The sequence below is a fragment of the Serratia sp. root2 genome, assembly GCF_031931805.1.
In the GTDB taxonomy this organism is placed as follows: domain Bacteria; phylum Pseudomonadota; class Gammaproteobacteria; order Enterobacterales; family Enterobacteriaceae; genus Serratia; species Serratia inhibens.
In genome coordinates, this window is sequence record NZ_JAUJXB010000004.1 from 227,736 (window position 1) to 343,078 (window position 115,343).

Annotated in this window: 97 protein-coding genes and 1 riboswitch (1 of these 98 only partly in view); of the genes, 50 read left to right on the forward strand and 47 right to left on the reverse strand. The window is 58.2% G+C overall.

From position 1 onward, the window contains the following. Positions 1 to 119 precede the first annotated feature (119 nt). A complete protein-coding gene (gene rpsU, locus QZQ97_RS18920) occupies positions 120 to 335 on the reverse strand; it encodes a 30S ribosomal protein S21 (RefSeq protein ID WP_001144069.1) in 216 nt (71 codons plus the stop codon). Between the two features lie 326 nt (positions 336 to 661). Between rpsU and tsaD the strand changes: the two genes are divergently transcribed. After that, positions 662 to 1,675, forward strand: coding sequence for a tRNA (adenosine(37)-N6)-threonylcarbamoyltransferase complex transferase subunit TsaD (gene tsaD, locus QZQ97_RS18925; RefSeq protein WP_311994697.1), 1,014 nt, complete (start codon positions 662 to 664; stop codon positions 1,673 to 1,675). Between the two features lie 34 nt (positions 1,676 to 1,709). Here tsaD and plsY read toward each other — a convergent pair whose 3' ends face one another. Continuing rightward, on the reverse strand, positions 1,710 to 2,348 hold the full coding sequence (plsY, locus tag QZQ97_RS18930) for a glycerol-3-phosphate 1-O-acyltransferase PlsY (RefSeq protein ID WP_311994698.1): 639 nt from the start codon (positions 2,346 to 2,348) through the stop codon (positions 1,710 to 1,712). Between the two features lie 107 nt (positions 2,349 to 2,455). Here plsY and folB point away from each other — a divergent pair, with 107 nt between their 5' ends. Together folB and bacA are read left to right on the forward strand one after the other, a co-directional pair. Then, entirely contained in the window at positions 2,456 to 2,815 is a 360-nt protein-coding gene (gene folB / locus QZQ97_RS18935; protein WP_311994699.1) for a bifunctional dihydroneopterin aldolase/7,8-dihydroneopterin epimerase, read from the forward strand. 131 nt (positions 2,816 to 2,946) lie between these two features. Then, positions 2,947 to 3,771, forward strand: a complete 825-nt coding sequence (gene bacA / locus QZQ97_RS18940) for an undecaprenyl-diphosphate phosphatase (protein ID WP_311994700.1) — start codon at positions 2,947 to 2,949, stop codon at positions 3,769 to 3,771. 40 nt (positions 3,772 to 3,811) lie between these two features. On the opposite strand, the gene QZQ97_RS18945 is transcribed toward bacA, so the two are convergent. Both QZQ97_RS18945 and QZQ97_RS18950 read right to left on the reverse strand, forming a co-directional pair. After that, positions 3,812 to 5,056, reverse strand: a complete 1,245-nt coding sequence (locus QZQ97_RS18945; RefSeq protein WP_311994701.1) for a multifunctional CCA addition/repair protein — start codon at positions 5,054 to 5,056, stop codon at positions 3,812 to 3,814. A 121-nt stretch (positions 5,057 to 5,177) separates the two neighbouring features. Continuing rightward, positions 5,178 to 5,798 (reverse strand): TIGR04211 family SH3 domain-containing protein, encoded by a 621-nt coding sequence (locus QZQ97_RS18950; protein WP_311994702.1) that lies wholly within the window; start codon positions 5,796 to 5,798, stop codon positions 5,178 to 5,180. Positions 5,799 to 6,077: 279 nt separating this feature from the next. Here QZQ97_RS18950 and QZQ97_RS18955 point away from each other — a divergent pair, with 279 nt between their 5' ends. The 4 genes from QZQ97_RS18955 (at position 6,078) to yjeH (ending at position 13,193) form a co-directional block, all read left to right on the forward strand. Then, on the forward strand, positions 6,078 to 7,385 hold the full coding sequence (locus QZQ97_RS18955) for an inorganic triphosphatase (protein ID WP_311994703.1): 1,308 nt from the start codon (positions 6,078 to 6,080) through the stop codon (positions 7,383 to 7,385). Positions 7,386 to 7,430: 45 nt separating this feature from the next. Next, positions 7,431 to 10,268: a bifunctional [glutamate--ammonia ligase]-adenylyl-L-tyrosine phosphorylase/[glutamate--ammonia-ligase] adenylyltransferase gene (gene glnE, locus QZQ97_RS18960; protein WP_311994704.1), complete on the forward strand. Its 2,838-nt coding sequence runs from the start codon at positions 7,431 to 7,433 to the stop codon at positions 10,266 to 10,268. A 93-nt stretch (positions 10,269 to 10,361) separates the two neighbouring features. Then, positions 10,362 to 11,792: a bifunctional D-glycero-beta-D-manno-heptose-7-phosphate kinase/D-glycero-beta-D-manno-heptose 1-phosphate adenylyltransferase HldE gene (gene hldE / locus QZQ97_RS18965; protein WP_311994705.1), complete on the forward strand. Its 1,431-nt coding sequence runs from the start codon at positions 10,362 to 10,364 to the stop codon at positions 11,790 to 11,792. A 150-nt stretch (positions 11,793 to 11,942) separates the two neighbouring features. Beyond that, the gene (gene yjeH, locus QZQ97_RS18970) at positions 11,943 to 13,193 is read left to right on the forward strand and encodes an L-methionine/branched-chain amino acid transporter (RefSeq protein ID WP_311994706.1); all 1,251 of its coding nucleotides are present in this window, start codon (positions 11,943 to 11,945) and stop codon (positions 13,191 to 13,193) included. Between the two features lie 32 nt (positions 13,194 to 13,225). Here the strand turns inward: yjeH and ubiK are convergent, their stop codons facing one another. Continuing rightward, positions 13,226 to 13,504, reverse strand: a complete 279-nt coding sequence (ubiK, locus tag QZQ97_RS18975) for a ubiquinone biosynthesis accessory factor UbiK (protein ID WP_004948322.1) — start codon at positions 13,502 to 13,504, stop codon at positions 13,226 to 13,228. Positions 13,505 to 13,649: 145 nt separating this feature from the next. After that, positions 13,650 to 13,811: riboswitch (FMN riboswitch) on the forward strand. Between the two features lie 112 nt (positions 13,812 to 13,923). On the opposite strand from ubiK, the gene ribB reads away from it, so the two are divergent. Continuing rightward, the gene (gene ribB / locus QZQ97_RS18980) at positions 13,924 to 14,577 is read left to right on the forward strand and encodes a 3,4-dihydroxy-2-butanone-4-phosphate synthase (protein WP_311994707.1); all 654 of its coding nucleotides are present in this window, start codon (positions 13,924 to 13,926) and stop codon (positions 14,575 to 14,577) included. Between the two features lie 67 nt (positions 14,578 to 14,644). Here the strand turns inward: ribB and QZQ97_RS18985 are convergent, their stop codons facing one another. After that, entirely contained in the window at positions 14,645 to 16,162 is a 1,518-nt protein-coding gene (locus QZQ97_RS18985) for an alkaline phosphatase (RefSeq protein WP_311994708.1), read from the reverse strand. A 255-nt stretch (positions 16,163 to 16,417) separates the two neighbouring features. After that, positions 16,418 to 17,185 (reverse strand): zinc transporter ZupT, encoded by a 768-nt coding sequence (gene zupT, locus QZQ97_RS18990; RefSeq protein WP_311994794.1) that lies wholly within the window; start codon positions 17,183 to 17,185, stop codon positions 16,418 to 16,420. 209 nt (positions 17,186 to 17,394) lie between these two features. Here zupT and ygiD point away from each other — a divergent pair, with 209 nt between their 5' ends. Beyond that, on the forward strand, positions 17,395 to 18,177 hold the full coding sequence (gene ygiD, locus QZQ97_RS18995; RefSeq protein WP_311994709.1) for a 4,5-DOPA dioxygenase extradiol: 783 nt from the start codon (positions 17,395 to 17,397) through the stop codon (positions 18,175 to 18,177). 57 nt (positions 18,178 to 18,234) lie between these two features. On the opposite strand, the gene QZQ97_RS19000 is transcribed toward ygiD, so the two are convergent. Both QZQ97_RS19000 and QZQ97_RS19005 read right to left on the reverse strand, forming a co-directional pair. Next, positions 18,235 to 19,395, reverse strand: coding sequence for a glutathionylspermidine synthase family protein (locus QZQ97_RS19000; protein ID WP_311994710.1), 1,161 nt, complete (start codon positions 19,393 to 19,395; stop codon positions 18,235 to 18,237). Positions 19,396 to 19,398: 3 nt separating this feature from the next. Next, the gene (locus QZQ97_RS19005) at positions 19,399 to 20,064 is read right to left on the reverse strand and encodes a DUF1190 family protein (protein ID WP_311994711.1); all 666 of its coding nucleotides are present in this window, start codon (positions 20,062 to 20,064) and stop codon (positions 19,399 to 19,401) included. Between the two features lie 353 nt (positions 20,065 to 20,417). Between QZQ97_RS19005 and QZQ97_RS19010 the strand changes: the two genes are divergently transcribed. The 4 genes from QZQ97_RS19010 to dhaM are packed head-to-tail and all read left to right on the forward strand — an operon-like array spanning position 20,418 to position 24,731. After that, positions 20,418 to 21,524 carry a glycerol dehydrogenase gene (locus QZQ97_RS19010; RefSeq protein WP_311994712.1) on the forward strand — a complete coding sequence of 369 codons (1,107 nt, stop codon included), beginning with the start codon at positions 20,418 to 20,420 and terminating at the stop codon, positions 21,522 to 21,524. Between the two features lie 52 nt (positions 21,525 to 21,576). Continuing rightward, on the forward strand, positions 21,577 to 22,647 hold the full coding sequence (dhaK, locus tag QZQ97_RS19015; protein WP_311994713.1) for a dihydroxyacetone kinase subunit DhaK: 1,071 nt from the start codon (positions 21,577 to 21,579) through the stop codon (positions 22,645 to 22,647). Positions 22,648 to 22,656: 9 nt separating this feature from the next. Then, positions 22,657 to 23,289: a dihydroxyacetone kinase subunit DhaL gene (gene dhaL / locus QZQ97_RS19020; RefSeq protein ID WP_311994714.1), complete on the forward strand. Its 633-nt coding sequence runs from the start codon at positions 22,657 to 22,659 to the stop codon at positions 23,287 to 23,289. Positions 23,290 to 23,300: 11 nt separating this feature from the next. Beyond that, positions 23,301 to 24,731 carry a dihydroxyacetone kinase phosphoryl donor subunit DhaM gene (gene dhaM, locus QZQ97_RS19025; protein ID WP_311994715.1) on the forward strand — a complete coding sequence of 477 codons (1,431 nt, stop codon included), beginning with the start codon at positions 23,301 to 23,303 and terminating at the stop codon, positions 24,729 to 24,731. A gap of 9 nt (positions 24,732 to 24,740) precedes the next feature. On the opposite strand, the gene dhaR is transcribed toward dhaM, so the two are convergent. After that, positions 24,741 to 26,690 carry a dihydroxyacetone kinase operon transcriptional regulator DhaR gene (dhaR, locus tag QZQ97_RS19030; RefSeq protein WP_311994716.1) on the reverse strand — a complete coding sequence of 650 codons (1,950 nt, stop codon included), beginning with the start codon at positions 26,688 to 26,690 and terminating at the stop codon, positions 24,741 to 24,743. Positions 26,691 to 26,840: 150 nt separating this feature from the next. Beyond that, positions 26,841 to 28,343, reverse strand: a complete 1,503-nt coding sequence (gene tolC, locus QZQ97_RS19035) for an outer membrane channel protein TolC (protein WP_311994717.1) — start codon at positions 28,341 to 28,343, stop codon at positions 26,841 to 26,843. Positions 28,344 to 28,627: 284 nt separating this feature from the next. Here tolC and nudF point away from each other — a divergent pair, with 284 nt between their 5' ends. From nudF to QZQ97_RS19065, 6 genes are all read left to right on the forward strand, one after another. Then, positions 28,628 to 29,263 (forward strand): ADP-ribose diphosphatase, encoded by a 636-nt coding sequence (gene nudF, locus QZQ97_RS19040; RefSeq protein WP_311994718.1) that lies wholly within the window; start codon positions 28,628 to 28,630, stop codon positions 29,261 to 29,263. Then, entirely contained in the window at positions 29,260 to 29,685 is a 426-nt protein-coding gene (locus QZQ97_RS19045) for a DUF1249 family protein (RefSeq protein WP_311994719.1), read from the forward strand. Before nudF ends, QZQ97_RS19045 begins: the two co-directional genes overlap by 4 nt. Before the next feature lie 27 nt (positions 29,686 to 29,712). After that, positions 29,713 to 30,540, forward strand: a complete 828-nt coding sequence (cpdA, locus tag QZQ97_RS19050) for a 3',5'-cyclic-AMP phosphodiesterase (RefSeq protein WP_311994720.1) — start codon at positions 29,713 to 29,715, stop codon at positions 30,538 to 30,540. Continuing rightward, on the forward strand, positions 30,540 to 31,121 hold the full coding sequence (gene yqiA / locus QZQ97_RS19055; protein ID WP_311994721.1) for an esterase YqiA: 582 nt from the start codon (positions 30,540 to 30,542) through the stop codon (positions 31,119 to 31,121). The genes cpdA and yqiA overlap by 1 nt, the downstream gene beginning before the upstream one ends. A gap of 75 nt (positions 31,122 to 31,196) precedes the next feature. Further along, the gene (gene parE / locus QZQ97_RS19060) at positions 31,197 to 33,092 is read left to right on the forward strand and encodes a DNA topoisomerase IV subunit B (protein ID WP_006320596.1); all 1,896 of its coding nucleotides are present in this window, start codon (positions 31,197 to 31,199) and stop codon (positions 33,090 to 33,092) included. Between the two features lie 90 nt (positions 33,093 to 33,182). Then, the gene (locus QZQ97_RS19065; RefSeq protein ID WP_311994722.1) at positions 33,183 to 34,079 is read left to right on the forward strand and encodes a LysR substrate-binding domain-containing protein; all 897 of its coding nucleotides are present in this window, start codon (positions 33,183 to 33,185) and stop codon (positions 34,077 to 34,079) included. A 21-nt stretch (positions 34,080 to 34,100) separates the two neighbouring features. Here QZQ97_RS19065 and QZQ97_RS19070 read toward each other — a convergent pair whose 3' ends face one another. Both QZQ97_RS19070 and QZQ97_RS19075 read right to left on the reverse strand, forming a co-directional pair. Next, the gene (locus tag QZQ97_RS19070; protein WP_004948272.1) at positions 34,101 to 34,409 is read right to left on the reverse strand and encodes a putative quinol monooxygenase; all 309 of its coding nucleotides are present in this window, start codon (positions 34,407 to 34,409) and stop codon (positions 34,101 to 34,103) included. 37 nt (positions 34,410 to 34,446) lie between these two features. Further along, on the reverse strand, positions 34,447 to 35,028 hold the full coding sequence (locus QZQ97_RS19075; protein ID WP_311994724.1) for an NAD(P)H-dependent oxidoreductase: 582 nt from the start codon (positions 35,026 to 35,028) through the stop codon (positions 34,447 to 34,449). Positions 35,029 to 35,358: 330 nt separating this feature from the next. On the opposite strand from QZQ97_RS19075, the gene parC reads away from it, so the two are divergent. The 3 genes from parC (at position 35,359) to ftsP (ending at position 40,276) form a co-directional block, all read left to right on the forward strand. Continuing rightward, complete coding sequence (gene parC / locus QZQ97_RS19080) at positions 35,359 to 37,632, forward strand: DNA topoisomerase IV subunit A (RefSeq protein WP_212557257.1); 2,274 nt, start codon at positions 35,359 to 35,361, stop codon at positions 37,630 to 37,632. Positions 37,633 to 37,990: 358 nt separating this feature from the next. Then, positions 37,991 to 38,728 carry a 1-acylglycerol-3-phosphate O-acyltransferase gene (locus QZQ97_RS19085; RefSeq protein WP_311994725.1) on the forward strand — a complete coding sequence of 246 codons (738 nt, stop codon included), beginning with the start codon at positions 37,991 to 37,993 and terminating at the stop codon, positions 38,726 to 38,728. A 132-nt stretch (positions 38,729 to 38,860) separates the two neighbouring features. Further along, positions 38,861 to 40,276, forward strand: coding sequence for a cell division protein FtsP (ftsP, locus tag QZQ97_RS19090; protein ID WP_311994726.1), 1,416 nt, complete (start codon positions 38,861 to 38,863; stop codon positions 40,274 to 40,276). Positions 40,277 to 40,296: 20 nt separating this feature from the next. Here ftsP and QZQ97_RS19095 read toward each other — a convergent pair whose 3' ends face one another. Continuing rightward, positions 40,297 to 41,193: a LysR family transcriptional regulator gene (locus QZQ97_RS19095; RefSeq protein WP_442995317.1), complete on the reverse strand. Its 897-nt coding sequence runs from the start codon at positions 41,191 to 41,193 to the stop codon at positions 40,297 to 40,299. Positions 41,194 to 41,343: 150 nt separating this feature from the next. Here QZQ97_RS19095 and xapA point away from each other — a divergent pair, with 150 nt between their 5' ends. Together xapA and QZQ97_RS19105 are read left to right on the forward strand one after the other, a co-directional pair. After that, positions 41,344 to 42,165, forward strand: a complete 822-nt coding sequence (xapA, locus tag QZQ97_RS19100; protein ID WP_311994727.1) for a xanthosine phosphorylase — start codon at positions 41,344 to 41,346, stop codon at positions 42,163 to 42,165. A 78-nt stretch (positions 42,166 to 42,243) separates the two neighbouring features. Then, positions 42,244 to 43,503: a nucleoside permease gene (locus QZQ97_RS19105; protein WP_311994728.1), complete on the forward strand. Its 1,260-nt coding sequence runs from the start codon at positions 42,244 to 42,246 to the stop codon at positions 43,501 to 43,503. Between the two features lie 39 nt (positions 43,504 to 43,542). Here QZQ97_RS19105 and QZQ97_RS19110 read toward each other — a convergent pair whose 3' ends face one another. Beyond that, a complete protein-coding gene (locus tag QZQ97_RS19110; protein WP_311994729.1) occupies positions 43,543 to 44,430 on the reverse strand; it encodes a PfkB family carbohydrate kinase in 888 nt (295 codons plus the stop codon). 183 nt (positions 44,431 to 44,613) lie between these two features. On the opposite strand from QZQ97_RS19110, the gene QZQ97_RS19115 reads away from it, so the two are divergent. Beyond that, on the forward strand, positions 44,614 to 46,779 hold the full coding sequence (locus tag QZQ97_RS19115; RefSeq protein ID WP_311994730.1) for a YgiQ family radical SAM protein: 2,166 nt from the start codon (positions 44,614 to 44,616) through the stop codon (positions 46,777 to 46,779). Positions 46,780 to 46,843: 64 nt separating this feature from the next. On the opposite strand, the gene QZQ97_RS19120 is transcribed toward QZQ97_RS19115, so the two are convergent. Next, positions 46,844 to 47,449, reverse strand: a complete 606-nt coding sequence (locus tag QZQ97_RS19120) for a transglycosylase SLT domain-containing protein (protein WP_311994731.1) — start codon at positions 47,447 to 47,449, stop codon at positions 46,844 to 46,846. 266 nt (positions 47,450 to 47,715) lie between these two features. Between QZQ97_RS19120 and QZQ97_RS19125 the strand changes: the two genes are divergently transcribed. From QZQ97_RS19125 to QZQ97_RS19140, 4 genes are all read left to right on the forward strand, one after another. Beyond that, positions 47,716 to 48,021: a PTS sugar transporter subunit IIB gene (locus QZQ97_RS19125; RefSeq protein WP_006320614.1), complete on the forward strand. Its 306-nt coding sequence runs from the start codon at positions 47,716 to 47,718 to the stop codon at positions 48,019 to 48,021. A 105-nt stretch (positions 48,022 to 48,126) separates the two neighbouring features. After that, the gene (locus QZQ97_RS19130; protein ID WP_311994732.1) at positions 48,127 to 49,446 is read left to right on the forward strand and encodes a PTS sugar transporter subunit IIC; all 1,320 of its coding nucleotides are present in this window, start codon (positions 48,127 to 48,129) and stop codon (positions 49,444 to 49,446) included. Beyond that, positions 49,443 to 49,772, forward strand: a complete 330-nt coding sequence (locus QZQ97_RS19135; RefSeq protein ID WP_004948247.1) for a PTS lactose/cellobiose transporter subunit IIA — start codon at positions 49,443 to 49,445, stop codon at positions 49,770 to 49,772. The genes QZQ97_RS19130 and QZQ97_RS19135 overlap by 4 nt, the downstream gene beginning before the upstream one ends. Next, entirely contained in the window at positions 49,769 to 51,172 is a 1,404-nt protein-coding gene (locus QZQ97_RS19140; RefSeq protein ID WP_311994733.1) for a GH1 family beta-glucosidase, read from the forward strand. Before QZQ97_RS19135 ends, QZQ97_RS19140 begins: the two co-directional genes overlap by 4 nt. A gap of 46 nt (positions 51,173 to 51,218) precedes the next feature. Here QZQ97_RS19140 and dkgA read toward each other — a convergent pair whose 3' ends face one another. Both dkgA and yqhD read right to left on the reverse strand, forming a co-directional pair. Next, the gene (dkgA, locus tag QZQ97_RS19145) at positions 51,219 to 52,043 is read right to left on the reverse strand and encodes a 2,5-didehydrogluconate reductase DkgA (protein ID WP_311994734.1); all 825 of its coding nucleotides are present in this window, start codon (positions 52,041 to 52,043) and stop codon (positions 51,219 to 51,221) included. Between the two features lie 290 nt (positions 52,044 to 52,333). Next, positions 52,334 to 53,497: an alcohol dehydrogenase gene (gene yqhD, locus QZQ97_RS19150; RefSeq protein ID WP_311994735.1), complete on the reverse strand. Its 1,164-nt coding sequence runs from the start codon at positions 53,495 to 53,497 to the stop codon at positions 52,334 to 52,336. 195 nt (positions 53,498 to 53,692) lie between these two features. Between yqhD and QZQ97_RS19155 the strand changes: the two genes are divergently transcribed. Continuing rightward, positions 53,693 to 54,598 (forward strand): AraC family transcriptional regulator, encoded by a 906-nt coding sequence (locus QZQ97_RS19155; protein ID WP_063200834.1) that lies wholly within the window; start codon positions 53,693 to 53,695, stop codon positions 54,596 to 54,598. A gap of 28 nt (positions 54,599 to 54,626) precedes the next feature. Here the strand turns inward: QZQ97_RS19155 and QZQ97_RS19160 are convergent, their stop codons facing one another. Beyond that, a complete protein-coding gene (locus QZQ97_RS19160) occupies positions 54,627 to 55,655 on the reverse strand; it encodes a zinc-dependent alcohol dehydrogenase family protein (protein ID WP_311994736.1) in 1,029 nt (342 codons plus the stop codon). Positions 55,656 to 55,763: 108 nt separating this feature from the next. Between QZQ97_RS19160 and QZQ97_RS19165 the strand changes: the two genes are divergently transcribed. Further along, positions 55,764 to 56,690: a LysR family transcriptional regulator gene (locus QZQ97_RS19165; protein ID WP_311994737.1), complete on the forward strand. Its 927-nt coding sequence runs from the start codon at positions 55,764 to 55,766 to the stop codon at positions 56,688 to 56,690. Here QZQ97_RS19165 and QZQ97_RS19170 read toward each other — a convergent pair. Both QZQ97_RS19170 and metC read right to left on the reverse strand, forming a co-directional pair. Further along, positions 56,687 to 57,346 carry a DedA family protein gene (locus QZQ97_RS19170; RefSeq protein WP_311994738.1) on the reverse strand — a complete coding sequence of 220 codons (660 nt, stop codon included), beginning with the start codon at positions 57,344 to 57,346 and terminating at the stop codon, positions 56,687 to 56,689. The two genes, QZQ97_RS19165 and QZQ97_RS19170, sit on opposite strands and share 4 nt — an antisense overlap. Before the next feature lie 138 nt (positions 57,347 to 57,484). Then, positions 57,485 to 58,681: a cystathionine beta-lyase gene (gene metC, locus QZQ97_RS19175; RefSeq protein WP_311994739.1), complete on the reverse strand. Its 1,197-nt coding sequence runs from the start codon at positions 58,679 to 58,681 to the stop codon at positions 57,485 to 57,487. Positions 58,682 to 59,136: 455 nt separating this feature from the next. Between metC and exbB the strand changes: the two genes are divergently transcribed. Further along, on the forward strand, positions 59,137 to 60,105 hold the full coding sequence (gene exbB, locus QZQ97_RS19180; RefSeq protein WP_311994740.1) for a tol-pal system-associated acyl-CoA thioesterase: 969 nt from the start codon (positions 59,137 to 59,139) through the stop codon (positions 60,103 to 60,105). A 3-nt stretch (positions 60,106 to 60,108) separates the two neighbouring features. Then, complete coding sequence (gene exbD, locus QZQ97_RS19185) at positions 60,109 to 60,531, forward strand: TonB system transport protein ExbD (RefSeq protein ID WP_006320636.1); 423 nt, start codon at positions 60,109 to 60,111, stop codon at positions 60,529 to 60,531. A 71-nt stretch (positions 60,532 to 60,602) separates the two neighbouring features. Here exbD and QZQ97_RS19190 read toward each other — a convergent pair whose 3' ends face one another. From QZQ97_RS19190 to QZQ97_RS19215, 6 genes are all read right to left on the reverse strand, one after another. Beyond that, positions 60,603 to 61,421 (reverse strand): shikimate 5-dehydrogenase, encoded by an 819-nt coding sequence (locus tag QZQ97_RS19190; protein WP_311994741.1) that lies wholly within the window; start codon positions 61,419 to 61,421, stop codon positions 60,603 to 60,605. Positions 61,422 to 61,452: 31 nt separating this feature from the next. Then, on the reverse strand, positions 61,453 to 62,496 hold the full coding sequence (locus QZQ97_RS19195; RefSeq protein WP_311994742.1) for a substrate-binding domain-containing protein: 1,044 nt from the start codon (positions 62,494 to 62,496) through the stop codon (positions 61,453 to 61,455). Between the two features lie 21 nt (positions 62,497 to 62,517). Beyond that, positions 62,518 to 63,927: a sucrose-6-phosphate hydrolase gene (locus QZQ97_RS19200; RefSeq protein ID WP_311994796.1), complete on the reverse strand. Its 1,410-nt coding sequence runs from the start codon at positions 63,925 to 63,927 to the stop codon at positions 62,518 to 62,520. Next, positions 63,927 to 65,297, reverse strand: a complete 1,371-nt coding sequence (locus QZQ97_RS19205; RefSeq protein ID WP_311994743.1) for a sucrose-specific PTS transporter subunit IIBC — start codon at positions 65,295 to 65,297, stop codon at positions 63,927 to 63,929. The genes QZQ97_RS19200 and QZQ97_RS19205 overlap by 1 nt, the downstream gene beginning before the upstream one ends. A gap of 68 nt (positions 65,298 to 65,365) precedes the next feature. Further along, complete coding sequence (locus tag QZQ97_RS19210; protein ID WP_311994744.1) at positions 65,366 to 66,775, reverse strand: carbohydrate porin; 1,410 nt, start codon at positions 66,773 to 66,775, stop codon at positions 65,366 to 65,368. Between the two features lie 192 nt (positions 66,776 to 66,967). Further along, positions 66,968 to 67,897, reverse strand: coding sequence for an aminoimidazole riboside kinase (locus QZQ97_RS19215; protein WP_311994745.1), 930 nt, complete (start codon positions 67,895 to 67,897; stop codon positions 66,968 to 66,970). A gap of 634 nt (positions 67,898 to 68,531) precedes the next feature. Here QZQ97_RS19215 and QZQ97_RS19220 point away from each other — a divergent pair. From QZQ97_RS19220 to QZQ97_RS19250, 7 genes are all read left to right on the forward strand, one after another. Continuing rightward, complete coding sequence (locus QZQ97_RS19220; RefSeq protein WP_311994746.1) at positions 68,532 to 70,247, forward strand: ShlB/FhaC/HecB family hemolysin secretion/activation protein; 1,716 nt, start codon at positions 68,532 to 68,534, stop codon at positions 70,245 to 70,247. A gap of 10 nt (positions 70,248 to 70,257) precedes the next feature. Continuing rightward, the gene (locus QZQ97_RS19225; protein WP_311994747.1) at positions 70,258 to 70,788 is read left to right on the forward strand and encodes a toxin-activating lysine-acyltransferase; all 531 of its coding nucleotides are present in this window, start codon (positions 70,258 to 70,260) and stop codon (positions 70,786 to 70,788) included. 10 nt (positions 70,789 to 70,798) lie between these two features. After that, the gene (locus tag QZQ97_RS19230) at positions 70,799 to 80,413 is read left to right on the forward strand and encodes a hemagglutinin repeat-containing protein (protein ID WP_311994748.1); all 9,615 of its coding nucleotides are present in this window, start codon (positions 70,799 to 70,801) and stop codon (positions 80,411 to 80,413) included. After that, positions 80,403 to 80,675, forward strand: a complete 273-nt coding sequence (locus tag QZQ97_RS19235; protein ID WP_311994749.1) for a hypothetical protein — start codon at positions 80,403 to 80,405, stop codon at positions 80,673 to 80,675. Before QZQ97_RS19230 ends, QZQ97_RS19235 begins: the two co-directional genes overlap by 11 nt. A 126-nt stretch (positions 80,676 to 80,801) precedes the next feature. Beyond that, positions 80,802 to 82,256, forward strand: coding sequence for a VENN motif pre-toxin domain-containing protein (locus QZQ97_RS19240; protein ID WP_311994750.1), 1,455 nt, complete (start codon positions 80,802 to 80,804; stop codon positions 82,254 to 82,256). Beyond that, positions 82,253 to 82,504, forward strand: a complete 252-nt coding sequence (locus QZQ97_RS19245; protein WP_311994751.1) for a hypothetical protein — start codon at positions 82,253 to 82,255, stop codon at positions 82,502 to 82,504. Before QZQ97_RS19240 ends, QZQ97_RS19245 begins: the two co-directional genes overlap by 4 nt. A 730-nt stretch (positions 82,505 to 83,234) precedes the next feature. Next, positions 83,235 to 83,810 (forward strand): Ail/Lom family outer membrane beta-barrel protein, encoded by a 576-nt coding sequence (locus QZQ97_RS19250; RefSeq protein ID WP_311994752.1) that lies wholly within the window; start codon positions 83,235 to 83,237, stop codon positions 83,808 to 83,810. Positions 83,811 to 83,892: 82 nt separating this feature from the next. Here QZQ97_RS19250 and QZQ97_RS19255 read toward each other — a convergent pair whose 3' ends face one another. Continuing rightward, a complete protein-coding gene (locus QZQ97_RS19255) occupies positions 83,893 to 86,040 on the reverse strand; it encodes a phosphocholine-specific phospholipase C (RefSeq protein ID WP_311994753.1) in 2,148 nt (715 codons plus the stop codon). Positions 86,041 to 86,188: 148 nt separating this feature from the next. Between QZQ97_RS19255 and queC the strand changes: the two genes are divergently transcribed. Further along, on the forward strand, positions 86,189 to 86,887 hold the full coding sequence (queC, locus tag QZQ97_RS19260; RefSeq protein ID WP_311994754.1) for a 7-cyano-7-deazaguanine synthase QueC: 699 nt from the start codon (positions 86,189 to 86,191) through the stop codon (positions 86,885 to 86,887). A gap of 41 nt (positions 86,888 to 86,928) precedes the next feature. Here queC and QZQ97_RS19265 read toward each other — a convergent pair whose 3' ends face one another. The 19 genes from QZQ97_RS19265 to hycA form a co-directional block, all read right to left on the reverse strand. Further along, positions 86,929 to 87,822: a queuosine precursor transporter gene (locus QZQ97_RS19265; protein WP_311994755.1), complete on the reverse strand. Its 894-nt coding sequence runs from the start codon at positions 87,820 to 87,822 to the stop codon at positions 86,929 to 86,931. After that, positions 87,823 to 88,425: a helix-turn-helix domain-containing protein gene (locus QZQ97_RS19270; protein WP_311994756.1), complete on the reverse strand. Its 603-nt coding sequence runs from the start codon at positions 88,423 to 88,425 to the stop codon at positions 87,823 to 87,825. A 567-nt stretch (positions 88,426 to 88,992) separates the two neighbouring features. Next, positions 88,993 to 89,307, reverse strand: a complete 315-nt coding sequence (locus tag QZQ97_RS19275) for an NIPSNAP family protein (protein ID WP_311994757.1) — start codon at positions 89,305 to 89,307, stop codon at positions 88,993 to 88,995. Positions 89,308 to 89,367: 60 nt separating this feature from the next. After that, positions 89,368 to 90,669, reverse strand: coding sequence for a cytosine permease (locus tag QZQ97_RS19280; RefSeq protein ID WP_311994758.1), 1,302 nt, complete (start codon positions 90,667 to 90,669; stop codon positions 89,368 to 89,370). 20 nt (positions 90,670 to 90,689) lie between these two features. Then, entirely contained in the window at positions 90,690 to 91,379 is a 690-nt protein-coding gene (locus QZQ97_RS19285) for a helix-turn-helix transcriptional regulator (RefSeq protein WP_311994759.1), read from the reverse strand. A 25-nt stretch (positions 91,380 to 91,404) separates the two neighbouring features. After that, entirely contained in the window at positions 91,405 to 91,815 is a 411-nt protein-coding gene (locus tag QZQ97_RS19290; protein ID WP_311994760.1) for a GNAT family N-acetyltransferase, read from the reverse strand. A gap of 812 nt (positions 91,816 to 92,627) precedes the next feature. Beyond that, positions 92,628 to 93,650: a HoxN/HupN/NixA family nickel/cobalt transporter gene (locus QZQ97_RS19295; protein WP_311994761.1), complete on the reverse strand. Its 1,023-nt coding sequence runs from the start codon at positions 93,648 to 93,650 to the stop codon at positions 92,628 to 92,630. Further along, positions 93,637 to 95,955 carry a carbamoyltransferase HypF gene (gene hypF, locus QZQ97_RS19300; RefSeq protein ID WP_311994762.1) on the reverse strand — a complete coding sequence of 773 codons (2,319 nt, stop codon included), beginning with the start codon at positions 95,953 to 95,955 and terminating at the stop codon, positions 93,637 to 93,639. Before hypF ends, QZQ97_RS19295 begins: the two co-directional genes overlap by 14 nt. A gap of 203 nt (positions 95,956 to 96,158) precedes the next feature. Next, positions 96,159 to 98,315, reverse strand: a complete 2,157-nt coding sequence (gene fdhF / locus QZQ97_RS19305) for a formate dehydrogenase subunit alpha (protein ID WP_311994763.1) — start codon at positions 98,313 to 98,315, stop codon at positions 96,159 to 96,161. Between the two features lie 11 nt (positions 98,316 to 98,326). Beyond that, a complete protein-coding gene (gene hydN / locus QZQ97_RS19310; protein ID WP_311994764.1) occupies positions 98,327 to 98,869 on the reverse strand; it encodes an electron transport protein HydN in 543 nt (180 codons plus the stop codon). A 140-nt stretch (positions 98,870 to 99,009) separates the two neighbouring features. Continuing rightward, on the reverse strand, positions 99,010 to 99,480 hold the full coding sequence (hycI, locus tag QZQ97_RS19315; RefSeq protein ID WP_311994765.1) for a hydrogenase maturation peptidase HycI: 471 nt from the start codon (positions 99,478 to 99,480) through the stop codon (positions 99,010 to 99,012). After that, complete coding sequence (locus tag QZQ97_RS19320) at positions 99,473 to 99,886, reverse strand: formate hydrogenlyase maturation HycH family protein (protein WP_311994766.1); 414 nt, start codon at positions 99,884 to 99,886, stop codon at positions 99,473 to 99,475. The genes hycI and QZQ97_RS19320 overlap by 8 nt, the downstream gene beginning before the upstream one ends. Continuing rightward, positions 99,883 to 100,680 (reverse strand): NADH-quinone oxidoreductase subunit B family protein, encoded by a 798-nt coding sequence (locus QZQ97_RS19325; RefSeq protein ID WP_311994767.1) that lies wholly within the window; start codon positions 100,678 to 100,680, stop codon positions 99,883 to 99,885. The genes QZQ97_RS19320 and QZQ97_RS19325 overlap by 4 nt, the downstream gene beginning before the upstream one ends. Then, positions 100,677 to 101,210, reverse strand: coding sequence for a formate hydrogenlyase complex iron-sulfur subunit (locus QZQ97_RS19330; RefSeq protein WP_006328068.1), 534 nt, complete (start codon positions 101,208 to 101,210; stop codon positions 100,677 to 100,679). Before QZQ97_RS19330 ends, QZQ97_RS19325 begins: the two co-directional genes overlap by 4 nt. A gap of 12 nt (positions 101,211 to 101,222) precedes the next feature. Further along, complete coding sequence (locus tag QZQ97_RS19335) at positions 101,223 to 102,926, reverse strand: hydrogenase large subunit (RefSeq protein WP_311994768.1); 1,704 nt, start codon at positions 102,924 to 102,926, stop codon at positions 101,223 to 101,225. A gap of 18 nt (positions 102,927 to 102,944) precedes the next feature. Further along, on the reverse strand, positions 102,945 to 103,880 hold the full coding sequence (locus QZQ97_RS19340; RefSeq protein WP_311994769.1) for a respiratory chain complex I subunit 1 family protein: 936 nt from the start codon (positions 103,878 to 103,880) through the stop codon (positions 102,945 to 102,947). A 10-nt stretch (positions 103,881 to 103,890) separates the two neighbouring features. Beyond that, positions 103,891 to 105,765, reverse strand: a complete 1,875-nt coding sequence (locus QZQ97_RS19345; RefSeq protein WP_311994770.1) for a proton-conducting transporter transmembrane domain-containing protein — start codon at positions 105,763 to 105,765, stop codon at positions 103,891 to 103,893. After that, complete coding sequence (locus QZQ97_RS19350) at positions 105,762 to 106,379, reverse strand: 4Fe-4S dicluster domain-containing protein (protein WP_311994771.1); 618 nt, start codon at positions 106,377 to 106,379, stop codon at positions 105,762 to 105,764. Before QZQ97_RS19350 ends, QZQ97_RS19345 begins: the two co-directional genes overlap by 4 nt. Positions 106,380 to 106,468: 89 nt before the next feature. After that, on the reverse strand, positions 106,469 to 106,936 hold the full coding sequence (hycA, locus tag QZQ97_RS19355; RefSeq protein ID WP_311994772.1) for a formate hydrogenlyase regulator HycA: 468 nt from the start codon (positions 106,934 to 106,936) through the stop codon (positions 106,469 to 106,471). 252 nt (positions 106,937 to 107,188) lie between these two features. Here hycA and hypA point away from each other — a divergent pair, with 252 nt between their 5' ends. The 9 genes from hypA to QZQ97_RS19400 form a co-directional block, all read left to right on the forward strand. Then, positions 107,189 to 107,533: a hydrogenase maturation nickel metallochaperone HypA gene (hypA, locus tag QZQ97_RS19360; protein ID WP_013814554.1), complete on the forward strand. Its 345-nt coding sequence runs from the start codon at positions 107,189 to 107,191 to the stop codon at positions 107,531 to 107,533. 18 nt (positions 107,534 to 107,551) lie between these two features. Beyond that, positions 107,552 to 108,355, forward strand: coding sequence for a hydrogenase nickel incorporation protein HypB (gene hypB, locus QZQ97_RS19365; RefSeq protein WP_311994773.1), 804 nt, complete (start codon positions 107,552 to 107,554; stop codon positions 108,353 to 108,355). After that, positions 108,346 to 108,639, forward strand: coding sequence for a HypC/HybG/HupF family hydrogenase formation chaperone (gene hypC / locus QZQ97_RS19370; RefSeq protein ID WP_311994797.1), 294 nt, complete (start codon positions 108,346 to 108,348; stop codon positions 108,637 to 108,639). The genes hypB and hypC overlap by 10 nt, the downstream gene beginning before the upstream one ends. Continuing rightward, positions 108,626 to 109,753 (forward strand): hydrogenase formation protein HypD, encoded by a 1,128-nt coding sequence (hypD, locus tag QZQ97_RS19375; RefSeq protein ID WP_311994774.1) that lies wholly within the window; start codon positions 108,626 to 108,628, stop codon positions 109,751 to 109,753. Before hypC ends, hypD begins: the two co-directional genes overlap by 14 nt. Next, positions 109,750 to 110,766: a hydrogenase expression/formation protein HypE gene (gene hypE, locus QZQ97_RS19380; protein ID WP_311994775.1), complete on the forward strand. Its 1,017-nt coding sequence runs from the start codon at positions 109,750 to 109,752 to the stop codon at positions 110,764 to 110,766. Before hypD ends, hypE begins: the two co-directional genes overlap by 4 nt. Positions 110,767 to 110,880: 114 nt before the next feature. After that, the gene (gene flhA / locus QZQ97_RS19385) at positions 110,881 to 112,935 is read left to right on the forward strand and encodes a formate hydrogenlyase transcriptional activator FlhA (RefSeq protein WP_311994776.1); all 2,055 of its coding nucleotides are present in this window, start codon (positions 110,881 to 110,883) and stop codon (positions 112,933 to 112,935) included. 210 nt (positions 112,936 to 113,145) lie between these two features. Beyond that, positions 113,146 to 113,571: a hypothetical protein gene (locus QZQ97_RS19390; protein ID WP_311994777.1), complete on the forward strand. Its 426-nt coding sequence runs from the start codon at positions 113,146 to 113,148 to the stop codon at positions 113,569 to 113,571. After that, complete coding sequence (locus QZQ97_RS19395; protein WP_311994778.1) at positions 113,568 to 114,083, forward strand: hypothetical protein; 516 nt, start codon at positions 113,568 to 113,570, stop codon at positions 114,081 to 114,083. The genes QZQ97_RS19390 and QZQ97_RS19395 overlap by 4 nt, the downstream gene beginning before the upstream one ends. 13 nt (positions 114,084 to 114,096) lie before the next feature. Then, positions 114,097 to 115,343 carry the 5' portion of a pyridoxal phosphate-dependent decarboxylase family protein gene (locus QZQ97_RS19400; RefSeq protein ID WP_311994779.1) on the forward strand. The gene runs 124 nt beyond the window's last position, so only the first 1,247 of its 1,371 coding nucleotides appear in the window; the start codon lies at positions 114,097 to 114,099; the stop codon falls past the right edge of the window.

Genomic DNA, 115,343 nt, shown 5'->3' on the forward strand with positions numbered 1-115,343 from the left:
GCCTATAAACGAGAACAAGCCGCGCATTCCTTTCGGAAAGCACGGCCTTCGTATGCAACTACACGGTCTGCGCGATTTTTAAAATCAGAAATTCACGCGGCGGGGTTACCCCCGAAGAATTAATACAGACGAGTGCGGCGTGCGTTTTCGCGAGCCAGTTTCTTCGCGTGACGTTTCACAGCGGAAGCTTTAGCGCGTTTACGTTCGGTAGTCGGTTTTTCATAGAACTCACGACGACGAACTTCAGCTAAAACGCCTGCTTTCTCGCAAGAGCGTTTGAAACGACGCAGAGCAACGTCAAATGGCTCGTTTTCACGTACTTTAATTACCGGCATGTGCCTCTCACCTCAATAAAATTCGGTTTGCTGCTGGCCAAGCGCCAGCCTTTTCAAAATGGTGCGGAATTTTACTTCAACGGATGCTGCTTTGTAAAGCACCACAGCAAATTGAAACCTGCGCCGCCCTGGTAAAACGTGCGCAATTTTGCATCGGGCGCTGATTATAGTCTAATCAGAAAAAAATGCTCGTTTTTAATCAAACCGGCATTTATGGCTGGAATCATCAACATAGCCTTTGGCCAGCGACAAGATGTGCCGTGCTGGCGGTAAATAGGCATGATTGTGGTAAACTGCAGGCCGCACGTGAATGATGGGAAAGGGTAATGCGAGTACTGGGTATAGAAACCTCCTGCGATGAAACCGGCATTGCAGTGTATGACGATCAGACCGGCTTATTAGCGAATCAGTTATACAGCCAGGTGAAGCTGCATGCCGATTACGGCGGTGTAGTGCCGGAGCTGGCCTCCCGCGATCACGTGCGTAAAACCGTGCCGCTGATTCAGGCGGCCTTGAAGGAAGCGAACCTGACCGCCGCCGATATCGACGGCGTCGCCTATACTGCCGGGCCTGGCCTGGTGGGCGCATTGCTGGTCGGCGCCACCATTGGTCGCGCGCTGGCGTTTGCCTGGAACGTGCCAGCGGTGCCGGTGCACCACATGGAAGGCCACCTGCTGGCGCCGATGCTGGAAGACAATCCGCCGGCATTCCCGTTTGTCGCGTTGCTGGTTTCCGGCGGTCACACGCAGTTGATCAGCGTGACCGGCATTGGGCAGTATGAACTGCTTGGCGAGTCGATAGACGATGCGGCCGGTGAAGCCTTCGATAAAACCGCCAAGCTGCTTGGGCTGGATTACCCTGGCGGGCCGATGTTGTCGACGATGGCGCAACAGGGCATTGCGGGCCGTTTCACCTTCCCGCGCCCGATGACCGATCGTCCGGGGCTGGATTTCAGCTTCTCCGGGCTGAAGACCTTTGCCGCCAACACCATTCGTTCCAACGGTAATGATGACCAGACACGTGCGGACATAGCTCGCGCGTTTGAGGATGCGGTGGTGGATACGTTGGCGATAAAATGCAAACGTGCGCTGGAGCAGACTGGCTTCAAACGCCTGGTGATGGCCGGCGGCGTCAGCGCCAACCGCACTCTGCGCACCAAAATGGCGGAAATGATGCATAAACGCGGTGGTGAGGTGTTTTATGCCCGTCCGGAATTCTGTACCGATAACGGCGCGATGATCGCCTATGCGGGCTTGGTGCGGCTGAAGAGCGGTGCCAACCCGGAACTGAGCGTTTCGGTGCGCCCGCGCTGGCCGTTGGCAGAATTGCCTGCGGTATGATAGACATAAGGCCGGAGATTTCCGGCCTTTTACTTCACGATTCTTTCTTTTCTTCCTGATCCGCCGCATCCGCTTTTTTCTTGCGGAACTTGTCCCAGATTTTCCCTTCCTGCCCACGCCACAGGCGTTGGATGTTGTCATGGTGCCGCATCAAAATCAGGCAAGACAGCATCGCCACCGGGAAGGTGAACTGCGGTTTGAACCACCAAACGTAAAAAGGGGCAATCAAGGCACTGACAATCGCGCCCAGCGAGGAATAACCGCTGAGCAGCACGGTCAGCAGCCAGGTGCCGGTCATCAGGCCGGTAAGATCCCAACCTATCGGCGCTATGGCACCAAAGGCCGTCGCCACGCCTTTACCGCCGCGGAAATGGAAGAACACCGGATAAATATGCCCCAGGCAGGCGGCGATCGCCGTCAGGCCCAGATACAGCGGCGGTACCTCCAGCTTGTATGCCAGCCAAACCGGCAGCATTCCCTTGAGAATATCGAACACCAGCACCGCCGCCGCCGCCAGGCGACCGCCGATGCGCAGGACGTTGGTGGCCCCTGGATTCCCTGAGCCATGTTCACGCGGATCGGGCAGCCTGGCGATCCGACAAACCAGGATCGCACTGGAAACTGAGCCACACAGATACGCGAAGATAATCATGCCAAGCGCGGTAGCACTCATAACGCGGTTCCGTTTAATAATGGTCGTTTTACTAGCAACATCTATGGATAATACGCATATTCCGCTGGAAGTGGTATCCGGCAAGGCCAAAAACAGAGAATGACGTGATGGATATCGTATTTATTGAAGAGCTTACCGTTATTACTACCATTGGCGTTTATGATTGGGAACAAAACATTCGTCAGAAGCTGGTGTTCGATATCGAAATGGGCTGGGACAACCGCCAGGCCGCTGCCAGCGACGACGTAAACGACTGTCTGAGCTATGCCGATATCAGCGAAGCCATCATCCAGCACGTAGAGCCGAATCGTTTTGCGTTGGTGGAGCGGGTGGCAGAGGAAATATCTGAAATTTTACTCCAGCGCTTCAATTCCCCGTGGGTCCGTATTAAGGTCAGCAAACCGGGCGCAGTTGCACACGCCACCCGGGTTGGGGTCATTATTGAGCGTGGTACCCGGCCGGTGTGACTTCCTGTCATGCGCGTGCAACTAAAGACCGTTAACCTGGTCTGAACCTGAGAATTGTTTTAGCGGCAATGTATTGAACACTGCCGCTTTTTTATGTTGGTAGTCGCAAATTTATAGGGTGAGCGAAACACATGGCGGACATGCATTCACTGTTTATCGCGTTTGTTCTTGGGGTGGTCGAAGGGTTAACTGAATTTTTGCCGGTCTCCTCTACAGGGCACATGATTATTGTTGGCGAGTGGCTGGGCTTTACCGGCGACAAGGCCAAAACCTTTGAAGTCATTATTCAGCTGGGATCGATTCTGGCGGTGGTGGTGATGTTCTGGCGCCGTCTGTTCGGCCTGATCGGCATTCACTTTGGCGGTAAGCCGGTGGAGCACGAAGGCAAGACCGCTGGGCGGTTAAAGCTGGGCCATATCCTGCTGGCGATGATCCCTGCGGTGGTGCTGGGGCTGTTATTCCATGATTTCATCAAGTCGCTGTTCGCACCAAAGAACGTGATGTATGCGTTGGTGGTCGGCGGTCTCCTGCTGCTGGCGGCGGAATGGCTGAAGCCGAAAAAGCCGAGTGCGGAAGGGCTGGACGACATCACCTACCGTCAGGCGTTTATGATCGGCTGTTTCCAGTGTCTGGCGCTGTGGCCGGGTTTCTCCCGTTCAGGCTCTACCATTGCCGGCGGTATGTTGGTGGGCGTGAACCGTTATGCGGCTTCTGAGTTCTCCTTTATTCTGGCGGTGCCGATGATGATTGGCGCCAGCGGTCTGGATCTGTACAAGAGCCTGCACTTCCTGACGATGGGCGACCTGCCGATGTTTGCCGTCGGTTTTGCGACCGCTTTCGTGGTGGCACTGATCGCGATCAAGACCTTCCTGTCACTGATCAAACGCATCTCGTTCGTGCCGTTCGCCATCTACCGCTTTATCGTTGCCGCCGTGGTTTACATGGTCTTCATGTAAGCGACAGCGTCAATGAAAAACCCCGCTTTGCGGGGTTTTTTTATGCCTGATCGAGAGGGATATCCTGGGTGAGTTTCCAGTCGGCCAGCACCTGCTGGCGGCGGCGTTTTAGCTCATCGCGGATCGCCAGCCCCTGCAGGCCGCTGGCCACGACCTCTTTTACCGAGACGGCATTTGCCACCCGGAAAGCCTGGCGCAAATAGTCGCCCTGCGGATAGGGATTGTTTTCAAACCCGGTACGGCCGCGCGCGTCCGCTTCGCTGGTCAGGATCATCTGTTCCAGCCGCTGCGGTTTACGCCAGACGTCTACCGCATCGAAAAGCTTCAACAGGGTCTCCGGACGCAGCTTGTTTACGGTATGAATCAGATCGTGATATTCGGCCACCAGTTTGGCCAAATCGCGCACCGGGTTGGGCACCCGTAAACGTTGGCATAGCTCGTCGACCAGCTTAACGCCGGTCAGGCCGTGACCGTGATGATGTGGCCAGAGTTCTTGCGGCGTCAGCCCTTTACCGAGATCGTGGCACAGTGCCGCGAAGCGTACGTCGACGTCAGGGCTGAGCTGGGCGGCGATAGCCAGCGTCATCAGGGTATGAATGCCGGTGTCGATCTCCGGGTGCCACTTGGCCGGGGCCGGTACGCCGAACAGGGCGTCGATCTCGGGGAATAGCACTGCCAGCGCATCGCAGTCGCGCAGCACCTGGAAATACACCTGCGGGCTCTGGCTTTGCAGCGCTTTTTCGGTTTCCTTCCATACCCGTTCGGCGGTCAGCGTCGCTAGTTCACCGCTGAGCGCCATGTGGCGCATCAGCTCAGCGGTTTCCGGGGCAATGGTAAAACCCAGATGGGCAAAGCGGGCGGCAAAACGGGCCACGCGCAGCACGCGCAGCGGATCTTCCCCGAAGGCATCGGAAACGTGGCGCAGTACGCGCGCTTGCAAATCGGCCACGCCGTGGAAAGGATCGATCAGCTCACCGTCGGTGCTGCGAGCGATGGCGTTGATGGTCAAATCGCGGCGCTGCAAGTCTTCTTCCAGCGTCACGTCCGGCGCGGCGTAACAGGTAAAGCCGGTATACCCCTGGCCCGATTTACGCTCGGTGCGCGCCAGCGCATATTCTTCATGGGTCTCAGGGTTGAGAAACACCGGGAAGTCTTTACCGACCTGTTGATACCCCTGCGCCAGCAGTTCTGCAGGCGCAGCGCCTACCACCACCCAGTCGCGGTCGAAAACCGGTATCTCAAGCAAACTGTCGCGGACGGCGCCGCCGACCAGGTAGATCTTCACTATTATGCTCCTGCATGATTCTGGGACTCTGTTGACCAGATTACCTCAATTAGCCGGGCCGTGCCGAAGCCAATAAAAAAGGCGCCCGCAGGCGCCAATCTCAAACTGAACGATACTGAAATCAGTTCATCCAGCGATTGCTGTTCTTGCGACGCGGGATCAGGTGCGGCAACAGCAAGCCGAGCAGCAGGCCAACGCCGGCAACGCCGCCGCCGTACATGAACCACTGCAGGATAATGGTGCGCTGTTTGTCGTCGAGCTGCAGGTTAACCGCGTTAACCTTCTTCTGGGCCACGACCAGCTGATTTTTGAGATCTTGATTTTCCTGCTGCAGGCCGCTGATGGTGCCGTCGCTGGCAGCCACTTTTTGCTGCATTTCCGCCGTGCGCTGGTTCCAGCTGTTGTCGATATTGGCCAGCTTGTCGGTCAGGGTTTTCACCTGTTGTTCCAGCGCAGGCACGCGAGTGCGCAGGCTTGGCGTCTGGCTGAGCTGGTCGAGCGGGATCCAGATAGTGCGGCCTTTCGGATCGCGGATTTGGCCATAGTTGGTGCTGTCATTTACGCTCAACAGGGTGACTTCTTCACCGGCGTTCAGAGTACCGACAATACGGTACTGATTACCCGGGCCGCTGTGGACATAAGTACTCAATTCATCGGAGATATAGCGCTTATCTTCGGCATGTGCGCCCCAAGTGATGCTGAAGCTCAGCACGGCAAGGCAAATTAGGCGTAATTTCTGCATTAGTTCATCGTTTCTGTGTGAATTTATGGAACGATAGTAGAGCGTTCAGTCTGACGACGCAACGCAAAAACCGGAATGAGAACTATCTTACTGTGGCAGATTCTGTGAGTTGCGCAGCGTTTTATAACGTAACAGGTTTTTTCTGCAGTTAGCAGGGTTAAGGCGCCGGGAATCGCGGTAATATAACGGAAACTGTGCGTCATCGGGCAGAGCGCGGCAGGCAGAGTCCGCCGCCGTGAAGGCTGACGCGAATGCGTAACTTATTGGTGTAAAAGACTTATGACCGTTGAAATAGAATTGAAATTTATTGCTACCCCGGATGCCGTCGCCGCTTTGCCGCAGCAACTGGCCGCCTGGCCGCATCAGCATTCGGCGCCGCAAAAGCTGACCAATATTTACTTCGAAACCGCCGACAATTTTTTGCGCACCCATGATATGGGGCTGCGCATTCGCGGTTTTGACGACAGTTACGAAATGACCATCAAAACTGCCGGTAAGGTGGTGGCGGGTCTGCACCAGCGTCCGGAATACAACGTGGCGATCGCCAAGCCGGAGCTGGCGCTGGATTTGTTCCCGGCGGATATCTGGCCACAGGGTTGCGACATCCCGGCATTGCAGCAGCAACTGCAACCGCTGTTCCGCACCGATTTCGTGCGTGAGAAGTGGGTGGTCACTTACGGTAAGAGCGAGATTGAAGTTGGTCTGGACCAGGGTGAAGTGAGCGCGGGTGAACTGAACGAAGCGCTGTGCGAGATTGAGCTGGAGCTTAAAGAAGGCAACACCGCCGATTTGCTGGCGTTGGCCAACGCACTGGCAGAACACGGCGGTCTGCGTCAGGGTAGCCTGAGCAAGGCGGCGCGCGGTTATCATTTGGCGCAGGGCAACCTCCCGCGCGAGCGCCACCCGTTGGCGGTATTGAAGCCAGCGGCCAAATCCAGCGTTGAACAGGGGATGGTTGCCGGTTTTGAACTGGGGTTGAGCCATTGGCAGTATCACGAAGAACTGTGGCTACGCGGCGATGGCCAGGCTCGCCGTTCGGTAATGGAAGCGATTGCTCTGATCCGCCAGGCGCTGGTTGTCTTCGGCGGCCTGGTGCCGCGCAAGGCAAGCGCCGATCTGCGCGCCCGGCTGACTGCGCTGGAGCCGCTGCTGGTTGATAAGACCATCAAACCGCAGGTGCTGTGCTACAGCGCAGAATACCTGCAATGTAAGTTGGCGCTCACATCGTGGCTGGTGACCGGTGCCTGGCGGCCGTTTATCGACGCCAAAGCCCAGGCCAAGCTGGACGGCTCTTTCAAACGTTTCAGCGACATCATGCTTGGGCGCAGCGCCGCCGAGCTGAAAGAAGCCTTCACCCGCACGCTCAATGACGACGAGTATGAAGAACAGCTGCCGCGTCTGACGCGCCAGGTCTCGGCATTTATCCTGCTGTCGGGCGCATATCCGGACGACGAAACCGGCCCGTACATCGAAAGCTGGCGCGAGCTGCAGCTGGCGGTGGCTGAACGGCGTCAGGGTTGGTACGAGGCCACCCGCAAGCAGGCTTTATCGCATGCGCCATTCTGGTTAAACGGCGCGCTCCGCTAATCAAGCCGGCCTGCGAGGCGCAGGCCGCAGGACGGATCATTCACTATGTTGCCACTCTCGTGCGCGTTACAGGCTCAGGCACAGAACATCGTGCAGCGTTTTCAGGAAACTCAGGGCGCGGATTGCGCGCTCAGCAGTCAGGAACAGTGGGTTTTAGCGTCAAGTGACTTTGTCAGCGACATGTTGCTCAACCAGCCTGCATGGCTGGAGACGCTGCGCAAGCAACCGCCGGTGGCGGATGAGTGGCAACACTATGCCGCCTGGTTGCAGGACTCCCTGGAAGAGGTGCGTGACGAAACGCAGCTGATGCGCGTGTTGCGCCTGTTCCGCCGCGAGACGCTGGTGAGGATCGCTTGGGCGCAGGCGCTGAACCTGTGCAGCACGGAAGAAACGCTGCTGCAACTGAGCAGGTTGGCGGAAACGCTGATCGTCAGCGCCCGCGACTGGCTGTACCAAACCTGTTGCCGCGAGTGGGGCACGCCTTGCAACGCACAGGGCGTTCCGCAGCCGCTGCTGATCCTCGGCATGGGGAAATTGGGCGGCGGTGAACTGAACTTCTCGTCCGATATCGATCTGATCTTCGCCTACCCGGAAAACGGTCAGACCCAGGGCGGGCGGCGTGAGCTGGATAACGCCCAGTTCTTCACCCGTCTGGGGCAGAGGCTGATCAAAGCGCTGGATCAGCAAACCATTGACGGCTTTGTCTATCGCGTAGACATGCGGCTGCGGCCTTTCGGCGACAGCGGCCCGCTGGTGATGAGTTTTGCCGCGCTGGAAGATTATTATCAGGAGCAGGGCCGTGACTGGGAGCGTTACGCCATGGTAAAGGCGCGGCTGATGGGCGGATCTGAGGACGCTTACAGCCAGGAGCTGCGCAAAACCCTGCGGCCGTTCGTGTTCCGCCGTTACATCGATTTCAGCGTGATCCAGTCGCTGCGCAACATGAAAGGCATGATCGCGCGTGAAGTGCGGCGGCGCGGTTTGAAAGACAACATAAAACTGGGCGCCGGCGGCATTCGCGAAATTGAATTTATCACCCAGGTGTTCCAGCTTATCCGCGGCGGGCGCGAGCCGATGCTGCAAGGGCGTTCGCTGCTGCCGACATTGCAAGCGGTGGGTGAACTGGGGCTGCTGGAGCCGCAACAGGCGCAGGCGCTAAGCGCCAGCTATCTGTTCCTGCGCCGGCTGGAAAACCTGCTGCAGGCGATTGCCGATCAACAGACCCAAACGCTGCCGCAGGATGAGCTCGATCAGGCGCGTCTGGCCTGGGGCATGGGGTTCAGCGACTGGCCGGCGCTGTTGGCGGCGTTGGAAACCCATATGCAGGCAGTAAGGGCGGTATTTAACGACCTGATTGGCGATGATAGCCCCGATGTAGGCGAAGATCCCGATTATCAGCACTATCACAGTCTGTGGCAGGACGCGCTTGAAGAGAACGAACTGGCGCCGCTGACCCCGCATCTGGATGAAGACGCGCGCAGGCAGGTGCTGCGTATCATTGCCGAATTCCGGCATGACGTAGACAAACGCACCATTGGCCCGCGCGGCCGCGACGTACTCGATCAACTGATGCCGCGCTTGTTGGCCGAGGTGTGCCCGCGTCGGGATGCGCCGACCGCGCTGCTGCGTTTGACGCAACTGCTGCTGAGCATTGTGACCCGCACCACCTATCTTGAGCTGCTGGTGGAGTACCACGCGGCGCTTAACCATTTGATTCGCCTGTGCGCCGCTTCGCCGATGGTCGCCAATCAGCTGTCGCGCTATCCGCTGCTGCTGGATGAACTGCTGGAACCGGCGACGTTGTATCAGCCGGTGGCGCCGGACGCCTACCGCAGCGAGCTGCGCCAGTACCTGCTGCGGGTGCCGGAAGACGACGAAGAGCAAAAGCTGGAAGCGTTGCGCCAGTTCAAGCAGGCCCAGCAACTGCGTATCGCCGCCGGGGATATCTCCGGCGCGCTGCCGGTGATGAAAGTCAGCGATCACCTCACTTATCTGGCAGAGGCGATCATCGACGTGGTGGTGCAGCAGGCATGGAGCGACATGGTGGCGCGCTACGGCCAGCCAACCCATTTGCAAGAGCGGGAAGGGCGCGGTTTTGCGGTGATTGGCTACGGCAAATTGGGCGGTTGGGAACTGGGCTACAGTTCCGATCTTGACCTGGTGTTTATCCTCGATTGCCCGCCGGACGTGATGACCGACGGCGAACGCTGCATTGATGGCCGCCAGTTCTATCTGCGCCTGGCGCAGCGGGTGATGCACCTGTTCGGCACTCGCACCTCGTCCGGTATTTTGTATGAGGTGGATGCTCGCCTGCGGCCTTCGGGCGCTGCCGGCATGCTGGTCAGCACCGTCGAGGCGTTTGCCGATTATCAACAGAACGAGGCCTGGACCTGGGAACATCAGGCGCTGGTGCGGGCGCGCATCGTGCACGGCGATCCGGTTTTGCATCAACAGTTTGACGTCATCCGCCGTGAAATCCTGTGCAAACCGCGCGACCCTGCAACCTTGCAGAAGGAGGTGCGCGAGATGCGCGAGAAAATGCGCAATCACCTCGGGAGCAAGCAACGCGAGCTGTTTGATATCAAAGCCGACGAGGGTGGCATCACCGATATCGAATTTATTGCCCAGTATCTGGTCTTAGGCTATGCGAGTGCCGAGCCGCGTCTGACGCGTTGGTCGGATAACGTGCGCATTTTCGAGCTGATGGCCAATTACGACATCATGCCGGAAGAGGAAGCGCGCGCGCTGACCCAGGCTTACGTCACCATGCGCGATGAGATCCATCATCTGGCGTTGCAAGAGCATTCCAGCAAGGTCAGTAGTGAGCTGTTCGCCGCCGAACGTGAGCAGGTACGCGCCAGTTGGGCGAAATGGCTGGGCTGACAAGGCCGGTTGCGCAATACGTTTTGCAGGTATTACGGACGTCTGTGGTAATATCTGCGCCACTAAAATTTTGGACTTTTTTGGAGTTATCGGATGAAAGTTACGCTGCCTGATTTTCGCCGCGCCGGGGTATTGGTGGTGGGTGACGTCATGTTGGATCGCTATTGGTATGGCCCGACCAGCCGTATTTCACCGGAAGCGCCGGTGCCGGTGGTCAAGGTTGATACCATCGAAGAGCGTCCGGGCGGTGCGGCTAACGTGGCGATGAACATTGCTTCGCTGGGCGCCAACTCACGCCTGGTGGGCCTGACCGGCATTGATGACGCGGCGCGGGCGCTGAGCGCCAAACTGAACGAAGTGAACGTGCGCTGTGATTTTGTCTCGGTGCCGACGCACCCGACCATCACCAAATTGCGTGTGCTGTCGCGTAATCAGCAATTGATCCGTCTCGATTTCGAAGAAGGTTTTTCCAACGTCGATCCGCAGCCGATGCTGGAACGCATCCAGCAGGCGCTGCCGCACATTGGCGCGCTGGTGCTGTCCGACTACGCCAAAGGCGCATTGAGCCAGGTGCAAAGCATGATCCAACTGGCACGCGCCGCCAAGGTGCCGGTGCTCATCGATCCTAAAGGCTCCGATTTTGAGCGCTATCGCGGTGCGACGTTACTGACGCCAAACCTGTCCGAGTTTGAGGCGGTGGTAGGCCACTGCAAAGACGAGGCCGAATTGGTTGAACGCGGCATGAAACTGGTGGCGGATTTTGATCTTTCCGCGCTGCTGGTTACCCGTTCCGAGCATGGCATGACGCTGCTGCAACCGGGCATTGCGCCGCTGCATCTGCCAACGCTGGCGCAGGAAGTGTTTGACGTGACCGGCGCCGGCGATACCGTGATTGGCGTGCTGGCTGCTGCTCTGGCCGCCGGTAATACCCTGGAAGAATCCTGTTTCCTGGCCAATGCCGCCGCCGGCGTGGTGGTGGGCAAGCTGGGGACCTCGACCGTTTCGCCAATCGAACTGGAAAACGCAGTGCGCGGCCGTGCCGAAACCGGCTTTGGCGTAATGACCGAAGCCCAGTTGAAAACAGCCGTGGCGCAGGCCCGCCAGCGCGGTGAGAAAGTGGTGATGACCAACGGTATCTTCGACATTCTGCATGCTGGCCATGTTTCCTATCTGGCTAATGCCCGCAAAATGGGCGATCGCCTGATTGTGGCGGTGAACAGCGATGCTTCCACCAAACGTCTGAAAGGTGAAACCCGCCCGGTCAACGCGCTGGAAAACCGCATGATCGTGCTTGGCGCGCTGGAAGCGGTGGACTGGGTAGTGCCGTTTGAAGAAGACACGCCGCAGCGCCTGATCGCCGACATCCTGCCGGATCTGCTGGTGAAAGGCGGTGACTACAAACCTGAAGATATCGCCGGCAGTGCCGAAGTGTGGGCCAACGGCGGCGACGTCAAGGTACTGAACTTTGAAGACGGCCTGTCGACCACCAACATCATCAAGGCAATCAAAGACGGGCGTGGTTAACGCCTTCTTTTTTAGCCTAAATAATTCGAGTTGCATCGAGGCGGCAATCGAGTGAGTCCCGATGAGCTTACACGAGTAAGTGATTCGGGTGAGTAAGAGCAGCCAACGTGGATGCGGCTTGAAGTATGACGGATAAAATGGCGGTGGTCAGTGAGTGGACTGAAGCAGGAACTGGGGTTGGCGCAGGGCGTCGGGTTATTGTCCACTTCATTGCTGGGTACCGGGGTGTTTGCCGTTCCGGCACTGGCGGCACAGGTGGCGCAGGGCGATAGCCTGTGGGCCTGGCCGGTGCTGATTGCGTTGGTCTTCCCTATTGCCATCGCCTTTGCGGCTTTGGGCCGCCACTTCCCCAGCGCCGGTGGTGCTGCGCACTTTGTCGGTATGGCCTTTGGCCCGCGCATGGCGAGGGTCACCGGCTGGTTGTTTCTGTCGGTGATCCCGGTTGGCCTGCCGGCGGCCTTGCAAATTGCCGCCGGGTTCTGGCAGGCCACGCTCGGTTGGAGCGCCAATGGCCTGTTGCTGGTACAGATCGCCACATTGGTGGCGATTTGGCTGCTGGGAACGCGTAGCGCGGGCTCCAGCGCCAATATTCAAACGCTGATCGCCATTCTGGTGGTGGCGCTGGTGGCCGCGATCTGGTGGCGAGGCGACATCTCGCCTGCCCAAATCCCCTGGCCTGCAATAGACGAAATTTCTCCCCCCAATTTGTTCCATGCGCTGGCGGTGATGTTCTGGTGTTTTGTCGGCCTGGAGGCGTTCGCGCATTTGGCGACGGAATTCCGTAACCCCGAGCGCGATTTCCCGCGTGCGCTACTGCTTGGCATGTTGGTCGCCGGGGCGGTCTACTGGGGCTGCACCGTGGCGGTGCTGCATTTCCACGCTTACGGCGAGCATCAGGCTGCCGCCGCGTCGCTGCCCGGCATCGTGGTGCAACTGTTTGGGCAGCATGCGTTGTGGGTTGCCTGCATCATTGGTTATCTGGCCTGTTTCGCCAGCGTGAATATCTATACGCAGAGTTTTGCCCGGCTGGTGTGGTCGCAGGCACAGGATCGGCCGTCCAGCTCGCTGGCAAAACTGTCTGCCGGGCAGGCGCCGGTCAACGCATTGAGCGCGGTAGTGGGCTGCTGCCTGCTGTTCACCTTGCTGATTTATACGCTGAAGCTGCCGCTGGATACGCTGTTGGTGTATGCCAATGGTATTTTTGTGCTGATTTATCTGCTGTGCATGCTGGCGGGGTGCCGAATTTTGCACGGGCGTTCACGGCTGATGGCGGCGACAGGTTTGGTGCTGTGCCTGCTGCTGATGGTGATTATCGGCTGGAAAAGCCTCTATGCGTTGGGGATGTTCGCGCTGATTTGGCTGCTGCTGCCGCGCAGGCCGCGGGTGGCGATCGAGCCCTAATAAGGGCGCGGTATCGCGCCCTTGGTGAAGCCTTATTCTGCGTCTGGCTGTTGCGCTGCCGGCGCTGCGTTCAGCTTGCTTTCCAGCTCGCTCATACGCTGTTCCAGTAACGCCAGTTTTTCACGGGTGCGCAGCAGCACCTGGGTTTGCACGTCGAACTCTTCGCGGTTGACCAAATCCAGGCGAGTGAGCTGTGATTGCAGCACCTGACGGATTTTCTTCTCGACGTCTTCCCCGAATTCACGAACGCCTTTAGGCATGGACTCATGAACCTGGCGTGCGATCTGTTCAATTTTTTTCGGGTCAATCATGGCGTATCCCTTTCAGAGTTTAATAGCTGTTGCCTAGTGTAATGCGAGTTGCCCGCCGGATAAACCAATAACCGCATTCTCCGCAGGGGGCCGAATTGTGCTTTTGCCAATTGCCCTGATTAATCATTAGCGTTATAGTCAGAATGCTTATTCTCAGGGCGGGGTGCAAGTCCCCACCGGCGGTAAATCACCTTCTACGGTGAAAGCCCGCGAGCGCTCAGCCAGTCTCTCGTAGCCTGGTTAGAGGTCAGCAGATCCGGTGTAATTCCGGGGCCGACGGTTATAGTCCGGATGGGAGAGAGTAACGGTATCTGCCGGGCTTGCGCCCGCTTGCGTTATTTTTTTAGCTATTGCTATAGCTACTCCTCAAGATCGCCCTGGTTCTGGTAATCCATAATTTTCTAATGAGGTTTTTTACCATGAATCAGACGCTACTTTCAGATTTCGGCACGCCGGTAGAACGCGTTGAACGCGCTCTTGAAGCATTGCGCAACGGGCGCGGTGTGATGGTGCTTGATGATGAAAATCGTGAAAACGAAGGTGATATGATCTTCGCCGCAGAAACCATGACCGTTGAGCAAATGGCGCTGACCATTCGTCACGGCAGCGGTATTGTGTGCCTGTGCATCACTGAAGACCGCCGTCAGCAGCTTGAGCTGCCGATGATGGTGACCAACAATTCCAGCCAGTTCCAGACTGCTTTCACCGTGACTATCGAAGCGGCGCAGGGCGTGACCACCGGCGTTTCCGCTTCCGATCGCCTGACCACCATCCGTGCGGCGGTTGCCGATAACGCCAAGCCGAGCGATCTGAACCGCCCTGGCCACGTGTTCCCGCTGCGTGCGCAACCGGGCGGGGTGCTGAGCCGCCGTGGTCACACCGAAGCGACCATCGATTTGGTGGCAATGGCCGGTTTCAAACCTGCCGGTGTGTTGTGCGAACTGACCAACGACGATGGCAGCATGGCGCATGCCCCGGAAGTGATCACTTTCGCCAGGCAGCATGATATGACTGTGTTGACCATCGAGGATCTGGTGGCTTACCGCCAGGCCCACGAGCAGAAAGCCAGCTGATTCAGCCTGGTCTTCGACGATAAAAAAAGCCGCGTAATGCGGCTTTTTTTATCGGTTTAACAAAGGGCTACAGATTCGACAGACGTTCGCCGATACGGCTGGCGTAGTTCATCACATGGAACGTGTAGTTCTCCTCGACCGTCCCCTGGAACAGGTGCGACCAAGGGCCGATGGCGTAGATGCCGAGATCCTCACCCCCATGCGTTTCGCTCTTCATCGGCACCAGCGCCGGCTGGATAAAGTCGGGTGCGCTGGCCTGCTCCATGGTGAGCGCCGGGCGCTCCTGCAGCGGAATGACACCGCCGGGGCCGTTGGCGAAGCTGACCGTGGTATAGGGCTTGCCGTCGCTGCCCAGCAGCGGTTTGCCGTTGACGCCGATTGAGATACCGAGGATCGGATTGCCCCGTTTGGCATAGCCGGCAAGGGTGAGCGTATGGCTATGATCGCCGGTCACCACCACCAGCGTCTCGTCCAGGTCAACTTTGCGGATTACGGTTTTTACCGCTTCATTGAGAGCTACCGTATCGGTCAGGGTGCGATAGGCATTGCCGTTATGGCTGCCGTGGTCAATACGCCCACCCTCAACCAGCAACAGATAGCCCTCGGGGTTCCTGGCCAGTATATCGATGGCCTTGCCGGTCATTTCGGCCAGAGAAGGCTCACCCGCTGCATCTTCCCGCCGATCGTGGTCGAAGTTCATATGCGACGGTTCAAACAGGGCCAACAGATGATCAACCTTCGCGGGGTCGATCCGATCGAACTGCGATTGATTCCACACGTAGCTGCCGCGTTCACCGTAGCGTTTTAGCCAGGCTTGCGTCAGGTCACGACCATCCTTCCTGTTGCCTTTTTTAGCGGAATATTCAGGATCGGTTGCACTCTCCGGCAGGAAGTTGGCGCGCCCGCCGCCCATGGCGACGTTGAGGCCGTTGCCGTATTTCATCTCAACCAACTGGCGAGCAATATCGCTGCAGCCGGCGGCCAGGGCTTCGGCCGGCATTTTTGCATCGGATTCCCAGTCTCGGTTAGCGATATGGGCATAGGTGGCGCCGGGAGTGGCATGGGTGATGGTCGCGGTGGACATGCCGAGGGAGGCGGCCATCTCCCACAGGGTGGTGACCGTTTTGGTTTTCTGATCCTCGCAGTCGTTAAGGCTCGCCGTATGGTCCAGCCCCATGAGGTCATTGAGAGTTTTGACGCCGGTGGTCATGGCGACTGCGCTGGGGGCGGAGTCGGTTATCTGGGCATTGGCAGAGTAAGTTTTGGCTGCGGCCAGGTAGGGGAAGGCTTCCCATGCCAACACGTTAGATTCGCCGTCGACGCCGCGTTGTTGCCCTTCGAAAATGCGTGCTGCGGTAACGGTTGAAAATCCCATCCCGTCGCCAACGACCAGAATGACGTTTTTCGCTCGATTGGTGTTTTTAGGTTGTGCCAGCTTTTGTTGCAGCTGTTCCTGCGCCTGTTTGAAGTAAGGATCTTCGCGCTGCACCAATTGCGCTTTTTCCTCTGCGCAGACGGCTGCTACCCACCCGGTGCATAGGGTAACGGAAAGAGCCAGGCAGGTTGTCATTGTGGGTCTGAACATGAATTCCTCCTTGTTGTGCTTGAGTTCCGTGTTGCCGAGCGCGGAGGGTGTGACGTTTTCACCGTAGCGCCGGAACCTGCCGACGGGGAGCCGGCAGAGAAATTCATTGTATATTTTGAATTAACAAATCATATACAAATTGCTCACAATTTAGACCTGTGTGGCAGTAATGCTTTGATATTCATATAGGTTATGAATTGCCTGGAAGGCATTCGATTTGGCGGGGGTGGGTGGCCCCGCCAGTCAGAATCGGCGTTAACCGATGCCGCCGCTTTGCAACAGCGTCAGGCTGAACCCCATGACCGCCATTCCGCATAACACGCCGTAGCTGGGGTTGTTGTGCGGGTCGATCTCTTTGGCCAGCGGCATCAATTCATCTACCGACAGCGCCACCATGATACCGGCCACCGCTGCCATAATCGACGCCATCACGACCGGCGAGATCATCGGGCCGAGCAGCAGGAACGCCAGCACGCCGCCGAGAATTTCTGCCATACCGGAAATGCCCGACCACAGCAGCGCTTTGGTTTTTGAGCCGGTTGCGGCATACACCGGCCCGGCAACCGCCAATCCTTCAGGAATATTGTGGATGGCGACTGCCAGCGCGACGCCCATCCCCAATTCCAGATCGGCGCTGGCGGTGACGAAAGTAGCGACGCCTTCCGGGAAATTGTGCAGGCTGATGCCGAGCGTCAGCAGCATTGCGGTGCGTTTCAGGTTATAGGGAGTGAGCGGCTTTTGCTGCAAATCCTGCGGGTGCTGATGCGGCAGTAGCCGGTCCAGCGCAAAATAGCCCAAGAGGCCGAGCATGAACATGCCGTAGCCCAGTATCGGCGACATACCCTGGGTGTGCAGCGCCGCAGGCAGCATTTCCATCAGTGAAATCAGCAGCATAATTCCGGCGGCAAAGCCGAGGGCAAAGGCCAGCATCCGGTTGGACGGTTTTTGGCCGATGACGCCGAACAGGGCACCGACAAAGGTGGCTCCGCCGGCCAGCAGGGTCAGGATCAGGGGTACTGACAGAATAGCCTCCTTAATATGCTGATAATTGTTGTTTATTTTCTGATACTAACAGAGTCACAGCTGAAATCGAGCGGGTTTGACGGATGACTTCGATTGTTTAAACCATTCAAATTTATTGAAGATGATCATCATGGTTATCCGGCTGTGTTGCCGTGGCAAACGGCGTAATCTTCTTATCAGAACCTGTGATGACTAACCAAGGATTATGTATGAACACCTCTCGTATGCCTGCTCTTTTCCTCGGCCACGGTAGTCCGATGAACGCGCTGGAAGAAAATCGCTACACCCTGGCATGGCGTACGTTGGGTGAAACGTTACCGCGCCCGAAAGCCATCGTCGCCGTTTCTGCGCACTGGTACACCCGTGGCACCGCGGTGACCGCGATGGAAAAGCCGAAAACCATCCATGATTTTGGCGGTTTCCCGCAGGCGCTGTTTGATACTCAGTACCCGGCGCCGGGCTCTCCTGAACTGGCTGCCCAGTTGCAGCAGTTGCTTGCGCCGATTGAGGTCACGGCGGATGTCAGCGAATGGGGGCTGGACCACGGCACCTGGGGAGTCTTGATCAAGATGTACCCCGACGCGGATATCCCGATCGTACAACTCAGTATCGACGGCACCAAACCGGCTGAATACCATTACCAGCTGGGCCGCAAACTGGCGGCGCTGCGTGAGCAGGGGGTGATGATTGTCGCCAGCGGCAACGTGGTGCATAACCTGCGGATGGTGAAATGGCAAGGTGACGCCACCCCTTATCCGTGGGCGGAGTCCTTTGACAGGTACGTGCGTGATAATCTGAATTATCAGGGAGATAACCATCCTTTGGTGAATTTCATGCAACATCAGGGGGCGGCGTTGTCGAACCCGACGCCGGAACATTATTTGCCGCTGCTGTACGTGCTGGGCAGTTGGGATGGTGAAGAAGCGATATCCGTGCCTGTGGACGGCATCGAGATGGGAGCGTTGAGCATGTTGTCGGTGCAGGTCGGTTAAATAAAAAACGCCAGTCTCAGACTGGCGTTTGCATTTCAGGTGTCTGGCGAGTCTTCGTCAACCGAGAATGATGTGCGGGTAGAAGCGCGACAGATCCTGAGTGATCAACTCGCGATCTTCACGCAGGCCGATACCGCAGGGCTGATCGTCCACCAACCAACTGCCGATCAGCGTGTAGCTGCCCTCGAACTGCGGCAACGGGTGGAACTGTTGCACAATCATGCCTTCTTCACCGTACGGGCCGTCAACGCGCGCCACTTCCTGACCGTTCTGCACGATCTGGATATTGGCGCCTTCGCGTGAGAACAGCGGCTTGGTGACGTAGTGATCGAGCTGTGGATGCTCGTCCTGCGCGAAATAGGCCGCCAGCAGGTTAGGGTGATCCGGGAACATTTCCCACAGCATCGGCAGCAACGCCTTGTTGGAGATGATGCTTTTCCACGCCGGCTCCAGCCAGCGCACGCCGGCATCTTCCAGCTTGGTGGAAAACATCTCGCGCAGCATAAACTCCCACGGATAAAGCTTGAACAAATTGCCGATAACCTGGTTTTGCAGATCGGTAAACTGACCCTTCTCGCCGAGACCAATCTCTTCCATAAACAGGAACTCGGTCGGCACGCCGGCTTCCAGTGCGCAGTCCTGCAGGTATTGCACCGTGCCGCGATCTTCTTCGCTGTCCTGGCAGCAGGCCAGATGCAGCAGACCGAAGCCGTGGTGCGCTTTCAGATCGGCAAAACGCTCAATCAGCTTTTCCTGCAGGCTGTTGTACTGATCGGACTCCGGGCTGAGGTTGCCGGCGTTGATCTGGTCTTCCAGCCACAGCCATTGGAAGAAGGCCGCTTCATACAGCGAGGTTGGCGTATCGGCATTGTTCTCCAGCAACTTGGGCGGATTGACGCCGTCGTAGGCCAGATCGAGACGCGAGTACAGCGAAGGTTGGCTGGTGCGCCATGAGCTGCGCACGAAATCCCAGGTGTGCTTCGGGATCTGGAATTTGGCCATCAGCGCATCGCTGCCGACCACTTTCTCCACCACCTGCAGACACATCTGATGCAGCTCGGCGGTGGCGCTTTCAATCTCTTCAATTTGCGCCAGCGTAAATTGGTAATAGGCATCCTCACACCAGTACGGCTCGCCGTACATGGTGTGGAATTTGAAGCCGAATTCGGTCGCTTTTTCGCGCCAATCCGGGCGCTCGGTAATCGCAACGCGTTTCATGCCTTAACCGCCCATGCTGCGTGAGCTGCCGGAGGTCGCGCTGCTGCGCTGCATGCTGGTTTGCTTGGCCACGGATTCGCCAAAGCCGCCGCGTGTAACGGTGTTGGTTACCGCCGGTTTTGGCGCCATCGCGGTTTTCGGCACCGTCATGGTGCGGCCGCCGGCGGTGGCTGGGCCATAGCTCTTGCCGGTGGCGTCAACGAACTTGCCGTTGGCCGGGCTGGCAGCGTTTTTGGAGGTGAACAGCGGCTGTTGGGCAAAGCCGGAACCGCCCATCATACGGCCCATCATGTAGCCTGCCATCAGCGGCATCCAGAAACTGCCGCTGCTTTGCGATTCTGCCGCCATGCCGGCCTGTGCCGGAGCGGGGGCCTGAGTACACTGCGCTTCACCGAATTCGGCCACGCAGTCTTCACGGCTGGCGTATTTAGGCGCGGTTTTTTCGGCTTCTTTCAGGGCGTTGTTATAGGCGGTGGTGCACTGTTCGCTCATGGAAGGGTTAGTGCGCGAACACTCGTCGGCATTTTGATACATCGAGACCGTTTCATCGGTTTTTTCACAGCCGGCCAGCATAAATACGCCGCTGATTGCCAAGGCTACGGGCGCAACGCGGTAGCTGCGCCAGGATTTGCGGAACGTCTCTTGGTTGATGTTTTTTGTCCGTTTCATCGTTATTAATCCCATCAGTCGGGCTGTTTTCGCCCTTTCCCAGTAGTGGCGGTAAGAATAGGGGAAAGATGGTCAAAATTAAAGCTGAAACGCCCGTGGAATCCACTCTTTACGCAGTTATACGTTAGGCTGTGCGCCAGCTCGCTTTACCGGTTAAAAAAGTGGCGGCAGAGTTCCATTATGAAACGGCAGAAAGGTAGTTGTGTTTCATAATGGAACAAAAACGCGGTCTATCGCAAAGCTCTCCGTTAGCCCTATAGTCAGTGCATAACAACGCGACGGCACAAGACCGGACGCACCATCACCTGATATCTGAACGTTACCATCGCCAATTCCCCTACAAGGATCCGGTTATGTTGAGAATCATCCAGTCCCCAGGCAAGTACATTCAGGGCGCCAATGCACTGGTCGCCGTGGGCCAATACGCGAAAGCGCTTGCCGACCATTATTTCGTGATTGCCGACGACTTCGTCATGAAGCTGGCGGGCGATACCCTGATGGGTAGTTTGCAACAGCACGGGGTGAAACATCACGCCTGCCTGTTCAACGGCGAATGCTGCCATAAAGAAATCGACCGGTTGGGGCGCGAACTGAAGGCCCATGGCTGCCGCGGCGTGATTGGCGTCGGCGGCGGCAAAACCCTCGATACCGCCAAAGCCATCGCGCATTACCAGCAATTGCCCGTAGTGTTAATCCCCACCATTGCCTCTACCGATGCGCCGACCAGCGCGCTGTCGGTGATCTATACCGAACAGGGCGAGTTTGCCGAGTATCTGATCTACCCGCGCAACCCGGATATGGTGGTGATGGACAGCGCGATTATCGCCAAGGCACCGGTGCGCCTTTTGGTGGCGGGAATGGGCGATGCGCTTTCCACTTATTTTGAGGCGCAGGCTTGTTTCGACGCTCAGGCAACCAGCATGGCGGGCGGCAAATCGACGCTGGCGGCGCTCAGCCTGGCGCGGCTGTGTTATGAAACGCTGCTGGCGGAAGGCGTCAAAGCCAAATTGGCGGTTGAGGCCGGCGTGGTGACGGAAGCGGTCGAACGCATTATCGAGGCCAATACCTATTTGAGCGGCATTGGTTTTGAAAGCAGTGGGCTGGCGGCGGCGCACGCTATTCACAATGGTTTCACCGTGCTGGAAGAGTGCCATCACCTGTACCACGGCGAGAAAGTGGCTTTCGGCACGCTATCGCAGCTGGTGCTGCAAAACAGCAGCATGGCGCAGATCGAAACGGTGCTGGATTTCTGCCACCGCATCGGCCTGCCTGTCACGCTGGCCGAGATGGGCGTTAGCGGCGATGCGGCAGAGAAAATCATGGCGGTTGCCGAAGCCAGCTGCGCCGCCGGCGAAACCATCCACAACATGCCGTTCAAGGTGACGCCGGCCAGCGTACAGGCCGCAATCTTGACGGCGGACCGGCTGGGCAGCGCCTGGCTGCAACAACACCAATGCTGATACCGCAGGGGCGCAGCAGGCTGCGCCCCGTTGGCCAAACGAGGAAATGACCGTGAAAAAACTGATCAATAAGGTTGAGTCGGTACTGGAAGAGCAACTGCTGGGGCTGGCGGAAGCGCACCCTGAACTGTTGGTGCATCAGGAGCCGGTATTCGTTACCCGCGCCGACGCGCCGGTAGCGGGCAAGGTGGCTATTCTGTCCGGCGGTGGCAGCGGCCACGAACCGATGCACTGCGGTTTTGTCGGCGAAGGCATGCTCGACGGCGCCTGTCCGGGGGAGATTTTTACCTCGCCGACGCCGGATAAAATGTATGAGTGCGGCCAGGCTATCGACGGCGGTGCCGGGGTGCTGCTGCTGATCAAAAACTACACCGGCGACGTGCTGAACTTCGAAACCGCCACCGAACTGCTGCATGACAGCGGCACCCAGGTGGCGACGGTGCTGGTGGACGATGACGTGGCGGTCAAGGACAGCCTGTTCACCGCCGGCCGACGTGGGGTCGCGAATACCGTACTGATGGAAAAACTGCTCGGCGCAGCGACGGCACGCGGCGACGATCTGGACACCCTGGTGACGCTGGGCCACAGGATCAACAATCAAGGGCATTCGATTGGCATCGCGCTGGGGGCCTGTACCGTGCCCGCAGCCGGCAAACCCTCGTTTGTGCTGGCGGAAAACGAGATGGAGTTTGGCGTTGGCATTCACGGCGAACCGGGTATTGCGCGGCGTCCGTTCACCGGCCTCAACGCGGCGGTGGACGACATGTTTCATACCCTGATCGAACACGGTCATTATCAGCGCACCCTCCGCGCCTGGGATCGCCGGCAGGGCGAATGGCGCGATGAAGTGCAGACCAAGCAGCCGCTGACGCGCGGCGATCGGGTGATTGCGCTGGTGAATAACCTGGGGGCGACACCGCTTTCCGAGCTCTACGGCGTTTATCACCGGTTGGCGGAACGCTGCGCCGAGGCGGGAATGATCGTTGAACGCAGCCTGGTAGGGGCTTATTGCACCTCGCTGGATATGCAGGGGGTATCGATCACCCTGCTGAAGGTGGATGACGAGCTGTTGGCATTGTGGGATGCGCCGGTGAAAACGCCCGCGCTGCGTTGGGGTTGCTGAGGAGGATCTATGGCATTAACGAAACAACAGGTAGTGGACTGGCTGATGCGTTGCGGCGAGGTGTTTACCCAGCAGCGTGATTTTTTGACCCGGCTGGATACCGAAATTGGCGATGCCGACCATGGCCTGAACATGAACCGCGGCTTCAACAAGGTGGTGGAAAAGCTGCCGTCGGTGGCGGATAAAGACATCGGTTTTATTCTTAAAAATACCGGTATGACGCTGCTGTCGAGCGTTGGCGGTGCCAGTGGCCCGCTGTTCGGCACTTTCTTTATCCGTGCGGCACAGGCGGCCAATGCCAAGCAAAGCCTGGATCTGGCGGAACTGCATCAGATGATGCAAGAGGGCGTCGAGGGCGTGGTGATGCGCGGCAAGGCAGAGCCGGGCGATAAAACCATGTGCGACGTCTGGTGGCCGGTGGTGGAAAGCCTCGGCCAGTCGGAGCAGCAGCAGCTGAGCGTGGCAGAGGCCCTGCAGCGCGCCAGTGTACGAGCTGAGCAGGCGGTAGAGAGCACCATCACCCTGCAAGCGCGTAAAGGGCGGGCCAGCTACCTGGGTGAGCGCAGCATCGGCCACCAGGATCCGGGTGCCACCTCGGTGATGCTGATGATAAAAACGCTGGCCGAGGTCGCCGGCCACTAGCAGGAGGCGAGATGATCAATATCGTTGTAGTTTCCCACAGCGCGCAGCTGGCGCGCGGGGTTGAAGAGCTGGCGCTGCAGATGATGCGCGGCGACGGCTGCAAACTGGTGCTGGCGGCGGGCGTCGATGATGCCGAACATCCGATTGGCACCGATGCGATCAAGGTCATGGAGGCCATTGAGTCGGTGGCGGACGGTACGGGCATTGTAGTGCTGATGGATTTGGGCAGTGCGTTGCTGAGTGCCGAAACCGCGCTCGATCTGCTGGATCCGCAGTTGGCCGCCAAAGTGCGATTGTGTTCTGCACCCTTGGTTGAGGGGACGCTGGCCGCGGTGGTCGCCGCCAATTCCGGCGGCGGGCTGGAACAGGTGCTGGCAGAGGCGCAGGGCGCGCTGCTGGCCAAGCAGGCGCAGCTGGGTGAAGCCGCGCCTGCGGCAAAAAGCGTTGCATTGCCGTTGACGCAGGGAAAAAGCGTCAGCTGGACGGTGCAGAACCCGCATGGGTTACACGCCCGCCCGGCAGCGCGGCTGGCGGAAACGCTGGCGCCCTTTGAGGCCGAGCTGGTGTTGGAAAAACAGGGGCAATGCGCCAATCCGCGCAGCCTCAATCAACTGGCGTTACTGCAGGTGCATCACGGTGACACCGTTCGGTTGATTGCCGACGGCCCGCAGGCTGAGCAGGCGCTGGCGGCGTTCAGGGCACTGGCGGAACAGCACTTTGGTGAAACGGTTTCGGAGCAGCAACTGCCTTCGCTGCACGGTATCCCGGTGGCGGAAAGCGTGACCAGCGGCCCGGTGTTGCAGGCGTTCAGCTTCTGGCCGACGGTGACAGAGCGCCCGATTGGCGCGGACGACGTGCTGACCGAACAGCAGCGGTTGCGCGAGGCGTTGCAGCATACCCTGAGCGATCTCAACCGGCTGGCGGAGCGTACCGGCACATTGATTGGCAAACCGCAGGCGGCGATTTTCGGCGCGCACAGCATGCTGCTGGACGATCCGGATCTGCAACAGGCGGCCTATACGCGCATTGCTCAGCAACAATGCAGCGCCGAGCAGGCGTGGCGGCAGGAAATGGAGGCAATCATCGAGGATTATCGCGCGCTGGACGATGAGTACATGCGGGCGCGCGAACTGGACGTGCGGGACATGCTGCGCCGTACCCTGAGCCATCTGCAACAGCAGCCGCTGCTGCCGATTACGCTGACTGCACCCTCGATTCTGGTGATGGACGAACTGATGCCTTCCGACGTGGTGATGCTCGATCGTCGCCTGGTGCTCGGCATCTGCCTGAGCGGCGGCAATGCGCTGTCGCACAGCGCGATCCTGGCAAAGGCGATGGGCATTCCGATGGTGGTCGGTATGAACGACTGCCTGAGCAAAACCCGCAGCGGCCAGAAAGCGATGCTGGACGCGGCGCGTGGGGTATTGCAGCTCAGTCATTGAGCTCAGCTATCAGGCGCGTAGCTTAAATTGTCGGATATCAATCTGATATTGTTTGATTTTCCGCCACAGCGTGGTGCGGCCGATGCCCAACAGCTGCGCCATTTCATTGAGCTGCCCACGGCTGACGTTGGCAGCGCGAATGATCGCCTGGCGTTCCATTTCCGCCAGCGTCAGCAGCGGCATACCCGGCTGCGGGTCACTTTCCAGCAACGGCTGGTGGCTGAGCAAATGTGCGGGCAAGTCCGCTAACTGGAGATGGTGGCCGTGGCAAATCATCGCCGTACGCTCAACCACGCCTTTCAGCTCCAGATCGTTGCCGGGCCACAGATACAGGCCCAACTGGGCCATGACGTCGTCATCGACCCGGAATCGGCACTGGAAATGCTGTTCCAGCGCACGCAGGTGGTGCTTTACCAATAGCGGAATGTCGCTCAGCCGCTGGCGCAGCGCCGGGATCTGGATCTCGAACGCCTGCAGGCTGTAAAACAGCTGGCGGCGGAAGCGGTTCTGCTGCACCAACAGCGGCAGATTGGCAGCGCTGCCGGCAATCACCCGCACATCGACCGGGATCACCCGATTGGAATCAAGCCGCATTACCACGCCGGTTTTCAGCACCTGCAGCAGCGCAGACTGCATTTCTGCCGGCAGATACTCAATTTGCTCCAGGTACAGCGTGCCGCCGTTGGCCAGTTCAAACTTGCTGAGCTGGCCCGCTTCCTCCTCGCTGGCGTCGCTGCCCAGCAGTTCACGCAGCCCCTGCGCTTCCGGCATCAACTGACAGTTCAGCGAGATATACGGCCCGGCGGCGCGTTCGCTGGCGTTGTGGATTGCCTGGCTGAGCCGCTCCTTGCCGACCCCTTCTTCGCCGCACAGCAGGATCGGGTGCTGGCCCTTCGCCGCCTGCTGGCCGTAGCGGATCAGACGGCGCATCTCCAGGGAGGCGGAAGGCATCTGTTCAAAGCTGTGGCTGACGCGGCCCAGTTGGCTGCTGACGTACTGATGCAGCCGTTCAATCGGGTGCAGCAGGGCGATAAAGCTGCAGCGCTCGCCGTCGAAGATCGGTTTCAGGGTCAGCAGCGCGGCGATAAACTGCCGCTGGCTTTCGAAAGTGACTTCAACGTGTTGCAGCGGCTGGCGCTGGGCGATGGCCCGGTTGAGCAGGGCGGGCAGCGTCAGCAACTGCGTCAGGGGTTTGCCCTGGCTCTGCTGTTCGTCCAGCTTCAGCAGGGTGGCGGCCCGCTGGTTGATGTATTGCAGGTAGCCGCGATGATCCCAGGCCATTACCCCGTCATCCACCCCGTCAAGCAAACCGTAAAGCTGGTTCAGATGACGGTTGGACTCCGCCAACAGGCCGTCGGCGTTCAACGAGTTGCCTATCTCGCGTGCGATCGCCAGCGTCAGTGACAGATCGCCGGCGGCGCAGTCCGCCAGCAGGCAGCCCAGCGCAATCGAACCGCGTTGGCGGCCGCTGTTGTCATAAACCGGTGTGGCGCAGAATGACCAGCCGTGCAGCGCCTGCCGCACGTGTTCGCTGCCGCTTACCTGCATCGGGTGGCCTTCTGCCGCCGCCAGCGAAGGCGCGTTGGTGCCAATGTCACCCTCGGCCCAATAGGCGCCGGGGGTAAACCCCAATTGCTGCAGGCGTTCGCGCGTCAGGGCGTCACCGCACAGCCACAGCATGCAGCCGCTTTCGTCGAGGATCATCAGCAGGCAGCGGCGTGGCTCCATATATTCGCAGGCATCTTCCAGCGACGCCTGGCCAAGCGTCAGCAGATCGTTTTTACGCTGGCAGATAGAGTTGAAGGTGGCGCCGAGCGCACGGTGCGGCGCTTTCCACACGGCGGGTTGCATCAGGCTGCGGCAGCGCAACCAGGAAGCGTAGATTGCCGGCGCAGGGCGCTGTGCGGGCGGCAATGCGCCATCGGCCATCAACTGTTGCCAGCTTGAGGTGTTCTCCATGGGATCCCATCCGGACTGAGATAAGGCAATGGCGCTGATGATACCACCGCAGGGCGGGGGGCTGGCTGTGAGGCGGTGGGCAGAACCGGCTTCGAGGCAAAAAAAACGGGGCGCGGCAGATGCCGGGCCCCGCGTTCAGCAGTGCGCGAATCAGTTGCGGAATGGGTTGCCGCTGTTGCTGCGTACCGGCTGGGTGGTGGTGATCGCCGGCGCAGAAGCGCGGGTAGCGACCGGTGCCGGAGCAGCCGTTTGCGGCGCAGGTGCATTGTCGTTATAGCCGTCCGCGTATGCGTCCTGGGCGGTGGTCGGCGGTGCTACCACATCCTGCGAGGTAGAAATCGGTTTGCCCAACGCGCCGTTCAGTAACAGCAGGTCATTTTCATTCAGCGTGCCGAGTGCGAACTTGATGTTCAACTGGTTGATCAGATAGGTATAACGCGCGCTGGAGAGCTGCTGTTTGGCGTTATACAGCGTGGTGGTGGCATCCAACACGTCAACGATGGTGCGGGTACCCACCTGGTAACCGGCTTCCATCGCATCCAATGAACTCTGGGCAGAAACCACGGCCTGCTTGTAGGCATTGATGCTGCTGATCGAAGCGTTCACGTTGTTGAACGACGAACGTACGGTCTGCACTACGCTGCGGTGTGCGCTTTCCAACTTCTCACTGGCACCGACAAAGTTGTACTGCGCCTGCTGCACCTGTGAATTGGTCTGGCCGCCGCTGTACAGTGGCAGATTGAAGCTCAGCCCCACTTTGTTCTCACCGGCATCGTTGTCCGTAGAAATACTACGGGAACCGCTGTACCTGTTGTTGGACACAGCGGTTGATGCGCTGAAATCAACGGTCGGCATATAGCCGGTTTGCGCTGATTTGATCTGCTCGCGTGCCAGATCCTGGCTCAGGCGAGCGGAAAGCAGGCTCAGGTTGCGCGCTTCGGCTTCTTTCAGCAGGTTGTTCACCGCTTCCGGACGCTGAGTGCTGAAACGGTCGGTATTCAGCGAGGCCAGTTCCGGGTAGAAGGTGCCGGTCACCTGGCGCAGTTTTTCCAGCGCGTTATCCAGAGTGTTGCGGGCGGTCACTTCGGACGCCAGCACGGTGTCGTAGTTGGAACGGGCGTTCTGCACGTCGGTGATCGCTACCAGGCCCACGTTAAAGCGTTGGGTGGTTTGATCCAGCGTGCGGTAAACCGCCTGCTTTTGCGCCTGAGTATAGGACAGCGAATCGATGGCGCTCAGCACGTTGAAATAAGCAGTGGCGGTGTCGAGGATCAGCTGCTGTGACGAGGTCTGGAAGGTCACGTCGGAAATACCGGCGGTTTTTTCCTGCAGCGTCAGCGCGCGCCATTTCGACATATCGAAAACGGTTTGGGTCAGCGCTAATGAGCCACTGGTGGTGTTGCCGTTTTGGTCGCGGTTGTCACGATAACCGTAACTGCGGTTATAACCGGCGCTCAAACCCAGCTGCGGCAGTAACGGGCTGCGCGCTTCGTTGATTTTTTCGAATGCGGCGTCACGGTCAGCGGCAGTCTTGCGCAAATCCGGGTTACTTTCCCTGGCCTGTTTGTAAACCTGCAGCAGGTTCTCTGCCTGGCTCATTGCACTGAAGCCGCCCAGGCTCAGTCCGATAAGAAGGGGGAGCAGTTTCTTCATTTGCATTCCTTGTTGTGCAGCAATATTGCTATGTTAGCGCTGACGATAGACGAAATAGTTGCCGATTCTAGCAGAGTCTGTTGTTCGCATAAGGTGGCTGAATGTGCCATCTCGCGTATCTTTTGCCTTTCAGACTGCCGTGTTTACTTTGGTTCAACTGGTCGAGCACATTACAGCTGATATCATGGCTCACAATCTAGCATAAAGCTGCGGAAGATTACCCCGCCGTTTCTGTCATCAAAACTGTTTATTTTATCGGCATACTCACGCAGGAGAATTCGCTTATGAACCACTCACAGTCGTCGCCCGTTACTCTCGATAAAAACGATGTAGAAATTATTGCACGTGAGACGCTTTACCGTGGTTTTTTTTCGCTCAATCTCTATCGGTTCCGCCATCGTTTGTTCAACGGCGACATGAGCCCAGAGGTAAAACGCGAGATTTTCGAACGCGGTCACGCGGCGGTGCTGCTGCCTTATGACCCGGTGCGTGACGAGGTGGTGTTGATTGAACAACTGCGGATCGCCGCGGTCGATACCAGTAGTTCCCCCTGGCTACTGGAAATGGTGGCGGGTATGATCGAAATCGGCGAGAGCGTCGAAGACGTGTGCCGCCGTGAAGCGCAGGAAGAGGCCGGCGTCGAGGTCGGGCGCTGCAAACCGGTGCTCAGCTACCTGGCAAGCCCCGGCGGCACCAGCGAGCGGTTGTCAATCATGGTGGGCGAGGTGGACGCCACTACCGCCGAAGGCATCCATGGGCTGGAAGAAGAGCATGAAGATATCCGTGTCCACGTGGTTAGCCGTGAACAGGCTTACCGTTGGGTTGAAGAAGGCGCGATTGATAACGCCGCATCTGTGATTGCATTGCAGTGGCTGGCGTTGCACCATGAATCGTTAAGAAAAGAGTGGGCCAACCAATGAAACAGCGCTATACCCCTGATTTCCCGGAAATGATGAGATTGTGTGAAACCAACTTCGCGCAATTGCGCCGCTTGCTGCCGCGCAACGATGAAGTGGGCGAAACGGTGACTTATCAGGTGAACGGCGCCAGTTATCGTCTGACTATTGTTGAATCCACGCGCTACACCTCTTTGGTGCAGATCGAGCAGACCGTGCCGGCGGTCAGTTATTGGAGCCTGCCTGCCATGACGGTGCGGCTGTATCATGACGCGATGGTTGCCGAAGTGTGTTCCAGTCAGCAGATCTACCGCTTTAAAGCGCGTTATGATTATCCCAATAAAAAGTTGCATCAACGCGACGAAAAGCATCAAATTAACCAGTTTCTTGCTGATTGGTTGCGCTACTGTTTGGCGCATGGAGCGATGGCGGTTCCGGTTTGTTAAACAGACTGAAATAACAAAGGACACCATTTGGAAAGCCTGTTTAAACTGACCGTGGCAAGTGGGGCCAGGGTCAGGATTCTGCAAATAACAGATACCCACCTTTTTGCCGGCGAAAACGAGACCTTGCTCGGCATCAATACCTATCGCAGTTACCACGCGGTACTGGACGCCATCATGGCGCAGCAGCGCGGTTTTGATCTGGTCGTCGCCACCGGCGACCTGGCGCAGGATCATTCTCTGGCTGCTTACCGGCACTTTGCCGAAGGTATTGCGCGGCTGCCTGCGCCTTGCGTTTGGCTGCCGGGCAACCATGATTTTCAGCCGGCGATGGTCGATGCGTTGGCCGCCGCAGGCATTGCCCCCTCAAAGCAGGTGCTGCTGGGCGAGAACTGGCAGGTGTTGCTGCTGGACAGCCAGGTGTTTGGCGTGCCGCACGGCGAACTGAGCGACTACCAGCTTGAGTGGATGGAGCGCTGCCTGCAGGCCCACCCCGAGCGTTATACGTTACTGCTGCTGCATCATCATCCGCTGCCTTCCGGGTGTACCTGGCTCGATCAGCACAGCTTGCGCAACCCGCATATGCTGGGCGCGGTGCTGCTGCGCTACCCGAACGTAAACACCGTGGTGTGCGGGCATATTCACCAGGATCTGGATCTGGAATGGCAGGGCCGCCGGTTGCTGGCGTCGCCTTCCACCTGCGTGCAATTCAAGCCGCACTGCACCAATTTTACCATCGACGACGTTTCGCCCGGCTGGCGCTATCTCGATCTGCTGCCGGACGGCCGCGTCGAGACCCAGGTTTTCCGCTTGGAAAACGATGATTTTCGCCCCGACATGGATTCGGAAGGGTACTGATGTCGACGCTACTTTATTTGCACGGTTTTAACAGTTCGCCGCTCTCGGCCAAGGCAACCTCGTTCAAGACGTGGCTGGCTGACAATCACCCGGACATCGAGATGCTGGTGCCGCAATTGCCGGTTTTTCCGGCCGATGCCGCCGAGATGCTTGAAAACATGGTGATGGAACGCGCCGGGCAGACCTTGGGCGTCGTGGGCTCCTCGCTGGGCGGATACTACGCCACCTGGCTTTCACAGTGTTTTTCACTGCCGGCGGTAGTGGTTAACCCCGCTGTGAAGCCGTTTGAGCTGCTGATTGACTACCTTGGCAAAAACGAGAACCCCTACACCGGTCAACAATATGTGTTAGAGTCACGTCACGTTTACGATCTGAAAACGATGCAGATCGATCCCTTGGAGTCACCGGATTTAATCTGGTTGCTGCAACAAACGGGCGATGAAATTCTCGATTATGGGCAGGCGGTGGCCTATTACACTGCGTGCCGGCAAACGGTGGAGTCGGGTGGAAACCACGCCTTCGTCGGTTTCGAGCACTACTTCCCCCAGATTGTGGATTTTTTAGGGCTAAACGCTGTGTGAATAAGCGAGTTATACCCTGCGGCTTGAAAGACGACGGGTATAGGCACCTTCCTTTAACCACGAAAAAACTCAACGATGACTCAATCCAGCTATAACGCTGATGCCATTGAAGTACTCAGCGGTCTAGAACCAGTGCGCCGTCGTCCCGGCATGTATACCGACACGACGCGCCCAAATCACCTCGGCCAAGAGGTGATCGATAACAGCGTCGATGAAGCCCTGGCCGGCCACGCCAAGCGCATCGACGTGATTCTGCACGCCGATCAGTCACTGGAAGTGATCGACGACGGCCGCGGCATGCCGGTGGATATCCACCCTGAAGAAGGCGTCCCGGCGGTTGAATTGATCATGTGCCGTTTGCACGCGGGCGGTAAATTCTCCAATAAAAACTATCAGTTCTCCGGCGGCCTGCACGGCGTAGGGATTTCGGTGGTTAACGCCCTGTCTACGCGGGTGGAAGTCAACGTTAAGCGTGACGGCAACGTCTACAGCATCGCTTTCGAAAACGGCGACAAAGTGCAAGAACTGGCGATAACCGGCAGCTGCGGTAAACGCAATACCGGCACCAGCATCCATTTCTGGCCTGACGAGAAGTTCTTCGACAGCCCGCGCTTTTCGGTTTCGCGCCTGAGCCATCTGCTGAAAGCCAAAGCGGTGTTGTGCCCCGGCGTTGAAATTTACTTTATCGACAAGCTGAACAACACCGAGCAACGCTGGTGCTATCAGGACGGCCTGACCGATTACCTGATGGAAGCGGTCAACGGCCTGATCACCCTGCCTGAGGCGCCGTTTGTCGGCAATTTCGCCGGCGACACCGAAGCGGTGGATTGGGCGCTGTTGTGGCTGCCGGAAGGCGGCGAGTTGCTGACCGAAAGCTACGTTAACCTGATCCCGACCATGCAGGGCGGCACCCACGTTAACGGCCTGCGTCAGGGGCTGCTGGACGCCATGCGCGAGTTCTGCGAGTTCCGCAATATTCTGCCGCGCGGCGTGAAGCTGTCCGCCGAAGACATCTGGGACCGCTGCGCTTACGTACTGTCGGTGAAGATGCAGGATCCGCAGTTCGCCGGGCAGACCAAAGAACGCCTGTCGTCGCGCCAGTGCGCGGCCTTCGTTTCCGGCGTGGTGAAAGACGCCTTCAGCCTGTGGCTGAACCAGAACGTACAGGCGGCGGAACAGCTGGCCGAGCTGGCTATTTCCAGCGCCCAGCGCCGTCTGCGTGCCGCCAAGAAAGTGGTGCGCAAGAAGCTGACCAGCGGCCCGGCCCTGCCGGGTAAACTGGCTGACTGTACGTCGCAGGATCTGAACATGACCGAACTGTTCCTGGTGGAAGGGGACTCGGCGGGTGGTTCAGCCAAGCAGGCTCGCGATCGCGAGTATCAGGCAATCATGCCGCTGAAGGGCAAGATCCTGAATACCTGGGAAGTGTCTTCGGACGAAGTGTTGGCCTCGCAGGAGGTGCATGACATTTCCGTGGCGATCGGCATCGATCCGGACAGCGAAGATCTCAGCCAACTGCGTTACGGCAAAATCTGCATCCTGGCGGATGCGGACTCCGACGGCTTGCACATCGCCACGCTGCTGTGCGCGCTGTTCGTGCGCCACTTCAGCTCGCTGGTGAAGGGCGGCCACGTGTATGTGGCGATGCCGCCGCTGTATCGCATCGACCTCGGTAAAGAGGTGTTCTACGCGCTGGATGAAGAAGAGAAAGCCGGCGTGCTGGAACAGTTGAAGCGCAAAAAGGGCAAACCGAACGTTCAGCGCTTTAAAGGGCTGGGCGAGATGAACCCGCTGCAACTGCGTGAAACCACGCTCGACCCCAATACCCGTCGTCTGGTACAGCTGACGGTGAGCGATGACGATGTGGCTCAGACGCTGGCGATGATGGACATGCTGCTGGCCAAGAAACGTTCTGAAGACCGCCGTAACTGGCTGCAGGACAAAGGCGACATGGCCGAACTTTCCGTCTGATTCTGATCTCTTGTCAGGCCCGGCTTCTCCGCCGGGCCTTCTTCCCGCAGGGGCGCGGCAGGCCGCACCCGACCACTCTGGGCGGAATGCATGAAAATCACCCTCGAAGAATTGCTGGCGTTTACTTCTGTGGTCGACAGCGGCTCCATTACCTCCGCCGCCGAGCAGCTCGGCCAGACCACGTCGGGTATCAGCCGCGCGCTCAGTCGCCTGGAAAAGAAACTCGACACCACCCTGATGCGCCGCACCACGCGCCGGCTAGAGCTGACCGAAGAAGGCCAAAGCTTTCTTGGCCACGCACGCGACATTATCAGTTCGGTGGAGAACGCCGAGGAGCAGATGGCGCTGCGCAGGCTGATCCCGGCCGGCAAATTGCGGGTCAATGCCGCCGCCCCTTTTATGGAACACGTGATCGTGCCGCTGGTGGCGGGGTTTCGCCAAGCTTATCCGCAGATCGAGCTGGAGTTGAATACCGACAACCTGATCATCGATCTGCTGGAAAAGCGCACCGATATTGCCATTCGCATCGGCACATTGCGCGATTCAACCATTCATGCGCGTCTGCTGGGGGCCAGCCGTTTGCGCATTCTTGCCAGCCCGGCTTACCTTGAACGTTACGGCAACCCAAACAGCGTGGAAGCGCTGCGCGACCACTGTCTGCTCGGTTTTAGCCAACCGGAATCACTCAATCTGTGGCCGCTGCGCAACCCGCAGGCGCCGCATTTCGCCATTACGCCGACCCTCTCTGCATCCAGCGGCGAAACGCTGAGGCAACTGGCGTTACGTGGCGAAGGGATAGTGCAGTTGGCGGATTTTATGACGCGCGACGATCGGCAAAGCGGGCGGTTGGTGCAACTGCTGGAGCAGGATACGCTGGACGTGCGCCAGCCGATTAATGCGGTGTATTACCGCAATACCCAGCTGGCGGCGCGTATTACCTGTTTTCTGGACTACGTCAGTGCGCATATCGACGCGCAGACGCTGTAGGGGCCTAAGCAGCCCCCGGTATTACAGCGCGTTACCCAGCACGTGAATGGTTACGCCAACCACGCTGTCTTTGATGGTGTCGCGATGCTTGTGCATATGCGCGATATCCAGATGTTTTTCCAGGTGCGCCTGGCTTTCCCATTTTTCCAGCATGAACACCGAGTCCGGCGACAGCTTCTGCCACGGTGCCTGGGTATGGCTGTCGATCATCGGTGTATATTCGCCGCAACCCTCTTCCGCCAATACTAACGGGATCAGTTTTTCGATCGCTTTCAGCACCGTTTCACGGTGGCCCGGCTTGGTCTTGATTTCTGCAATTACGGTGATCATCACAACCTCATTGATTTATGCGCTTAAGCGGTCTTAGTTAAGCAAAAATTTCTGCCAGGTGCGCGCGATAACGTGCGATATCGCTGTCGATATCAGGTTGTTTAATCACGTCATTACAGATAAAGGTCGGCAGCGCTTCCATGCCCAGGAATTGGTTGGCTTTGTGGAAGTGCAGATAAACGCCGTCAACGCCGACGCCGTGGAAGAACTGCTGCGGATCGGTAAAGGCCTCCAGCGGCGCGTTCCAGGTCAGGCTCAGCAGGTATTTCTTGCCCTGAATCAGGCCGCCGGAACCGTATTTCTTGCCGGCGTCCGAGCGGGTGCGACCGTCGCTGGCGTACAGGCTGCCGTGCCCGGCGGTGAACACTTCATCAATGTATTTTTTCAGGATCCAGGGTTCGCCCATCCACCAGCCCGGCATCTGATAAATCACTACGTCGGCCCACAGGTATTTCTGCACTTCGGCTTCGATGTCATAACCGTCGTCAACCACGGTCACCTGCACATCGTGTTTCACGTCGCGCAGGTAGCTTTCCGCCACGTCGCTCAGCGTTTGGTTGAGTTCGCCATTAGAATGACCGAATTGCTTTTTGGCGTTAATAATCAGGATATTGCTCATTTTTCGCGGCTCCTGTCAGAGTTGGAATAGGGGGGGCTTTCCGCGCTTTGGCGCAGAAAACATTTCGCTGACGGGGAGTGTAATCGTTAGCAATGCCAGTAAAAATGGGATCCAGCGCACAACAGTGTTGACTCTCAGTCAACAAACCTGCCGGAAGATAATGTATTTTTGCATAAAATCGGCAATTGAATCGGCTTCACAAGGGGATTGCTGCGCCAACTGTGACAGCTACCCTGCTGATGGGTTACTATCGCCGACAGAATCGACAAGCTATACCCTTTGCTTTGTCGTCCAGGGATTGCCAAGCCACGGTCTGAGGATAATTGAGTAATGAGTGATCTGACTCATGACGGTGTAGAGCGTTTACCGCTGCACACATTCACTGAAAACGCCTATCTGAACTATTCCATGTACGTCATCATGGATCGGGCGTTGCCGTACATTGGCGACGGTCTAAAACCGGTACAACGCCGCATTGTCTACGCCATGTCCGAACTGGGGCTGAACAACAGCGCCAAATTCAAAAAATCCGCCCGTACCGTGGGTGACGTGCTGGGTAAGTACCATCCGCACGGCGACAGCGCCTGCTATGAAGCGATGGTGCTGATGGCGCAGCCGTTCTCTTATCGCTATCCGCTGGTAGACGGCCAGGGGAACTGGGGGGCACCGGACGATCCGAAATCCTTCGCGGCGATGCGTTATACCGAATCCCGCCTGTCCAAATATGCAGAAGTGCTGCTGGCCGAATTGGGCCAGGGCACCGTTGACTGGGTGCCGAACTTTGACGGCACCATGCAGGAGCCGAAGATGTTGCCGGCGCGCTTGCCCAACATCCTGCTCAATGGCACCACCGGCATTGCCGTCGGCATGGCGACCGACATCCCGCCGCACAACGTGCGCGAAGTGGCTGCCGCCGTGGTGGCGCTGATCGACAAACCCGGCGCAGGGCTTGAGGAGTTGCTCGAGTTCGTGCAGGGCCCGGACTTCCCGACCGAAGCCGAAATCATTACGCCGCGCGATGAAATCCGTAAAATTTACCAAAACGGCCGCGGTTCGGTGCGCATGCGCGCCGTATGGAAAAAAGAAGACGGCAGTGCGGTGATCACCGCTTTGCCGCACCAGGTTTCCGGCGCCAAGGTGCTGGAGCAGATCGCCAGCCAGATGCGTGCCAAAAAGCTGCCGATGGTGGAAGATCTGCGCGACGAATCCGATCACGAGAACCCGACGCGGCTGGTGATTGTACCGCGCTCCAACCGTATCGATCTGGATCAGGTGATGAACCATCTGTTCGCCACCACCGATCTGGAACGCAGCTACCGCATCAATATGAACATGATCGGTCTGGATAACCGCCCGCAGGTCAAAGGGCTGGTTGAAATCCTTACCGAATGGCTGGCATTCCGCCGCGACACGGTGCGCCGCCGCCTGAATTACCGTCTGGAAAAAGTGCTGAAACGGCTGCATATCCTGGAAGGTTTGCTGGTGGCGTTCCTCAATATTGATGAAGTGATCCACATCATCCGCAGCGAGGATGAACCCAAGCCGGTGCTGATGCAGCGTTTCGGCATTTCCGACACCCAGGCGGAAGCGATCCTCGAGCTGAAATTGCGCCATTTGGCGAAGCTGGAAGAGTTCAAGATCCGCGGCGAGCAGGATGAACTGGCCAAAGAACGCGATCACCTGCAGGCATTGCTGGCTTCTGAACGCAAGCTGAACACCCTGATCAAAAAAGAGATCCAGGCCGATGCGCAGGCCTATGGCGACGATCGCCGCTCACCGATTACCGAGCGTGCGGAAGCCAAGGCAATGAGCGAGCACGATTTTGTGCCGTCTGAGCCGGTGACCATCGTACTGTCGGAAATGGGCTGGGTACGTAGCGCCAAGGGCCACGATATCGATCCAAGCGGCCTGAGCTACAAAGCCGGCGACAGCTATCGCAGCGCGGCGCGCGGCAAAACCAACCAGCCGGTGGTGTTTATCGACTCCACCGGGCGCAGCTATGCGCTCGATCCGTTGACGCTGCCTTCGGCGCGCGGGCAGGGCGAGCCGTTAACCGGCAAGCTGACGCCACCGCCGGGCGCGACCATTGAGCAAGTGCTGATGGCGGCGGACGATCAGAAACTGTTGATGGCCTCTGACGCCGGTTACGGTTTCGTCTGTACCTTCAACGATCTGGTGGCGCGCAACCGTGCCGGCAAGGCGATGATCACCCTGCCGGACAACGCCAAAGCGCTGGCGCCGATGGAAATCCACGGCGACGACGATATGCTGCTGTCGATCACCGCCGCCGGACGCATGTTGCTGTTCCCGGTTGCCGATTTGCCGCAGCTGTCGAAGGGCAAGGGCAACAAGATTGTGTCCATCCCGGCGGCGCAGGCCGCTTCCGGTGAAGACAAGCTGGCATGGCTGTTCGTGTTGCCGCCGCAAACCTCCGTGACCTTGCATGTGGGTAAACGCAAGCTGACGCTGCGTCCGGAAGATTTGCAGAAATTCCGTGCGGAGCGTGGCCGCAAAGGTACCTCATTGCCGCGTGGCCTGCAGCGAATCGATCGCGTAGAGGTCGATGCGCCGGCGCGTGCGCCAGCGGGCGACAGCGAAGAGTAAGCCTGACGGCATAACAAACGGGCGCAGCATGCTGCGCCCGCTTTATTTCCCGCCACCGGCAATTATTTTCAAATAGTTAACATTTCCCTGCATAAAATTATTGTGCGTATCGTCGGCTGGCGGGAAAATAGAAAAAAATGCAGGGCAGGTTTTCGGACTCTGCACTCAAAGAATGAGTTTACCCAAAATAATTGGAGTTGCATCAAGGCGGCAAGGCCGTAAATCCCCAGGAGCTTAGTAAACTAAGTGATTGGGGGGCGCGGACGCAGCCAACACAGAGGCAGCTTCAAGTATGAAGGGGATAAAGGGATCTGCGTGGCGCTTCAGGCTGCGTCGGCAGTGTGCTAATGAGGTTGTTATGTTATTAATTTTACGTGCCGTGCTCGCCACACTATATTGTCTTTTGGTGTGCATTTTCGGTTCTATTTATTGTTTGTTACTCCGTCCCCGCGATCCCCGCCATGTGGCGACGTTCGGCCACCTGTTTGGCCGCCTGTCCGGGTTATTCGGGCTGAAAGTAGAAGTCCGCGTACCGGCCGATGCGGCCAAAAACGGCAACTGCATTTATATCGCCAATCACCAGAATAATTACGATATGGTGACGGCCGCCAAAGCCGTGCAGCCGCGAACCGTGACCGTCGGTAAAAAAAGCCTGTTGTGGGTTCCTTTTTTTGGCCCGCTGTATTGGCTGACCGGTAATCTGCTGATTGATCGGGATAACCGCGCCAAAGCGCACGGCACCATTGCCCAGGTAGCCGAACAGTTCAAGAAGAGAGACATTTCGATCTGGATGTTTCCTGAAGGCACCCGCAGCCGCGGGCGCGGGTTGATGCCGTTTAAAACCGGCGCATTCCACGCGGCAATCGCCGCAGGGGTGCCGATTGTGCCGATCTGCGTTTCTACCACCACCGGTAAAATTAATCTTAACCGTTGGAATAATGGCCATGCGATCGTAGAAATACTGGAGCCGATCGACATCAGCAATTACGGCAGAGAAAATGTGCGTGAGTTGGCGGCCCATTGCCATGAGCTGATGCTGGCGAAAATCGCCGAGCTGGACGAAGAAGTCGCCCAGCGCAATGCGGCCGGAAAATAATATTCCAACCGGCTTCAAAGAATGAATTTTTAAACGGCGCGTGATGCCGTTAACGCCTGGGCTCCTGCTAATCTGATTAACAGGGGCCCGGTCTTTGCCCAGAGTTTAGTCATTGCTTTTCATGGAGAAAATATGTCACTCAGTCGACGTCAGTTTATTCAGGCATCGGGCTTGGCGCTGTGCGCGGGAGCCGTGCCGCTGAGGGCTGAGGCGAGCGGAACGCAGACGCCATTACCCATTCCTCCTTTGCTGGAATCCCGCCGCGGTCAGCCGCTGTTTTTAACCTTGCAGCGTGCCCACTGGGCGTTTATGGATAACCGCAAGGCATCGGTGTGGGGCATTAACGGCATGTATCTTGGGCCGACTGTGCGGGTTTATAACGGGGACGACGTCAAGCTGATCTACAGCAACCGTCTGCCGGAGCCGGTGGCGATGACCATCAGCGGCCTGCAGGTGCCCGGCACCTTAATGGGCGGCGCGCCGCGCATGATGTCACCTAACGTTGACTGGTCGCCGGTGTTGCCTATTCGCCAGAGCGCGGCCACCTGCTGGTATCACGCCAGCACGCCGAACCGTATGGCGCCGCACGTTTACAATGGTCTGACCGGGCTATGGCTGGTCGAGGATGAGGTCAGCAAAGCCCTGCCGTTACCGAACCATTACGGCGTTGACGACTTCCCGCTGATCATTCAGGACAAGCGGTTGGATAACTTCGGTACGCCGGAATACGATCCGCCGTCGCAGGGCGGTTTTGTCGGTGATACGTTGCTGGTCAACGGCGTGCAAAATCCTTACGTCGAAGTTTCACGCGGCTGGGTACGTCTGCGCCTGCTCAATGCCTCCAACTCTCGCCGCTACATGCTGCAGTTGAGCGACGGTCGGCCGTTCAACGTTGTTGCCAGCGATCAGGGCTTCCTGCCTGCGCCGGTGGCGGTGCAGCAACTTTCGCTGGCGCCGGGCGAACGCCGCGAAGTGCTGATCGATATGTCGAAAGGCGATGAGGTGACCATCACCGCCGGTGAGGCGGCGGGCATGATGGATCGCCTGCGTGGCCTGTTTGAACCTTCGAGCATTCTGGTCTCCACACAGGTGCTGACGCTGCGGCCTACCGGCCTGTTGCCGTTGGTGACCGATAACTTGCCGATGCGCCTGTTGGCGGATCAACTGTTGGACGGCAGCGCCAGTCGCACCCGCGAATTCCGTCTGGGCGACAGCCAGCCTGGGATCAACGGCGCTATCTGGGACATGAACCGCATCGATGTGCAAACGCAGCAGGGTACCTGGGAGCGCTGGAACATTCACGCGGATACGCCGCAGGCGTTCCATATTCAGGGCGTGCAATTCCTGGTGAAACGCGTCAATGGCGCACAACCAATGGCGGAAGATCGCGGTTGGAAGGACACCGTATGGGTCGACGGCGACGTCGAGCTGCTGGTTTACTTCAATCAGTCCACTTCGGAACACTTCCCGTTCCTGTTCTACAGCCAGACGCTGGAGATGGCGGATCGCGGTACCGCCGGCCAGTTTATGGTACAGCCGGCACCTTAAGCCGGCTCTGTGCGGCGCCGTCAGGGGGCCGCACGCAGCATTTCCAGAAACGCCCGTACTACCGGTGTGGCGCTTTCGGCATGATAAATGGCGTACAAATCCGCTGAGGGTGCCTGTTGCAGCGGGCAAAACCGCACGCCGGGCCACGGAATGCGCCCGTAGCTGTCCGGCAGCAGCGTGATGCCATAACCTTCGGCCACCAGCGCCATCAGCGTTTGCGGTTCATTGACCTGATAGGCGATGTCCGGTTTGAATCCCTGTTGCAGGCACAGATTGTGCAGATATAGCCCCAGACTGGCCTCGTGCGGCGGCAGGACCATGAATTTGTCATGCTGCAGCGCCGCGAGCGGCAGGCTTTCCGCCTGTGCCAGCGGGTGATCGAGTGGCAGCACTACCGCAATGTTCTCCCGCGCCAGCAGCTGGCAGGCCAACCCCGGCAATGCCTGTTCCCTGGCCTCCCGCCAGACGCCAATATCGATATGACGCTTTTGCAGCGCGGTGATCTGCTGGCTGGGCGTCAGCTCATTCAGTGTCCAGGTCACGTTGGCGGTTTGCCCGGTAAAGCGCTTCAATGCCGGGATCAACCCGCCCCATACCGAGGTGCCGACGATACCGACCACCATATGACCGGCCTCGCCACGGCCCAATTGCTGTACCTGATTCAGCGCATGGCCGGCCTGATCCAACAACATCTCGACGTTGCGAAACAGCGTGCGGCCGGCCAGCGTCAGCGACATCGAACGGGTGGTGCGCTTGAATAGCGCCACGCCGAGTTGGCTCTCCAGTTCTTTAATGTGCTTGCTGAGCGGCGGCTGCGAAATATTCAGCCTCAGCGCGGCTTGGGTGAAGTTCATTTCCTCCGCCACAACGCGGAAATAGTGCAGCAGGCGGAAGTTAATCCGGCTGGGGTCCGGCAGTTGCCGGGGCGATTTTATGCTGATGATGGCCTCCTGGTGCTACCAATTTATAGGTAAACGGAATAAATCGGCTGCCAATAATGTATTGGTCGCCGCCGCGCATCGCTCTCTACTATGGGGATAGTTTCACCCTCCACAGAAGAGAATACTATGTTTAATCAAGAAGATGCTTTTTCCTGTGCCGAAGCGATCCGCCGACGCCTGCCAGGCTTCCAGCCGCGCGCCGCGCTGATATTGGGCTCCGGGTTGGGCGCGTTGGCGGAGGTGATGACCGACACCCTGACCATCGATTACGCGGAGTTGCCCGGTTTTCCGGTCAGCGGCGTTGCGGGCCACGCCGGGCAACTGGTCGCCGGCTGGCTGGAAGGCGTGCCGGTACTGTGCATGAAAGGCCGCGGGCACTACTACGAAGGGCGCGGCATGCAGGTGATGACTACCGCAGTGCGCACGTTCAAATTGCTGGGCTGCGAATTCTTGCTGGCGACCAACGCTGCGGGTTCGCTGCGCCAGTCGGTACCACCGGGCAGCCTGGTGGCGCTTACCGATCACATCAACTTTATGCCTGAATCACCGCTGGTTGGCGACAACGACGAGCGTTTTGGTCCGCGCTTCTTCAGCCTGGCCAACGCCTATGACCGCGGACTGCGCGGCCAACTGGCGCAGGTAGCCGAGCGTGCGGGCATTCCGCTGGCCGAAGGGGTATTTGCCGCCTACACCGGGCCTAACTTCGAAACCCCGGCGGAAATTCGCATGATGCAGACGCTGGGGTGCGACGTTGTCGGCATGTCGATCGTGCCGGAAGTGCTCTCGGCTCGCCACTGTGGCCTGAAGGTGCTGGTGGTGTCGGCAATGACCAACTACGCCGAAGGGCTGTCCGATACGCCGCTTTCCCATGAACAAACCCTGAGCTGCGCCGCGCTGGCGGCCGACGATTTTATGCGTCTGATCCGTGAGTTCTTCAAAACGCTTTAATGCTGTAAACCCCGCGGCAGGGTGCAGGGACCCTGTCGTGCGAATCATCGTTTCAATCAAAATAATAAGGTGATGGTGATGGCAATAAAAACGCGACTGAAGGTAATGGTTTTTCTGCAGTTTTTTATTTGGGGCGCCTGGCTGGTTACGCTGGGATCTTACATGATTAACACCTTGCATTTCAGCGGGATGCAGGTGGGCATGGTGTACAGCGCCAAGGGCATCGCGGCGCTGATCATGCCGGGGCTGGCGGGCATCGTTGCCGATCGCTGGGTCAAGGCCAACCATCTGTATGCGCTGTGCCATCTGTTCGGCGCGGTCGCGCTGTACTGTGCCGCCCAGGTTGAGCAGCCGATGGTGATGTTCTGGGTCATGTTGTTCAATGCCATGATGTATATGCCGACCATTTCGCTGTCCAACGCCATTGCCTATTTTTGCCTGGAGAAGCACGGTTACGATACGGTGAAGGATTTCCCGCCGGTGCGGGTGTACGGCACCCTGGGTTTTATTGTGGCGATGTGGCTGATCGGCTTTAGCAAAATTGAACTCAGCAATATGCAATTGTATTTGGCCTCCGGGGTGTCGCTGCTGTTGGCCGGCTATTCGCTGACGCTGCCGAACTGCCCGACCAGCAAAGTGGAAAAATCAAAAAGCGGGTTCAACGTACTGGGGCTGGACGCGCTGGTCTTATTCCGTCAACGGCGCATGGCGCTGTTTTTCCTGTTTGCCATGCTGTTGGGCGCTGCGTTGCAAGTGACCAATACCTTCGGCAACCCGTTCCTGCACGATTTTGCGCAAAACCCGTTGTATCAGGACAGCTTCAGCGTCAGATACCCGGCGGTGCTGTTGTCGTTGTCGCAAATTTCCGAGGTGTTTTTCATCCTCACCATTCCGTTTTTCCTGCGCAGATACGGCATTAAGCAGGTGATGTTGATCAGCATGGCGGCCTGGACGCTGCGCTTCCTGTTCCTGGCCTACGGTACCCCGGCCGGTTTTGGCTTCGTGCTGCTGCTGCTTTCGATGATCGTCTACGGCTGTGCCTTTGATTTCTTCAATATTTCCGGCGCGATCTTTGTTGAGAAAGAGGCTGACCACCGCATCCGCGCCAGCGCGCAGGGGCTGTTCATGACAATGGTGAATGGGCTGGGTGCTTATCTGGGGGCCATCGCCAGTGGCGAGGTGGTGGATTTCTTTACCCGCAACGGCGTAAAAGACTGGCAGAGCATCTGGCTGGTTTTCGCGTTGTATACGCTGGTGCTGGGCGTGGTCTTCGCACTGACCTTCCATTATCAGCACCGGCCGGAGGAGCACGCCGGGCCCGTTGAGCGCGCTCATTAGCGCTGGGGGAGATGGGCGCAGTAGCGCGCCCATTGCATTTTAGTTGTCGGGAAAGCGTTGTTGCAGCTGTTGCCAGCCTGGTGCGCCTGCTGCACCCTGGCTTGCCACTACGCAGGCAGCCACGCGGTTAGCCAGGCTGACCGCCTGCGGCAGCGGCCAGCCGGCGGAGACACCGGCCAGCAGACCGGCGCAGTGGGCGTCGCCGGCACCGAGAGTATCCACCACCTGGACCCGGTATTCGGCAAGGTTAAGCGGCGGGTTACGGCCATCGCAAAGCCATGCGCCTTCATCTTCCAGCCGGCATATCAGCGTAATATTGTGTGCCGCGGCAAAACGCTGTGTGGCGGTGACCGCGTCGCCTTCACCGCACAGCGTTGCCGTTTCGCTGCGGTTAAGCGTCAGTACCGTGTCGCTGTCGCTGAGCATGGCGAAGAAATCCGCATCCAGCAGGCCAACGCGCGGGCCGGGATCGATCAGGCGCCATTGATCGAACGGCAACCGTGTCAGCCAGTCGCGCAGCGCTTCGCCGCTCTCACCCGTCAGTTCGTCGCCATGGATGTAGATCAGCGTTTCAGGCGTCATCGGCAGCATGGCGAGCTGGGCCTTGTTCCACTGCGTTTCGCAGCCCGGTACCTTGACAAGGGTGCGTTTGCCGCAGGGTTCCAGTTGCGTCAGGCGGTGGCCGTTATCCTTCTGGCCGTGGCGCAGCAGCACCGGCAGGCCGAGCGCGTTCATGGCCGCTTCAATCATCACGCCCCATTCGCCATTGCCCACCGGCATGCCATTGACCACCGGCACCTGCAGGCGGCTCAGCGCGCGCGCTACATTAAATGCACTGCCGCCAATCTGCCGCTGTTGTCCCAGATCGACTTCACCGATCGCGCTGCCCAGCACCAAAACCGGTTTTACTGCTAAAAAATCACTCATTAATGTTCTCCGCCGCCGGCCGCCGGGCCGGACAGAATAGGCTATGATGACGTCGCAAACGCCCGGAGTCGAGGGGCAAGCGGGTTGGCGATGTGACTAATGTGTGAAATAACCATGCTCTTTTTGTCACTAGTGCGTATAATCGCCGCCCGGCGATTAATTAACCTGTGAAAGAGCACCAGAATGAGCACGACCAGCCTGATCCAACCCGACCGTGAATTGTTTTCCTATAAGCCTTATTGGGCCGAATGTTATGGCACCGCGCCGTTTTTACCGATGTCGCGCGAAGAGATGGATCAACTGGGCTGGGACAGCTGCGATGTGATCATTATCAGTGGTGACGCCTATGTCGATCACCCGAGTTTCGGCATGGCGATCATCGGCCGCATGCTGGAAGCGCAGGGCTTCCGCGTGGGCATTATTGCGCAGCCGGACTGGAGCAATAAAGACGACTTTATGCGCCTGGGCAAACCGAACCTGTTCTTCGGCATCACCGCCGGCAACATGGACTCGATGATCAACCGCTACACCGCCGATCGCAAACTGCGCCACGACGATGCCTATACTGCCGGCAACGTGGGCGGCAAACGCCCGGATCGCGCGACGCTGGTGTACAGCCAGCGCTGCAAAGAAGCCTATAAAGACGTGCCGATCGTGCTGGGTGGCATCGAAGCCAGCCTGCGTCGCATCGCCCACTACGATTACTGGTCGGATACCGTGCGCCGTTCGGTGCTGGTGGATTCCAAAGCCGATATGCTGATCTACGGCAACGGTGAGCGCCCGCTGGTGGAAGTGGCGCACCGCCTGGCCGCCGGCGAAAAAATCAGTGAGATCCACGATATCCGCAATACGGCGGTCATGCGCAAGGGCGCGTTGCCGGGCTGGGCCGGTGTGGATTCTACCCGTCTGGACAAGCCGGGCCGCATTGAGCCTATCCCTAACCCTTACGGCGAAGATCTGCCGTGCGCCAACGGCGGTACGCCGGAGCCGGAAGCCAAGCCGGTCACCGTGCGCGCTGCCAAGCCAAAGCCGTGGGAAAAAACCTACGTGCTGCTGCCGTCCTTCGAAAAAGTGAAGGCCGACAAAGTGCTGTATGCGCACACCTCGCGAATTCTGCACCATGAAACCAACCCAGGCTGCGCCCGTGCGCTGATGCAGTCGCACGGTGACCGTTACGTGTGGATCAACCCGCCGGCAATCCCGCTGACCACGCCGGAAATGGACAGCGTGTTTGCCCTGCCGTACCAGCGTATTCCGCATCCGTCCTACGGCAAGGAAACCATCCCGGCCTACGACATGATCCGATTCTCGGTGAATATCATGCGCGGTTGCTACGGCGGCTGTTCGTTCTGTTCGATCACCGAGCATGAAGGGCGCATTATCCAGAGCCGCTCGGAAGATTCTATCATTCGTGAAATCGAAGAGATCCGCGACAAGGTGCCGGGCTTTACCGGCGTGATCTCCGATCTGGGTGGCCCGACCGCCAACATGTACATGCTGCGCTGCACTAACCCGCGCGCCGAGCAGACCTGCCGTCGCGCCTCGTGCGTCTATCCGGAAATCTGCACCTACATGGATACCAACCACGAGCCGACCATCAACCTGTATCGCCGCGCGCGTTCACTGGAGGGGGTCAAGAAGATCCTGATCGCTTCTGGTGTACGTTATGACCTGGCGGTGGAAGATCCGCGCTACATCAAAGAACTGGCAACCCACCACGTCGGCGGGTATCTGAAGATCGCCCCGGAACACACCGAAGAAGGGCCGCTGTCGAAAATGATGAAGCCGGGTATGGGCAGCTACGATCGGTTCAAACAGCTGTTCGACCATTATTCGAAGCTGGCGGGCAAAGAGCAGTATCTGATCCCGTATTTTATCTCTTCGCATCCGGGCACCCGCGATGAGGACATGGTGAATCTGGCGCTGTGGCTGAAGAAAAACCGTTTCCGCCTCGATCAGGTGCAGAACTTCTATCCTTCACCGATGGCCAACTCCACCACCATGTATTACACCGGCAAGAACCCGTTGAGCAAGGTAGGGTATAAGTCGGAAGACGTGGTCGTGCCGCGCGGCGATCGTCAGCGTCGCCTGCACAAGGCGCTGTTGCGCTATCATGACCCGGCTAACTGGGCGATGATCCGCACCGCGCTGGAAGAAATGGGCATGAAGCACCTGATCGGCAGCCGCCGCGAATGTCTGGTGCCGGCGCCAAGCATCGACGAGCAGCGCGAAGCGAAACGCCTGCAGCGTCATACTCGCCCGGCGTTGACCAAGCATACCGATATTACCCGGCAGCGTACGCCGTCGAACAAGCCGCCGCGCAAGCCTATCCGCAACGGCAAAGCGTAACGGCCGAGTCAGGTGCTTAAAATGAAAGGAGAACCCCCGGGTTCTCCTTTTTTGCTTTTGAAAATCACAATTGCTCGTAGGCCGCTTCGACTTTCATCAAATGGCGCGGTGCCTGCGGGGCGGGATGATATTTGCGCACATGCCAGTTAAAGGCTTCCGGCGACAGAGTGTTAATCATCGTGATGGCTTGCTCGCGGTTGCTGGAAAAGGTCCGCAATAGCGCGCCTGTGCCGTTTACGTAGGCGATAATGGTGGCGTAACGCAGAGTCACTGGATCGTAGATCCCTCTAAGCTGCTGTTTTTGCAACACGGCCAGATAGGCGGCACCGAGATCGATATTGGTATCGGGATCCAGTAGATCGTCGTCGTCCGGGCAGCCGCGTTTCCCTTTGTAGCGATAGGCATCGCAGCCGGCGGTGTCGGCTTTCAACTGCATTAAACCGATGGCATTGGACTTACTCACCGCCTCTGGGTTAAAGCCGGATTCTACCTTAATCATCGCGGCAATCAGTTTTTGGTCGACACCGTATTTATCGGCAGCATCTTCTATCGCGTCGTCGTAGGCGTGAGGATTGTAACTGACGCGATGCTTTTTGCCGGCGCAGCCTGCCAATATCAGCATCGCGCAGACGATGCCCAAGCGTGACCACTGCCGTAGAGAAAATTTCATGGTGCTCCGTGCTTTAGTTGAGTGGGGGGTAGCCTCAGGTGCGTCATGATAGCGTTAGCCAGGTAAAAGATCTTTAGCAAAAAAGTGGCTGTTTTCTTGTGCCGCACCATGATGAATTCATCGCTGGCGGCAATTCTGGATCTTCCTCACATAACCCGATCAAATGATGAAACCGGTTACTGAAACCGGTTGCTGTTTTTTCATATTTTCCACCATACTCATTTCTCAACTGAATCATTTGTACGCGATTAGCCTCAGGAGATCGGATGAAAAAGATATTTCTTTGCTGCGCTGCCGGCATGTCGACCAGTATGGTGGTGAATAAAATGAAAAAGTCTGCCGAACAGCAGGGAATTGAGGTGGATATTATTGCCGTGGGTATAGAAGAATTCGAATCTACGCTGGCTAATTACCAATGCTGCCTGCTGGGGCCACAAATAAAATATAAGCTGGCCGATTTTAAAAAGATCGCCGATCGGGAAAACAAGCCGATTGCGGTTATTAACAGCATGGATTACGGCATGATGCGCGGCGATAAGATTCTGGCCGAAGCCTTGGCGATGATCGCATAACACCGAGAGAACCGGAGGCGTGCAGTACCCGTTGTACCTGGCTCTCCGGCCAGGATTGAGCCGCTTTTCACCCCATTACTCACCAAACGTCCCGAGGGTTGAACCATGAGTATCAGCCAGGCCGCATTTAATTTCATTGAAAACCGCATCAGCCCGATTGCCGGTAAATTATCGACCCAGCGTCATATTATGGCGATCCGCGACGGTTTTATTTCCGCCATGCCGTTCATGATCGTCGGCTCATTTTTACTGGTCTTCGCCTATCCGCCTTTTGCCGCCGACAGCAGTTGGGGAATAGCCCAATGGTGGCTGAATGCTGCGGAAAAACATCAGGTCGCCATTCTTACCCCGTTTAATATGACGATGGGCATTATGTCGATCTATATTACCGCCGCCATCGCCTACAATCTGGCGCAGAGTTATAAGCTCGAGCCCTTTATGGCGGCGATGCTGGCGCTGATGTCTTTTTTACTGGTCGCCGCGCCTCAGACCGAGAAGGTGCTGCCGACCGCCGCGTTGGGCGGCGTGGGGATTTTCACCGCCATTCTGGTGGCGCTCTACACCACCGAACTGATCCGTTTCCTTAAAGTGCGCAATATCGGTATCTCGCTGCCGGAGCAGGTGCCGGCCAAGATCAAACAGTCATTCGATCTGTTGATCCCGATCCTGGCAGTGGTGATCACGCTGTATCCGCTCAGCCTGCTGGTGCAACACCAGTTTGGCCTGCTGTTGCCGCAGGCGATCATGGCGCTGTTTCAGCCGCTGATTTCCGCCGCCGACTCGTTGCCGGCTATCCTGCTGGCGGTACTGATCGGCCATCTGCTGTGGTTTGCCGGCATTCACGGCGCGGTGATTGTCTCCGGCATGCTGCAGGCGTTCTGGCTGACCAATCTGGGCATCAACCAGGATATGCTCGCGGCCGGCCAGCCGCTGCCGCACATCTTTATGGAAGCTTTCTGGACTTTCTTTATCGTGATTGGCGGCTCCGGCGCTACTTTTGGGCTGGTGCTGCTTTATCTGCGCAGCCGTTCGGCGCATCTGCGGTCGATCGGCAAGCTGAGCCTGGTGCCGAGCTGTTTCAACATCAACGAACCGGTGATCTTCGGCACGCCGATCGTGATGAATCCCACCTTCTTTATCCCGTTTATCACCGCACCGATCGTCAATTCGATCATTGCCTATGCGGCGGTGAAACTGGATCTGATCGGCCGGGTGATCTCGGTAGTGCCCTGGACCGCACCGGCGCCGATTGGCGCAGCCTGGGCCACCGGCTGGGATTTCCGTGCAGCGCTGCTGGTGCTGCTGCTGGCGGCGGTATCGGCGCTGATTTATTACCCGTTCTTTAAAGTCTATGAGCAGCAACTGCTGGATCAGGAAGTGAGTGAAGCGGATCCGATCGAACAAACGCAAGGAGTGACCGAATGATCGACATGGAAACGGCGGTAATGGAGCTGATTATCAATGCCGGCGAGGCGCGCAGCTGCGCCATGCAGGCGTTGTACGCGGCGCGTAAATACCAGTGGGATCAGGTGGATATTCTGCTGGCGGAATCGCAACTGGCGGCAAAGCGCGCCCACGCGACCCAGACTGAGCTGATCGGGTTTGACGAGGGCGAAGGCAAGCTGCCGGTCAACCTGATCATGGTGCACGCGCAGGACCACATCATGAACGCGATGCTGGCGCGCGATCTGGTGGAAGAGCTGGTCAGAATTTATCGATTACTGGAACAGAACGGAGTGCAAAACGCATGAGCGTATTTCCCAAGGATTTCCTCTGGGGCGCGGCGACCGCGTCTTATCAGGTTGAAGGCGGCTATGATGCCGATGGCAAGGGCCTGTCCAACTGGGATCTGTTTTCCCATCTGCCCGGCACCACCTACCAGGGCACCAACGGCGACGTGGCGGTCGATCATTATCACCGCTTCCGGGAGGATGTGGCGCTGATGGCCGAGCTGGGCATGCAGACCTACCGATTTTCGATCTCCTGGCCGCGGCTGTTGCCGCAGGGACGGGGAGAGGTGAACGAAGCCGGCATCCGCTTTTACAGCGAACTTATCGACGAACTGCTGAAGCACAATATCAAACCCATGATCACCCTTTATCACTGGGATCTGCCGCAGGCATTGCAGGAACAGTTCGGCGGTTGGGAGTCGCGTGAGATCGTCGATGCCTTCGATGAATACGCCCGCCTGTGCTATCAGCGCTTTGGCGATCGCGTCGAGCTGTGGTCAACCTTCAACGAAACCATCGTGTTTATCGGCATGGGCTATATTACGGGCGCGCATCCGCCCAGGCTGACCGATCCGAAAAAGGGTATTCAAGCTTGCCACCATGTATTCTTGGCCAATGCGCGGGCGGTGAAAAGCTTCCGCGAAATGGGGATCGACGGGCAGATCGGCTTCGTTAACGTGCTGCAACCTAACGATCCGATCAGCGATTCTCCGCAGGATCGGCGCGCCTGCGAGATCGCCGAAGGGATCTTCACCCATTGGCTGTACGATCCGGTGTTGAAGGGCGAATACCCGGCGGAGCTGTTGGCGATGGCGCAGCAGGCGTTTGGCGTGCCGTATTTCGCGCCGGGTGACGAAGAACTGCTCAAGCAGAACATCGTCGATTTTATCGGCCTGAATTACTACAAGCGCGAGATGGTGGCGCATAACGACGACGTGGACGGCTATGCCATCAATACCAGCGGCCAGAAGGGCAGCGGGCGCGAACTGGGCTTTAAGGGGTTGTTCAAACAGGTACGCAACCCGAACGGCGTTTACACCGATTGGGATTGGGAGGTTTACCCGCAAGGGCTGACCGACGCCATTGGCCGCATCGTCAAACGCTACGGCAATATTCCCCTCTACATCACCGAGAACGGGCTGGGCGCCAAGGATCCGATTGTCGACGGCGAGGTGCGCGATCAACCGCGCATTGACTATCTGCGCGATCATATTCAGGCGATCGGCGCGGCGATCGAACAGGGTGCCGACGTGCGTGGCTATTACCCCTGGTCGTTTATCGATCTGCTTTCCTGGCTCAACGGTTACCAGAAGCAATACGGTTTCGTCTATGTCGATCATAACGACAATCTGGCGCGCAAGAAGAAGCAGAGCTTTGGCTGGTATCAGCGGGTGATCGCCACCAACGGCGAGCAATTATAGCGGGGAAATGAAATGGCCCTCTCGTTGGGGAGAGGGCCGGCTGACATTACAGAGACTCGGGATCCGGCCCCAGGCGATTGCCGATATCCAGTTGGGTTATCTGGCTCAGTTCGTCTTTATCCAGTTTGAAATCGAATACCTCGAAATTTTCACGGATACGCGATGGCGTGACCGATTTCGGGATCACGATCAGGCCGCTGTCCAGGTGCCAGCGCACCACGATTTGCGCCGGGGTCTTCTCGTATTTATCCGCCAGGTGTTTGATCAACGGTTGGTCAAATACCCCTTCGCCGCCCTGTGCCAGCGGGCTCCAGGACTCGGTGGCGATATGATGGGTGGCGTTCCAGGCGCGCAGCTGGCGCTGTTGCAGCAGCGGGTGCAGCTCGATCTGATTGATCACCGGCGCGATACCGGTTTCATCCAGCAGACGCTGCAGGTGCGGAATGTGGAAATTGCACACGCCGATGCTCTTGATCAGCCCCTGTTCGCGCAGCTTGATCAACCCGCGCCAGGCGTCGACGTACTGATCCTGTTGCGGTTTGGGCCAGTGGATCAGATACAGATCGACATAGTCCAGTTTGAGTTTTTCCAGGCTGGTTTCCAGCGCGGCCTGCGGATCGCCCTGATCGTCGTTCCACAGCTTGGTGGTAATGAACAGTTGATCGCGCGGTATCGAGGCAGATTGCAGCGCGGCACCGACCCCTTCCTCATTCTTGTAGATCGCAGCGGTATCAATCGAGCGATAACCAATTTCCAGCGCTTTGGTCACTGCATTGGTGGTCTCCGAAATACTCGCCTGCCAAACGCCGAGACCCAACTGCGGCATCAGATTACCATCGTGGAGTTTGATGATGGGTTGTTGCGTTGTCATGCGCATCTCCTTGTGAACTGATTGCCCGGCGCAGCATGCACCGGAAAACGGCTATAAATAAATTCTAGTTGGCAAACCGGGGTGTTGCTGAGTTTGCTAACCAAATTTCAGCGGTTGCGGCACGGTCTGATACAGGTCATGTTTTTCTCCCATTGATTAACGAGACGATGTCATGCGATGCGATCGGCAGCGCAGATAAAGCGCTGAACTGCGCCCGGTGATCGGTCGGGCGCAGGGTGCAGAAAGGGTAAATAGAAACTAAAGCCTAGCAGGAAATCGCCGGTTTGCGATTAACGTGCCGCTTCATAAATGCGTTGGCTGACTTCCAGCGTGATGTCCTGGTGTTCACCCAACGCGGTCATGCCGTGCTGATGCAGCTTGTCGAGCAGCGCCGGGATCGAACTGCCGTCGAGCTGATAATCCGCCATGCGGGTCGGCACGCCCATTTGCTCGAAGAAGGCGCGGGTGGCGGCGATGGCGCCGTCAATGCGGCTGTCTTCGCTGCCGTCACGCAGGCCCCAAACGCGTTCAGCGTATTGCAGCAGTTTTTCGCGCTTCTGCGCTTTTTTCTCGGTCAACAGGGCCGGCAGAACGATCGCCAGCGTCTGCGCATGGTCAAGATCGTGCATCGCGGTCAGCTCGTGGCCCAGCATGTGGGTCGCCCAGTCCTGCGGCACACCGGCGCCGATCAGGCCGTTCAACGCCATGGTGGCGCTCCACATCACATTAGCGCGAACTCCGTAGTTTTCCGGCTCGGCCAGCGCGCGCGGGCCGTCTTCCAACAGCGTCAGCAGCAGGCCTTCGGCAAAACGGTCCTGCACTTTGGCGTTGACCGGGTAGGTCAGGTACTGCTCCAGGGTGTGCACGAAGGCATCCACCACGCCGTTGGCGATCTGGCGTGGCGGCAGCGAGTAGGTCACTACCGGATCCAACACCGCGAACAGCGGCTGCACGTGCGGCGAGAAGAAGTGTTGCTTGTCGCCGCTGCTTTTGCGGGTGATTACTGCGCCGCTGTTGGATTCGGAACCGGTGGCCGGCAGCGTCAGCACGCAACCCATAGGCACCGCACCGGTGATCTGGCTGCCGACGGTTTTCAGGATGTGCCACGGATCGCTGTCCGCCTGGTAATGGGCCGCTGCGGCAATGAACTTGGTGCCGTCAACCACGGAACCGCCACCGACCGCCAGCAGGAAATCGATGTTTTCCGCGCGTACCACTTCGACCGCTTTCATCAGCGTTTCGTAGGTTGGGTTAGGCTCAATGCCGGAGAACTCCTGCACGTTACGGCCGGCCAGCGCGGCATAAACCTGATCCAGCACGCCGTTTTTCTTCACGCTGCCGCCACCGTAGGTGATCAGGATGCGTGCGTCCGCAGGGATCTGCTGTGCCAGGCCGGCAATTTGGTCCTGGCCGAACAGGATTTTGGTTGGGGTATGGAGAATAAAGTTTTGCATGGGGTCATTTCTCTTCTGCATGGGGCAAAGCGCCGACGGCGCAAAAATATCTGATGCGTATTGTCAGTAACTTAGCCCCGCAGCACAATGCACATTCCTGTGCAAGTCTTGCCTATTCCTACAAAGCGTTGTAGAAAAATAGAGTTTTAAACTATTATTTATGCCGAATTGTTCTGAGTGTAAGAGGGTGTTTCAGTGACGGAAATCGATGAACTGCGCTGCCGCATGGCGCGCCAGGCCGCGCGCTTTGCCGAGGGCAACGGCTATACGCCGTCGCCGGTGCCGCGGGTCAAGATCCTGTACGTCGATCGCTACTGCCCGCGTCAACCGGTGATGTATGAACCTGGGGTGGTGATCGTTTTTCAGGGGCACAAGGTCGGTTATTGCGGCAACAAGGTGTTCCAGTACGATCCGCGCAACTATCTGCTGATGTCGGTGCCGTTGCCGTTTGAGTGCGAAACCTTCGCCAGCCCCGAGCAGCCGTTGGTGGGGTTGGCGGTCAATATCGATACCCAGATGCTGCAGGACCTGCTGATCGATATCGGCGATGACGACTACCTGATGCAGCCGCGCAGGGAAAGCAGTGGGGTCAATCTGGCGGCGTTGTCGGAAGAGATGCTGTGCGCCACCGAGCGCCTGCTGGACGTGATGGCCAAACCGCTGGACGCCCGGGTGCTGGGCCCGCAGATCGTGCGTGAAATCCTCTATCACGTGTTGCGCGGCTCCTGCGGGGCATCGTTGCAGGAGTTGGTCAACCGCCATACGCACTTTAGCCAAATCGCCAAGGCGCTGCGGCGCATCGAGAACCAGTATGCGGAAGGCCTCAACGTGGAGCAGCTGGCGGGCGAAGTGAATATGAGCATCTCGGCGTTTCACCATAACTTCAAGGCAGTGACCAACACCTCGCCGCTGCAATATGTGAAATCTTATCGGCTGCACAAGGCGCGTTTATTGATGGTGCACGACGGCCTGAAGGCCAGCACCGCGGCGATCCGCGTCGGCTATGAGAGCGCCTCGCAGTTCAGCCGCGAATTCAAACGCTTCTTTGGCGTGACGCCGAGCGATGAAATTGCCCGGCTGCGCGACAGTCCACTCGGTTAACGTCGCCTGCCTGCCGCCGGGTCGTGCTTCAAGGGGTCAGCACGATCTTGCCGAAGGCCCCGCGATCGAGATGATCGAGCGCCTGCGGCAGTTGATCGAAGCGGTAAACCCGGTCGATCACCGGCTGCAGCCCGATGAGATCCACGGCGCGCACCAGATCTTCCAGCGCACGGCGATGGCCGACGCCAATACCTTGAATCACCGGCGATTTCATCAGCAGCGGGCCGGCAGGGGCGGAGACTTCGAAGCCTTCCAGGGCGCCAATCACCGAGATGCGCCCGTGAACCGCCACGGCGCGCACCGAATTGCCGAGGTTGGGGCCGCCAACGGTGTCAACCACGTGGTCGATACCCCGGTCTTGCGTCAGTTCATACACGGCATCCACCCAATCGCCGTTCAGGCGGTTAATGCCGTGATCGGCACCCAGCGCTTTGGCGCGCGCCAGTTTTTCATCGCTGGCTGAGGTGACGTACACCTCAGCGCCGTGCGCCTTGGCTATCTGTAGCGCGAACAGCGCCACGCCGCCGGTCCCTTGCACCAACACCGATTCGCCGGCGTGCAGGCGCCCCTGTTCCACCAACGCGAACCATGCGGTCAGGCCGGCGCAGGGCAGAGTGCTGGCCTGTACGTCGTCCAGCGAGGCGGGCGCTGCTGCCAGCCAGTCTTCATGCACCACCACGTATTCCGCCAGCATGCCCTGATAGAAACCGCCAAGGGTGCGGTAGGGCAGCGTACGCGCATCGCCGTGCGGCTTCTGTCGACCGTCGATCCAGTCTGGGCTGAAGGTGGAGATCACCCGTTCGCCGGGTTGGAAGCGGCTGACGCCGGCACCGATGGCATCCACCTCGCCGGCCATGTCGGAGGCGGGGGTAAAGGGTTGCGGCAGCGTCATTCCCATGCCGGTTTCAATCACCAGTTTGTCGCGGTAGTTGAGCGCCACCGCTTTCACTTTCACCCTGATCTCGTGCGGGCCCGGCTGCGGGATAGCGCTCTCGGTCAGTTGCAAATGTTCACGCCCCAGGGCGGCCATCGTCCAGCGTTGCATTGTGTCAGTCATGATTCACTCCAAAATCGGAAATAAGTAGGCCTGTCGATATTATCGTTGATTGATATTCGCCAGTGGCGATAAGATTTCTTTCAATTGTTTCCTTAAGAGATACAAACCATGACCGACCGCTTGAACGGCATTTCGGTATTTGTCACTGCAGTGGGCGCGGGGAGCTTTGCGCTGGCCGCCAGCCGGCTGCATCTTTCGCGTTCGGCGGTGGGGAAGACCATCGCCAGACTGGAGCAGCGGCTTGGCGTGCGCCTGTTCCACCGCACGACCCGCAGCCTAAGCCTGACCGACGACGGGGCGCTGTTCTACGAACGTTGCCTGCGAGCGCTGGAGGAGATCCGCGCGGCGGAAACGCAGCTGGAGTCGGGCAAACGAGAGGTCAGCGGCAGGTTGAGGGTATCGATGCCGGTGCTGTTCGGCCGCATGTGCATCGCGCCACTGCTGACCGAACTGGCGCGCGAACACCCCGGGCTGGAGCTGGAACTGTCGTTTAACGATCGCGTCGTGGATTTGATTGAGGACGGTTTTGATCTGGCGATCCGCAACGGCGAGTTGGCCAACAGCAGCGGGCTGGTGGCACGGCGACTCGGTAACCATCGCATGGCGCTCTGCGCCGCGCCGGCTTACTTGCAGCGCCGCGGTGAACCGCAGAGCATCGAAGAACTGGCGCAGCACGATGCGGTGGCTTATGTGCGTGCCGGCGTGGTGCGTAACTGGTTGATCCCCGAAGCGGGCGGCGTAACGCGGGAGATGATGCCGGGCACCCGTCTGCAGATGGATGATCTGCAGGCGATAGCGGATGCGGCCGTCGCCGGGTTCGGCATTGCCTGGCTGCCGTGTTGGCTGGTGCGCGAGCAACTGATTAAAGGCGAATTGGTGCGGATAATGCGAGATCGGCCGGGGCTGTTTTTCGACGCCCATGCGGTGTGGCCGCAGACGCCGCATCTGCCGCTGAAGGTGCGGATGGCGGTGGATCGACTGGCGAGCAAGTTGCCCGCCAATATGGAGCTGATTGAGGCGAAGCCTGTCGGTTAGGCGGCGGCGCGCTTTTTGCGCCAGATAACCAGCATGGCGCCCAGCAAGCCCACCAGCAACAGCAGCAGCGGCAGGATCATCAGCCCGGTCATCACCTGGCTTTCGTAGCGTTTCACCAGTGGGATCTGGCTGAAAGCGTAGCCGAGGCTGACCAGAGTACCGACCCAAACAACCGCGCTTAACCAGTTAAACAGATGAAAACGCGCGCTGTTCAGCCCTGAAATACCGGCCATGGTCGGCAGCAGGGTGCGAACAAAGCCGAGGAAGCGGCCGATCATCAGGGCCATCAGGCCGTGACGGTTAAACAGGTTGTGCGCGCGTTGGTGATACTGGGCGGGCAGTTGCAGCAGCCAGCCTTTCACCAGGCGGGTATGCCCCAACCAGCGGCCCTGCAAATAGCTTAGCCAGCAGCCGAGGCTGGCGGCGAGGGTCAGAATAATCAATGTGGGGACAAAAGCCATCACGCCTTTGGCGATCAATGCACCGGATAACAGCAGCAGACTGTCGCCGGGCAGGAAGGAGGCTGGCAGTAATCCATTTTCAAGGAACAGAGTGGTGAAAAGCACGGCATAAACCACCCAAATTACGCTTGGGTCGGCAAGGGCAATGAAGTCCTGCTGCCAAAGCGCATGAACAATCTCTCGTAATACATCCATTTTATGTCCTGTTGCATGCCGGTTGCGCCCGGGGTCACGTTCTCCAGGATGCGGCGGTTACCGTATCTATCCGGTTAGTGTACCGCTAATAGCTTAAGCCGACATTAAACGAGACGAAGAAAATTGCCGCACTGCAAGTCAGCGCACACTGGCGATGCGTTCGAAACCGGCCGCCAGATCGGCGATCAGATCGTCGACGTTCTCCAGGCCGATATGCAGGCGCACCAGCGTACCGGTGAAGTCGACGCCGCCCGCCGGACGGATAGCCTCGAGTTCCTCCGGCTGATTGGCCAGGATCAGCGACTCAAAGCCGCCCCAGGAGTAGGCCATGCTGAAATGGCTGAAGTTATCCAGATAGTCGGCCAACTGTGCGTCGTTCAGACGTTCTTTCAGCACAAAGGAGAACAGGCCGTTGCAGCCGCTGAAATCGCGGCGGTAGAACTCATGGCCTTTGCAGCCGGGCAGCGCCGGGTGATTGATCGTCGCGACCTCCGGCCGTTCCGCCAGCCAGTTGGCGACTTCGATACTGCTCTGTTCGTGCTGCTTCAGGCGCACGCCCAGCGTGCGCAGACCGCGACTTGCCATATAGGCGGTATCGGCGTCCACCATCTGACCCATCAGGTAAGAGTATTCGCGCAGTTGGTCCCAACAGCGTTCGTTGGCCACGGCGGTGCCGAGCATGTAATCGGAGTGGCCGATAATGTATTTGGTGCCGGCCTGGATCGAAATATCGATATCAAAATCCAGTGCCTTGAACAGCACGCCGGCCGCCCAGGTGTTGTCGATCATGATCACCATTTCCGGCGCTACGGCGCGAATGGCCTGCACCATCGCCGGGATATCCTGAATTTCCATAGTGATGGAACCGGGGGATTCAAGAAACACCACGCGGGTATTGGGCTGAATCAGCCTGGCGATGTCGGCGCCGATCAGCGGGTCGAAGTAGGTGGTCGTCACGTTCATGCGGCTAAGAATATGGCTGCAAAAATCCTGCGTCGGCTCATAGACCGAACCGGTCATCAGCACGTGGTCGCCGGCGCCGACAAAAGACAAAATGGCGTTGGATACCGCCGCAGCGCCGCACGGATAAAGCACGCAGCCCGCACCGCCTTCTAGCTCGACCATCGCATCCTGAAACGCGAAATGGGTCAGGGTGCCGCGCCGGCCGTAAAATAGCTCGCCGTGGGCGCGTTGAGCGGTGGCATGTTTCTTGGCTGCAACGGAGTCAAATACCAGTGAGGAAGCGCGCTGGGTGACGGGATTGACGGAGCCCAGGGTATAGCGCTTGCTGCGCCCGGCGGCGATCAGCGTGGTTTCGATATTTTTTGACGTCATAGGAATGGGCTCACTTTTACTGGCTTTTCACTGGCATTTTGCGATAGCCCTTAGGTTAACATGACATATAATAGCCATCCAGACGTTTTAACTTCCAGATATAGAAACGGCCATAATCCTCTGCCGGAGCGCGTTCTGGCACGCCATCATTCTGCATGACGGCATTTAACCCGCCCGCATGTCGGCAAACCGGCAGCCCACAGGCATAAATGCTGTCGGGGCGGTTTTGTTGCATCTCTGTGGGCGAAAAGTAACGAAAAGCCCTTTAAAAGGGGAGTAAAGGGGCGAACCGGTGGCGAATGAGCGAATGTTGCGGCTTCGATGCGTCGGGATCTGAAATATTGTCGATTATTTGGTAAATAATAATGAGAACTACTATCAATCCCTGATTGGTTTGATATGATCGCACGCTGAATTATTCCTCAATTTTGATCGGTAACGGGTGGAGGCACAGCGTGAAAACGGCTGGCAAGCATTTAAATCAAGGATCGTTCGGCCAGGGCCGGGCGCAATGGGGCAAGGCGTTAGGCCGTGGTCTGATCGCTTCGATGGTATTGGTGGTTGGGCTGGCCGGCAGCGCACAGGCTGCACCGGCGGCGAACCCCGCCGTGACCGAGAGCGTTGCTCCGGCCGCCGCGCCTGCTGCTGCGCCTGAAACCCTCACTCCGGTGAATCCACAACCCACCATCCAGCCGCCGGAAACCCGCGGCATGGATCTGTCCGTTTGGGGCATGTACCAGCACGCGGACATCGTCGTGAAGACAGTGATGATCGGCCTGGTGCTGGCGTCCATCGTCACCTGGACCATTCTGTTCTCCAAAGGCAGCGAGCTGTTCCGCGCCAAGCGCCGTCTGCGCCGCGAGCAACTGGCGCTGGCCAATGTGCGTACGTTGGATGAAGCCAGCGAACTGGCCCAGAATTTCTCCGAAGAAAGCATCAGCGCGGTGTTGCTGAACGACGCGCAAAACGAGCTGGAACTGTCGGCGGAGTCCAACGACAACAACGGCATCAAAGAACGTACCGGTTTCCGCCTTGAGCGCCGCGTAGCGGGCTACAGCCGTAACATGGGGCGTGGCAACGGCTTCCTGGCGACCATTGGCGCCATCTCGCCGTTCGTCGGTCTGTTCGGTACCGTTTGGGGCATCATGAACAGCTTTATCGGTATCGCCCACTCGCAAACCACCAACCTGGCCGTCGTCGCGCCCGGCATTGCGGAAGCGCTGCTGGCGACCGCATTGGGGTTGGTCGCCGCGATCCCGGCGGTGGTGATTTATAACGTCTTTGCCCGTGTCATCAGTGGACATCGTGCCCAGGTTGGCGACGTGGCGGCGCAGGTGTTGTTGCTGTTGGGCCGCGATTTGGATCTGGCCGCGACGGCAGAGGCCAAACGCTCGCAGCATTCACACCAACTGCGGGTGGGGTGAGTTATGGCGATGCGCTTAAATGAAGATCTGGACGACAGCGGCGAACTGCATGAAATCAACGTGACGCCGTTTATCGACGTCATGCTGGTGCTGTTGATCATCTTTATGGTGGCCGCGCCGCTGGCAACGGTAGATATCCGCGTCGATCTCCCCGCTTCTTCAGCCAAACCGCAGCCGCGCCCGGAAAAACCGGTGTTCCTGTCGGTGAAAGCGGATAAGCAGCTGTACGTGGGTGAGCAAGCGGTCAACGCCGATCAACTGACGGCGGTGCTGGATCAGCGCACTCAGGCGAACAAAGAGACCACCATCTTCTTCCAGGCGGACAAGACCGTGGACTACGAAACGCTGATGAGCGTGATGGATACGTTGCGTAAAGCCGGCTACCTGAAAGTGGGGCTGGTGGGGATGGAAGGCGCCGCGAAGTAGCGGGCCGGATATCGCTAACGATGAGAAGGGCGCCGAGGCGCCCTTTTTCTATTTAAATGCTTTGATAGAATTCAGCCGCGAGCATGCGCCGCGGCGCGGGCGATCTGCTCATCGGTAGGGCGTACGCCGGTATAGAGTACGAACTGTTCCAGCGCCTGCAATGCAATCACTTCCGCACCGGTGATCACCCGCTTGCCTTGCTCGCGCGCGTAGCGAATCAGCGGGGTTTCCGCCGGCAGCGCCACCACGTCGAAGACGATTTTCGCCGCTTCGAGGGTTGCCGGAGCAAAGGCCAGTTGTTCCGCCTCTGCGCCACCGGCCATGCCGATGGGGGTTACGTTGATCACCATATCTACGGTTAAATCACCGATTTCCGCCAGCCACTGATAACCGTAGGCGCTAGCCAGCGCCTGGCCTGCCGCCGGGTTACGGGCGATGATATGACCCCGTTTGAAACCGGCGTCGCGCAGGGCGGCGGCCACCGCCTTTGCCATGCCGCCGCTGCCGCGCAGGGCGAAAGTGGTTTCCGCCGGGATCTGATGCTGCGCCAGCAGTTTGGCGATGGCGATATAGTCGGTGTTATAGGCCCGCAGGAAACCCTCGTCATTGACGATGGTATTGACAGATTCAATGGCCGTGGCGGAAGCATCCAGCTCATCGAGGAAGGGAATACAGCTCTCTTTGAACGGCATGGAAACCGCACAGCCGCGAATACCCAGAGCGCGTACCCCGCCCACCGCCGCCTGAATATCCTGGGTGGTAAATGCCTTGTAGATAAAGTTCAGATCCAGTTCCTGGTACAGATAGTTATGGAAGCGGGTGCCGAAGTTGCCAGGGCGGCCGGCCAGCGACATGCACAGCTGGGTATCTTTGTTAATCTCACGACTCATGATGGGTTCCTTAATCGGGAAATACCTGAATTTATGGCTGGCCGAGCAGCGCCTTCGAACCGGGGTGACGCCAGTGGATGCTGCCCGGCAGATATAACGTATTCTGCGCCAACGGCTGTTCGTCGATAAGCTGGCTGACCATGTCGAAACTGTGCTGGGCCAGGGCTCGGCAATCCTGGGCTACGGTGTCGATCTTCAACGTCAGGCCATCGAACAGGTAGTGATCGTCGAAGCTGCAAAGGTGCAGGTCGCTTTCCATCAGCTGGTGCTGATTCAGGTAGCGCAGCACCCCTTCCAGCAGGCCGCAGGCGGCGGTAAACAGCGCTTTCGGCGGCCGGCCGAGCTGCGCGCAAAGCTGGGCGAACATCTCGTAGCCGGAGCTGGGGTGGTAATTGCCGTTGATGATCCATTCCGGTTTACAGGCCACCCCGGCGCGTTCAAGGCCGAGCTGAAAACCGGCCAACCGATCGCGCGTTGGCGAGATACGCGGCTGGCCACCGAGGAAATAGAATTCGTCCGGATGCTGGCGCGCGACGTTTTCCACCAGCGTGGCGGTTGAGGTCAGTGAGTCTGTCATCACCAGCGGCAGCGCGGAACCGGTGATCAGACGGTCCATCTGCACCACCGGCAGGCCGGCGTTAATCTTTTGGTATTCCACATCGCTGAGCTGGCTGGAGGCGACAATCAGGCCGTCGACCTGGCGTTGCACCAGGCTGTTGACCGCCATCATTTCCTGCGCCGGGTTTTCATCGGAGCAGGCGATCAGCAACTGTAAACCCGCCTCGCGGCACAGGGTTTCCAGCTCGCGTGAAATCACGGCAAAACCGTAGTTGGTCATTTCCGGCACGACCAGCCCCAGGGTATGGCTGCGGGAAGAGCGCAGCGAACGTGCATGGAAGCTAGGCTGATAGTGGTGCTCGCCGGCCAGAGCCAGAATACGGTCACGGGTGTCGTCGGACACCCGGTATTCTTTGCTGCGTCCGTTAAGCACCAGGCTGGCGGTCGATTTCGACACGCCGGCCAGTGCGGCAATATCACTGATGGTTATGCGTTTGTTTTTTTTCACTGACGGCATCTGAGTTCATCGGAAGATGCGTCATTCTAGCATGCATGGCGTCAGCGGCCAGTGCTCCAGTGCAAGCTGCGCCGTGCCGCTCAAACCCAGCCGCGGCTGCGGGCCAGGGAAGTAGCGCGAGCTCATGACCCCTTCGCCGTGGTTGATAAAAATCTCCACGCTGGAGCTGTCGAACAGCATTTGCAGATGGGTGACCTCACCACGCCAGTAACGGTGTTCTGGCTGCCCACTGCGCAGGTTGTTGCGCGTCAGACGCAGCAAGGCGCCGTCCCAGCTCAACGTCATCGCATCGCCAAAGTCGGCGCAAAATGCGCCGTTGGGCGTCAACAGCACTTCGGCACTGTCGACAGACCAGCCCGGCGCGTTATCCGCGATTCCCTGCCATTGGCTGCCTTCGCCGCGCAGACGTTGCAGCTCGCGCGCCGGCTGTTGGTAAAGCTTGCCGTTGTGCAACGACAGCTCGCGCAGGCAAGTCATGGTGTGGATCCAGCCGTATCGCAACGTCGGGTGATGGGCTTCGTCCTGCTCTGGTACGCCCATCCAGCCGACCAGCAGGCGGCGGCCGTCTTCGGCCAGCGTGGTCTGCGGCGCATAGAATTCGAACCCGGCGTCCAGTTCGTGGAATTCGCCATGTTCAAAGCTCGCCTGCCGATAATCCAGTTTGCCGGTCAGATAGCCCGCCTGGTAAACGTTGAGATAACGTTCAGCCTGCGCCGCCAGCCCCTGAGGGCAACAAATCAATACCTCGGTTCCTTCCAGCGTGAACAGATCCGGGCATTCCCACATGTAGCCGAAATCGCCCATGCCGTTCAGCTGCGATCCGGCAATCTCCCCCAACAGCTGCCAACTGCGCAGATCGGCGGAACGCAGCAACAGCACCTTGCCGCGATCCTGCAGGTCACGGGCGCCGAGCACCATGTACCAGTCGTCTTGATGGCGCCAAACCTTGGGATCGCGCACGTGGCCGCTGTAGCCTTCGGGCAGCGGCAGTACCGGGCCGAGCTTGTCATACCCGCCCTGCGCATTTTCCAGCGCCAGGCACTGGTACGCGGTGCGAGAGCCGTCGGGGTATTTGACGTTGCCGGTATACGCCAGCATGATTTTTCCGTTTTCCACTACCGCCGAGCCTGAGTAACAGCCGTGGCTGTCGTAACAGGCGCCGGGCACCAGCGCCACCGGCTGATGCTGCCAGTTCAACAGATCCGTCGATTGCCAATGGCCCCAGCATTTGTTGCGGTGGTCGCAACCCAGCGGGTTCCACTGATAGAACAAGTGATAAACCCCCTTATGCTGAATAAACCCGTTGGGGTCGTTCAGCAGGCCGACGCTGGGGGCCAGGTGCCATGCCGGCCGGTGAGGATCGCGCAGCGCCAGCGGCATGCCGTTCATCAGCGCCTGAACGGCCTGTTTCATCAAATTCAGTTCTTCCATCATTCACTGTCCGTTTTGTATTTCAGCAGCAGCGAGAGCGTAAAGGCACTGCCGAAGGCGATAACCAGACCAATGATATAGCTCAGCAGCGAGTTGGCCTGCACGATCGCCAACCCCGGGATCGCCGTCAGCCCGACGGCGTTCATGCCGACGTGATTGGCCACCACCCAGGCACCGCCGAGCGCGCCGCCTGCCAGCGCCGCCAGGAAGGGCTTCACAAAGCGCAGGTTGATGCCGAACAGCGCCGCCTCGGTAATGCCGAGCATGGCGGAAAAGGCCGAAGGCACCGCAATGGCTTTAATCTTGGCGTCGCGGGTTTTGAAATACACCGCCAGGCAAGCGCCGCCCTGAGCGATATTGGCCATCGACCAGATCGGCAGCAGGAAGTTAACGCCGATTTTCGGGTTGCCGAGCAGCCCCGCCTCGACGGCGTGGAAGCTGTGGTGAATGCCGGTGATGACGATGGCGGAATACAGGCCGCCGAACAGGAATCCGGCGAACCAACCGGCGTGGGCAATCAGCGTGCTGAGCACAAAGGAGATGCCGTCACCCAGTGCGCGCCCGGCAGGGCCGATAAACAGCATGGCGACGAAGCCGGAGATGACCACGGTCAGGAATGGCGTCAGGATCAGGTCCAGCGCGTTGGGGATCACTTTGCGCAGCTGTTTTTCCAGCACGCTCATAAACCACACCGTCAGCAGCACCGGGAACACCGTACCCTGATAGCCGATCATGGCGATCTCGAGTCCGAAGAAATTCATGGTGTGGAAACCGCCGGCGACGCCCCAGGCGTTGGTCAGCGCCGGGTGGGTCAGAATGCCGCCCAGCGTGGCGCCCAGATAAGGGTTGCCGCCGAATTCGCGCGCGGCGGTGAAGCCGATCAGGATAGGCAAGATGATAAACGCCGCCGAGCTGAACATGTCCAGCATCACGAACAGCGCGCTGTTGGCGTCGGCCCAGCCGTAGGTTTTCACCATGCCGAGCAGGCCCATCAGCAGGCCGGAGGCGACGATAGCCGGAATGATCGGTACAAAGATGTTCGACAGCAAACGGGCGATGCGTTGCAACGGGTTGAGTTTTTTCGCCGCGATGTCGGCGGCTTCAGACTTGCTGGATTCGCTGACGCCCGCTGCCTTGATAAATTCCGCATGCACCTTGTTGACCAGCCCGGTGCCGAAAATTACCTGGATCTGTCCGGCGTTGCTGAAACAGCCCTTTACCCCGTCAAGCTTGCCAATCGCGGCCTTGTCCACCTTGCTGTCATCCACCAGAACCAGCCGCAGCCGGGTGGCGCAGTGGGCGGCGCTGGCGATGTTCTCTTTGCCGCCGAGCAGCGGCAACAGCGCGTTGGCAGTTGCGGTAATGTCCATGTTTTCTCCCTTAATAAATCAAAACGCCGCCGCGGGTTTCCGCGGCGGAAATGAGTCACTCGCCTGCGTCAGAAGAAATACTTGAATCTGGCGCGCACACCGTAGCGTTGATCGTTATCGGCGTTGGCTATTTTGCTATCGGCACTGGCTTCCAGCATCGAGACGTAGGCCCCGAGGTACAAATTGAAGTTCTTCATATTCATGATGTTAGGTATCTGATACGAAGTATGGATGGTGTGAATGTCATACTTGCCCGGTTCGCTGAGCGGGTTATTGATGTCGGCCGCCATGCCGGCAGTATTAAACTCTTTGATATTGTTGTGGGCGTAGATATACCCCACTTCGAAGCGACGCCACAGCACGTTGACGCCGGCGGTCAAATCCTGCTCGCCCGACGCGTCCAGATAGGCGGTACTCAGGTTGGCGACCACGCCGTTGTCCGGATTGGCGGCGGTGTTGTTCCAGCTCAGGGTCATGCCGTAGCCGTTGCGTTTGGACTGGTCGACGAATTTCCCCTGGTCGTCCTGATAACCATAGGCATTGTTGACCACGTTGCTTTCCATCGCCACTGCCGCGCTGAGCTGGTCTTTCTTCCAGGCGATAACCGGCCGCAGATAGGCCACGTTTTTCTTATTATCCAGGCTGTTGCCGTGGTAGGCGTTGTCCTGGAACAGTGAGGTGCCATCCTCCACCAGCGTATTGAGCTCAAAGTAGAAGTCGCCGGCGTATTTGCTCAGCATCAGGTTGCCGCCGCTGCTGCTGCGGCCACGGCCTTCCTTCATCATGTAGATATAGCCGAAGCCGTCGGCATACAGATCGTTGGCGGTATTGCCGGAATATTGGATGAAGGTGTCCTGATTGAGCGGGAACATGTCGTAGGCTTCAAAACGCCCGATTTTGGTCTGCCAGTTCTTTTCGTTGCCGAAGAAGAAGGCGGCATCATCGAGGTTCATTTTTCCGGTCATGTCCGCCAGCGGCTGTACGCTGAAACCGGAGAAGTTACCGTCCTGGTTGCGACGATAACCGTCCACGCCGACCAGAATACGGCCGTTGATATCCCAACGTTCTTTGTTGCCGGGCTTCCAGTCCTTGTTGTTGCTGGTTTTCAACGAGGTGAGCTGGCCGCTGCGGCTGGCGCCGTCGAGGTTGAACTCGACATCGCCATACAGTTTCAGGTCATTAAAACCGTTCAACTTCAGGTTGGCAGCCGGCGCGGCCTGGGTTTCCAGCGTCGCGGTACGCTGCGCAACCTGTACGGTTTGCCGTTCGGTGTTGGCGGTGCGCTGTTCCAGCTGTTGTGCGTGACGTTCTGCCGCCGTAGCGCGTGTCTCGGCCTGGGTGGCGCGTTGTTCAGCCTGTTGCAGCCGTTGTTCCAGCGCGTTCAGACGTGCTTCGATACTGCTGTCAGCGCCAGCCGCCGCCGCAGAGGTGGAGATGAGGAGCCCTGTAGTGACAGCCAAATAACTCAGTTTTTTCATGATTCTCTATCATCCGGGTAAAGTTGTTATTGTTTTTTGCTAAATTGCTAAACCGGTTTTTCAGGAAGAAAGATAGAGAGTTGAACGGCGGCTGGCAATCAAGTTTGCTAACCCGATTCAGCTATTGTGATCGAGTGCGCAAATTCGGCCCAGCAGCGGAAAAACGGTGAGCCAGGCCCACCGTTATGGGGCTTAGCGCTGAAGGAAATTTTTTAACTGTTCTGAGGTAGGCAGGGCAGTCATGGCGCCTTTGGCGGTGGTGGCTAACGCACCGCAGGCTTGGGCCTGGGCGATCACCTCTGGCCACTGTTCATCCTCCGGCAGAGCGCCGAGTTGCGCCAGCGCAGCCAGCAGACCGGCGACGAAAGCGTCGCCCGCGCCTGTGGTATCGACCGGGACAATCGAGGGGGCGCGGAAATGGCGGATCTGTTTGCCGTCATGCACGCACACGCCATCGCCGCCCAGCGTCACCAGCAGCAAACGCAGCGGATAGCGTTGCATCATCCAGTCGATGGCGCTCTCCAGCTCACCGATATTGCTGATAAAACTCAATTCTTCCTGAGAGATTTTGACCACATGCGCCAGCAACAGTGCCTTTTGCAGGCAGGGGCGCAGGGCTTCCGGCTGTCGCCAGACGTCTTCACGAATATTCGGGTCAAAGCTCACCCAGCCACCGGCCGCCCTGATGTTCTCCATCGCGGTAAAGGTGGTGCTGCGGCTGGGCTCTTGCGACAGGGCGATAGAGCAAACGTGCAGCCACTCATCTGCTTTGAAATCAGGCAGATCCTCAGGTTGCAGGAACAAATCGGCGCTGGGGGTCACCATGAAAGTGAAGGTGCGTTCGCCGAGCAGATCGAGATCCACCACCACGGTAGAGGTGTGATGCGTGTCGTCCTGCGTCATGTGGCGGATGTCCACTTGCTCTTCACGCAGCACCTGCTGCAGGAAAGCGCCGAACCCGTCTTTGCCGACCCGGCCGATAAAGGCGCTGTCGCCACCCAGGCGGGCGATACCGACCGCGACGTTGGCAGGCGCGCCACCGGGGCATTTTAGGTAACTGTTTGAATTTTCAGGAACCAGGTCGACTACAGCGTCACCCAGCACCCATACGCGATTTCCCATGCTCAACCTCTGTTTTAACCTGTGTCAGATGGCGAGCTAAAATAGAAGAACCGGTTTAGCAATGCAACGAAAGAATCCGAAAAAGCGGCCTGTCCCCGTAAACCCGGGCGCAGGAGGAGGGGATAAAGGGAATAAACTGACCTCCCAGGAATAAGAAGGCAGGTTAATACCTCTGCCATAAGAACCTTAAGTGGCGGTCGGCCACAGGGTAGTTTGAAATACGCTGAATATAATTAAAACAGGCGGAAAGATAATTAATAATATTATTATCCCGCAGGGTAACAAACTCCTGGAAAAAGGTATTTAAAATAGGAATCATCTTAAACTGTTAGCGTTATCAGACATAAGTTATCCATGATGAATAATTGCATTGTTGCCATGCAATTATTCATAACTCTTTTGGTGGTTATGAGTGTGATGTGTTTATTTTTCTTTTAAAAATAATTGGTTGGGTGGTTTTTCGCAAGGTGAAATGGCGAGGGGATTAGCCTGTAGGATTATTCATACTGCGTATTTTGTTACCCAGCACTCATTATTGGCCAAAATAGAGTTGATCCTGAGTTGTTCGTGCGCATAATGTTCGCGTTTATTTACAATTCTTATCATTTTTTTGTCCTTCGACAGGGAAAACGTCATGCGCCTCTCTGCTTACTCTTCGCTCAGCCTTGCTGTGCGCAAGGGATGTATTCCATTTGGCTCCGTTGTCTTGCCGCTGTTTATATTCAATCAACCGGTTCTGGCGGCAGCGCCAAATGGCGATCAACTGATCATACAGCAGCAGCGGCAAAAAGCGCTGGAGCAGCAACTGACCCCCCCTACGCCGGATGTGCGGCTGTCGCCGCCTTCGTCCGGTTTTGGCCGCATTGCGTTCCCGCAGGAAAAACCCTGCTTCCCTATCGAACAGGTGGTTCTGACCGGTCAGGACAAACTCCCGCATTGGCTGCCGTTGCAGCGCATTGCCAATCAGGCGCAGGGCCAGTGCCTGGGCGGGCAGGGCATCAACCTGTTGATGAGCACCCTGCAAAACCGGCTGGTGGATAGCGGCTATATCACCACGCGCGTGCTGGCGCCGACGCAGGATCTGAAAAGCGGCAAACTGCGGCTGGTGGTGGTGCCCGGCTATGTGCGCCAGGTAAAGCTGACGCCGGACAGCGGCCGCTACCTTCAACCTTACAGCAGTTTCCCGGCCCACGCGGGTAACCTGCTGGACTTGCGCGATATCGAGCAGGGGCTGGAAAACCTGCAGCGCCTGCCGACGGTGCAGGCCAATATGGAAATCATCCCCGGCGAACAGCCCGGCGAAAGCGACATTGCGCTGAGCTGGAAGCAAGAACGCATGTGGCGCGTTGGCGCCTCGCTGGATGACTCCGGCACCAAGAGCACCGGTCTCTATCAGGGCGGCCTGACGCTGTCGTTGGATAACCCGTTCTCGCTCAGCGATCTGTTCTATATCTCCGGCACCACCGACCTGCAAAACCAGGGTGGCAGAGGCACCAAAAACATCACCGGCCATTATTCGGTGCCGTTCGGCTACTGGATGGCCGGGGTGACCGCCAATAGCTATGACTACCACCAGACCATCGCCGGGCAGAATCAGGATTACCGCTACAGCGGCAAGAGCAAAAACCTGGATTTCCAGCTCAGCCGGGTGCTGCACCGTAACGGCAGCCAGAAAACCACGCTGACCTATGACGTGCTGGCGCGCGAGTCGAGCAACTACATCAACGATACCGAAGTGGAAGTGCAGCGTCGCCGCACTTCCGGCTGGCGGCTGGGCTTGCAGCACCGACATTACATCCAGCAGGCCACGCTGGACGCCGGCGTCAGTTATCAGCGCGGCACCCGCTGGTTCGGCGCTTTGCCCGCGCCGGAAGAGACCTTTGGCGAGGCGACGGCGCTCAGCAAAATTATTCAGCTCAACGCCCAGCTTGACGTGCCGTTCAGCCTGTTCAGCCAGAACTTCAGATACAACGTGCAGTACCAGCGTCAGATCAGCGATACCCCGCTGACGCCGCAGGATCAGTTTGCTATCGGCAACCGCTGGACGGTGCGCGGCTTTGACGGTGAACGCACCCTGAATGCCAACCACGGCTGGTTCGTGCGCAACGATCTGGCCTGGCGCACGCCATTGCCGGGGCAAGAACTTTACCTGGGGGCCGACTATGGCGAAGTGGGCGGTTACGGCTCCGATTACCTGGCCGGGCAACATCTGGCGGGCGGTGTGGTCGGCCTGCGCGGTTACGCCTTCAAGGTGGGTTACGACCTGTTCGCCGGCGTGCCGTTCTCCAAACCGGACGGCTTCAGCACCAGCCCGGTGACGCTGGGCTTTAACCTGAGCTGGAACTACTGAGGGAACGACGATGCGCATAGGTGACTACGATATCCGGGCACCGCTGATCCTCGGCGGCGATGACAGCGAGGCGGAAGCCTTTGGGGCGGCGGTATGGCTGTGGATGCATTCGCCTATGCACCGCGATGCGCCGTTGCATACCCTGCCGACGCTGCTGCTGCCGATCATCAAGCGGCAGCAATATGTGCTGGCGTCGTACCAGAATCAGCCGGTGTTTTTCCTCAGCTGGGCCTGGATGAACCAAGAGGCCGAGGCGCGTTATCTAACGCAACCGGCGATAAACATGCAGGAAAACGACTGGAACAGCGGCGATCGCCTGTGGTTCTGCGACTGGATCGCCCCATTCGGCCACACGCGAGAAATGCGCAATCTGATCGCCCGGGATATTTTCCCGCAGTTCTGCGTACGGGCGCTATACCACCGTGGGGCGCAGCGCGGCAAACGCGTCGTGAACTTTAAAGGCGCGCAGGTCAGCCACCGGCAAGCGCAGCAATGGTGGGCGAACCACCCGTTAGCCGTCGAGCCGTCGGACATTCAATAAGGACATTGCCATGAACAAGAACCTGTACCGTATCGTTTTCAACAAAGCGCGTGGCATGCTGATGGTGGTGGCGGATATCGCCCGCTCCGGCCGTGCCGGCTCCGCACGGTCGCCTGGTCTGGGCCATACCCTGAGCCAGTGCATCGGCAAGATGAGCGCCGTCAGCTTCAGCCTGCTATTGGCGCTGGGTGCGATACAGCCGGTGCAGGCGGCCATTGTCGCCGACCGCAATGCGCCGGGCGGCCAGCAGCCGACCATCGTCAACAGCGCCAACGGTACGCCGCAGGTCAATATCCAGACCCCGAGCGCCGGTGGGGTTTCCCGCAATACCTACAGCCAGTTCGACGTCGACAAAAAGGGCGCGATCCTCAACAACTCGCACAAAATGACCCAGACCCAGCAGGGCGGTTGGGTCGATGGCAACCCGTGGCTGGCAAAAGGCGAAGCCAAGGTGATCCTCAACGAGGTCAACTCCCGCGATCCCAGCCGTCTGAACGGGTATATCGAGGTCGCCGGCCAGCGCGCGCAGGTGGTGATCGCCAACCCGTCCGGCATTACCTGTAATGGCTGCGGCTTTATCAACGCCAACCGCGCCACGCTGACCACCGGCCAGGCGCAGATGAACAACGGGAATCTGACCGGTTTTAACGTCGAGCGAGGCGAAGTGGTGGTGGAAGGCGCCGGCATGGACAGTTCGCGTCAGGATTATACCGAGATCATTGCCCGTTCGACGAAGATCAACGCCGGGCTGTGGGCCAACGATTTGAAAGTCACCACCGGGCGCAACAAGGTGGATGCGGCGCATCAGCAGATCGAAAAGCAGGGCGACGATCCGGCCACCCGCCCGCAGCTGGCGGTGGACGTGGCCAAACTGGGCGGCATGTACGCCGGCAAGATCCGCATGATCGGCACCGAAACCGGCGTCGGGGTGCGCAACGCCGGTAATATCGGCACGCAGGCCGGCAGCGTGGTGGTAACCGCCGACGGCCGCATCGAAAACAGCGGCGCCATCAGCAGCGGCGGCGATATGGCGCTTGCCGCGAAAGGGGGCGTCGGCAACAGCGGTTCACTGTTCGCTGCGGGCAATACAGGCATCACCAGCGAGGGTGAAGTGCAAAACAGCGGTTCTATCGCTGCGCGCAACAATGTGCAGGTTCAGGCCGCCAGCCTGAACAGCAGCAAAGGCAGCACCCTGGCGGCAGGCGTGCAGCAGGACGGCAAACTGGGCGGTAACGGCGAACTGGCATTGACCGCCAGCGGCAAACTGACCGCGCAGGGCCAGAACCTGGCGGCGGGTAACCTGCGTGCCAGCGGGCAAGGCATAGACATCAGCGGCAGCCGCACCGCCGGCACCAATGTAACGCTGAACGCCGGGCAGAGCGACTTAACCACGGCCAACGCCCAGGTTGAAGCGGCGCAGCAACTGGTTGCCGACACCGGCAAACGACTGAACAACGACGGCGGCAAGCTGACGGCGAACAAGCTGGCGCTGAATGCCCAGGCTCTCTCTAACCGCAAGGGCGAGATCGCCCAGCTTGGCGAAGAGGATCTGGCATTGAATCAGCAGGGCAAACTGGATAACGGCGGCGGCCGCATCGCCAGCAACGGCAACAACCTGACGCTGAATGCCGGGGCGATCGACAACCAGAGCGGGCAGATTATCCATGCCGGCAAGGGCCGGCTTGCGGTGAATACCGACCGGCTGCAAGGGGATAGCGGCAAACTGTTGTCCAACGGGCAGCTCTCTATGCAGGGCGGCGATTACGTGCTGGATGGCGGCACTACGTCGGCGCAGCAGATCGCGATGGATGCCGGCAGCCTGTCCAACCGCAACGGCCAATGGGTGCAGAGCGGCAACGGCGACATGCGCCTCAGCATCCGTAAGGGTATCGACAATCAGGGCGGCCAACTGGCGGCCAACGGCAATGTGACCCTGAACGCCGCACAGCTGAACAACCAAAACGGCAAAGTGATCGCCGCGCAGGACGGCAGCCTGAATGCGCAGATTGGCGGCACCCTCGACAACCAGCAGGGCCAACTGGTCGCGAGCGCCCATACGCGGTTACAGGCGGATAAACTGGATAACCGCAAGGGCCTGGTTTCCGCCGCTACCGGCAACAGCGAGGTGGCGACCCGTCAGGCGCTGGATAACCGCAGCGGCCGTATCGAAGCCAAACAGGGGCTACAACTGAGTGGTACCGGGCTGGAAAACCAGGGCGGCCAAGTGGTTGGCGGCGCCATTTCTCTGGCGCTGGGCAACGGCGCGTTGAACAACCAACAGGGCGCTATCGCCGCTGCGGGCGATCTGCGCCTGAACGGCGGGGCGTTGACCAATGACGGCGGCCTGCTGCAATCCGCCGGTGACATGAGCCTCGATACTCAGGGCGCGGCGTTGAGCAACCGCCTGAGCGGCGAAACCGGCGGCATTCTCAGCCAGGGGGCGCTGTCGATCCACAGCGGCGCGCTGGACAACACTCAGGGCATGCTGGTGGGGGGCGGTGCCACCGAACTGTTCACCGGTCGACTGGATAACACCCAAGGCACGCTGGTCGGCAAGCAGCGGTTGAACATCGACAGCCTGGCATTGACCAACGACGGCGGCCTGTTGCAGGCCGGCGGCGACGCGACTATCGATACCCACGGCCAGGCATTGACCAACCGCGACAGCGGCAAAAATGGCGGCATCAGCAGCCTGGGCAAACTGAACATCGCCGGCGGCGAGGTGGATAACCAAAGCGGTTTTATCGCCAGCTCGGGCGACCTGCAACTGCGGGGCAGCCGACTGGATAACCGCCACGGCACGCTGGCTTCCGAAAAACAGCTGTCGGTGACCGCCGCGGTGATCAATAACCAGGGCGGGGCGATAAAATCCGGCCAGGACATGGCGCTGAACGCCAAAGAACGGCTGGATAACAGCAATCTTGGAGTGATCGGCGCAGGCAAACAACTGCTGCTGAACAGCGGGTCTCTGCTGAATAATCAGGGGACGCTGGTCAGCGCCGATGCGGCGAAGATCAACTTCGACATGCTGGAAAACCGGGGCGGCCAGCTGGCGGCCCAAACGGCGCTGGAGCTGCACGGCAATAACCTCAATAACAACGACGGCGGGTTGATCCAAAGCGGCGATCGTCTGGATCTGGCGGTCGATCGGCTGACCAACGCCAACAGCGGCGAGAAAGGCGGCATCACCAGCCAGGGCGCGATGAACCTGTCTACCGGTGTGTTCGATAACGGTCAGGGCCTGGTGATTTCCGGTAAAGACTTGCAGCTTGACGCCGAAGCGCTGCTGAACGGCGGCGGCAAGCTGGTGGCGCAGCAGGCGTTGACGCTCACCACCACCGGCGCGGGCGGCCTGAACAATCAGAGCGGGCTGGTGCAGGCCGGCGGCGACATGCGGCTGGATACCCGTGGCCAGTTGCTGGATAACCAAAACGGTACTCTCCACAGCCTGGGCCAGCTGCAACTCAACGGCGGCGACGTCAATAACCGGGGCGGTACGCTGGGGGCCAAGGGCGATTTCATGCTGGCGGCGCTCAAACTGGACAACGGCAACGGCGGGCGGATTATCGGCGAGCAGGCGGTAACGTTGAACAACACCGGGCTGGATAACCGCAACGGGCAGATTCAGGCGGTCGGCAATCTGTTGCTGGGCAGCGCGCAGGGGATTATCGATAACACCCTGGGGTTGATCCGCAGCGGCGCTACCGTGACGCTCAACGCGCTGCAGTTCACCAACGACGCCACGCTGGCGGAAAATAAAGGGCTGGAAGGCCAGACGGTGACGCTGAACAGCGGCACGCTGAGTAACCGTGGCGGCAGCATTTTGGCTGACCGGCAGTTGGCCATCACCAACGATGGCGCCCTGGATAACAGCGGCGGCCAGCTGGCTGCGGCCGACAACCTGCAATTGAATGGCACGGCGCTCAATCTGCTGAACACCGGCGGTACTGTTAAATCCGGCAAGCTGCTGGAGATTAACGCCAACGCGGTCGGCGGTGACGGGCAGCTGTTGTCGCTGGGCGATATTAATCTGATCAGCGCGCAGGGCATCAATAACAGCGGCGAGATGATCGCCAACGGCAATTTCAACTTCACCACGCCGGGCGACGTCACCAACAGTGGCAAACTGCTGGCGGGTGCCAAGCTCGATCTGCATGCCAATAACCTGTTTAACGCCGCCAGCGGCGAGATCAACGCCGGGCAGGATTGGCTGACGGTGAACGGCACCCTGACCAACTACGGCCTGATCGACGGCAAGCACACCCTGCTGATGGCCAACACGCTGAACAACATCGGCACCGGCCGTATTTATGGCGACGCCATCGGTGTGCAGACCGCGACCTTCAACAATCTGGCGGAAAACGGCACCGCCGCTACGCTGGCCGGGCGCGAACGGGTAGATATCGGCACCCAAACGTTGAACAACGACGATCACGGGCTGATTTACAGCGGTGGCGATATGGTGATTGGCGGCCAGCTTGACGCCGGCCACCTGGCAAGCGGCCAGGCAGGCATCCTCAATAACCACAGTTCGACCATTGAATCTGCGGGCAACATGGCGCTGTCCGCTGCGCTGATCAACAACATCAACGATCGTTTCAGCACCGAGTTGGTCACCGTTTCCAACGAAAAAGTCACCGAGTATCAGCAGTCCGGCGATCCGGTGCGCTGGAAGGCGGGGGAACAAGGCGTCTTCGTTGACCGCAATTCGTCAGACTCGCTGCTGAACCTGAACACCCCAGGCAAAACCGGGCACGGCAACGACAGATTTAATCAGTACGACTATAACCGGACGGTGCAGGAAACCCAGATTAAGGAAAGCGACCCGGCCAAAATCATCGCCGGTGGCGATATGGCGATCAACGCAGGGCATTTGCTGAACGACAAGAGCCAGGTAGTGGCCGGCGGCACATTGGCGATTAACGCCGGTAGCGTGGATAACGTGGCGGTGGCGGGCCAGCGGCTGACCAGCGACGTCGGTGAAGTGACCAGCTACTATCGCATCAAGAAAAAAGGCTCAGACAAACAGGGGCATAACACCACGGCCTACACGCCGCCGACCAGCATCCAGACTATCGCGCTGAAACCGAGCCAACTGATCGACCACGGGCAAGTGGCGGGCAATCCGGTCGCCATTGCACCGCTGACGCCACAAGGTACAGACGCTACCATCGGCCAGGCCGGCGGGGTGAACGCGGTCGTCACCGGCAGCGATATTTCCGCCAGGATGCAGACTATCGGCGGTGGCGAACTGCCGGTAATTCAGACGGCATCCCTGCAACCGGGCCAGCAGTTTGAAGTGGCCAACAAAGTAAATGCCCAGCAGGGTGACGCGGCGGACAACGTGGTACGCATCGTCGGGCCGGATACCCGTCTGCCGGACAACAGTCTGTTCAAGACCAATCCGGCGCCGGGCGGCCAGTATCTGGTGGAAACCGATCCGCGCTTCACCAACCAAAAATCCTGGCTGGGCTCGGATTACATGATCGAGAAAGCCACCAACAATCAGGACAACGTGCTGAAACGTCTGGGGGATGGCTACTACGAGCAGCGGCTGATCCGTGAACAGGTGATCAACCTGACCGGCCAGCGTTATCTGGACGGGTACAACAACGACGAAGAGCAGTTCAAGGCGCTGATGGATCAGGGGCTGGCCTTCAGCCGGCAATATAACCTCAAGGTCGGCGTGGCGCTGACGCCGGAACAAATGGGGCTGTTGACCAAAGACATTGTCTGGCTGGTGAACGCCAAAGTCACGCTGCCGGACGGCAGCCAGCAAAATGTACTGGTGCCACAGGTGTATGCCCGCATGCAACCGGGCGATCTGGACGGCTCCGGCGCGCTGATCGCCGGGCGCAACGTTAACCTCAACCTCGGCGACGGCCTGTTTAACAGCGGCCATATCGCCGGGCGCGAAGTGGTGAAACTGAGCGCCGCCAACATCACCAATATGGCGGGCAGCATTCAGGGGGCCGACGTTGGCCTGACCGCCCGCACCGATATCAACAATATCGGCGGCGTGATCCAGGGCAACAACTCGCTGCTGGCCAGCGCCGGGCGCGACATCAATGCCATCAGCACCACCCGTTCGGCGCAAAGCGTGAACGGCGCCAACAGCTTCGAGCGCACCAACATCGACAGTGTGGCGGGCATGTACGTGCAGGGCGCCGACGGCAAACTGATGCTGCAGGCCGGGCGCGACATCAAACTGGATGCGGCGCAGGTGGTCAACAGCGGTGAGAACGGCCAAACGCTGCTGAGCGCCGGGCGCGATCTCAACCTGAACGCAGTGACCACCGCCAGCCGCGACAACCTGATCTGGAACGGCGACAACAGCCTGAAACAGGGCAACAGTCAGCAGGTGGGCAGCGAAGTGGTCGGTAAAGGTGCTGTGACCCTCAATGCGGGCAACGATATCACTGCTCATGCGGCGACGATTTCCGCCGGCGATGCGCTGAACCTGAATGCCGGCCATGACGTCAACATCCTCAACGGCGAAAACACCCAGGATCTGGACGAGCGCCACAAGGTGACCGGCGGCAACGGCCTGATGTCGAAAACCACCACCACCACCCGCGACACCCTGGATCGCCAGACCCTGCAGAGCAGCACCCTGAGCGGCGACAGCATCAAGGTGCTGGCGGGCAACGATCTGCGCGTGCAGGGCAGCAGCGTGGCCGGTACCCAGGACGTGAAGCTGCTGGCGGGCCATGATCTGACCGTCACCGGCGCCACCGAGCGCAACAGTGAGCTACACCTAAAGCAGGAGAAAAAATCCGGCCTGATGAGCAGCGGCGGCATCGGCATCAGCTACGGCACCGAAAGCCTGAAAACCACCGACACCGCGCAGGGGGTGACCAACCAGGGCAGCACCGTCGGCAGCGTGAACGGCAACGTCACGCTGGGTGCGGGCAACAATCTGGCGGTGACCGGCTCCGAGCTGGTGGCCGGCAAGGACATGGCGCTGAGCGGCAAGAATGTGTCGGTAACGCAGGCGCAGGATGAAAACAGCCAGACCCACAAGGTCGAGCAGAAAAAATCCGGGCTGACGCTGGCGCTTTCCGGCACCGTCGGCAGCGCGCTGAACACCGCCGTGGAAACCTCGCAGCAGGCAAAATCCACCGACGACAGCCGCCTGGCGGCCTTGCAGGGCACCAAAGCGGCGCTGAGCGGCGTGCAGGCGGTACAGGCGGCGCGCTTGGCGCAGGCACAGGGCGCCGACCCGGCCAATAACAACATGGTGGGGATCAGCATTTCCTACGGCACCCAGTCTTCCACCTCTACCCAGAACAGCGGGCAGAGCACCGCCCAGGGCAGCAGCCTGACGGCGGGCAACAACCTGAGCATCACCGCCGGCGGCAACGGCGTGAAGGGCCAGGACGGCGACATTCTGGTGCAGGGCAGCCAGTTGCAGGCGGGCAAAGACGTCACCCTGAACGCCAACCGCGACGTGAACCTGCTTTCCGCCAAAAACACCCAGTATCTGGACGGCAAGAACGAGAGCCAGGGCGGCACGCTGGGCGTGGGCATCGGCGTCGGCTCCGGTGGCATCGGGCTGAGCATTTCGGCCAGCGTCAACAAAGGCAAGGGCAACGAGAAAGGCAACGGCACCAGCTATAGCGAAACCACGGTCAATGCCGGTAACCGGGTCAACATGACCAGCGGGCGCGACACCAATCTGATCGGCGCGCAGGTCACCGGCGAATCGGTCAAAGCCGACGTGGGCCGCAACCTGCTGCTGGAGAGCCAGCAGGACAGCGACCGTTACGATTCCAAACAGCAAAACGCCAGCGCGGGCGGCAGCTTCACCTTTGGCTCCATGACCGGCTCGGGCAGCATCAGCCTGAGCAAAGACAAAATGCACAGCAACTACGACAGCGTGCAGGAGCAGACGGGCATCTTTGCCGGTAGGGGCGGTTTTGACGTGACGGTGGGCGAACACACCCAGCTTAACGGCGCGGTGATAGGCAGTACCGCCACGGCGGATAAAAACAAACTCGACACCGGCACGCTGGGCTTTAAGGACATCCACAATCAGGCGGACTTCGAGGTAGAGCACCAGAGCGTGGGCATCAGCTCCGGCGGCAGCATCGGCAGCCAGTTCGCCGGCAATATGGCCAATGGCCTGCTGGTGGGGGCCAACAACAGCGGGCACGACAGCTCCACCACCTTTGCTGCGGTGAGCGACGGCGCCATTGTTATTCGCGATCAGGACAAACAGACGCAGAACCTCAGCGATCTGAGCCGCGACGTCGAGCACGCCAACCAGACGTTAAGCCCGATCTTCGACAAGGAGAAAGAGCAGAAACGGCTGCAACAGGCGCAGCTGATCGGCGAGATCGGCAATCAGGCGATGGACATTGCGCGGACCGAGGGGTCGATCGCCGCGACCAAGGCCGCGAAAGAGAAGATGAATAACGTCACGGATGCCGATCGCCAGGCCGCGGCGGCTAAACTGGCGAAAGGGAAACCGGGCAAGGTCATCACCGAGGATGATATCAACGCGCAGATTTACCAGGCGGCGTATAACCAGGCGTTTAGCGAATCGGGTTATGGCACGGGCGGTAAGGTGCAGCAGGGTATGCAGGCGGCGGTCGCTGCGGTGCAAGGGCTGGCCGGTGGCGACCTGAAAGCGGCGATTGCCGGTGGAGCCGCGCCGTATCTGGCGGAACAAATACACCTTCTGGCCCCGAATGAGGAAAGCCGTGTCATTGCGCATGCGGTGGTGGCTGGCGCGCTGGCAGAGTTGCAAGGCAAGTCGGCAGCGGCAGGAGCAGCGGGTGCTGCGACTGCGGCATTGGGTACCAAAGCGATTGCCGAGGCGATGTTCGGCACCAGCGACTTCAGCAAAATGAGTGAAGAGCAGCGCCAGACGGTTTCTGCATTGGCTACGCTTGCAGGTGGTTTGGCCGGCGGTTTGGCGAGCGGTGATACGGCGGGAGCGGTGGCTGGCGGGCAATCGGGTAAGAATACCTCCGAGAACAATGACCAGTTTAGCTTGCCGCCAGGGATGATGAGCTACGGTCAGGGCGCCTCTACTTTGGCAGAACAAATGGTGAAAGAGGGTAAAAGCTCGGCAGAAATCAGTTCTGCGTTGAATAAGTATGCGAAAGGAGATTTACCTGAAGGTGCGAATATCACTAAAGTGATTGTTAATGGCTATAAAGATGGTGTGCTGATAGCGGGAGCTATTTATCTGGGGCCTGCGGCATCCATAGGTAAGGTAGCGGTCAGCTCTATATTGAGCGGCGGAGCGAATGCAGCATATCAATGGTACGACATGAATCAACCGGGAAATGAAAACAAAACTTATGATTATTGGGGCACTACAGCGGCGGCAGTAACGGGGGGTTTGGCTCCGGGAAGAGGTATCCCAGCCAATATCGGTATTGCAATTGGTGGAACGATCTTTACTGATGGGGTTGATCCTGGCGCTTTATCGGGCAGTGCTGCTGGCTCTGCGTTCGGTGGTGCCATCGGAACTTATGCTCCGACGGTGCTTAAACCTGTATTAGGGCCATCAGCCGGTATGGTTAGCGATATCTTCGGCACCATGGGTGGTGAAGTTATTAGCAATGAGTTGAAAAAAACGATAAATGGGGATGGTGATAAAAATGGAAAATAAAACCAAGGTGAAAGTAAAGACATTATTTATTGGCGTAATTTATTGCTTTTTGTGTTTTTTTGTATTTATTTTACTAGTGAAAGGGGGGATTAGTTTATTAAAGTTTGGTGAGTTGCGTTTTACTCAGCAATCTTTGAAAGACTCTCTGGTTGTTAGTGGTATTGTCGGCGTTGCTGCCGGTGTTGGTTCATGGATTTTTGCTAAGATAGATGAGCATAACGCCAATAAAAAATCATCCTCTGATGAGCCTCCGGAATCTTAAGAAATAAATAGACGTAATGACACAAGGAAGAGCATATCATCTTGAGAAGGATGCTTAAGATGTTTTTATTGAATACATATTTTAACTAACAACAGCAGGCACGACAGCTCCACCACCTTTGCTGCGGTGAGCGACGGCGCCCTCGTCATCCGCGATCAGGACAAACAGACGCAGAACCTCAGCGTTCTGAGCCGCGACGTCGAGCACGCCAACCAGACGTTAAGCCCGATCTTCGACAAGGAGAAAGAGCAGAAACGGCTGCAACAGGCGCAGCTGATCGGCGAGATCGGCAATCAGGCGATGGACATTGCGCGGACCGAGGGTTCGATCGCCGCGACCAAGGCCGCGAAAGAGAAGATGAATAACGTCACGGATGCCGATCGCCAGGCCGCGGCGGCTAAACTGGCGAAAGAGAAACCGGGCAAGGTCATCACCGAGGATGATATCAACGCGCAGATTTACCAGGCGGCGTATAACCAGGCGTTTAGCGAATCGGGTTATGGCACGGGCGGTAAGGTACAGCAGGGTATGCAGGCGGCGGTCGCTGCGGTGCAAGGGCTGGCCGGTGGCGACCTGAAAGCGGCGATTGCCGGTGGAGCCGCGCCGTATCTGGCGGAACAAATACACCTTCTGGCCCCGAATGAGGAAAGCCGTGTCATTGCGCATGCGGTGGTGGCTGGCGCGCTGGCAGAGTTGCAAGGCAAGTCGGCAGCGGCAGGAGCAGCGGGTGCTGCGACTGCGGCATTGGGTACCAAAGCGATTGCCGAGGCGATGTTCGGCACCAGCGACTTCAGCAAAATGAGTGAAGAGCAGCGCCAGACGGTTTCTGCATTGGCTACGCTTGCAGGTGGTTTGGCCGGCGGTTTGGCGAGCGGTGATACGGCGGGAGCGGTGGCTGGCGGGCAATCGGGTAAGAATACCTCCGAGAACAATGACCAGTTTAGCTTGCCGCCAGGGATGATGAGCTACGGTCAGGGCGCCTCTACTTTGGCAGAACAAATGGTGAAAGAGGGTAAAAGCTCGGCAGAAATCAGTTCTGCGTTGAATAAGTATGCGAAAGGAGATTTACCTGAAGGTGCGAATATCACTAAAGTGATTGTTAATGGCTATAAAGATGGTGTGCTGATAGCGGGAGCTATTTATCTGGGGCCTGCGGCATCCATAGGTAAGGTAGCGGTCAGCTCTATATTGAGCGGCGGAGCGAATGCAGCATATCAATGGTACGACATGAATCAACCGGGAAATGAAAACAAAACTTATGATTATTGGGGTACTACAGCGGCGGCAGTAACGGGAGGTTTGGCTCCAGGAAGAAATATCCCAGCAAATATCGGTATTGCAATGGGAGGCACTCTCTTTACTGATGGAGCTGATCCTGTGTCGGTTGGTGCTGCTGCAGGCGGTGCGCTTGTCGGGGGCGGATTTGGTAAGTATGCGCCTGTAGGCGTTACTAAGATCCTTGGGGACGATAAGGTTCCAGGGTATGTGTATGATTTCATCGGCGGTATGTCGTCCGAGTTTACTAGCGGCTTTATAAAGGATATTTCAAAGCCTGTTGATGAAAAGGGGAGTAAAAAATGATGGAATCGCTTATTAAATACATCAAGCTATTTATCTATAGTTGGGTATTTTGCATTGCCTTCTTGCTATTAATTGGTGCGGTTATTTCAACGGTGTCGTTTTTCACTAGTGGGGAGTTTAAATTTCCTTTTGATCAGGTCTTAAGAGCTGTGTTTTTCGGCTTTGTCGGAGGAAGTGCAATATCGTTGGCGGCTATTTTATTTAAGCTTTTAGATTGGTATCGGTCGCGTAAAGACAAAAAGGTATAATGATTAAGGTGTTGTGTTAATTTTTAATCGGGCTGAATGCCGTTTTTTGAATGGTGATTTTATTCAGCCCAACTTAAAATACATTTTTAGTTTAAATATAGAGATTAATTATGCTTGTAAAGCGATTGATAAAAATACTGGCTGTTACCCTCTCCGTCGGCGCTGTCTCAGGCTGTTCAGTGAGCTTAACAAAATCTATGGAAGATTATACGGGTACAGATTCCGCCAGGATCAGAGGGAGAAATTACCTACGCCGTCGCCTGAAATGTAGGGCATGGATGCGATTGAGTACAAAATTAAAACGAATCAACATGTCAGCATTGCCTATAAAGAAGAGACGTTTAGATCGCAATACAATCAAACTATCGCCACCCGCTTCTCCAGCTTCGTTTCTTAGGTTGGTCATGATTATGATATTTATCCAGTCAATACGAGTGTAAGCATTATTGATTTGAAAGCGGGTAACCATGCGACAAGTTCTTGGGGGAAGGAAGATAAAGAGTGCCATTACAAGGGCGGGTTACTGGGCGGTAGAAATGGCTATTAATGCGTGCTGGTTCGCAACTTACGAGTTCGACTGATTTATTTTTATCTCATGTCAGTTATTATTTATTCTTGTTTATTAGTGGTTGGTTTTATAAATTCCAATAAAATATTCATGTCATAAATAACTCATGGGTTCATATGAGTTGGCACTGTATTTGCTCTACTTACTATTAAGGATGATTCGATGAAGAAGTTAGTTATCGCCAGCATGGTTATTTCCACTCTGGGCCTCAGCGCTGCGGCCCATGCGGGGCAGAGTACCCTTAGCGCCGGTTATGCGCAAAGCAAGGTGCAGGACTTCAAAAATATCAACGGGGTTAACCTCAAGTACCGTTACGAATGGGATTCACCGATCAGCGTTATCAGCTCATTTACCTATATGAGCGGCGATAAGAGCGAGTCTTACTACGTATATCGCGACAGGTTCGATAACCATGCGGAAGTCAAATATTACTCCTTGTCGGTTGGCCCGGCGTACCGTATTAACCAATATATCAGCGTCTATGGCCTGTTGGGTTTGAATTATAATAAGGTCGACTACACGTCATCCTGGCATAACTACGCCTACAATACTTATGAGTATATGGGCGAAGAGAGCGGTAATCAGAAGAAAACCTCCTTGATGTACGGCGTCGGTTTCCAGGTTAACCCCATCGAGAATCTGGCGATTGATGTCGGCTACGAAGGTTCCAAACTGGATGCTGACGGCAGGAACCTCTCGATCAACGGCTTCAATATCGGCGTTGGCTATCGTTTCTGATAAGTTGAACGCTGTCGGCCTCCCATTGCGGGGGCCGACAACCTTTGCCCCATTTTTCGATAAACCGCCCGCCACAAATATCTCAGGCTTTGCCCATCAGCGGATCGCTGACGCTATCCCGGCCGTTTTCCAGTCGGCCTGCCAACCGGCGCCGCCAGCCGTGCGCACTCTCTAACACCAGATCGTACCAGCCGCCGCTGGACAGGGTATCGAAGGTCTGCCGATGATTTTCGCCCGGCGGCAGTTCAATGCGCCACGGGCCGCTTTGCGTATAAGGACAGCGGGCGACAGTGACGGTTACTGCCTGGTCGCCGGGGTTATTGAGCGCCAGTTCCAGGCTGCCGTCATGTGGAACCAAACGCACTTCCGGTTGTGGCTGTTGCAAGGTGCCGCGCAGCTCGCGGTGGAAACCGTTAGGCCCCAACAGCCAGAGGTGGTACTTGTCTGCCGTTTGCCAGTCATCGCTGATCGCCTTGCCGGCTTCGACGGTGTAACGACGCGGGACCTGGTCCAGATGCTGCTGGTCGTAAACGTGAAACACCGCGCCCTGCTCGCCGGTATTCAACAGGTTGAGCGTCAGCCGCTTTTGTTCGGGGTCGGCGCTGGCTTCGACATGCAACTGGTAAGGCAGCGCCCGGGAAGGGCGCGCCAGTCGCTGCTGATGCGGTAACTGCTGGCTGCCAGGCGGCGGCAACGGCACCTGCGGCAGTTGTTCCTGGCGCATGCGCAGGCGGTCGGCGTTGTGGCGGGTGGTGGCCGGCAGCTTGGGCAAGGTTTCCCCGTTGGGATCGACAAAGTTGAATGCCGAGGTGAGATCGCCGCACACCGCGCGGCGCCAGGCGCTGATGTTAGGTTCATGTACCTGAAAACGTTTTTCCAGAAATTGCAGCACCGAGGTGTGGTCGAATACCTGCGAATTGACCCAGCCGCCGCGGCTCCAGGGCGACAGGATCAGCATCGGCACGCGTGGCCCGGGGCCATAAATGCGGCCGTCCGGCGGCGGTTGCTCCTGCGAGCCGGGCGGGGCGACATGCTGGAATATCTCTGTTTCGAACGGCACCGTAGATTTGCCGGCGAAGCTGCCGTCTTCCCGCAGCGAAGGCGCCGAAGGGGAAGGCATGTGATCGAAGAAACCGTCGTTTTCGTCGTAATTCACCAGCAACACGGTTTTGCTCCACACCTCGGGGTTGTCGGTCAGCGCGTTCAGGATCTCCTGGGTAAACCAGCCACCCTGCACCGGGCTGGAAGGCCCGGGGTGCTCCGAGTAGGCCGCCGGGGCGATTATCCAGCTCACCTGCGGCAGCTTGCCCTGCTGCACGTCGGTGCGAAAACCGGCCAGCATAGCATCCAGATCGTTGCCGTCGGCGGCCGGCAGGGTATTGCCGTTGCCTTTGTACAACGGCGCGCTGTCGTTCAGCTCGTCGCGGTAGGGCACAAAGGCGGTAAAGTCTTGCGGCGGTTGCGCCGGGTTGCCCACCTTAACGCTGGCGGCGCGGTACTGGCGAAAGCCCGCCAGCGGGTTATCGGTGAAGTTATCCGGCAGGAATTGGTAAACCTTCCAGCTGACGCCGCTCTCCTCCAGCCGCTCTGGATAGGTTTTCCAGTCGTAGCCGACGTCAACCGGGCCAGGGCTGTCCCACTCATTGACCACCACGGCGACGTTGGCCGCCGACGGGCCGTTGGTGCCGGTCCAGTGGAACAGGCGGTTGGTGTTGGTGCCGGCGTGGATTGAGCAATGATAGGCGTCGCACAGGGTGAAGGTTTCCGCCAGGGCAAACTGGAACGGCAGCTCGTGGCGGCGGTAATAGCCCATCGAGGTCGGCGTTTTATAAGTGGGCCAGGCATTCATCCGGCCATGGTCCCAGGCCGACTGCTCATCCACCCAGGAATGCGGCGTGCCATCGACGCGCTGGGCGTTGCCGCGCTTGCTGTCCAGATGGTAAGGCAACACCAGCCGCTCGGTGCCCTGCTGTTGCCAGACGTGGCGGCCTTCCGGCAGGGGAATGGTGATGCGATCGCTAAAGCCGCGCACGCCGGGCAGGGTGCCGAAGTAGTGGTCGAAGGAGCGGTTTTCCTGCATCAGGATCACCACATGCTCGACATCCTTTATGGTGCCGGTGCGATTATTGGCCGGTATGGCCAGCGCTTTGCGAATCGAGGCGGGTAACAGTGAAAATGCCGATCCGATGGCGGCAGCCTGCAGTAACTGTCTGCGTGAAAAATGGGGCATGCGTCGTTAACTCCCTTTAGCGGTGTGGTTTGAAGATAGCGGTTAACGAGTGTAATGACCAAAAATCACCAGAAGATTACAGGGGGCTTTTCTCGTCGATTAGTCTATGCTTTTGATTGCTAATAAGTATGGACGTAAGGGATAGGCAATGAAGAGAGCAGTTGTGGTATTTAGCGGTGGTCAGGATTCCACCACTTGCCTGGTTCAGGCGTTAGAGCTGTACGATGAAGTGCACTGCATTACTTTCGATTATGGCCAGCGGCATCGGGCGGAGATCGAGGTGGCGCGCGAGTTGGCGGTGGCGCTGGGCGTCAAGGGCCACAAGGTGTTGGACGTTACCATGCTGAACGAACTGGCGATCAGCAGCCTGACGCGCGACAACATTCCGGTTCCGGCGTTTAACGGCACGCAGCCGGGTGCTTTGCCGAGCACTTTCGTACCGGGGCGCAATATTTTGTTCCTGACGCTGGCGTCTATTTATGCCTATCAGGTTGACGCTGAGGCGGTGATCACCGGGGTGTGTGAAACCGACTTCTCCGGCTACCCGGATTGCCGCGACGAGTTTGTCAAAGCGCTGCATCACGGCGTGGCGCTCGGTCTGGCTCGGGACATTCGTTTTGAAACGCCGCTGATGTGGCTGGATAAGGCGGAGATCTGGGCGCTGGCCGATTATTACCGGCAGCTTGAGCGCGTGCGCAGCGATACGCTGACCTGCTATAACGGCGTTAAAGGCGAGGGATGCGGGGAGTGCACGGCCTGTCATCTGCGCGCCGAAGGCCTGGCGACTTATCGGAATGACAAGGTGGGCGTGGCTGCCCGCATGAAGCGTAAAACCCAGCTGGCATAAGAAAAACAGGGAGCGAAAGGCTCCCTGAATATTTTGGGGTTTTAAGCCACCGCATCGTTGACGGCCACCGGCGCAGTAGAAGGCCGGTTAATATAGTTGCGGAATATTCTTCTCGCCAGATAGATCGGGCCGACGCCAATAATGGAATAGGCCACCTTGATCAGGAACTGCGCGATAATCATCTCTTTGATAATGTCCCAACCCAGCACGCCATAGAAGGCAATGGAGCAGAAAATAATACTGTCAAAGGCAGAGGCGACCACGGTGCTGGTAATTACCCGCAAGAACAGGTATTTGGAATTGGTCAGCGCTTTGATTTTGCACAGTAGGTAAGAGTTGATATTTTCTGAAATGAAATAGGCCAGGGATGATGCCAACAGGACCGAAACAATACTGCTCACCATGCCGGAATAGGTAGCGCCGAACTCCCAACCCGGCAGGTTTGGAATTAACGCGGTGCCCCACAACCCAAGCACGAACAGCAGGTTGGCGATAAACGAGATGACAATGGTTCTGCGCGCCAGACGCAGGCCGTAAAACTCATTCAGAATATCTACCAGCAAGAAGGTGAGCGGATAAATGAAAACGCCGGGCGGCGTGATAATGTCCAGCACCGGAATATGAATGGGTTTTACGCCGCAGATGGTCGAGAAGATGTAGATTACGCTGAGCGCAACGCTGATCAGCAGATAAGCTTGCCATGAACGTTCGTTGCGATCGCCCAGCTCGTAAGCGGTCTTGACCTTGTCATCGCTGTAGAGCTTTCTGTAGAGCGCCTGAAGTTCGTGCCGGCTCAAATCCTCCGAGATCTCGCTGTCTGCCAGCTCTTTCAGCCCAAGGGTGATGGTTTTGCCCGTGGCCAGCACCATGACATTGGCGGCAATGGTTCCGTGGTGCGTAAACCCCAGCAATTTAAATTTTTGATTAGATTCCATTTATAGCCTTTCTCCAACGATATAACCCAGAAATCGCACGGTATCCTCCATGCCGTTATCTTCTTTGCCGTTAACCACAAAGAAGCCGTTTTTTCCCGAGTGATACAATAAAGGCGAATCGCAAACCAGCACCGGCGGGCGTTTTATAATAATGACCTCGCCTGGGATAAATGAACCTTTTATTTCGGTTTCTATTTTCATTGCTACCATATTTGACTCATCGCCGAAGAAATAAGTCAAAGGGAACGCGGTAACCAACTGCCCGACCTTCCAGCCGGCCACCGATAAAAATCGAGACTGAGGAATGACGGGGATAGCGGAAGGGTTTTTATTCCCCTCGGTGGAAAGCGTTTCGTTGAGACGCTCCAGCTTTTCCAGATCATAGTCTTCAATCTCTTCGCAGGAAACGCCAAAGAAGTCTGAAATCCGGTTGACGGTAGCCTGCTGTACATTGTTGACCCGGCCATCCAGAATTTTATAGAGGGTGGTGCGCGTCAGGCCGGTGCGGTTAGAGAAGGATGCCTTGGTTTCGCCCCGGGTACGCATCAGATATTCAATATTTTTAATGATGTTGATTTTGCGCTGAGCGTTGGTCGTCTTCATAAGCATTCCTTACAATATTGTTGCAGGCAGTACTATATCGTACGTACCGACATTGTCTACAACGGACGCATTCCTCATGATGATAAGCGCCTGATTACCCTTTAAAAACAGATGCTATAAAATTAACTCATTCACATAATTGATGCTTTAATCATGATTAGCATGATGGGTAATATAAATAATTATATTTAAATCAATTTGTTATGTTAGGTTTTTGAAAAAGTGGACACAAAAGTGACTTTTATGTCCACTTTTATGTTGACCAGAGTGGTTTGGGTGGGCTACTGTTCATCCATACTGAAGTGTTTCTTGATGATCAAAACAGTTTAAAACGGTCATTAACGGCTTCTATAATAAAAAACTCAGAGGGGAGGCGTTTCCATTCTCTGAGTAGTAAAGGATGTTTTAGCAACTGACACCAGGGAATTCCAATCACGTCTCCGGCGGTAAAGCCGCACTTTTAAACCCACCGAAACTCCAGATGCCAGTCGGCTGTTTAGCCGACCGATATCTATTTGATCGCCTCAGGCCATTAAAGCCCGAACCCCGCCTTATTTTTCTCTTCGCTTAGTCCTGCCCGGAAAGAACCGGACGCATAAAGCTCCGTTCATAACTGATGATGCTGCGATTGCGTTTTTCCAGCTCGTAAGCGGCGCAACATTCTGCATCCTCGGCCATTTTTATGCGGTATTCCTCGTAGGCGGCCAGGCTGGGAAAACTGAATAACGCCAGCGCGATGTTATTGGCGCCTTCCGACGGCAAAAAATAACCGTGGTGCGTGCCGCCCATGCGATTGACCAGAGGGATCCATAAACGGGCGTATTGCTCAAATTCGGCGATTTTATACGGATCTAAAACATACCTTAGGGTGCAGGTGATCATGGGTGGGTCTCCTGGCTCCCCAGCTTGTGGGGAGCCTTGCTATGAGTGGGACAAATCGGATTAAGTCAGTTTTTGCGAGGGTACCGGCTTCTGATAGCGGCCCAGCGCCAATTTGCATGCCCAATATAAGAGACTGGCGGCCAGCAGTGAATTGATTGTTGGCACGCCCCACTCGGTTACCAACCCGACGATGCCACCCACAATACTGGCGATTATCGCCGTCCAGCCAATCGTCGGCGTTTGGTCCGGCAATTTTCCCGCGCGCCGGCTCTCATCCAGAATTTTACGGTGGGTGCGCAGCAGATAATAATCCACCAGCATGATGCCGATAATCGGCGGGAACACTACGCCAAGCACCGTCAGGAAATCGACGAATCGGTCCAGGATCCCCAGCACGGAAAGCGTGGTGCCCAGCACGCCGATAACCAGCGTGGTGGCGGTATATTTGAGTCTTTTGCCGGTCATGCCCTCGACCGCGTTGACGATGCCGAGCGAGGAGGAATAGAGGTTGAGATCATTGACCCTTAAGGTAGAGAACACCACCACCAGCAGGCCAGCACCGCCGGCGGCCTGGGACATGATGGTCACCACATCCGCCGTGCCGAGCGTTTTGGCGATCAGGATCGCCAGGCCATTGACCACGAATTCCCCGGCGACGATGGTGAAAATGGTCACGCCAAACACGTGCTTGCCGTTTTTGGAGTAACGGGTCAGATCGGGAGTCATCAGGCTCGCCACGATGGCGCCGCCGACCACGATGGTGATGCCGGCGCTGATGGTCAGCGGCTCTCCTGGCGGCGCCAACTGGATGATCTCCTGCAGGTTATGACCGGAGAGGGCGGTGATGGAAATATAAGCCACCAGCATGATGAACATCGGAACCGCAATGCGGGCGGCAATGCGCAATGCCTTGAAGCCAAACGCCACCAGAATCGTCAACAGGGTACCGGACAGGCCGGCGGCCAGGCCAAAGCCCAGCTTATTGCCCAGGGCGAAATCCAGCGATTTGGCGAAGATGGCGTTTTGAATGCCAAACCAGCCCAGCAGGCTGATGGCCACCACCACCCCGATCAGTACCGAACCCAGGCGGCCGAAACCGCACCAGCGGGCCAGCAGGCTGCCGGAGATCCCTTCGCGCATGCCCGCCAGCCCAAGGCCGTAGGTCACCACGCCAAATATCAGGCTGCCGATGAAAATGGCGGTGAACGCATCAAGCAGCGTCATGGAGTGGCCGAGCACCGCCCCAAGCATAAATTGGTCCAGGGCGGTCAGCATGCCCATATGCACGATGGCCACGCTTAAAAAGGAGACTCTTTTATCCTGCGGTACCCGCGTTAACGGGTAGTCTTCAATCTTGATCACGATAAGGTGTTCCTTGCTGTTCAGATAAACTGGATGCCTTTTGCTATCAGGCGATCGGGAATATAGCTGTCCAGACGCGCATATTTGCAAAACTCCTCAAACTGTTGCAGCGTATGAACGTCAGATTTCTGATAGATGTTATATATTCTATTTTCTATCGTTTTGGTGCTGATGTTATATATTTTTGCTATTTCTTTCACCGACAGCCTTTGCAGCATTAAAAATATAACGTCGAGCTCGGATTGGGTGAAAATACTATTATTCACTTCCGTGGTCAGCACGCTGGGTTTTTGCTGATTGATGTATTTTAGCGGCGTTAGCGTGTTAAGCGGTTTGGCATTCCACATCACCCCGAACACCTGCTTTTTATCATTGTAAATGGGCAGTTTTTCGCTGATAAAGGGGGTCAGGCTGTCTTTCCCGTACCAATAATGCGTTTCTATTACGGCAACCCGATCCCGCGACATCTCTGTCATTTTGTCGTGTTCTATGAAATCGTCTGCGCAGTCTGCCCAGTCGGCGGGAAACTCGTCGTCCCGTTTGCCGGCGATATCGAAACTCAACGGCGTATTGGTATAGAGATAGGCGGCCTTATTCATATAGATATGACGGGATTCCAGATCCTTAATGCCCCAGGGATCACTTAAGTGTTCCATCATGGCAATAAGACCCTTCAAATAAAATTCATTATTTTTATCGGGCGAATCCATTCTGACCTCACCGATTAAAATTGCGCTAAATTTCTTTCGCCAGGTAATGACGCGTATGCTTTTTGGCATAGCCGCCTAAATTGCCGTAAACCTGATAACCCAATTTCTCGTAAAAACCTCTGGCCTGGAAGTCGAACGTATCGACATAAGCCATGTGGCAACCCCGTTGACGGGCTTCTTCTTCAGCTTTTTTCATCAATTGGCGGCCATAGCCGCTTTTGCGATGGTCATCGCTGACCCAGAGATATTGTACTTCAAGACCGCCCCACCAGGTTCTGGCCACCAATCCGGCGACGATTTTGCCGGCGTCATCGGTAACGGTCAGAAACAGCGGGCGGATGTCTACGGGTTGATAATTTTCGTTGTGTGCCCAAAGGTTGTCGATAACGTACTCTTCGTCCTGTGGGTTTGGCTGGTCCGTCACATTGATATTCATGGTCGTAATATACTTTCCCTTGGTAATAATTTACGTTGAAATTAAATGGAATTCACCCAACCTGTTTAACTATCACTTTTCATAATGTATTACAAGGGTGCTTTTCACCCGTTCCCGTTAGAGAGACCAGCGGTTATATTGAACGTCACAGGGCAAAACAATAGCGTAGTACACGCATAAATAGCTTCAGGCCCTGCTCTGTAACCTATTCCTATTGCGCCTCACCAGGGCCTCATCAGGAACCTAGATCTGCCATTGAAGGCTCCACCGGTAGAGCAAGTCAACTTGCCAAAGGGGAGCCGCTATCTTCAGCCGTTTGGATGACTCCGCCCAAAGCTAAATTACCCGACATTATTGCCGTCAGTTAGCACGCGTAAAGCAATGCTGCATATACTGACTAACCTTACTATTATTCAGCGATATAAGATTTACTGATTATTTACACTTTCCGGAGGTTTTCCGGCTTTTATTATTTTTCGTTTGCATAAATTCTGGCGGCTCATCTTTAAAAAATACTTTTACTCTTTTAAAAGGTGAATTTATGCATGGCTTGAGCGCAATATTGCATTTTTATTATGTATGGTTATTTATTAAAATACGCACCGCTTGTCATCGCAAGCTTCGTGATATTGGTTCTGCTCTGGAACACCTCCTTTGACGTGATAAAAAGGAGGTTTTTTCGTTTTTCCGGTTACAGGCAAATATGAGCCATCCGGTGGCCGCAGCGGGTTTTCCACTGCGGCGGGAGTCATGAATCGAACCTCAATTTTTTCGCAAAAATTGACGTCTGGCGATCAGGATATCAACGATGATTAAACCGCCAGCGCGTCATAGTTTTTGCGCCGGTAGTTGATCGCCGACAGCACCCAGAACAAGACAAACAGTGCAATAGCGGCGTAGCCGACGCTGCCCATATTGTCATTGAGCAGCGCAATGCCATCCCACACGGCGCCGTGCAGGTTCAATTTTTCGGCCAGCAACCCCAATCCTTCCAGGCCGCCAATCAACACCGCAATCGCCACGCTGGTGGCGGTAATGGTCATGTTGTAATACAGCTTGCGCACCGGTTGGTTGAACGCCCAGCCGTAAGCGCCAACCATGACGAAGTTATCCAGCGAATCCACCAACGCCATACCGGCGGCAAACAGCAGCGGGAAGATCATGATCGACCAGACTGACATGCCCGAACCGGCGCCGGCGGCGGAAATGCCCAGCAGGCCGACTTCGGTGGCGGTATCAAACCCCAGCCCAAATAAAAATCCCACCAGATACATATGCCAGCTTTTATTCACGGTATTGAAGGTCACGCGAAACAGTCGCGTCATCAGGCCGCCGTGCCGGTGTGCCAACGCTTCATCCGTCAATTTTTCCCCTCTTTTCACCCGGCGGAAAGTGCGGTAAACATCGCGCAGAATCAGCCCGTTGAGTATCGCCATCGCCAGCAGGAACAGAGAGGAAATCAGCGTGCCGAGGGTGGAGCCGTAGTCATGCAGCCAGCCGATGCGGTTGCCGAACGCCAGCGAAGTGGCGGCGATGGCCGCGCAGGCCAGGATCACGATGCTCGAATGCCCGAGCGAGAAAAATGCGCCGACGGAAACCGGCCGCTGGCCCTGTTGCATCAATTTGCGCGTCACATTGTCGATAGCGGCGATGTGGTCGGCATCTACCGCGTGACGCAAGCCGTAGCTGTAAGCCAGCAGAGCGGCGGCCATCAGCGCCGGGTGATGATGGAATGCGGTAAAGGCCGCAGCCCAGGCCAGCAGGTTAACGGCGATCAACGCCAACAGCAGCCAGAAGGCGCGGGTGTTTTTTTGGAAGAACTCAGGGTAATTCATGTTGCGTCCTGTCAGAGAGAGAAGAAGAAAGCGGGGATTGTTGCGCGCAGGCGACCATCGCCTGGCCGAATGCCAGCCCGCCGTCGCCGGCGGGGATGCGCTGTGGCAGCAGAACCTGCAGCGGTGCCAGATGATGCACCAACCGTTGGCGCAGCAGCCGGTTGTGCAGTACGCCGCCACTCAGCGCCACCTGTTTGATGCCGTACTGCGCGGCAAAGTGTTGGGCCAGGGCGGCGAACCCTTGCGCCAGCGCGTCGTGAAATGCCCAGGCGCGCTCCGCCGGCGGTGTGCGCCAGCCAAGCCACTGTGGCCAGAAGGCGGCGAGATCGAGCAAATTGTCTTTGAGCGGCAGGTGCAGCGGGTGGCGGCAATGGGTTGCCTGATGTGCCAGCGCCTCCAGCCGACAGGCCGCTTCGCCTTCCCAACTGAGTTGCAAAGGCGCGCAGCCTAACGCGGCGGCGGCGGCGTCAAACAAGCGACCGCATGACGACGCCGGCGGGGCATTGATACCGGCGTCGATCGCTTTCAGCAGTGGCTGCCAAGGCTGTTGCAGCAAAAATTGCGTTTCCGGCAGCCGTTGCCAACCCTCGACAAAGCGTGCGCAGTGTGCCAACAGGTTGCGCCACGGCTCCTGCGCGGCGCGATCGCCGCCCGGCAGCGCCACCGCCGGCAATCCGCCGAGCGATCGACACTGCCGGTAATCCACCCACAGGCATTCGCCCCCCCAAAGCTGGCCGTCGTCGCCGTATCCCAGCCCGTCCAGTGCTAACCCGATAACCGCGCCTCCGTCGAGCGGCCACTGGTGTTCCGCCAGGCAGGCCGCCAGATGCGCGTGATGATGCAGCACCTCGGTCAACGGCAGAGATTGACGCTGCGCCCAGCGACTGCCGGCATAATCCGGGTGCGCATCGGCGGCGATGCGCTGCGGCCGGCAGTGATACAGCCTGAGGAAGTGGGCGATGGCGTGTTGCCACTGTTGCTGAACGTCCTCCTGCGCCAGGTCGCCAAAATGCGGGCTGAGGATCGCTTTGTCGCCGCGCACCAGGCAGAAGGTGTTTTTATTGTCGCCCCCGACCGCCAGCAGCGGCGGTTGAACCGGGAAGCCGGGGGGCAGCGGCAGGGCGTCCGGTGCGTAGCCGCGAGAGCGGCGCAGCATCTCGGTGCCTTGCGGGTGCTGCCGCAGCAACGAGTCATCGGCGCGTTGCAGGATCTCGCGGTTATGCATCAGCCACAGATCGGCAATGTCGACCAGATCGCGCAGCGCCTGTTCGTTGGTCAACGCCGGCGCGCGACCGGCGGCGTTGCCGGAAGTCATCACCAGCGGGCGTCGTACCGCTTGCATCAGGAGATGATGCAGTGGGTTGGACGGCAGCATGACGCCGACTTCGTCCAGGTGCGGCGCAACGGCGTCGCACAGCGCGGAGTGGGGCCGCTGTGGCACCAGGACGATCGGTGCGGCCGGGGAAAGCAGGGTTTCGCTCAGTTGCGCCAGCGAGTGGCTGCCGGTACAGCGCGCCAGCCAGCCGATATCCGGCAGCATCACCGCCAGCGGTTTGTCCGGTCGCCGTTTACGGTCGCGCAGGCGCATCACCGCCTGCTGATCGGTGGCGTCACAGGCCAAATGGAAACCGCCGATGCCCTTGATGGCGACGATTTCGCCGGCGCATAGCAGTGCCGCCGCCTGTTGCAACGCCATGTCCGCCAGGTTGATTGCCTTGCCGTCGGCATGGCAACTGAACAGTTGCGGCCCGCATTCGCTGCAGGCCACCGGCTGGGCGTGAAAGCGCCGATCCTGCGGCGTGTGGTATTCCCAGGCGCAGTGCGGGCACAGTGCGAACGGCGCCATGCTGGTCGCCGGGCGGTCGTAAGGCATATAGCGAATCAGGGTGAAGCGTGGGCCGCAATGCGTGCAGTTAATGAAGGGATAACGGTAGCGACGATCGTGCGGATCGTTCATTTCACGCAGGCAATCGGGGCAGGTTGCGGCGTCGGGAACGACCTGCGTATCCATTTGGCTTTGTCGGCTATGGCGAATGGCAAAGTCCTGCGGCGGTTGCAGCCAGGTGAAGGGGCGCAGGCCGATGTTATCAATCTGGGCCAACGCCGGTGCCTGGCGTTGCAGCATATGCAGGAACATATCGATATCCACCGGTTGCACCAGCCGAATTTCGACCCCGGCGCTGTCGTTCCAGACTTCGCCACGCAGGCCGAGGCGCTGCGCCAGTTGCCAGACAAAGGGGCGGAATCCGACTCCCTGCACCTTGCCGCTGATGCGAAGCAGTAATCCTGACGGCGATTTGGACATCTTACCCACCCGATAAGTAGGGGACGAACAGGTTCGTCCGAGGTTAATAACAGAGTGGTCTTTGAGTCCGAGATACCCGGGCCTAGCGCACCGAGGGGCGCTCCGACGGCCAAGGCCGTTACGACCCCTTCGGCACGCTCTCCCTAATAACGGGCTTGGTCAGCTATCTGGGACGAACAGGTTCGTCCCGGTTTGGTTAACGATCACATCACGTCTTCCACCGCCCTGCGCAGGCGGGCTTTCATGTCGCTGTAGCTTTGGCTGGCGTAGTTTTCCGCCCAGTTTTGATCGCCAATCGCTTCCAGCTTGACCGCGCAGTACTTGGTTTCCGGCGTTTTGGAGATCGGATCGAGATTCTCCTGCGTCAATTCATTGCAGGCGCCAATCCACCACTGATAGGTCATGTACACCGCACCCAGGTTAATGCGCTCGTTGTAGTTGGCGCGGGAGATCACCTTGCCGCGTCGCGAGGCGACCCACACCAGTTGCTGATCGCCAACGCCCAGGGCGGCGGCATCTTGCGGGTTGATTTGCACGAAGCCCGGCTCATCCGCCAGCGTTTGCAAGGCGGCGCAGTTGCCGGTCATCGAACGGCAGGAGTAGTGGCCGACTTCACGCACCGTACACAGCACCAGCGGATAAGCGGCGTCCGGCACTTCGGCCGGGGCGCGCCAGGTGGTGGCGAACAACTGCCCCTTGCCGGACGGGGTGGTGAATTGATTGCCCTGATACAAATACGGCGTGCCTGGGCTCTCGAGCGTGGTGCAAGGCCATTGAATGTGGCCGAGTTCGCCCATTTTTTCGTAGGTCGCGCCGTAAAACAGCGGGCACAGCTCGCGCATTTCATCCCAGATTTGCTGGTTGTCTTCGTAATGCATCGGATAGCCCAGTTCGGTCGCCAGCAGGCTGATGATTTCCCAGTCGCGTTTGACGTTGTACTGCGGCTCGATGGCTTTTTCGAAACGCTGGAAACCGCGATCGGCGCACGAGAACACGCCACCGTGTTCGCCCCAGGAGGTGGATGGCAGGATCACGTCCGCCCGTTCGGCGGTTTTGGTCATGAAGATGTCTTGCACCACAATAAACTCCAGCGCATCGAATGCGCTGCGCACCAAGCTGAGATCGGCCTCGGTCTGTAACGGATCTTCCCCCATGATGTAATAGGCTTTCACTTTGCCTTCGTGCACCAGGTGCGGCACTTCGGTGATGCGATAGCCCACGTCCGGATCCATACCGGCGGCGTCAATGCCCCAGGCGGCGGCGAATTTGGCGCGTACTGCGGCGTCGGTGACGGATTGATAACCGGGGAATTCGTTTGGCAGCACGCCCATGTCGCAGGCGCCTTGCACGTTGTTCTGGCCGCGCACCGGGCCGACGCCGACGTTGGCGCGCCCGAGGTTACCGGTCAACAGCGCCAGGCTGGCCAACCCTTTGACCACATCCACCGCCTGGCCGAACTGGGTGACGCCCATGCCCCACATGATGGTGGCGGAAGGGGCGCTGGCGTAGGTGCGCATCGCCTGACGAATTTGCTGGGCGCTGACGCCGGTCAGCTGTTCCACCGTTTCCGGCGCGTAATCGGCCACTTGTCGGCGGTAGGCGTCGAAGCCCTCGGTGTATTTCGCCACATAATCGCGGTCATACAGGTTTTCTTCGATCAGCACGTGGCCGAAGGCGTTAACCAGCGCCATATTGCAGCCGTTGTTGATTTGCAGATGCTGATCGGCGATGCGTGCGGTTTCAATGCGGCGCGGATCGCAAACCACGATTTGCGCGCCTTTCTCTTTGGCCTTCAGAACCCGGCGGGCGACGATCGGGTGCGAATCGGCGCAGTTGTAGCCGATGATCAGTAAACATTTGGAGTTTTCGATATCGCCGATCGAGTTGCTCATCGCGCCGTTGCCCAGCGTGGCCTGCAAACCGGCGACCGACGGGCCGTGGCAGACGCGGGCGCAGCAGTCGACGTTATTGTTGCCGATCACCGCGCGGGCAAACTTCTGCATCACGTAGTTGGTTTCGTTGCCGGTGCCGCGTGAGGACCCGGTGTGCATAATGGCGCGCGCGCCATGCTGCTGTTTGATGGCTTTCAGCCGTTGCGCGGTATAGCGGATGGCTTCGTCCCAACTGACCGCTTCAAACTTGCCGCCTTTTTCACGGCGGATCAGCGGCTGCGTCAGGCGCGGCGTCAGCAGTTTGGTGTCGTTGAGAAAGTCCCAGCCGTAGTAGCCCTTCAGGCACAGTTCGCCCTGATTGGTTGCGCCGTCGGCGGCTTCTGCGCGAAGGATTTTGCCGTTATCCACCACCAGTTTCATTTTGCAGCCTGCGCCACAGTAAGGGCAGACGGTCGTGATTTTTTTCATTGGTTCAGCTCCTAAAACAGAGACGACAGGTTGTCGAGCGCGGCACGGCGGCGTTTCTCGGCGTTCATTTCCTGCAACAAATTGCGGTCAACGCAGTGCAGCGCTTTGGTGGGGCAGGTTTCCATACAGGCCGGGCCGGTGGCGCGACCGGTGCACAAATCGCATTTGTGGGCTTCGGCCTTGTCGCTGATGGCCGTCAGTTGCGCGCCGTTCTGGCGGATCACCGGGCGGGTGATCACCTCCATGGCACCGTAGGGGCAGGCCACCACGCAGGTTTTGCAGCCGATGCAGCGTTCCTGCATTACCAGCACCATGCCGTTTTGGCGGCTGATGGCGCCGTTGGGGCAGACGTTGGCGCAGGGCGCGTCTTCACACTGGCGGCACAACACGGCGGTACTGACGTTCACGCCTTTAATCACGTGCAACCGTGGGGCGAAGGTGGCGGCGGTCAACGTCGAAATGTCCTGGGTGGCGCTGTGTGCCATGACGCAGGCGATTTCGCAGGTACGACAGCCGATGCATTTCTTCGGATCGGCGATGATGAACCGGTTCATCAGGAACTCCTGGTTTACGGGGTTGGCGGTGGCGGTATGACAAGGTCTATTCATAAAGCGTGCCAACCCACTAATGACAATAAAAACAAAATGTTAGCTTTGTGGTGACGAGAGGGCCGACAAAAATGACGGTGACGATGTCAGGCCGTCGTCACGGTCAATGTCGAATAGCCGCCGTGGGCCTGCCAGTGGGCAAGGCGCTGATGCAGGGTTATCACCGCCTGCTGCACCGCCGGGCCTATGGGGTAGTAAAACGCCACTACCTCCGGTTGAATGCCGATGAAGGTAATGTCCGGTATGTCGGCGCGCAGTTGGTCGATCAGGAAGCTGAGCGGCATGTTGTGGGTGGTCATGATGAACATTTCGGCGATATCCGCCGGATCTATCACCCGGGTTTCGCCCGGTGCCAGCCCCATGTCGGTGGCGTCGACGATCACCAGCCGCTGTGGCCGCAGTTGGCGAATGGCGTGAATGTCATTCTCCGGCGCAGCGCCGCCGTCGATCACCGTCCAGCCGGCGGGGGGAGTGGTCTGGCACAGTTCCGCCAGCAGCGGGCCGGCACCGTCGTCGCCCATCAGGCAATTGCCGACACATAACAAAACGCTATCCATGGTGCCTCCTGACCATCAGATAAATCGCCGGTTCGTTTTCGATAGACTGCAACAGGGCGATTAATCGTTGGCTCCAGTCTTGCTGCTGCGGCGTCATGCGTTCAGCGGCGCGGCTCAGCGCGCTGGCCAGCAAATGGGTGTGGCTGCTGTCGATGCAGATTTCGCCAAAGCGTTCGACACCGGCCAGTTTGCGCCTGGCGGCACCCTCGGCCGGCAACTGCGCAATCCAGTCGCGAAATGCCGCCAGCGGGCAATCGAGCCTGGCCTCCAGACAGTCGATCACCCCCAGGTGATGGCCGATCGCCAGGCTGTAATAGATCACTTCCTGCGCCTTGGGCGGCGCTTTCTTTTCCTGCACGAACTTGCGGCTGAGGGAATAAAACGTCACGTGGCAGACCGCGCTCATAGCCGCAACTCCCCGCGTTGCACGCGCTGATAAAGGGCCAACAGATGGCCGACGATCTCCGTCAGCCGCGGGTCGTCTTGCCGTTGCAAATATGTCGCCACGCGTTGTTCGGCCGTTTGCGCGTCGTTGGCGACCAGCAATTGCAGGAAGCGATCGGCGATTTGCCGGCCGTAGCGATACCCGGCCAGGCGACGCGCTTCTCGATCCACCGCCACGCGCAGCGGCTGCGGCAGTTGCGGGTGCAACAGCGCGGTAGCCTCGCCCTCGGTTTCATCGTGCTGTTGACGATGGATTTTCTGCTCGAGCAAACCCAGCGCCATGGCGAAGCCGTAAATCGTGGCGGCGGGCGTCGGCGGGCAGCCGGGGATATACACGTCGACCGGCACGATGCGGTCGGTGCCGCCCCATACGCAGTACAAGTCGTGGAAAATGCCGCCGCTGTTGCCGCAGGCACCGTAAGAAATGCAGATTTTCGGATCCGGCGAGGCCTGCCAGGCGCGGATCGCCGGGATGCGCATCGCGCGGGTGACCGCGCCGGTGAACAGCAAAATATCGGCATGGCGCGGCGAGGGCACCACTTTGATGCCGAAGCGTTCGGCGTCGAACAGCGGTGAAATAGCGGCGAAAATCTCGATCTCGCAGCCGTTGCAGCCGCCGCAGTCAACGCGATAGACATAAGCGGAGCGGCGGATATCTTTCAGCAAGGTGGTTTTTAGCTGGGCGATGCTGTCGTCGAGAGTTATCGGCACCGGCTGCCCGTTGGCATCGCGCGGGCCAATCAGCGTCTGGTTCATTGGGCGACCTCCCGGGTCAAATGGCGGCCAACATCGATACGGTCGGCCTGGGTCAGGCTTTGTTGCTGTTTGCAGGCCGGGCAGGTTTCGAACTGTTCGCGGCGCTGCTCGCCAAGTTCGAGCAGCGCCAGGGCATAATCGATTTCCTTCTGCGGGGCGTAAGCCTTGCCGCATTGGCGGCAGTGGCAGAGGGCGAAATCGGCGCTTTCGAGCAGGTCTTCTTTGCGCCATACCGCCAGCTCGAACTGGTTCGACAGGCGAAGGGCGGTCGTCGGGCAGACTTCTTCGCAGCGGGCGCAGAAAATGCAGCGGCCCAGAAAGAACTGCCAACGGATCACGCCGTTTTCGACATCGGTTTCCATGGTCAGCGCGTTGGACGGGCAGGCGTTGGCGCAGGCGCCGCAGGCGATGCATTGCTGCGGGGTATATTCCGGCTTGCCGCGAAAATTGGCGTCCACCGCCAGCGGCTGCGCCGGATAGGCCACCGTGGCGTTGCCGGTTTTCAGCACTTTTTTAATCAGTTTCAGCATGGTGTCGTCCCCTTAAAACGGTGCGTTTTTCCGCTCGATGCCGTAGCGCTCGATTTCCTTGTACGGCACCACGACAGACTTGCGTTTGCGGATGTCGACGATGGTCATGCGGTCGGTGCAGGAATAGCAGGGATCGAGGCTGCCGATGATCAGCGGGGCGTCGGAAACGGTATTGCCGCGCAGCATAAAGCGCAGCGTCGGCCAGTTGGCGTAGGTGGCGGCGCGGCAGCGCCAGCGGAACAGTTTCTGATTGTCGCCGGTCATGCTCCAGTGAATGTCGTCGCCACGCGGCGCTTCGGCAAAGCCCAGGGCGAACTTGTGCGGCATATAGGTAAAGCCTTCCACCGCCAGCGGCCCGGCGGGCAGGCTTTGCAGGCCGAATTCGATGATGCCGAGCGAGTTGAACACTTCGCGGATGCGCACTTTCAGGCGCGAATACACGTCGCAGCCGGTTTCGACGCACAGTTCCACCGGCAGCTTGGCGTAACCGGCGAACGGATGATCGATACGGGTATCCCGGCGGTGGCCGCTGCCGCGCAGCATCGGCCCGACGTTGCTGTAATCGCGCGCGATCTGCGGATCCAGCCGGCCGACGCCGATGCTGCGCTGCTCGGTGTTCGGCGTGCTGAGCAGAATATCCACCAGGTCGTTCAGCTCGCTGCGCATCTCCGCCGCCAGCCGCAGGGTTTGCAGCATGTCGTCTTTCAAGATGTCGCGCCGAATGCCGCCAATCAGATTCAGGCCGTAGGTTTTGCGCGCGCCGGTGAGGATTTCCGCCATCTTCATCGATTTCTCGCGCACGCGGAAAAACTGCATGAAGCCGCTGTCGAAACCGACGAAATGGCAGGCCAGACCGAGGTTGAGCAGGTGGCTGTGCAGCCGTTCCACCTCCAGCAGGATCGAGCGGATCATTTGCGCCCGTTCCGGCACCTGAATGCCCATGGCGTTCTCCACCGAGCTGGTGTACGCCACGCTGTGGGTAAAGCCGCAGATACCGCAAACCCGGTCGGACAGGAAGGTCACTTCGTTATAACCCATGCGCGTTTCCGCCAGTTTTTCCATGCCGCGATGGACGTAGAACAGGCGGTAATCGGCGTCGATAATGTCTTCACCGTCGACGAAAAGGCGAAAATGGCCCGGTTCGTCCGAGGTGATGTGCAGCGGGCCAATCGGCACCACGTTGGCCTTGGCGCCGGCTTCGCTGACAAAGGGGTAGGTTTCGACGTCGGTGGTCGGCGCCGGCCGCTGGCGGTAATCCATCGCGTCTTTACGCAGCGGGTAAAGATCGTCCGGCCAGTCGTCCGGCAGCACCAGACGCCGTTCATCCGGCAACCCCACCGGGCGCAAACCGTACATGTCCCGCACTTCGCGCTCGCCCCACACTGCCGCCCGCACCCGTGGCGTTACCGACGGGAACTCCAGCGTTTGGGCGTCGACTTCGGCGCGCACGGTGATCCAGCATTTGACCCCTTGCTCCATCGACAGCACGTAATACAGCGCATAGCTGCCGCACAGCGTGCGTTCGTCGTTGCCGAACAGCACCGAAAGCCAGCCGCCCTGCTGGTAATACAGCCATTCCACCACCTCCGGCAGCGCATTCAGCTTCACCGTTACCGTGAGCTGATCGGCGGTTTGCCATTCCGCCGCCAGCACGGTCGCCGGGAATTGCCGTTGCAGCCCCGTCAGATAATCTTGGCCCAGATGTTCAGTAATCATGATGTTCCTACTTGTGAATTAGCTGACGACCAGCCAGGAAACCAGCGCCAAAAATGCCAGGCCGAAGCCGGCCCAGGTGGTGCGAGCGGTTTTCAGAAAACGCAGCCGCGCGACGCTGTTTTCAACGACGGCGATGGCCATCACCGCCAGCAGCAGCTTACACAGCGATAACGCCAGCGCTGCCGCCAGCGCGGGCAGGGTTAACTCGATGGCCTGGCCCCAGGGCACGAACACGCCGATAAACAGTTGCAGCACCACCAGTTGCTTCAGGCTGATGCCCCACTTGAGCATGCCGAGCGCCGCGCCGGCGTATTCGGTCAGCGGGCCTTCCTGCAATTCCTGTTCGGCTTCCGCCATGTCGAACGGCAATTTGCCCATTTCGATAAAGGTGGCGAAACCGCAGGCCAGCAACGCCAACAGCAGCGGTGCGCTGGCGTACAGCGGCCACTCTGCGACGCTCTGGCTGATGGCGCTGAGCTGGGTTGAACCGGCGACCAGCGCCGCCACCCACAGGCCAAGCAGCAGGATCGGCTCCACCAGAATGCCCAGCACCGCTTCGCGGCTGGCGCCAATGGCGGTGAAGGGGCTGCCGGTATCCAGCCCGGCGAGGGCAAACACGAAGCGCACCACGGCGAACAGATAAATCAGCGTGATGACATCGCCGATCGCCGGCAGCGGAGAAGCCTGCAACAGCATCGGCAGCGCGCAGGCAATCGCCAGCAATGCGCCGGTCAGCAGATAAGGCATGGCGCGGAAGGCCATTCCCGCCGCCGCAGGGGCGAGGGATTGGCGTTTGAGCAACTTGGCGATATCGCGGTATTCCTGCAATACGCCCGGTCCGCGGCGGCTGTGGAGGCGGGCGCGCAACTGGCGGCTGACGCCGGCAAACAGCGGCGCAATGGCCAGCAGCAGCAATGCCTGCATGACGCCAATCAGTAAAGTGGGATAAGTCATCGGATTCTCCTTAGGCCAGCGCCACGACCAGCAACACCGCCAGCTCGATGGCGGCGACGCCACGGCAAAACGCGTTGAGGGGCGCACGATGCAGCCAGCGCCGTAATGCGACCGGTTGCAAGGTTTGGCGCAGGGCGTACAGCGGCGCGAACATCACCTGTAGCGGCTGAGCGAAACCGGTGGCGGTGATCACCATCGAGGCTTCGTGGACATAGCCGCAGGCCCAGGCTTCGCCGCCCGCGCGGCACGCCTGGCGTTTCCCCCGATAAGCCGCAGCGATCAGCAACGGCAGCAGCGGCATCGCCAACAGCAAAATGGCGATCAGCGGCGGGGAAACCAGCAGATGTGCGCCGAGCGGCGCTTGCTGAGTCAAGGTGGCGGCCAGTCGGGCAAACAGCGGGATCAGCCAGGGTGCGCCAAGGCCGCACAGCAGGCACAGCAAGGCCGGCAGCAGATGGCTGAGCATCATTGGCCACGCTGCCGGCCGGGCGTTGGCGGCGGCTTCACAGCGCGGCGCACCGAGGCACGCCACGCCAAACACTTTGCTGACGCACATCACCGCCAGCGCGCCGGTGATCGCCAACGCCACCGCCAGCAACGGGCCAAGCAGCCGGCCGATAAAGGCCGATGCGGCGCTGAACTGGAACAGGCCTTGATAAATCAACCATTCGCTGGCGAAACCGTTGAGCGGCGGCAGCGCCGCCATCGACACCAGCCCGATCAGCAATGCGATGCAGGTCCACGGCATCAGCCGCGCCAGTCCGCCCATTTTTTCCATGTCTTTCAGCCCGGTTTGCTGTTCGACGGCGCCGGCGGCAAGCAGCAATGCCGATTTAAACAGGCTGTGATTGCACAGATGAAACAGGCCGCCTATCAGCGCCAGCGCGGTCAGCTCAGGCAATTGCAACGCCAGGCCGACCATTGCGCCGCCGATGCCGAGCAGGATGATGCCGATGTTTTCCAGCGTGTGATAAGCCAGCAGCCGACGCAGATCATGCTCCATCAGCGCATACAGCCCGCCGAAAAAGGCGGTGCCGGCCGCCAGCAACAACACCAGCAATCCCCACCACAGCGACGGTGTCCCCAGCAGATCCATGCCGATTTTGATCACGCCGAGCAGCCCGACTTTCATCAGCGCGCAAGAAAATAGTGAGGCCGCCGGGGCGGGCGCGCTACCGTGCGCTTGCGGCACCCAGCCGTGCAGCGGCATGACGCCGGCGTAGATACCGAACCCCGTCAGCGCCAGCAAGAATGCCCCGCTGCGCAGCGCCGATGGCAAGGCTATCTCGCGCATGGCGCTGAATTGCAGGCTGTGGGTTTGGCTGTAGATCAACGCAAAAGCGGCGACCAGCAGCAGCGTACCGAAGCGCATCAGCAGAAATTGGCTGTGGCCGGCCTGCTGGCTCTTGGCGTCTTGCCGCCGAACAATCAGGAAATAACCGCACAGCGCCGCCAGCTCCAGCAGCAGCACCAGCGCCAGCGCATTGTCCGCCATCACGGCCGCGCTCAGCGCGGCGGGCATCAACAGCATCAGGCTGCCTTGCCGGGTGCGGTTATGATCGTTGAGCGTCGTCAGCCAATGGCAGAGATACAACCCCACGAACAGGTTGCTCAGCGCGATCACCAACAGCAACAGCGCATTCAGGCCGCTGATTTCCACCGCATAGTGCAGCCACGGCAGGCGGGCAGGATGAGGCGTGGTGAACAGCCAGGGCAGGGCCGCCGCAGTGGCGGCCAGCGACACCAGCAGCGTGCCGATGCCGCAGACGCCGGCGCAAAAGCGTGGCCAGATAGCCAGCAGCCAGCACAGTGCGGCCAGCAGCAGCGAACCGCTCAGTGACAGCGTCAGCAACAGCAGCGGATCGGGCAGAAAATCGGTGATCATCGGTTCGGTTCCTTGCGGGCGACGGGGGGGCTGACAAACGGCAACTCGGCGGCTAACGCCTGCATCGCATTGCGGCGTTTTCGTTCGCTGGCCTGCCGTACGTCGTGGTCGGCAACCAGCCGGATGGCGTTGGTCGGACAGGTACGAATGCACGCCGGGCCGTCGGGGCTGAAGGCACACAAATCGCATTTCACCGCCACCGCACGTACCCCCGGTTGGCAATCGAGAAAGGCGCTGACCGGGCGAGCGGGCGCGGGCGGCGGCGGCGCTAGCGCGGTCCGGCAATCGCCGGGAATGGCCAGCGGCACGCTGCCGCCAAAACCAATGGCGCCGAATGGGCAGGCGATGCCGCACAGTTTGCAACTGACGCACAGGCTTTCGTTCAGCACGATGGCGTCATCCTGATGCGTTATCGCGTTCACCGGGCAAACCTGTGCGCAGGGCGCGTCTTCGCACTGGCGGCACATCACCGGCGCGGAATCGCGCGCATTGCGCATCACTTGTAAACGCGGCAAGGCTTGCAAACCGGCCAGGCGATGTTCGGTCGCGCAACTGGCCATGCAGGTATTGCAACCCATGCATAATTTGGCATCCGCAATAAGAAAGCGGTTCATGCAGACTCCTTGCGATTTCGTCACTTTTGACGAAGTCGACAGTAAAAATGACGTTTCGACAGTCGCCGTCAGCAATAAAACGACGTTATTCAGGCCGGCAGAATAATTTTTTTCAATTCTTCATGAATGGCGCAGTCGCCATGCAAAGAATCAAATAAGCATTGGTAAATAACGGCGATCTTATTCAGGTAATGTTCCAGCACGGCCTGCCTGTCACGGTTATTGACTTGGCCGTCGATCAGGCCGCTTTCATCCAGCGTAGCGTGGGCGAAAGGGGCAAAGTTTTCTTCTTCATTTGGCGCAGCCAAATTAATGCTGTAGCAGATATCGCGGCTGTAAAAACCGTCGCTCAATTGAATGCGCAAGGTGAAGTGATTGAATAGCGTGAAGCGGATGTCCTGACCCTGCCCGCAGATAAACTCATGATTGATATTCTGTTTTGTGCTGGTTACCGCTTTGACCAGCGTGTTGTGGTAATGCTGCCATTGCGCCATTAAACGGTTGTTTTTGCCGGCGATATAATCGGCCTGGTTGGTCAGTTCATTGATTGTGCTCATCAGTGTCACCCGGTGTGTCGACATTTCCTGTGGTGACGCTAATAGGGCATAAATCGTGCCAGCTTGATTTGGTTTTAATTAATGGCTTTGAATTCAATGATGCAGCGAATTATTTTGCGCGTGGGCCAACGCGACATGGCGGATTTTACTGTCGATGTCATCGACTCTCGACAAATGTGTCGGCGCCTGACTGGCACCGTATTTGCACAGGTATTTTCAGTTGGCCGTTTTATTGCCGTTACCGGAGACCGCATGCACGAAATAACGCTTTGCCATTACGCGCTGGAAATTATGCAGCAACATGCGCAGCAACAGCAGGCGCGGCGTATTACCGCCGTGTGGCTGGAGGTGGGCGCTTATTCCTGCGTTGAGGCGCAGGCGCTGCATTTCTGTTTCGACATGGTATGCCGCGGCACGCTGGCTGAAGGCTGTACGTTGCATTTACAACAACAGCAGGCGCTGAGCTGGTGCCATGACTGCCAATGTGAAGTGACGTTGCCGTTGCCGCAGGTGCGCATCTGCCCGCATTGCGAAGGCCACAACCTGCGTGTGCAGGCCGACGACGGCATACAAATAAAACGTCTGGAAATCGAATAACCACAGAGAGGAGAGCTTATGTGTAGCACGTGCGGTTGCGCCGAGGGCGAAGTGGCCATTGAAGGTGATTTTCAGCCCGCCAGGGTGCCGTTTCGCCCACGCCAGAATCCGAAAGGCGATTTGCATTATGGCTTTGGCGCGGCCGGTACTCATGCGCCGGGCATCAGCCAGCGGCGGATGCTGGAAATAGAAACCAACGTGCTGGCGAAGAACGATCGCCTGGCGGCGCACAATCGCGAACATTTCGCCACGCAACAGATCCTGACGCTGAACCTGGTGTCCAGCCCCGGCTCCGGCAAAACCACCTTGCTGACGCAGACCCTGCTGCGGCTGCGCGACAGCGTGCCGTGCGCGGTGATAGAAGGCGATCAGCAAACCACCAATGACGCCGAACGCATTCGCGCCACCGGCGTGGCGGCGATCCAGGTCAATACCGGCAAAGGATGCCATCTGGACGCGCAAATGGTGCGCGACGCCACCCACCGCCTGGCGCTGCAATCTCACAGCCTGCTGTTTATCGAAAACGTCGGCAACCTGGTGTGCCCGGCAGGGTTTGATCTCGGCGAACGGCACAAGGTGGCGGTGCTGTCGGTAACCGAAGGCGAGGACAAACCGCTGAAATATCCGCATATGTTCGCGGCGGCGCGGCTGATGCTGCTGAACAAGATCGATTTGCTGCCGTACCTGGATTTTGATCTCGACGCCTGCATCGCCAATGCCCGGCGGATCAACCCGCAGATTGAAATCATCACCCTGTCCGCCACTCGCGGCGACGGCATGGATCAGTGGCTGAACTGGCTGGCGACGCAACGATGTGCATAGGCATTCCGGGGCGAATTGTCGCGCTGGACCCACGGCACTCGCAGCATGCGTGGGCGGAGGTGTGCGGCGCCCAGCGTGAAATCAACATTGCGTTGGTGTGCCGGGCCGGCGAGCCGCGTGAGGCGCTGCTGGGCTCTTGGGTGCTGATCCACGTCGGTTTCGCCCTGAGTCGGCTGGATGAACGGGAGGCGGTGGAGATGCTGGCGGCGTTACAGGCGATGGGCGAAGTGGAAAACGACGTGGCGCTGTTTATGGCGGGGGAGGGTAACGATGAAATACGTTGATGAATTCCGCGATCCGCAGTTGGTGAAATCCCTGTTGCAGCGCATTGCGCAGCAGGCTGAGCAACTGTCATTCAGCGCCGAACGTCCATTGCAACTGATGGAAGTGTGCGGCGGCCATACGCACGCCATTTTCCGTTTTGGCCTGGATAAACTGCTGCCGCCGCAGGTGGAGTTTATTCATGGGCCGGGTTGCCCGGTGTGCGTGCTGCCGATGGGGCGCATCGACGCCTGCCATGAAATCGCCGCCACCCCTTCGGTGATTTTTTGCACCTTTGGCGACGCGCTGAGGGTGCCGGGCAAACAGGGTTCTCTGATGCAGGCGCGGGAACGCGGTGCCGATGTGCGCGTGGTGTATTCGCCGCTGGACGCGCTGCAACTGGCACGCGCCAACCCGCAGCGGCAGGTGGTGTTTTTCGCGCTCGGTTTTGAAACCACCATGCCGGTGACGGCCGTCACGCTGCAACAGGCGCGCTTGGAAGGCATTGAGAATTTCAGCGTCTTCTGCCAGCACATCAGCCTGATCCCGACCTTGCGCAGCCTGCTGCAACAGCCGGAGGCACGCATTGACGGCTTCCTGGCGCCGGGCCATGTCAGCATGATCATCGGCACCGAACCCTACCGCTTTATCAGCGGCGAGTATCATAAACCCCTGGTGGTGACCGGCTTTGAACCGCTGGATATTTTGCAAGGCGTGATGATGCTGATTGAGCAGTTCTGCGAGGGGCGCAGCCGCACCGAAAACCAATACCGCCGGGTGGTGCCGCAAAGCGGCAACCTATTGGCACAGCAGGCGATGGCGGAGGTGTTTGCGATCGGCGGCAGCAGCGAATGGCGCGGATTGGGCACCATTGCCGATTCCGGCATTGGCCTGAGCGTCGCCTATGCCGATTTTGACGCCGAACGGCGCTTTCGGCCCCAGCCGCAGCAGGCGGCAGATGACCCGCGTGCCTGCTGCGGTGCGGTGCTGACCGGGCGCTGCAAACCGCGCGATTGCCCACTGTTCGGCGGTGTCTGCACACCGCAAAACGCTTTTGGCGCACTGATGGTGTCTTCGGAGGGGGCTTGCGCCGCCTGGTATCAATACCGTCGAGAAACGGAGGAAAACGCCGCATGAATTCGGTTATTACCCTGGCGCACGGCAGCGGCGGCAAAGCCATGCAGCACCTGCTGGAGTCGCTTTTCCTGCCCGCCTTCGCCAATCCGCAGTTGGAACAGCGTGAAGATCAGGCGCGCATCGCGCTGGCATCGTTAATGCGGCAGGGCGATCGGTTGGCGTTTACCACCGACAGCTACGTCATCGATCCGCTGTTTTTCCCCGGTGGTGATATCGGCAAGCTGGCGGTATGCGGCACGGCCAACGATCTGGCGGTCAGCGGCGCGACGCCGCGCTATTTGTCCTGCGGATTTATCCTGGAGGAAGGGTTGCCGCTGGCGGAATTGACGCGGGTGGTGGAGTCGATGGCGGCGACTGCCCGCCAGGCCGGCATTCAGATCGTGACCGGCGATACCAAAGTGGTGCAGCGCGGCGCGGCGGACAAGTTGTTTATCAACACCGCCGGCATTGGCGTGATCCCACAGAACATCGAGTGGTCGGCGCAGCGCATTCAAGCCGATGACGCGATCATCGTCAGCGGCACCCTGGGCGACCACGGTGCCACCATTCTCAACCTGCGCGAACATCTCGGTATGGCGATGGACATCACCAGCGATTGTGCGGTGCTGACGCCGTTGATTGCGCCATTGCGGGCGATTGACGGCGTACACGCGCTGCGCGACGCCACCCGCGGCGGCGTGAACGCCATACTGCACGAATACGCCGCTGCCTGCGGTTTCGGCATCGACATCGACGAGCAGCGTCTGCCGGTGAAACCGGCGGTGCGCGGCGTTTGCGAACTCTTGGGGCTGGACGCGATTAACTTCGCCAATGAAGGCAAGCTGGTGCTGGCGGTGGCGCAGGCGGCGGTTCCGGCGGTATTGGCTGCGTTGCAGGAGCACCCGTTGGGCGCGGATGCGGCGGTGATCGGCCGGGTAACCGACGGTGCCAAACAGGTGCGGCTGCGCGGAGCCTATGGCATCAGCCGGTTGCTCGATTTGCCGCATGCCGAGCCTTTACCTCGCATTTGTTGATCCGATCGGGGGAAGCGGCCGCCGGTCGGCAGTAAACTTTGCGCCGTAGCTCACATAAAAATAAAAAAATTCAATTACCGCAACCGGATGCCTTAACCGGCAGAGTGATGGTCAATGTCGAATGCAAGCATAGAAAAACAGGAACTGCTGGAAATTACCCGCTTGTTGTTCAGCCAGCGTGGCTATGGCGATGTACTGATCCAACTGCAACAGATCGTTCGGCGCCGGGAACTGGCGGACGACGTGGCGCTGGTGTTGCTGCACCCGAACAGCGCGCGAGTCAGTTTCCACGGCCAGGACGGGAATGGCCGGCCGCTGAACTATCAGGATGAAACGTTATTGGCCAATGGGCCGATCGCGTTATTACGCGAGAATGAACAGCCGCTGCGCCTGTGTGGCGCCGATCTGCACCGGCGCTATCCGCAGTTGGCGATGCTGGCATTGTATCCGCCGCTCAGCCATTACTGCCTGATGCCGCTGCGTGCCGGCGGGCAACTGCTGGGCGGTTGCGAACTGTCGCGTAACGACGGCAAAGCGTTCAGCGATGCGGCGCTTGGCTCACTGACCACCCTGATGGAATTGACGGCGCTGGCGGTGGAGCAGGTACAGCTGCGCGAAACCGCCGAGCGGCAGCAGCGCCAGTTACGCCATGAGCGCGATGATTTTCGCGTGCTGGTGGATGTCACCAACGCCGTGCTCTCCAAGCTGGATCTTGACGACCTGATTGGCGAGATCTCCAGCGAGATCCACCGCTTCTTCAAAACCGATGCCATCAGCATTGTGCTGCCGGGCGATCGCGACGATCGCGTGACGATCTACGCCACCCATTATCTGCAAGATAACGTGGCTAAACGGCAGCAATACAGCGTACCGCTGGCCGGCACGCTGTCGGAAAAGGTGATGCAGAGCGGTGAAATGCTGTTGCTGAACCTGAAACACTCGGATCCGTTGGCCGAGTATGAACGGCAGCTGTTTGATTTGTGGCATGAGCAAATTCAGACGCTGTGCGTGCTGCCGCTGATTTTCGGCCAGAAGACCCTCGGCGTGCTGAAGCTGGCGCAATGCCAGCCGGATAACTTCAATGCTGCCAACTTGCGGGTGTTGCAGCAGATTGCCGAGCGTATCGCCATTGCGGTCGATAACGCGTTGGCCTATCAGGAAATCAGCCGGTTGAAAGAGAGTCTGGTGCATGAAAATCTGTATCTCACCGAACAGATTAATGACAACAACCCGGATTTCAGCGAGATCGTCGGCCGCAGCGCGGTGATGTCCCGGGTGTTGAAGCAGGTAGAAATGGTGGCGAAAAGCGACTGTTCGGTATTGATCCTCGGCGAAACCGGCACCGGCAAAGAGTTGATTGCCCGCGCCATTCACAATTTGAGCGAACGCCGCGATCAACGTATGGTGAAGATGAACTGTGCGGTGATGCCGGCCGGGCTACTGGAAAGCGATCTGTTCGGCCATGAAAAAGGGGCATTTACCGGCGCCAGCTCCCAGCGTATGGGGCGTTTCGAGCTGGCGGACAAAGGCACGCTGTTTTTGGACGAGGTGGGAGAAATCCCTGTCGAGTCGCAGCCTAAATTGCTGCGCGTGCTTCAGGAGCGCGAGTTTGAGCGGGTTGGCGGCAACAAGCTGCTTTCCGTCGATGTGCGCTTGATCGCCGCCACCAACCGCGACCTGCAGCAGATGGTCGCCGACCGCGAATTCCGCAGCGACCTCTATTACCGGCTCAATGTCTTCCCTATACTCATTCCGCCGCTGCGCGAGCGGCCGGAGGACATTCCGCACCTGGTGAAATTTCTTACCTACAAGATCGCACGGCGCATGAAACGCACCATCGACAGCATTCCGGCCGAAACGCTGCGCCTGCTGAGCCAAATGCCGTGGCCGGGCAATGTGCGCGAACTGGAAAACGTCATTGAGCGGGCAATACTGCTGACGCGGGGTACGGTGCTTAATCTGCAACTGCCGGAGCTGCACTATGCGCAGCCCTCAATCGCGCCAATCGCAGCGCCCCCGCAGGCGATAGCGGGCGAAGATGAATATCAAAGGATTGTGCGGGTACTGAAAGAAACCAACGGCGTGGTCGGTGGGCCGCGTGGCGCTGCGCAACGGCTGGGGCTGAAACGTACCACTTTGCTTTCTCGGATGAAGAAAATGGGCATTTGAGGTGGAAAAGGTATTTGGGTTTAGTGGCGCGTTATTATAAAAAGGGGAGCATTTAATGAGATGCTTATAATTAACGATGAAATTATCCTTGGGTGTTTTTAAATTTATTTTCTGATGGCTTGGGATTGATGATTTTTTAGTGGCTCTGTGGCGAGTTTATTATACGTCACCTATAACTAACCGAGTGTTTTTACTGACAGGACGGTAAGTATGCTATCAATTCCAGGTGTATTAATATCCAATAGGCACGGTATTTATTTAAAGGATGAGACCAAAGCGGCTCTGGCAGTGATTGAAAGCGTCGAACATGATCTTTTGGATAATATGGTGCCGGCTTGCCGGCAGGTATTGACCTGTTTAGAACACGACATGGCGAGAGCGGAAACGGTCAGTAACGAGGTGTTCAGGATTTTTGATGATTACTTCGGTATTATACGTTCGTCGGAAAAACCATTGGACGTATATATTTATTCCGGTCTCCACTGTGCATTGATGTTCAATGAGGAAATAAGTGCCTCTGCGACAACATTGTGCATTGAGGAACAGGAAAGTTTATTGCGAGGGATACGCGAAGCGGTGTTGATTGGTATTGATTATCTCTGTATTCCTGCACGGAACGACAGGGTGTGCGTATGAATAATCCAGAGTTAACCCGTTGGAAAGTCGGGCACAAGATTTTCACCCTGTTTATTCAGGCGGCATTGTGCGCATTGCACAACGTTGAGGTGTATTTTCTGCAGAATAACCGGTTTGACGGTGTGATTTCATTGAAAAATGCGGCCAGCATGATGAGAATGTCGGCTCTGGCAATGAAATACAGCGCTGACTTTCAGAAAGAAAAATATGAAAGTATTATCAGACCCTCGATGCCCGATAGATTCAGCGGATTGGGAAGTATGGATCATGCCTACTTGATTAAAGTCATGGCGCGGATAAAAAAGAATAAAGAACAAATGCGGGTATTTTTTGGCGAGGAATATGATGACTTTGTCGTGTCGGTCCAGCAAGCTTACGATGCCCATATTTTTGTTTGCGAACGTTTTGTGGAAAATCAAAACAGCCTGAGAAGTACGCAACTACACCCGGCCTCTGAAGTGCTCACGGAATTAAAAATTAAACGTTTATCTTTCATTCAACCTAAAGAGTAACGGACGGGAAACCATGTTTAATCAAGAGGAATTGGCCATATTGGCCAGGCAACTTTCCGCCCTGGATGCGAGTTTCTCCCTGTTGCCCGACTATGAGGAGAGTGAAGCGCTGGCACCGATGGAATCAGTATTGAGTGAGCTGTCTTCAAGGATGGCGGATAATTATCCCTATTTTCATCCCTTTTATTTGGGGCAAATGCTGAAACCCCCTCATCCCATGGCGCGTCTTGCCTATTCCTTATGCCTGTATATCAACCCGAATAATCATGCGCTGGACGGTGGCAGGGCCACCTCGGCGATGGAAAAGGAGGCGGTTGCCGAAATTGCCAATATGTTTGGCTGGCGCGAGCATCTTGGCCATCTGACCGGCGGCGGGACTTTTGCCAATCTGGAAGCACTGTGGATAGCCAAAATGCTACGTCCGGGGACATCGGTTGCCGCCTCGGAACTGGCGCATTACACCCATGAGCGAATTAGCCGGGTGCTGGACATGGAATTTGAAAAGATCCCCTGCGACGCCTCTGGGCGGATGGATGTCCTTGAGCTGGAAACGAGGCTGCAGCGAGGCAATATAGGCACCGTGGTTGTGACATTAGGCACTACCGCCGCAGGAACGCTTGATCCATTGGACGCGATTCTCGCGCTGAAAAGAAAGTACCGCTTCAGAGTTCACGTCGATGCTGCCTACGGTGGCTATTTTACCCTGTGCGAGGGGCTGTCTGCGGCGAGTCGGGGCGCGCTTGAGGCGATGGCGCAAGCGGATTCTATCGTTGTCGATCCGCATAAACATGGCATGCAACCCTATGGATGCGGGTGTGTCTTGTTTAATGACCCTGGGGTAGGAATACATTACAAACATGATTCGCCGTACACCTATTTCAGTTCGGACGAGCTGCATTTAGGGGAGATCAGTCTGGAATGCTCCCGGGCCGGCGCATCGGCCGGCGCGCTTTGGGCCACTCAAAAGCTGCTGCCTTTAGTGGCGGGCGGGGCGTTTGCTGCTGCACTTCAATGTTCCAGGGATGCCGCCATGTCACTGTTCCAGTGGTTAGAGGAAGAGGCCGACTGCGTGACGGTTATGGAGCCTGCGCTGGATATTGTTCTGTGGTTGGTGGCCGGCACCACTGCCCAGGCCAGTTCAGTCTTATCGCAAAGGGTGTTTGAAAAGGCCGCTGAAATGAACCTCCATCTGGCATTGGCGCGGGTCCCCAAAAAATTGCTGCGGGATAAAATTGCACCGGACAGCGCGTTTTGGGATGC

Coding starts and splice junctions, on each gene's coding strand:
- rpsU (WP_001144069.1), bottom strand. CDS start 335: ATGCCGGTAATTAAAGTACGTGAAAACGAGCCATTTGACGTTGCTCTG.
- tsaD (WP_311994697.1), top strand. CDS start 662: ATGCGAGTACTGGGTATAGAAACCTCCTGCGATGAAACCGGCATTGCA.
- plsY (WP_311994698.1), bottom strand. CDS start 2,348: ATGAGTGCTACCGCGCTTGGCATGATTATCTTCGCGTATCTGTGTGGC.
- folB (WP_311994699.1), top strand. CDS start 2,456: ATGGATATCGTATTTATTGAAGAGCTTACCGTTATTACTACCATTGGC.
- bacA (WP_311994700.1), top strand. CDS start 2,947: ATGGCGGACATGCATTCACTGTTTATCGCGTTTGTTCTTGGGGTGGTC.
- QZQ97_RS18950 (WP_311994702.1), bottom strand. CDS start 5,798: ATGCAGAAATTACGCCTAATTTGCCTTGCCGTGCTGAGCTTCAGCATC.
- QZQ97_RS18955 (WP_311994703.1), top strand. CDS start 6,078: ATGACCGTTGAAATAGAATTGAAATTTATTGCTACCCCGGATGCCGTC.
- glnE (WP_311994704.1), top strand. CDS start 7,431: ATGTTGCCACTCTCGTGCGCGTTACAGGCTCAGGCACAGAACATCGTG.
- hldE (WP_311994705.1), top strand. CDS start 10,362: ATGAAAGTTACGCTGCCTGATTTTCGCCGCGCCGGGGTATTGGTGGTG.
- ubiK (WP_004948322.1), bottom strand. CDS start 13,504: ATGATTGACCCGAAAAAAATTGAACAGATCGCACGCCAGGTTCATGAG.
- ribB (WP_311994707.1), top strand. CDS start 13,924: ATGAATCAGACGCTACTTTCAGATTTCGGCACGCCGGTAGAACGCGTT.
- QZQ97_RS18985 (WP_311994708.1), bottom strand. CDS start 16,162: ATGTTCAGACCCACAATGACAACCTGCCTGGCTCTTTCCGTTACCCTA.
- ygiD (WP_311994709.1), top strand. CDS start 17,395: ATGAACACCTCTCGTATGCCTGCTCTTTTCCTCGGCCACGGTAGTCCG.
- QZQ97_RS19000 (WP_311994710.1), bottom strand. CDS start 19,395: ATGAAACGCGTTGCGATTACCGAGCGCCCGGATTGGCGCGAAAAAGCG.
- QZQ97_RS19005 (WP_311994711.1), bottom strand. CDS start 20,064: ATGAAACGGACAAAAAACATCAACCAAGAGACGTTCCGCAAATCCTGG.
- QZQ97_RS19010 (WP_311994712.1), top strand. CDS start 20,418: ATGTTGAGAATCATCCAGTCCCCAGGCAAGTACATTCAGGGCGCCAAT.
- dhaL (WP_311994714.1), top strand. CDS start 22,657: ATGGCATTAACGAAACAACAGGTAGTGGACTGGCTGATGCGTTGCGGC.
- dhaM (WP_311994715.1), top strand. CDS start 23,301: ATGATCAATATCGTTGTAGTTTCCCACAGCGCGCAGCTGGCGCGCGGG.
- dhaR (WP_311994716.1), bottom strand. CDS start 26,690: ATGGAGAACACCTCAAGCTGGCAACAGTTGATGGCCGATGGCGCATTG.
- tolC (WP_311994717.1), bottom strand. CDS start 28,343: ATGAAGAAACTGCTCCCCCTTCTTATCGGACTGAGCCTGGGCGGCTTC.
- nudF (WP_311994718.1), top strand. CDS start 28,628: ATGAACCACTCACAGTCGTCGCCCGTTACTCTCGATAAAAACGATGTA.
- QZQ97_RS19045 (WP_311994719.1), top strand. CDS start 29,260: ATGAAACAGCGCTATACCCCTGATTTCCCGGAAATGATGAGATTGTGT.
- yqiA (WP_311994721.1), top strand. CDS start 30,540: ATGTCGACGCTACTTTATTTGCACGGTTTTAACAGTTCGCCGCTCTCG.
- parE (WP_006320596.1), top strand. CDS start 31,197: ATGACTCAATCCAGCTATAACGCTGATGCCATTGAAGTACTCAGCGGT.
- QZQ97_RS19065 (WP_311994722.1), top strand. CDS start 33,183: ATGAAAATCACCCTCGAAGAATTGCTGGCGTTTACTTCTGTGGTCGAC.
- QZQ97_RS19070 (WP_004948272.1), bottom strand. CDS start 34,409: ATGATCACCGTAATTGCAGAAATCAAGACCAAGCCGGGCCACCGTGAA.
- QZQ97_RS19075 (WP_311994724.1), bottom strand. CDS start 35,028: ATGAGCAATATCCTGATTATTAACGCCAAAAAGCAATTCGGTCATTCT.
- parC (WP_212557257.1), top strand. CDS start 35,359: ATGAGTGATCTGACTCATGACGGTGTAGAGCGTTTACCGCTGCACACA.
- QZQ97_RS19085 (WP_311994725.1), top strand. CDS start 37,991: ATGTTATTAATTTTACGTGCCGTGCTCGCCACACTATATTGTCTTTTG.
- ftsP (WP_311994726.1), top strand. CDS start 38,861: ATGTCACTCAGTCGACGTCAGTTTATTCAGGCATCGGGCTTGGCGCTG.
- xapA (WP_311994727.1), top strand. CDS start 41,344: ATGTTTAATCAAGAAGATGCTTTTTCCTGTGCCGAAGCGATCCGCCGA.
- QZQ97_RS19105 (WP_311994728.1), top strand. CDS start 42,244: ATGGCAATAAAAACGCGACTGAAGGTAATGGTTTTTCTGCAGTTTTTT.
- QZQ97_RS19110 (WP_311994729.1), bottom strand. CDS start 44,430: ATGAGTGATTTTTTAGCAGTAAAACCGGTTTTGGTGCTGGGCAGCGCG.
- QZQ97_RS19115 (WP_311994730.1), top strand. CDS start 44,614: ATGAGCACGACCAGCCTGATCCAACCCGACCGTGAATTGTTTTCCTAT.
- QZQ97_RS19120 (WP_311994731.1), bottom strand. CDS start 47,449: ATGAAATTTTCTCTACGGCAGTGGTCACGCTTGGGCATCGTCTGCGCG.
- QZQ97_RS19125 (WP_006320614.1), top strand. CDS start 47,716: ATGAAAAAGATATTTCTTTGCTGCGCTGCCGGCATGTCGACCAGTATG.
- QZQ97_RS19130 (WP_311994732.1), top strand. CDS start 48,127: ATGAGTATCAGCCAGGCCGCATTTAATTTCATTGAAAACCGCATCAGC.
- QZQ97_RS19135 (WP_004948247.1), top strand. CDS start 49,443: ATGATCGACATGGAAACGGCGGTAATGGAGCTGATTATCAATGCCGGC.
- QZQ97_RS19140 (WP_311994733.1), top strand. CDS start 49,769: ATGAGCGTATTTCCCAAGGATTTCCTCTGGGGCGCGGCGACCGCGTCT.
- dkgA (WP_311994734.1), bottom strand. CDS start 52,043: ATGACAACGCAACAACCCATCATCAAACTCCACGATGGTAATCTGATG.
- yqhD (WP_311994735.1), bottom strand. CDS start 53,497: ATGCAAAACTTTATTCTCCATACCCCAACCAAAATCCTGTTCGGCCAG.
- QZQ97_RS19160 (WP_311994736.1), bottom strand. CDS start 55,655: ATGACTGACACAATGCAACGCTGGACGATGGCCGCCCTGGGGCGTGAA.
- QZQ97_RS19165 (WP_311994737.1), top strand. CDS start 55,764: ATGACCGACCGCTTGAACGGCATTTCGGTATTTGTCACTGCAGTGGGC.
- QZQ97_RS19170 (WP_311994738.1), bottom strand. CDS start 57,346: ATGGATGTATTACGAGAGATTGTTCATGCGCTTTGGCAGCAGGACTTC.
- metC (WP_311994739.1), bottom strand. CDS start 58,681: ATGACGTCAAAAAATATCGAAACCACGCTGATCGCCGCCGGGCGCAGC.
- exbD (WP_006320636.1), top strand. CDS start 60,109: ATGGCGATGCGCTTAAATGAAGATCTGGACGACAGCGGCGAACTGCAT.
- QZQ97_RS19190 (WP_311994741.1), bottom strand. CDS start 61,421: ATGAGTCGTGAGATTAACAAAGATACCCAGCTGTGCATGTCGCTGGCC.
- QZQ97_RS19195 (WP_311994742.1), bottom strand. CDS start 62,496: ATGCCGTCAGTGAAAAAAAACAAACGCATAACCATCAGTGATATTGCC.
- QZQ97_RS19200 (WP_311994796.1), bottom strand. CDS start 63,927: ATGGAAGAACTGAATTTGATGAAACAGGCCGTTCAGGCGCTGATGAAC.
- QZQ97_RS19205 (WP_311994743.1), bottom strand. CDS start 65,297: ATGGACATTACCGCAACTGCCAACGCGCTGTTGCCGCTGCTCGGCGGC.
- QZQ97_RS19210 (WP_311994744.1), bottom strand. CDS start 66,775: ATGAAAAAACTGAGTTATTTGGCTGTCACTACAGGGCTCCTCATCTCC.
- QZQ97_RS19215 (WP_311994745.1), bottom strand. CDS start 67,897: ATGGGAAATCGCGTATGGGTGCTGGGTGACGCTGTAGTCGACCTGGTT.
- QZQ97_RS19220 (WP_311994746.1), top strand. CDS start 68,532: ATGCGCCTCTCTGCTTACTCTTCGCTCAGCCTTGCTGTGCGCAAGGGA.
- QZQ97_RS19225 (WP_311994747.1), top strand. CDS start 70,258: ATGCGCATAGGTGACTACGATATCCGGGCACCGCTGATCCTCGGCGGC.
- QZQ97_RS19230 (WP_311994748.1), top strand. CDS start 70,799: ATGAACAAGAACCTGTACCGTATCGTTTTCAACAAAGCGCGTGGCATG.
- QZQ97_RS19235 (WP_311994749.1), top strand. CDS start 80,403: ATGGAAAATAAAACCAAGGTGAAAGTAAAGACATTATTTATTGGCGTA.
- QZQ97_RS19245 (WP_311994751.1), top strand. CDS start 82,253: ATGATGGAATCGCTTATTAAATACATCAAGCTATTTATCTATAGTTGG.
- QZQ97_RS19250 (WP_311994752.1), top strand. CDS start 83,235: ATGAAGAAGTTAGTTATCGCCAGCATGGTTATTTCCACTCTGGGCCTC.
- QZQ97_RS19255 (WP_311994753.1), bottom strand. CDS start 86,040: ATGCCCCATTTTTCACGCAGACAGTTACTGCAGGCTGCCGCCATCGGA.
- queC (WP_311994754.1), top strand. CDS start 86,189: ATGAAGAGAGCAGTTGTGGTATTTAGCGGTGGTCAGGATTCCACCACT.
- QZQ97_RS19265 (WP_311994755.1), bottom strand. CDS start 87,822: ATGGAATCTAATCAAAAATTTAAATTGCTGGGGTTTACGCACCACGGA.
- QZQ97_RS19270 (WP_311994756.1), bottom strand. CDS start 88,425: ATGAAGACGACCAACGCTCAGCGCAAAATCAACATCATTAAAAATATT.
- QZQ97_RS19275 (WP_311994757.1), bottom strand. CDS start 89,307: ATGATCACCTGCACCCTAAGGTATGTTTTAGATCCGTATAAAATCGCC.
- QZQ97_RS19285 (WP_311994759.1), bottom strand. CDS start 91,379: ATGGATTCGCCCGATAAAAATAATGAATTTTATTTGAAGGGTCTTATT.
- QZQ97_RS19290 (WP_311994760.1), bottom strand. CDS start 91,815: ATGAATATCAATGTGACGGACCAGCCAAACCCACAGGACGAAGAGTAC.
- QZQ97_RS19295 (WP_311994761.1), bottom strand. CDS start 93,650: ATGAATTACCCTGAGTTCTTCCAAAAAAACACCCGCGCCTTCTGGCTG.
- hypF (WP_311994762.1), bottom strand. CDS start 95,955: ATGTCCAAATCGCCGTCAGGATTACTGCTTCGCATCAGCGGCAAGGTG.
- fdhF (WP_311994763.1), bottom strand. CDS start 98,315: ATGAAAAAAATCACGACCGTCTGCCCTTACTGTGGCGCAGGCTGCAAA.
- hydN (WP_311994764.1), bottom strand. CDS start 98,869: ATGAACCGGTTCATCATCGCCGATCCGAAGAAATGCATCGGCTGTCGT.
- hycI (WP_311994765.1), bottom strand. CDS start 99,480: ATGGATAGCGTTTTGTTATGTGTCGGCAATTGCCTGATGGGCGACGAC.
- QZQ97_RS19320 (WP_311994766.1), bottom strand. CDS start 99,886: ATGAGCGCGGTCTGCCACGTGACGTTTTATTCCCTCAGCCGCAAGTTC.
- QZQ97_RS19325 (WP_311994767.1), bottom strand. CDS start 100,680: ATGAACCAGACGCTGATTGGCCCGCGCGATGCCAACGGGCAGCCGGTG.
- QZQ97_RS19330 (WP_006328068.1), bottom strand. CDS start 101,210: ATGCTGAAACTGATTAAAAAAGTGCTGAAAACCGGCAACGCCACGGTG.
- QZQ97_RS19335 (WP_311994768.1), bottom strand. CDS start 102,926: ATGATTACTGAACATCTGGGCCAAGATTATCTGACGGGGCTGCAACGG.
- QZQ97_RS19340 (WP_311994769.1), bottom strand. CDS start 103,880: ATGACTTATCCCACTTTACTGATTGGCGTCATGCAGGCATTGCTGCTG.
- QZQ97_RS19345 (WP_311994770.1), bottom strand. CDS start 105,765: ATGATCACCGATTTTCTGCCCGATCCGCTGCTGTTGCTGACGCTGTCA.
- QZQ97_RS19350 (WP_311994771.1), bottom strand. CDS start 106,379: ATGAACCGCTTTCTTATTGCGGATGCCAAATTATGCATGGGTTGCAAT.
- hycA (WP_311994772.1), bottom strand. CDS start 106,936: ATGAGCACAATCAATGAACTGACCAACCAGGCCGATTATATCGCCGGC.
- hypA (WP_013814554.1), top strand. CDS start 107,189: ATGCACGAAATAACGCTTTGCCATTACGCGCTGGAAATTATGCAGCAA.
- hypB (WP_311994773.1), top strand. CDS start 107,552: ATGTGTAGCACGTGCGGTTGCGCCGAGGGCGAAGTGGCCATTGAAGGT.
- hypC (WP_311994797.1), top strand. CDS start 108,346: ATGTGCATAGGCATTCCGGGGCGAATTGTCGCGCTGGACCCACGGCAC.
- hypD (WP_311994774.1), top strand. CDS start 108,626: ATGAAATACGTTGATGAATTCCGCGATCCGCAGTTGGTGAAATCCCTG.
- hypE (WP_311994775.1), top strand. CDS start 109,750: ATGAATTCGGTTATTACCCTGGCGCACGGCAGCGGCGGCAAAGCCATG.
- flhA (WP_311994776.1), top strand. CDS start 110,881: ATGTCGAATGCAAGCATAGAAAAACAGGAACTGCTGGAAATTACCCGC.
- QZQ97_RS19390 (WP_311994777.1), top strand. CDS start 113,146: ATGCTATCAATTCCAGGTGTATTAATATCCAATAGGCACGGTATTTAT.
- QZQ97_RS19395 (WP_311994778.1), top strand. CDS start 113,568: ATGAATAATCCAGAGTTAACCCGTTGGAAAGTCGGGCACAAGATTTTC.